Raw genomic sequence first — 114,729 nt, 5'->3', positions numbered from 1 at the left:
CGGCGCGTTCAGCTTGCGGTTCTGCAGATCCGCCATCGTGTTGACCGGGAAGGTCGCATAGATGTCGTAGCTGTCGGTGATCAGCGAGGACAGGTGCACCATGCCGTTTTCCGCCCAGCTGTCCTTCAGCTCGGGCAGGGATTCGGACAGGTCATCGAAGATCTCGATGATCATGCGGTGATCCTCGGTGGCGAAGGGCGTGAAATAGGTCACGTTCTGCAGCGGCATGTTGGCGCCTTCCCAGACCGTGCCGACCATGCCGACATCGACGATGCCGTCCATGACCGCCTCGCGCGTGTCGGTGAACTTGTAGAGGGTTCCGGCGTAGTTCTCGACCCAGTTCACCTGATACTCGTTGCCATTGGCCTCGAGAATGCGGTTCACCTCCGGCTGGAAGGTGTTCTTCATCGCGTAGACCCAGATATTGGCCTCCGGATGTGACGAGCCGATGTTCACCGTGATGCTCTGCTGCGCGGACGCAGCACTGCCCATCAGGACAGCCATCGCGGTGGTCGTCGCGAGTTTCATGATAGTCATTGTGTCTCCTCCCTGGTGCGGGGCGCGCTCCCGTCGCGCCCCTTGGTGATTCAGTCCTGAATCGTCCCGAGCGCGCGCAGGATGCGCTCGGGGGTAAAGGGCATTTCGGTGACCTGTGCCCCAAGCGGGCGCAGGGCATCGTTGATCGCGTTCATCACGGCGGCGGGGGCCCCGGCAGTGCCGGCCTCTCCGGCTCCCTTGGCGCCAAGTTCGCTTTCCTTGGTCGGCGTTTCGACATGGCCGATCTGCATGTCCGGCATCTCGGCGGCCATCGGCACAAGATAATCCGCCATGGAGCCATTCAGAAGCTGGCCTTCGCTGTCGTAATGGATTTCCTCGTAAAGCGCGCCGCCCAGACCCTGCACGATGCCGCCACGGATCTGTTCATCGACCAGCTGCGGGTTGATGACGCGCCCGCAATCCTCGACGCACCAGTGGTTCAGCAGGGTGACGACGCCGGTGTCGGTGTCCACCTCCAGATAGGAGGCCTGCACGCCATTGGTGAAGGCGAAAGGATAGTCCATCGTGATGAAATGCCGGGTCTGCACCAGTTCGCGCGGCAGGCCCTTGGGCAGCGTGTCGCCACGGAAATAGACGATGCGGCCCAGTTCCTCCAGCGGCAGGCGCTGCTCGCCGGTCTCGGCGGTGACCACCTGTCCGTCGCGGATGTCGAGCGCCCCGGCATCGGCCTGCAGCATCGCCGCCGCCACCTCGAGGATGGACTGGCGCAGCGCCCGCGCCGCCTGCAGCGCGGCCTCGCCGCCGATGCCCGCCCCGCGCGAGGCCCATGTCCCGCCGCCATAAGGCGTGACCTGCGTGTCGCCGGTGATGACGCGGACGCTGGAGGGCAGGACGCCGACGCCTTCGGCCACCACCTGACTCAGCATCGCCTCTGTGCCCTGTCCCTGCTCGGTCACGCCCGACAGCGCGACGATGGAGCCATCGGGATCCATCCGCACCGTGCAGCCGTCCTGCGCGGAAATCCGGGCGCCGCCAATGCCATACATGAAGGGGGAAGGGTTGGTCAGTTCGATGAAGGACGCGATGCCGATGCCGCGATGCTTGCCGCGCTTGCGCGCCTCGGCCTGATCGGCGCGGAGCGCGTCGTAATCCATCATCTCCATCAGCTTGTCCATCGAGGCATGATGTGACAGCCCCTCGAACCGCATCTTTGCCGGGGAGGTCACCGGATAGGCGTCATCGGCATACATGTTGCGCCGCCGGATCTCGACCGGATCCATGCCAAGTGCTGCGGCGGCCATGTCCACCAGCCCTTCGGTGATCGCCACGGCAATCGGATGGCCCACGGCGCGATACTGGCAGGTGGGTGTCTTGTTCTGGAACACCACCGTGGTTCGCGCCCGGTAATTGGCGAAATCATAGGGCCCGCCGCAGAGGTTCACCACCTGATTGCCCTCGATGGCCGAGGTGCGCGGATAGACGGAATAGGGGCCGATGCCGGTCCAGTCATCCACATCCATGGCGAGGATCCGGCCTTCGGCATCCACCGCGATCTTCGCCTCGATCTCGTGATCGCGGGCGTGGATGTCGGTGGAAAAGCTTTCCAGCCGGTCGGCGATGAACTTGACCGGGCGGCCCATGACCTTGGCGATGGCGGCGGTCGCCACCTCGTCGGGATAGACATGGACCTTGATCCCGTAGGATCCGCCGACATCGCCGCAGATCACCCGCACCCGGCTTTCGGGCAGGTCCAGATGTGCGGCAAGCACCGTCTGGATCATGTGCGGCGCCTGCGTGGCGTGATAGGCGGTCATCTGCCCGTCTGCCGGGCTCCAGTCCACGAGGATGGAGCGCGGCTCCGGCGTGACGCCGGTATGGCGCGCGGTGCGGAAGCGGGCCGAAATCACCTTATGCGCCGAAGCCATCGCCGCCGCGACATCGCCTTCCTCGTGCAGGCGCCGGAAGGCGAGGTTGTCGCCCAGATCGGGATGAAGGACGGGGGTGTCCGCATCGAGGGCGGTCATGGTGTCGGTCACCACCGGCAGCGGGTCATAGTCCACCTCGACCAGCGCCGCGCCGTCTTCGGCGGCGGCCCGCGATGTGGCGACCACAGCCACCACCGGCTCCCCGACCCATGCGGCGCGGTCCACCGCCAAGGCATGCTGCGGCGGGGATTTCAGCCCCTTCAGATGGGCCAGCACCCCGACCCAAGGCGTGCAGACCTCCGCCAGATCGGCGCCGGTAAAGACCCGAAGCACGCCTTTGACGCCCTTCGCCGCCGCGGCCTCGATCCCGGTGATCCGGGCATGGGCGAAAGGAGAGCGGACAAAGGCCACATGGACCATGCGCGGCAGCACGATGTCGTCGACATAGCGCCCGCGCCCCTGCACCAGCTTGCGCGCGTTGGGGCGCGGCACCGTCTTGCCGATATAGGAATTGGGCCGGTCGGGATTTCCGAATGCGATGCTCATGCCTGCGCCTTTCCGGCGCGTGCCCGCGCCACGCTTTCCACAACGTCCACAATGGCCTCATAGCCGGTGCAGCGGCAGTAATTGCCCGACAGGTGTTCGCGGATCTCGGCGCGCGAGGGCAGGGTGCCTGCCTCCAGAAGCTCCTCCGCCGCAACAAGCATGCCCGGGGTGCAGAAGCCGCACTGCAGCGCGTTGCGCGCCACGAAGGCGTCCTGCAGATCACGGATGGTTCCGGTGTCGGTCAGCCCCTCCACCGTCCAGATCTCGGCCCCGTCAGCCTGCGCGGCGAGCATGAGACAGCCGCGCACCGCCTGTCCGTCGACGCGGAGCGTGCAGGCGCCGCAGACGCCATGTTCGCAGCTGGCATGGGCGCCGGTCAGCCCCAGGTTGGTCCGCAGGAAGTCGATCAGATGCTGCCCCACGGGCACGCGGGCCTCGACCGGTTCGCCGTTGACGGTCAGGGACACATCCACCCTGTCACGGAAGGTCTGGGTCATGCACGGTCTCCTTCGATGCGCTCTACGGCTCGGCGCAGCAGCACGCCCGCAAGATGCCTGCGGTAGCTGCCGCTGGCCTGTGTGTCGGAGGGGGGATCGATCTCGGCGCGCAGGGCCTCGACCGCCGCGTCCAGATCGCCCGCATCCAGCGCCGCCATCGCCCCCCGCGCCAGCATCGGCACCGGCCCGGCAGAGAAGATGCTCAGACGGTGCCCCGCCGCCCGGCGGACAAGGCAGAGCCCGGTCAGCGCGTAATCGCCGGACCGCCGCGCCACCTCCTCGATCACCTGCACCTCGCCCGCTTCCGCCTTGGGCACCGAAAGACCCGTCAGGATCTCACCTTCGGCAAGCGTGGTGGTGAAGACATCCTCGAAGAACTCTTCCGCCGCAATGTCCCGCGTGCCGGTGCCGCCCTGCGCATGCAGGGTCGCGCCAAGCGCCAGCGCGCAGGCCGGAAATTCGGCAGCCGGATCAGCATGGGCCAGCGCGCCGCCGATGGTGCCGCGATTGCGGATCGCCGCATGGGCGATGTGCCGCACGGCGTCCGACAGCAGCGGCGCATGGGTCCGGATCAGTGCGTCCCTGCCAATATCGGCATGGCGGGTGAGGGCGCCGATGCGCAGGTGATCCCCGTCTTCGCGGATCCCGGACAGATCCGCGATCCGGGAAATGTCGATCAGCATGTCGCCCTCGGACAGGCGCATGTTCAGCGCCGCGACCAGACTCTGGCCGCCCGCCAGATACCGGCCAGCCCCGGCCGATCCGGCCATAAGCTCCAGCGCATGGGGCACGTCGACGGCCCGGGCGTAACCGCCCGCTGATGCCTTCATGATGACCTCCTCCCTCCATGAGCGCAGCCCTGCCTTGCGGCTTATTGATCGGCTGCTCACTCTTGTTGATCGGATGATCTATAAAAAACTGAACATTTCAAGAAAAATTTGTTAGATGGGCCTCGGAGCGGCGAGCTGAGGACGTGGATTTGGACATCGCAACCGAACGGGACGGGGACGCGGGCACGCGTCGGAGGCTGCCGCCGCAGGAGCGGCGCGAGCAGATCGTGAACGAGGCGGTGCGCTTCTTCGCCGAGGTCGGGCTGGAGGGCAACACGCGCCAGCTGGCCAAGCGGCTTGGCGTCACACAATCGCTTCTTTTCAAATACTTCGCCACCAAAGAGGATCTGCTGGAGGCCGTCTATGAAAAGGTCTATCTGGGTCGGCTCTCCTCTGACTGGCCCGACCGGCTGACCGACCGGTCCGTTGCGCTGCGGACCCGCCTGCTGGCGTTTTATACCGAATACAGCAGACTGATTTTTGAACATGACTGGATGCGGATCTTCATGTTCTCGGGCCTTGCCGGAGCCGCGCTCAACCACCGCTATCTCGAGCATCTGGGGGACGTGATTCTCGAACCGGTCCTTGCGGAAACGGCGGCGGTGGCGTCGGGCACGCGCCAGCCCAGCATGGAGGACATCTGGAACCTGCATGGGGGGATCGTCTATATCGGCATCCGCACCCATATCTACGGCCTGCCCGCGCCCGAGCACCCCGAAGAGGTGATCGCCAGCGCAATCGACAAATATCTGGCCTATTTCGGCGTCAGTGAGATTTAGACACCCTCTGTCGCAGGGCAGGGGCGAAACATCGGACTTAGGGCTCGGGCCAGCCGCAACGGGTCTGGTTCGCGTGTTCCGTTCCAGCCGGTTATCAGGGAACAGTCTTCTGCGCGCGTGACCGGAACCGGTGGAGGACACCCGTGTCAAAGGAGCCATCCGGCGCAGTCGCAGAAGTGATAGGAAAAGCACCTTTTTCTTACCATGCAACCTTGATTGCGTGTAAGAAAATGGCGGAGAGACAGCCCGCCATTTATGTGTCGCGCCCTGTCGGGCTATGGCGCAAATTCCCTTATTAACTTCAGCTATATGACCCGCATGTTGTTGCGCCCTGTTGCAATGCGTTGTGATGGGGTGCATACATTTAGGCGGGTATGATGAGGGGTGCATAATGCCGCGCGTTGCCAAGGAGCTTTCCGCGCTTGACGTAAAGAGGTTGCAGCACCCCGGACGGGGGCGCAATGCCACGTTCGCTGTGGGCGGCGTCTCAGGCCTTATGCTGCAAATCACCCCGAACAACGGCAGGACATGGCTGCTGCGCGTGACCGTGGGCGCTCAGCGCCGGGAAATCGGCTTGGGGGGCTTTCCTGATGTGACGCTTGCGCAGGCCCGCGAGCGGGCGCGTGAGGCGAAAGACCAGATCCGACGCGGCATTGACCCTGTGCAGGACCGGAGGGCCGCAAAGGCGGCACTGGTGGCCGCTCAGAGCCGGGGCATGAGCTTTGCGGATGCAACCGACAAATACCTTGCCGCAAAGCTGGACGCTTTCAAGAACCCCAAGCATCGCCAGCAATGGCAGAACACCTTGCAAACCTATGCCATGCCCGAGCTTGGCCCGATGCTGGTTGATGAAATCGCGGTGCAGGACGTGCTGCGGGTGCTGGAACCGATCTGGCAAAGCAAAACCGAGACCGCATCCCGACTGCGCGGACGTATTGAGGCGGTGCTGTCGTGGGCGACAGTTGCAGGGCACCGCACCGGCGACAATCCAGCCCGTTGGGGGGGCAATCTTAAAGAGCTTCTGCCTGCTGCCGCAAAGGTTGCGAAACAGCGTAACCAACCGGCGGTTCCAGTTGACGACGCGCCGCGCTGGTTCGCCGCCGTGCGGTCGCGGGAAGGCATGGGCGCCCGCGCCTTGGAATTTGCGGCGCTGACCGCCAGCCGCTCGCAAGAGGTGCGCGGCGCGCTCTGGGATGAAATCGACCTAGAGGCGGGTCTTTGGACCATACCGGCGGCGCGCATGAAGATGGACAGGGAACACCGCGTGCCGCTGACGCCCGAGGCTGTGGCGTTGCTGAAATCTCTGCCGCGTTTCGAGGGGTGCCCGCTGGTATTCCCGGCGCCGCGCGGGGGGGAAATGTCCGACATGACGCTAAGCGCCGCCATGAAGCGCCTGCACGCGGCAGATGTGGCCGAGGGCGGGCCGGGGTTTGTGGATCGGGTAAGCAAGTGCCCTGCGGTGCCGCACGGGCTGCGCAGCACGTTCCGCGACTGGGTGGCCGAGCGGACCCATTTCCCGGGCGACATGGCCGAGGTGGCCTTGGCGCACAAGGTGGGCAATGCTGTGGAAGCGTCCTACCGGCGCGGCGACATGGTGGAGAAACGCCGCACCATGATGGCGGCATGGGCGGACTACCTGACCGGCGACCACGCAGATCAGACCAATGTTGTGAGGATAGGATGACCGAACCAGATAGAGAAATTCCGAGCGAACTTGACGGAAAAGCAGAAATCGACTTTGAAGCTCTTTCCAGTGCGATCAAAACACATGGTCCACTTCGGCTTGCGAAGCCCGGCTTACCTTATATTGTAACGATAGATATACAAACATGTATGTGCGGCGATGGCGCCTGTCAGAATAAATTGGTTCCCATTTGGCGCACACATGGCGTCTTTACAATGCACTGGCTGCTGTCTCAGGAAGAAGTCGAGGAGTATCCCTGTCTAGATGACCTTTTGGATGCTGCAATAGGCGCTAACATCATAGACTCAAGGGGGGAACGCCTCATAATTGAGATGCAGGCCGACCAAGAATTTAACGCAGAATACCATGATGTGCCTAGGTTAACTTGCATTTGCGCCTCTTGCGCCGCTGCGGTTGGGCAACCCACGCTCTCAATGCAAATGCTTTTATCTCAACTGTCACGCCTCTTAGCGGAGAGAGACTACGCGATAGAAGAGGCCGACCAAAGCTTCGGAGATGAAGCTGCTGAATTTACTTCACAGGTATTCGACTTTGGTTTCGCCGCTGGACGAATCTATAGCGAAATGAGCGTGAAGCAATCAATCGAAGCAGACGCCCTTGAAGGTCTTAAATCTCTCGAAACAAAGAAAAAGAGATCTAAAGCCGCCGGAGATAGGTCTGCGCAAGACAGGCAAGCTCGGAGAACGCAAATTCTTGAAGGAATGGAAAATCTGGTTGCGTTGAATCCTGCTTTGGTTCGGATCAAATCTTTGGACGTTGCGAAAATTGCTGCTGACGACGCTGCGAAGGATTCACCTAAGCTGTGGAGGCAAGGTAAAGGCCAGATCGAGGAATATCTAGGTGAAATCCGGCGAGGCGAAGCTGGTGAAGATTTGAAGCTTCGGCTCAAAGCCATTTTTCCAGATAAACCGCCTAGAAAGGCTCACTGAAAACGACAAACCCTTTAAACGGTATGCCTTTTCTCCTGAGACGCATAAGCGGTGTAGCCCAAATGGGAAAGCCGCATAAGCGCTTGATTTTGAATATTAACCTTCAAGCCCGTTCACGTCATGCTTCTTCCAGTAGCACCATATTGGAGGGCATCGCATGCCGCATACCTACCTTACCGACACCCAAGTTGCCGCCCGTTACGGGGTTCACCGAACGACACCTTGGCGCTGGGCTAAAGTTGATCCGACCTTTCCTGCGCCAATTATCCTGACTGTCGGCACCACCCGTTGGAAGCTGGCCGATCTGGAAGCATGGGAAGCCGCTAAACACGGCAGCGCCGCATAAGAAAACCGCCACCCGTTTGGCTTACGGGCGGCGGCGCAATTCTTCGGGCGGGCTGCATGTCTGAGGGATAGCGCGAACCGCCTTTTCCAGCAAGGCAAGAGGCATTGAACATGACTAAATCCGAGAGCTGGTATTCCAGCCCAAGCCAGATTTTCTGGACCTGCAAGGCGCTTAGAGATGGGCGCACCCTATCCACAAGAACGGAGATCCGCGAGGTGAAAGGCTGGCGCCTTGCTGCCATTACCGAAAAGCTGCGCAGGCAATATGGTTGGCCGATCCTGACCGAGTATCGCGGCCCCCAGAATATCGCGCATTACCGCCTTGCCCCCGGCACCGATCTGTCAAAGCTGCGGTTTCCGCCCAGCGCCAAATCTTTGGCCGATCATTGCAATGGCGGTGCTGCATGACCCGATTGCAAGCTCTCTATCTGCGCCGCCTTCACGGGCTGACCGAGGGACAGGTGAACGCGCTGGCGGCACTTGTCTGGGGAGGGGTCGCATGATGGACGCCCGCACGCTTACCGAAACTCTGCGGGGCCGTTGGTATCGCAGCTATGGGGCGGCACCATGCCCGGTCTGCCAGCCCGCGCGGCGCCCGGGGCAGAATGCCCTGACCCTTTCCGAAGGCAGCAATGGGCGGCTGTTGGCACATTGCAAACGCGGTTGCTGCGACTTCGCAGATATTCTGGCGGCGGCTGGCATCGCCCCCGGCAGTTACGCGCCGCCCGATCCGGCAGCGCTGGCGCGTCGGGATGCCGAGGCGCTGGCTGAGGCCGCGAAACGCGAACGACAGGCCCTTGCACTGTGGCGCGAGGCCCGACCAATCGCAGGCACGCTTGCGGAAACCTACCTGCGCGGGCGGGCCATTTCCTGCCCGCTGTCCGAGTCCCTGCGGTTTCACCCGTCATGCTGGCATCCGACCGCGACACGGTTTCCCGCGATGCTGGCCCGGATCGACGGTGCCGACCGCTTTGCGGTGCATCGCACCTATCTGCGCGCGGACGGCAGCGCCAAGGCGGATGTCGAACCGCAAAAGGCGATGCTGGGGCGCACCGCAGGCGGCGCTGTGCGGCTTGCTGAGGCGGAAGGCCCGCTAGTGGTGGCCGAGGGCATCGAAACCGCACTGAGCCTTGCCTGCGGGCTGCTGCGCGCGCCTGCGACCATCTGGGCGGGGCTATCCACGTCCGGCCTGCGCGGCTTGCATCTGCCTGCCCGACCCGGGCGGCTGACCATCGCCCCAGACGGGGATGACGCGGGCCGCGCGGCGGCTAGGGCGCTGGCCGAGCGCGCGCATGGGCTGGGCTGGCGGGTGTCGCTGCTGCCCGCGCCCGAGGGCCGCGACTGGAACGACATTCTAGCCATGAAAGGGGCCAGCGTATGACCGCCCCCGAACCTATCCCGTTCAAGGCCGAGGGGCCGCAACCGCTGCTGCGCCAAATCCCGCAAGGAGAGCCTTACCCTGTGGAGGCCTTGGGGCCGCTTCGGGAAGCGGTGGAGGCGGTGCAGGGCCAGACCCTTGCCCCGATTGCCATTCCTGCGGCATCGGCCCTTTCTGTGGCCTCTCTGGCGGTGCAGGGCTTTTGCGATGTGGAAACACTGGGGGGCACCCGGCCCCTGTCGCTCTATGCCCTGACCATCGCCCGATCCGGGGAAAGGAAATCGTCCTGCGACGGGCCGCTTATGGCAGCGCTGCGCAGTTTCGAAAAGGAACAGGCCAAGGAACGCCGCGAAGGGATGGCGTCATGGGAAAACGCCCATGCGCTCTGGAAAGGCGAACGCGACCGCATCCTGACAGACGTGCGCAGGGGCAAAGGCGAAAAGCGCACCGCCGCAAAGGCCGATCTTGCTGCGCTGGGCAAGGAACCGAGCGCACCCCCTACGCCCGACCGCACGGTGACAGAACCCACATATGAGGGGCTGACCCGCAAGTTTGCCGAGGGCATGCCGACCCTTGGCATATTCTCGGATGAAGGCGGGCAATTCCTTGGCGGCTTTGCCATGTCGGCAGACAACAGGCAAAAGACCTTGGCGGCGCTTAATGACCTATGGCAGGGCAACCCGATCCGCCGCACCCGCGCCGGGGAAGGCTCTTATGCGCTTTATGGGCGGCGGCTGGCCGTGCATCTCATGGTGCAGCCCAGCGTTGCCCGCGCCTTCATGGCCGATTCCATGGCCGCAGATACCGGCTTTCTGCCGCGCTTTCTGATGTGTGAACCGCCCAGCACCATCGGCACCCGCCTGCAATCCCGCGTGCGGCAGGACGACACCGCCCTTGCCGGATTCTCGGATCGGCTGAGCCGCATTCTGGAAACGCCCCTGCCCATGGATCCCGACACCCGCGAACTTGCCCCGCGTGTTCTACCGCTGTCGCCAGAAGCCCGTGCCATGCTGACTGACTATTCCGACCATGTGGAGGCGCAACAGGTGCCCGGCGGGGATTATGCCAATATTACGGGCTATGCCTCCAAGGCTGCGGAACAGGCGGCGCGCATTGCCGGGGTGCTGACCGCATGGACAGACCTTGAAGCCGCTGCCGTCTCTCTGGATGCGATGGAAAGCGGCATAGGGCTTGCCGACTTCTACCTGTCCGAAGCGCGGCGGCTGGCCGATGCCGCGAACGTGTCCGAGGAAATCGAGCGGGCCGAAACTCTGCGCAAGTGGCTGTTGGAACGCTGGGAATATTCCGAGGTGATGCCGTCAGATGTGGTTCAGCGGGCACCAATCCGGGCACTTCGGGAAAGCCCGGCAGCAAGGAAGGCGCTTGCCATGCTGGAAACCCATGGTTGGCTTTACCGTCTGCCCGCTGGGGCCGAGGTGCGTGGCTCTGCGCGCAAGGAGGCTTATGGTATTGTTAGGGTGGGGCATGCGGTTTGACGTGAAAGCGGCCCGCGCCCGCATCGAGACCATAAGCATAGCGGAGGGGCAGGGCGGTGCTAATCGTGCTAGATGTGCTAATCTTCCGCCCCCGTTTAGCACGATTAGCACGTCTAGCACGTCTCAGGGGGCCGAGGGGGCAGAGTTTCCGGCGGTTGGCGCAGTCGTCATGCAAGCGGCGCCGGGGGCGGGCCGTTTAGCACGTCTAGCACGATTAGCACGCCCAGCGCCCCCGGATCCCGAAAGCCCGGCGCCCGCACCAGCCCCCGAACTTTCACGCCCGACACGCGAGCCATTCCCGCACGGTATCACGCCCGGCGGCAGGCCCCTGACTTGGACGGGCCGCGTTGTCAGTCTCGATGCTTGGCGGTGCCTGTCCGAATGGGAACGCCACGGGCCGCAGGGCAGGCAATGGAACGGGGCTTGCCGCGACTGGGGCGCCGGGGTGCGGCAAGATTCGCCAGTAACAAAGCCAAGCACCTGACCCGGTTTTGACCCTCAAAAAACATCAAGCCAAAGGATGCAAAAAATGTCTGGACCCGAACCCGGAACAGTCTGGGTTGAAGAATGGCAGGGTCGATCCTGTGCCGTTTACTTACCTTATGCCGTCTGGCCCCCTTTCGGCCCGAGACCGCAGAACCGGAACCGCAGGCAGCGGGCCATTCGGATCGGACGACGCTTTGCACAGGGCGATTGGCTGTGCCGCTGGTGCTGTGGGGTGCTGCATTTCGACAAGAGGGCAGACGCGCGCTATTGCGGTGAAGGTTGCCGGAAGGCCGCCGCCCGGCAGCGCCGCAAGATCCGGGGTAGCGCATGACGGGCGCAGAATTCGCGGCACTCCGCAGGGCGGCTGGGCTGTCGCAGTCCGATCTTGCCCGGCGGGCGGGCTGCGGGCGGCACGCCGTGTCCTACTGGGAAGGCAAGCGCCTGTTGGATCGCAACGCATGGGCGGTAAAGCGGATGGCGGAGGCGCTGGGCCTGCCGGTTTTTGTCGCACCAATACGCGCACGCGCGGGGTGGGGTGAAAGGCTGGATGCCGAAACCGAGGCCCGAGCGGCAGCATTCGCGGCACAGGTGCAGAGATGGGAAGCGGCACGGGCCGAGATGGCGTCTAGGCGGCGCGTGCGCTGCGGCGCCCTGACCCGCAAAGGCGCATCCTGCCGCGCGCTGTCTGTGCCGGGCAAAAGGCGCTGCAAGTTTCACGGGGGCATGTCTACCGGCGCGAGAACACCCGAGGGCATCGAACGAATCCGCGATGCTCAGCGGCGGCGCTGGGCACGCTGGCGGGCAGAACGGGGGCACCCGGACAAAGACCAATAGAAACCGGCGCAAGGGATCTGGATATTTCTAGATTCGCAGCATGCGCCCGACACGGTAATGCTTACTATCGCTTTCCCGAGCCTGACCAAATCTCTGCAAGCCCGGCTGCGCGGTCGGGCTGCCGCAAAGATGATAGCAAATGTTAAGATTGCCGCACCGCTGGTTCGTCATGGGGTGTAACGCAAGTCGCTTGCCAGCAATCACGCTGCGGCGCTAGCTCTGCCCAGATCCACCAACAGGACTGCCAAAGCGCCGCGCTGTCGCACCGCATAGCATCCAAGCGCAAATGGTTTGGCGGGCTTTTTGGCGGGTAAAATCGCAAAAGGATGATTTTATCCTGCGATTTCAAGGCCAAATGGCGGAGAGACAGGGATTCGAACCCTGGGACCCCTTGCAGGGTCAACGGTTTTCGAGACCGCCCCGTTCGACCACTCCGGCACCTCTCCGCGGGGATCGTGGAGGGGCGTTTAGCGGTCCGGGCGGCGGGGTGCAACAGGGAATTTTGCCACCCTTCACTTTTCCTTCAGCTTCCCCTCCGGCAGCTTTCCGCCGGGCCGGGGGAGCCCTTGGAAATGGGGCGCGCGCGCCCTAGGGTCTGTTACGCCCTGAATGGAGATTCCCGGACCATGTCCCTGCGCCTTGTCGCCCCTGTCGTTCTGATCTGCGCCGCCGCGCCCCTGCCCGCCGCCCCCGGCGAGGCCCTGCTGGAGGCGATGCGCGTTCCGGAGATCGTGCAGGTGATGCGCGAGGAGGGGCTCGATTACGCGCAGGAGATGGGCGAGGATCTGCTGCCCGGTGGCGCCACCCGCGGCTGGCGCGCGGTGGTGTCGCAAGTCTATGACACCGAGGCGATGGAAGAGGTGGTGCGCGGGCAGTTCATCGACAGCTTTGCCGGGACCGAGGCCGGGCCGCTGCTTGACTTCTTCACCTCCGAAGACGGGCAGCGGGTGGTCGATCTGGAGATCACCGCCCGGCGCACGCTGATCGACGACGATCTGGAGGCCTCCGCGCGCGAGGCCTATCAGGCGCTGGACGGCACCGACGATCCCCGGCTGGAGCAGATCGAGGCCTTTGTGGAGGCCAATGATCTGGTCGAGGCGAATGTGGTGGGGGCGATGAATGCCAGCTACCAGTTCTATCTGGGGCTGGTGGATGGCGGCGCCTTCGAGATGACCGAGGAAGAAATCCTGTCCGAGGTCTGGGCGCAGGAAGAGGACACCCGCAGCGACACGCGCGAATGGCTTTATGCCTTCCTGCTGGTGGCCTATCGCCCGCTGTCGGATGCGGTGCTGGACGAGTATGTGGCGCTGTCGGCCAGCCCCGAGGGCCGCGCCATGAACCGCGCGCTCTTTGCCGGGTTCAACGCCATGTATGACGAGATTTCCTATGGTCTGGGGCTTGCTGCCGCGCAGCAGATGCTGGGCGAGGAGTTGTAGTTCCGGCACGCCGCGCGGGTTGACAGCCCGGGGCTTTCGCCCGATATACCCGACTTCGGAGCGGGGCCGGATTCGGCCTGCGCTGCGATTTTTTATCAATGACAGCCCCTGACGGGGCGCGCTGTCCGAAGGCGGGCCGGGTTTCCGGCGCGGGAAGTCCCGAAAGGGCGCCACAGGACGCGGCCAGAACGAAGGAAGACGCAGATGTTCGCGGTGATGAAAACCGGCGGCAAGCAATACAAGGTTCAGGCGGGCGATGTGCTGCGCGTGGAAAAGCTGGCAGCCGATGCCGGTGAGACCGTGCAGTTCAACGACGTGCTGATGCTGGGTGGCGACACCGTGACCGTGGGTGCGCCCCGGATCGCAGGTGCTGCCGTGCAGGCGACCGTGATCGACCAGATCAAGGGCGAGAAGGTGATCTCCTTCGTCAAGCGCCGCCGGAAGCACAGCTCGCAGCGGACCCGTGGCCACCGTCAGAAGCTGACGCTGGTGCGTGTGACCGAGATCCTCGCCTCCGGCGCGGACGAGACCGGCGTGAAGGCCGCAACCGGCAAGGCAGTCGCTCCCGCGGCCGCGGCCGAGTAAGCAAGTCAAAGGAGACTGACCCATGGCACATAAAAAAGCAGGCGGTTCCTCCCGCAACGGCCGCGACTCTGCGGGCCGCCGTCTTGGCGTGAAACTCTATGGTGGCCAGGCCGCCATTCCCGGCAACATCATCGTGCGTCAGCGCGGCACCAAGGTCTGGCCGGGCACCGGCGTGGGCATGGGCCGTGACCACACGATCTTCGCCACCGAAGAAGGCTCCGTGACCTTCCGCAAGGGTCTGAAGGGTCGCACCTTCGTATCCGTGCTGCCGGTGGCAGAGGCCGCCGAATAAGCCGATCCTGAATCGACATGTGCAGGGGATCGGCGGCAGGCCGGTCCCCTCGCTGTTTTCGGGGGGAGACGAAAACGGCCTGTTAAAGATTTCCGTGCATCAGAGGAGAATGCACATGAAACTGGCCCCTGTGGACCAGAAGGCCGCTCAGCCGGTCATCGAAGCCCCCCGCGCCGTGTTGCGCCCGCTGCGCCGCTCCGATGCGGGGCTGATCTCGCTGCACACCGCCGACGAACGCGTGGCGCGCATGACCACCTCCATCCCGCATCCGCTGCCGCCCGGCGCCACCGAGGCGTTCATCGCCCGTGCCACCGATCCCAAGCGGGTCGAGGATATCTGGGCCATGGACGGATCCGCGCAGGGCGGGGCAGAGGTGATGGGCCTGATCTCGCTGGAGCGGCTTGATCCCAATCAGGCCGAGATCGGCTACTGGGTGGCGCCGCCCTACTGGAACACCGGCCATGCCTCCGAAGCGGTGGCGGCCATGGTCGCGGCCAATCCCTTTGGCAGCGCCACCATGTTCGCCTCGGTCTTTCAGGACAACGCCGCCTCGGCGCGGGTGCTGGTGAATTGCGGCTTCGACTATATCGGCGATGCGGAGGCGTTTTCGGTCGCCCGCAACGCCACAGTGCCGACATGGACCTATCTGCGCCGCATGGTCTGACGGAATTTCGGGCCTTGAACGGGGCGCCCTGCCGCTGGCGGGGCGCCTTTGCCGTTCCGGGGCGGGCGTCAGAGACGGATTGACACCGGCGCGACGGGCCGCAGGATGGCGCTGCGGCGCGTCGCCGCCAGACCGGGAGAGCCGCCATGACCATCACCAAAGCCGAAGACCTGGACGGGCTGCGGATCATTGGCCGCATCGTCGCCAACACGCTGCAGGCCATGGGAGCGGCGCTGGAGCCGGGCATGACCACGCGCGAACTGGACGAGATCGGCCGCGATCTGCTGGAGGCGGAGGGGGCAGAGCCCGCCCCGCAGGCCGTCTATGGCTTTCCGGGGGCCACCTGCATCAGCGTGAACGAAGAGATCGCCCATGGCATCCCCGGCGACAGGGTGCTTGCGCGGGGGGATCTGGTGAATATCGACGTCTCCGCCTCCAGATGCGGCTATTTCGCCGATACCGGCGCCACGTTCCGGGTGGGGCCGGTGGCACCGTCGCTGGACCGGCTCTGCCGCGATGGCAGGCGCGCGCTGCAGATCGGGCTGGCGCAGGTCGCCGCCGACAGGCCGCTTGCAGGCATCGGCAAGGCGATCGAGACCTTCGCCTCGGCGCGCGGCTATACGCTGATCCGCAACCTTGCCAGCCACGGGGTCGGGCGGTCGCTGCACGAATATCCCGAGGAAATCCCCACATGGGCGACCCGGGGCGACAGGCGCCGCATCACCAAGGGCATGGTGCTGACCGTCGAGCCTTTCCTGTCCAAGGGCGGGCTCTGGGCAGAGGAAGGCGCGGATGGCTGGACGCTTTACAGCACGCCCCGCGCCCCGGCGGTCCAGTATGAACACACTGTGGTCGCGACCGACCGCGGCCCGGTCGTCCTGACGCTGCCGGGCTAGGCCAGATCTCCGCAGCGCGGGCCGTCGGGCGGCAGCAGGCGTGACCGGGTGGCCCCGCCTGCTGCTTGACCATGTCTTGGCGTGGCGATACGACCCTCTGCATGGAAAATTCGATGGTCATCGCACGACGCTGGTGGCTGGCCTCCTGACCAGGTGGCCGGAATGTTTCCTATCATCCCGAGGCCGCCGCATGGGCGGCCTTTGTCTTTCCGAAATCCCGTGCGGCGCCTCCTTTTCCCGAGGAGAAGCCCATGTCCAAACCCATCATTCTGACCGGAGACCGCACGACCGGTCCTCTGCATATCGGGCATTACGCCGGATCGCTGCGCAACCGATTACGCTTTCAGTCGGATCACCAGCAGTTCCTTCTGCTGGCCGACACTCAGGCGCTCACCGATAATGCCCATGATCCGGCCAAGGTGCGCAGAAATGTCATCGAAGTCGCGCTGGATTATCTGGCGGTCGGCATTGATCCAGCCCGCACGACGATCTGCCTGCAATCTCACCTGCCTGCTCTGGCGGAGCTGTCGATGCTCTACCTCAACTTCGTGTCGGTTGCCCGGCTTGAACGCAATCCGACCATCAAGGATGAAATCCGCGCCAGAGGGTTTGGTCGCGATATTCCTGCGGGCTTTTTGTGCTATCCGGCGGCACAGGCGGCAGATATTACCGCCTTCAAGGCAACTGTGGTGCCGGTGGGCGAGGATCAGGCGCCGCTCATTGAACAGACAAATGAAATTGTCCGCCGCATTAACGCTGTTGCAGGTTCCGATGTCTTGCCCGAGGCAAAGGCGGTAATTCCGAAATCGGGTCGGCTACCCGGTATTGATGGCAAGGCGAAGATGTCGAAGTCGGGTGGCAATGCCATTCCGCTGTCGGCCTCGCCCGATGAAATCAGCACCGCCGTCAAGGCGATGTTCACTGATCCCATGCACCTGCGGGTCGAGGATCCGGGGCGCGTGGAAGGCAATACCGTGTTCGCCTATCTCGACGCTTTCGACGATGCGACCGAAGAGGTGGAGGAGTTGAAGGCGCGGTATCGGCGCGGCGGACTTGGCGATCAAGCGATCAAGCTGCGGTTGAACGATATCCTGCAGGATCTTATCGGGCCCATTCGTCAGCGGCGTGCGGAGCTGGCCCGGCAGCCCGATTATGTTCTGGACGTCATCCGCTCCGGCACCGAGCGGGCCATGCTCCGCACCGAAACCACGAAGCGGGACGTGATTGAGGCGCTAGGGCTGTTCTTGCTTTGATAGCAGCCCGGCGGGAAAAGCCGGGTCGGCGGTCCGTCCCAAGACAGCAAGGCCCTCGCAGGGGTCTGCGAGGGCCTTGATTGAGTGCGGAGGCTGCTTTTGACAGCGTCTGCCGTGACCGTGTCGCAGTCTAAGCCAAGGTGCCCCTGCCCAAGCGGAGGGGCGCCTTGATCGTCTGACCTTGTGCAGCTGGGCTTAGCTGCCCCAGCTCCGCACCGGGCCGCAGTCCATATGCACGAAGTTCGAGCCGGAATACCGACCGACGCCGCCGCCCTTGCAGGCCTGTGCCGCACGCGCCATCTGGTTGACGGAGCGGGAATTGAGCCGCAGATCCGCCGCCTCGCCGACGAGGTGGCGCGAATTCTGCGCCACGCCCGAAGAGCGCGACCGCAGCATCGCGTTGGTCTTGGGGCTGCGATAGCCCGAGATCAGCATGTAAGGCTCGCTGCAGTCCATCAGGTTATGTGCGGCGGTCATGATGTCCACGGTGCGGGCATCAATGTTCAGAACCTCGTCGCTGCGCCAGTCGCGCATGAAATACGACACTTCGGTAAGAGCGTCGGGAATATATTGCCCTTCGATCCAGTAGATCATGTCGATGGTTTCGCCGGTGCGCGCAGAAAACATCCGAAGCCGCCGGATGTCGCCCGCGCCGCGCAGAAACCCCGCCGCGTTTGCATAGGTTGGTGCCGCGGTCACAAGGGTGGCTGCGAACGCACCAAGAAGGCCACGCCGCGTGATGCCGCTTGCGTTATGTGCTGTCATGAGTAACGCCTGTCCCGTTCGTAGCTTGTCCTGTCCCCGCCTCGTTGGACGGGCCTGCCATCTCCCCAGATGCGATATTTTTATCGCATATCCGGGATCTTGCGAAAAGCGGGAACTCCGGCGAATCTGAGGCGTTGACAGATTTAGGCGATTTCTCGCGCAAAGGACTTTTTGAGCCCGCGTGACGGAACCCGCCCGTTGGCGGTCGATGCAGCCCGGTCGCAGGCTGCGAAAAGATACCGGGCTGCTCCAAAAGTGAGTGGACAAGCCCCGGAAGAGACGCCGAAAATTCACCCGGGTTCGAGTGATGGACATGATTGAAGGAGTGGCGCGCGTGGCGACAAGAAGGCAAGCAGCATTTGGCCGACCGGGGCGGGCGATGCGCCGTGGCGTGATGGCGTCTTTGGTGGCAGCGGGGCTTCTGATGGCCGCAGCGCCGCAGCAGGCGGGGGCGGTTTCGCTCTCCGCCACCGCCTACAGGCTCGCCGTGGCCGAATCCCTTGGCGCGGACGAGGGCATGGCGGCCTTCTATCGTGACCGGGATTTTGCGCCGATCTGGACCGGATCCGACGACAGCTCGGCACAGCGCCGCGCCGCGCTGATCGCCGCGCTGGAAATGGCCGGGGCGCATGGGCTGCCGGGCGCACGCTACGATCTGCCGGGTCTGATGGCGCGGATGCGGCAGGTCAGCGGCGAACAGGCGCGCGGCGCGCTGGAGGTGGAGCTGAGCCGCGCCTTCCTGAGCTATGCGCGCGATCTGCAAAGCGGCGTGCTGACCCCGTCGCGGGTGGTGTCGGACATCAAGCGCGAGGCGCCGCGCCGCGATCCGCAGGCGCTGCTGCAGGCGCTGAGCAGCGGCGATCCCGAAACGGTGCTGCGCGGGCTGGTGCCGCAGAGCGCGGAATATTCCCGCCTGCTGCGCGCCAAGCTGATGCTGGAGCGCAAGATCGCGCGCGGCGGCTGGGGCGCCCCGGTGCCGGCGGGCAAGTATTCCTATGGCGACACCGGGCAGGGCGTGGTGATCCTGCGCGACCGGCTGGTGGCCATGGGCTATCTGCGCCCGACGCTGTCGGCCACGCTGGATGCCGAGATGAGCAATGCCATCACAGCCTTTCAGGCCGATCACGGCCTGCAGGCGGATGGCGTGGCGGGCGGTGCGACGCTGGAACAGATCAACGTAGCCCCCGAAGAGCGGCTGAAATCCCTGATCGTGGGGCTGGAGCGCGAGCGCTGGATGAACCTGCCCGAGGGGCTGGGCGCGCGGCATATCCTTGTGAACCTCACCGATTTTCAGGCGCAGATCATCGACAACGGCAAGGTCACGTTCGAGACGCGCTCGGTGGTGGGGGCGGCCACGCCCGACCGCCGCACGCCGGAATTTTCCGACAGCATGGCGTTCATGGTCATCAACCCCTCGTGGTATGTGCCCCGGTCCATCGTGGTGAACGAATACCTGCCGCAGCTGCGCCGCAATCCCGGCGCGGTCAGCCATCTGGAAATCACCGACAGCCGGGGCAGGCAGGTCAATCGCGGCGCGGGCTTTGCGCAATACAGCGCCTCAAGCTTTCCCTTCTCCATGCGCCAGCCGCCGGGGCCCAACAACGCGCTTGGCACGGTGAAGTTCATGTTCCCGAATCAGTACAACATCTACCTGCACGACACCCCGTCGAAATCGCTGTTCGAGCGGTCAGAGCGCGCCTTTTCCCATGGCTGCGTGCGGCTGAGCGATCCGCATGACTTTGCCTATGCGCTGCTGGCGCCGCAGACCGATGACCCGGTGGGCTTTTTCCAGCAGCGTCTGCGCACCGGCGCGGAAACCCGCGTCAACCTTGACCAGCCGGTGCCGGTGCACCTGATCTACCGCACCGCCTTCACCGAACCCAAGGGGCAGGTGAATTACCGCGCCGATGTGTACGGGCGGGATGCCGCACTGTGGCAGGCGCTGGCCGCAGCGGGGGTGGTGCTGGGCGGCGGGCAGAGTTAAATCCTGCGGGAACCCATCCCGGAGGCCGCCATGTCCCATACCATCGCAGACCTTGCCGCAGCCCTCGGGCTGCGGGCCGAAGGCGACACCACGCTGCGCATCACCGCCGTGGCCGAACCCGCCAGCGCGCGGGCCACGGATCTGGCGCTGGCGCTGAAGCCGGAATTTGCCGCGCAGATCGGCGCGGGGCAGGCGCGGGCCGCCCTGCTGTGGGACGGCGCCGACTGGCAGGGCATGGGCCTTGCCGCCGCGCTGCTGTCGAAGCGCCCGCGTCATGCCATGGCGGGGCTCTCGGCGCGGCTTGACCTTGGGCAGGGCCATGCGCCGGGCATCCATCCCAGCGCCGTGATCGATCCCTCCGCCGATCTGGGCGAAGGCGTGTCGGTGGGGCCGTTCTGCGTGATCGGGGCAGGGGTGCGGATCGGCGCCGGATCGGTGCTGGCCCCGCAGGTCTGGATCGGCTGGGACGCGCAGATCGGCCCCGGCGCGCTGATCCATACCGGCGTGCGCATCGGCGCGCGGGTGCGCATCGGCGCGCGCTTCATCGCCCAGCCCGGTGCGGTGGTGGGGGCCGACGGCTTCAGCTTCGTGACCCCCGAAGTGTCGGGCGTGGAACGTGCCCGTGCCAGTCTGGGCGAGGAGGGCGCCGAGACCGCGCCGCAGGCCTGGGCGCGCATCCATTCGCTGGGCGCCGTGAGCCTTGGCGACGATGTGGAACTGGGGGCCAATGCCTGCATCGACCGCGGCACGGTGCGCGACACGGTGCTGGGTCATGGCGTCAAGATCGACAATCTGGCGCAGATCGGCCATAATGTGGTGGTGGGCAACAACTGTCTGATCTGCGCGCAGGTGGGCATCGCGGGCTCCACCCGCATCGGCAACAACGTGGTGCTGGGCGGGCAGACCGGGGTGTCGGACAACCTCTTCATCGGGGATAACGTGATCACCGGGGGCGCCACCAAGGTGCTGGCCAATGTGCCTGCGGGCCGGGTGATGCTGGGCTATCCCGCCATGCAGATGGCCGCGCATGTGGACAGCTACAAGGGCCTGCGCCGCCTGCCGCGCCTGTTCCGCGAAGTCGCCGATCTCAAGAAAGCGGTTTCCAAGCTGGCGGGGAATGGATAGATCGACGCAGACAAGCGACGAGCAAGGAGCGCCGCGCCATGAGTGTGAAGGACAGGGTGATCGCGATCATCGCGGAACAGGCCGTTCTGGAGCCTGCGGATGTGACGATGGACAGCACGCTGGAGGATCTGGGGATCGACAGCCTCGGGCTTGTGGAAAGCATCTTCTCCATCGAGGAAGCCTTCGACATCACGATCCCGTTCAATGCCAATGAACCCGACCAGAGTGATTTCGACATTTCCTCGGTTGCCGCCATCGTGGCGGGCATCGAACGGCTGGTGAACGAGAAACAGTCGTGAAACGCGTCGTCATCACCGGCGCGGGCACGATCAACGCACTGGGACGCGACGTGCCCGCCACGCTGGAGGCGATGCGCGAAGGCCGCTGCGGCATCGGGCCGCTGGAATTCCGCGATGTCGAACGGCTGTCGATCCGCATCGGCGGGCAGGTGAAGGGCTATGATCCGGTCACCGCCTTCAACCGGCAGCAGCTGGCGCTTTACGACCGCTTCACCCAGTTCGCGCTGATCGCGGCGCGGCAGGCCATCGAACAGTCGGGGCTCGAATTCTCCAACGGGCTCGCCGATGGCTCCGGCGTGGTGCTGGGCACCTCCGGCGGCGGGCTCACGACGCAGGACGAGAATTACCGCTCGGTCTATGAAGAGGGCAAGAACCGCGTGCATCCCTTCGTGGTGCCGAAGCTGATGAACAACGCCGCCGCAAGCCATGTGTCGATGGAATTCAACCTGCGCGGCCCCAGCTTCACCGTGGCCACCGCCTGCGCCTCCTCCAACCACGCCATGGGGCTCGCCTATCAGATGGTGCGCTCGGGTGGCTGCCCGGTCATGGTTACCGGCGGCACCGAATCCATGCTGTGCTTTGGCGGGGTGAAGGCATGGGAAGGGCTGCGCGTGATGTCGCGCGACGCCTGCCGCCCGTTCTCCGCCAACCGCAACGGCATGGTGCAGGGCGAGGGCGCCGGGGTCTATGTCTTCGAGGAATACGAGCATGCCCGCGCCCGTGGCGCCGAGATCCTCGCCGAGGTGGCAGGCTTTGCCATGACCTCGGATGCCGCCGACATCGTGATGCCCTCCAAACAGGGCGCGGCCCGTGCCATCGCGGGCGCGCTGCGCGACGCGGGCATCGACCGCAGCGAGGTGGGCTATATCAACGCCCATGGCACCGGCACCGCCGCCAATGACAAGACCGAATGCGCCGCCGTGGCCGATGTGATGGGCTCGCAGGCGGACCGGCTGCTGATCTCCTCGACCAAATCCATGCACGGGCACTGCATCGGCGGCACCGGGGCGGTGGAACTGCTGGCCTGCCTGATGGCGCTGCGCGAAGGCGTGATCGCCCCCACCATCAATTACGAAGAGCCCGATCCCGAATGCGCGCTCGACGTGGTGCCGAACGAGGCGCGGCAGGCGGATGTCTCGGTGGTGCTCTCCAACGCCTTCGCCTTTGGCGGGCTCAACGCCGTGCTGGCGCTGCGCCGGATCTGAGCGCGGCCGCCGCGCGCCCCCGTCTGCCACGTGGCCCCGGCGGCGCCGTCCGGCCGCCTCCGGCGGGGATATTTGAGCCAAGAAGAAGCGGCAGGCGCCGCGCTCCTGCCGCTTCTTCTTGGTCAAAATATCCCGGGGGGAGCCCCGCAGGGGCGGGGGGCAGCGCCCCCCGGACAGCCTCTCAGCCCTGCTGCAGCCGGCCCATGGCGGCGGCGACATCGGCCATCCGCGCTGAAAAGCCCCATTCGTTGTCATACCATGCCAGCACCCGCACCGTGCGCCCGCCGACCACCTTGGTCTGTTCGGGGGCAAAGATCGAACTGGCGGTGGTGTGGTTGAAATCGATCGACACCTTGGGTTCGGGATCATAGGCCAGCACCATGCCCATGCGCCCGGCGGCGGCTTCGCGCACCACCTCGTTCACATCCGCGACCGTGACATCCTTGCTGGCCTGAAAGGTCAGATCCACCGCCGAGACATTGGGCGTCGGCACCCGGATCGCCGATCCGTCGAGCTTGCCCTTCAGGTTCGGCAGCACCTCGCCAAGCGCCTTGGCCGCGCCGGTGGAGGTGGGGATCATCGCCATGGCGGCACTGCGCGCGCGGTAAAGGTCGGCATGGCGCCGGTCCAGCGTCGGCTGGTCGCCGGTATAGCTGTGGATGGTGGTCATGATGCCGCTTTCGATGCCGATGGCCTCGTCCAGCACCTTGGCCAGCGGCGCCAGACAGTTGGTGGTGCAGGATCCGTTGGACACCATCACATCCCCCGCCAGCAGCTCGCGGTGGTTCACGCCGTAAACCACGGTGCGCTGCACGTTCTTGGCCGGGGCCGAGATCAGCACCGATTTGGCGCCCTGACGGATGTGCTGCACCGCCTTCTCGCCATCGTTGAAGCTGCCGGTGCATTCCAGCACCACATCGCAGCCGCTCCAGTCCAGCGCGCCCAGATCATAGCTCGACATCACGTCGATGGGGCCGCGCCCCAGATCCAGGGCGGCACCGTTCACCACCTTCACCTCGCCGGCGAAGCGGCCATGCACGCTGTCATAGCGCAGCAGATGCGCCGCGGTCTCGATCGGGCCGGTGGCATTGATCCGCACCACCTGCACGTCATTGCGCGCGCTTTCGGCGATATGGGCCAGCGTGCAGCGTCCGATGCGGCCAAATCCATTGATACCGACAGTCACAGTCATCGCAGCGTCTCCTGGGCTGAGGCGGGGTCGGGTTCCGTATACAGGCGGAACCCCCTCCGGCAACCTGAAAAATCCTTTATCTGCAATATGTTAGCGATAAACCTCACCGTGGGCGCTAACATGCGCACCGCTTGGGCAAAGCAGGGGCAAAGCGTGATGCGCCTCCGGCCTCCCTTGCAGGCGCCGCGCCGCGGGCTAGGGTGCGCAAGCGGATGCAGCAGCGGAACGGAAACGGACATGAGCGGACTTCTGGCGCTACTTGATGATGTGGCGGCGCTTGCCAAGGTGGCGGCGGCCTCTGTGGATGACATCTCGGCCCATGCCGCCAAGGCGGGCTCAAAGGCCGCAGGCGTGGTGATCGACGACGCGGCGGTGACGCCCAAATACGTGCACGGCTTCGAGGCCGCGCGCGAACTGCCGATCATCTGGCGCATCGCGCGCGGTTCGGTGTTCAACAAGCTGGTGATCCTGCTGCCGGTGGCGCTGCTGCTGTCCAGCTTTGCGCCATGGGCGATCCCGCCGCTGCTGATCCTTGGCGGATCCTATCTGTGCTTCGAAGGGGCGGAGAAGATCCTGCACGTGCTGCTGCCGCATCCCGAACAGGGCGGCCCCGATGGCAGCCATGCGGTGGAGGATCCGGCCCATCTGGAGGAACAGAAGGTCAAGGGCGCCATCAAGACCGATTTCATCCTCTCGGCGGAAATCATGACCATCTCGCTTTCGGCCATCGACGCGCCGGAACTGTGGATCCGCGCGCTGGCGCTGGCGCTGGTGGGCCTTGCCATCACGGCGGCGGTTTATGGCGCGGTGGCGCTGATCGTGAAGATGGACGATATCGGCCTCTGGCTCAGCCGGGTGGGCCGCCTTGGCGCCACCCGCGCGCTGGGGCGCGGCATCGTCAAGGGCATGCCGTGGGTGATGAAGCTGCTCTCCACCGTGGGCACCGTGGCCATGCTCTGGGTGGGCGGCTCGATCCTCGTGCATTCGCTGGCGGAAATGGGCTGGCATACCCCGGAAGAAACCATCCATCACCTCGCCGAAGGCGCCGCGCATCTGCTGTCGCCCGACCTGCAGCCCGCCGCCCTCTGGACCGTCACCGCCTTCATCGACGGCATCCTTGGCCTGATCTGGGGCCTGCTGCTGGTGCCGGTCGCGACCAAGCTGCTGATGCCGCTTTTCGGCAAAAAAGAAGCGGCCCACTAAGGGGCCGCTACTCTGTCATTCATCTTGCCGGGAAAACTCCGGGGGGAGCCCCGAAGGGGCGGGGGGCAGCGCCCCCCTGCGCCATCCCGGTCAGAGCAGCGCCTTGGCCTTGGCCGCCACATTGGCGGCGGTGATGCCGAACTTCTCGTAAAGCACCTCCGCCGGGGCCGAGGCGCCGAAGCCGTCCATGCCGACAAACGCCGCCTTGGCCTCGCGGCCCCGCTCGCCCAGAAGCCAGCGGTCCCAGCCGAAGCCGGTTGCGGCCTCGATGCCGACCCGCACCGGGCCTGCGGGCAGCACGCGGCGGCGCCATGCCTCGTCCTGCTGCGCGAACAGCTCGAAACAGGGCATGGACACCACGCGGCAGCCGATGCCTTCGGCCTGCAGCAGCTCGCGCGCCGCCATGGCGATCTCCACCTCGGAGCCGGTGGCGATCAGGATGACCTGACGCTTGCCCTCGGCATCGGCCAGCACATAGCCGCCCTTGGCGGTGAGGTTGCCGGTCTTGTGCTCCAGACGCAGCGTCGGCAGGTTCTGCCGGGTCAGCGACAGCACCGACGGCGTGCCGGTCTGGGTCAGCGCGATCTCCCACGCCTCCGCCGTCTCCACCGTATCGGCGGGGCGGAACACCAGCGTGTTGGGCGTGGCGCGGCTGATCGCCAGATGCTCCACCGGCTGGTGGGTCGGGCCGTCCTCGCCCAGACCGATGCTGTCATGGGTCATGACAAACACCGTCGGGCATTGCATCAGCGCCGCAAGCCGCATCGCGGGACGGGCATAATCGGTAAAGGCCATGAAGGTGCCGCCATAGGGCCGCACGCCGCCATGCAGCGCCATGCCGTTCATCGCCGCCGCCATGCCATGTTCGCGGATGCCCCAGTAGACGTAGCGGCCCTTGCGGTTCTCCACGTCAAAGACACCCATGTCCTTGGTCAGCGTGTTGTTCGACCCGGTCAGGTCGGCAGAGCCGCCCACGGTTTCCGGCAGCACGGGGTTGACCACCTCCAGCACCATCTCCGAGGCCTTGCGGGTCGCCACCTTGGGCGCGCTTTCCGAAACCTGCTTTTTCAGCGCGCGGATCACGCTGGCCAGCTTCTTCGGCGCCTCGCCCGCCATCATCCGCGAAAACTCGCGCTGGCGGCTGTCGCTCAGCCCGGCAAAACGGCCTTCCCAGGCCTCGCGGTCGGCAGCGCCGCGCGCGCCCACATCTTCCCACCACGACTTCACGTCGCCCGGCACTTCGAACGGCGCACCGGTCCAGCCCCAGATGCGCTTGGCTTCGGTGTTCTGCTCGGCATTGGTCAGCGCGCCATGACCCTTGGAGGTGTCCTGCGCCGCATGTCCCAGCGCGATATGGGTCTTGCAGGCGATCATGGTCGGCTCTGCACTGGCCTTGGCGCGGGTCAGGGCGGCATCGATGGCCTCGGGATCATGGCCGTCGATCTCGATCACCTCCCAGCCTGCCGAGCGGAAGCGCCCGGGCTGGTCGGTGATGTCCGACAGCGACACCTTGCCGTCGATGGTGATGCCGTTGTTGTCCCAGAGCACGATCAGCTTGCCCAGCTTATAGCGGCCCGCCAGCGTGATCGCCTCCTGGCTCACGCCCTCCATCAGGCAGCCGTCGCCGGCGATGACATAGGTGTGGTGATCCACGACCTTGGAGCCGAAGCGCCCGCGCAGGATTTCCTCGGCCATGGCAAAGCCCACCGAAGTGGCGAGCCCCTGACCCAGCGGGCCGGTGGTGGTCTCGATCGCGTCGGCAAGGAAGTTTTCCGGATGGCCCGCAGTGCGTGCCCCCCACTGGCGGAAGTTCTTCACCTCCTCCAGCGTGATCTGGGCATCGCCGCTGAGATAGAGCAGCGAATAAAGCAGCATGGAGCCATGGCCCGCCGACAGGATGAAGCGGTCGCGGTCGGGCCAGCCGGGCGCCTTGGCGTCAAATTTCAGATGCTTGGACCACAGCACGGTCGCCACATCGGCCATGCCGATCGGCATGCCGGAATGGCCGGAATTGGCCGCCGCCACCGCGTCCAGCGTCAGAGCGCGGATCGCGCAGGCGCGGGTCCAGTGTTCGGGGGTCTTGCTGCGAAGCACGTCGATGTCCACGGGGCCTAATCCTTTTTCCGGAAGCCGTCTTCGGGCTGAATAGCAGCGTGGCCACGAAGTTCAAGCGCGGGGCCCCGGCAAGTCCCCGCGCAAAGCCAGCTGCGCCCTCTAAGGCATTGGAACATAAGGGGCGCATTTTTCCGCGCCGCTTGTTACACTTTCCCGCAAGGGGCTGCGCCTGATTCGTCCCCGGGACGCAGGCGTGACAAAACCCCGCGCGGGCCGTCCGGTCCGCCAAAGACCGGAGGCAAGGGACGAAGGGAGCATGATGACCCAGATCGACGAGCTGCAATCGCGCATCGCGCGGGCGCTGGACCGCATTGCCTTGGGGGTGGACCATCTGGCGCCCCCCGCGCCGCTGCCGGAGCCCGCCGCGGCCCCCCTGCCAGAGGATGCACCGCCGCCGCCCGCAGGCGAGGATCTGGAGCAGCTCACCGCCGCGCTGGACGAAGAGCGCATGGCCAATGCCCAGCTTGAGGCGCGGGTGAAGCTGCTGCATGCCCGGCTGGCCGACGGCGCCGATGCCGGGCTGCGCGAACAGATCGCGGTGCAGCGCGACACCATGGCCGAACTCGACGGCGCGCTGCAGCGGCTGCGGCAGGCCAATGACATGCTGCGCCGCTCGCACGAGGACATGCGCGCCGCGCTGGAAGCGGGTGTGGGCGAGCCGCATCTGGTCAATCAGGCGATGCTGGCGGAGCTTGAATCGCTGCGCGCCGAACGCGATGCCGAACGCGTCGAGGCGCGGGCGGTGCTGGGCGCGCTGGAGCCGCTCCTGTCCGGGGCCGAAAGCCCGGCGCCGCAGGGCGCCGCAGAGGAGACACAGACATGAGCCAGACCGAAGTGCATGTGACCATCGGCGGGCGCAATTTCGACGTGGCCTGTCAGGTGGGCGAGGAACAGTACCTGCTTGCCGCCGCCCGCATGCTTGACACCGAAGCGCAGGTGCTGGTCGACCAGATCGGGCGCATGCCGGAATCGCGCATGCTGCTGATGGCGGGGCTGATGCTGGCCGACAAGACCGCCGGGCTCGAGGACCGGCTGCGCGAGGCGGAAGACCGGCTCAGGGCGCAGGGCGACGAACTGCGCGCGCTGCGCGACCGGCCCGCCCCCGCGCCGGAACAGATCGAGGTGCCGGTGATCCCGCAAAGCGTGACCGAGGCGCTGGCCGAACTCGCCGCCCGCTCCGAGGCTCTGGCCGAGGCGGTGGAGGAAAAGGCAACCGGCTGACCGCCGGCGCGCGCGGCGGTCCCGGAACTAAGGCGCGGCGGCAGCCCCGCGCGCCTGCCGGGCCGCCCGCCTGCGGCATGCTCAGGCCTGCCTCCGGCGGGGATATTTGGGGGCAGAAGAAGGCGGGACCAACGCTCTGCCTCTTCTTCTTGGCAGAAATATCCCGGGGGTGAATTGGCCGAAGGCCAAGAGGGGGCAGCGCCCCCTCTCTTTTTTATCCGTCAGCTGCAGCGCCCGCGGGCCTGCGGGCCGCGGTTCAGCGCAGGATCGAGCGTCCGGCGTATTCGGCGACCTCGTCGAGCATCTCTTCGATGCGGATCAGCTGGTTGTATTTCGCCAGCCGGTCGGAACGCGCCAGCGAGCCGGTCTTGATCTGTCCGCAATTGGTGGCGACGGCCAGATCGGCGATGGTGGCATCCTCGGTCTCGCCCGAGCGGTGCGACATCACGTTGGTGTAGCGGGCGCGGTGGGCCATATCCACGGCCTTCAGCGTTTCCGACAGGGTGCCGATCTGGTTGACCTTGACCAGCATGGAATTGGCGACGCCGCGCTCGATGCCCATGGCCAGCCGTTCGGGATTGGTGACGAACAGATCGTCGCCCACCAGCTGCACGCGCCCGCCCAGCTCGTCGGTGAGGATCTTCCAGCCCTCCCAGTCATCCTCGGCGCAGCCATCCTCGATGGAGATGATCGGATAGGCGTCGCAGAGCTTCTTGAGATAGGCGACATTCTCGGCGGAGGAGAGCGACAGGCCCTCGCCCTTCATCTCGTATTTGCCGTCGCGGTAATATTCGGTCGAGGCGCAGTCGAGCGCCAGATAGATGTCCTCGCCCGGGGTGTAGCCCGCCTTCTCGATGCTTTTCAGGATGAAATCCAGCGCGTCATTGGTGGATTTCAGCTCGGGCGCAAAGCCGCCCTCGTCGCCAAGCCCGGTGGACATGCCCGCCGCCGACAGTTCCTTTTTCAGCGTGTGGAACACTTCGGATCCCATGCGCACGGCCTCGCGGATGTTTTCCGCGGCCACCGGCATGATCATGAATTCCTGAATGTCGATCGGGTTGTCGGCATGTTCGCCGCCATTGATGATGTTCATCATCGGCACCGGCAGCACGCGGGCGGCAGTGCCGCCGACATAGCGGTAAAGCGGCTGGTCGCAATAGGCCGCTGCGGCCTTGGCGGTGGCCAGCGACACGCCGAGGATGGCATTGGCGCCCAGACGGCCCTTGTTCTCGGTGCCGTCCAGTTCGATCATCGCCATGTCGACGGACTGCTGTTCGGTGGCCTCGAAGCCCACCAGCGCTTCGGCGATCTCGCCGTTGACGGCAGCCACCGCCTCCAGCACGCCCTTGCCCTTGTAGCGGGCCATGTCGCCGTCGCGCTTTTCCACCGCCTCATGGATGCCGGTCGACGCACCCGAAGGCACGGCGGCGCGGCCCATGGTGCCGTCTTCCAGCGTGACGTCGACCTCGACCGTCGGGTTGCCCCGGCTGTCGAGGATTTCACGGGCAAAGATGTCGATGATGGTGCTCATGGCGCAGTCCCTCGCACAGGATGAGTTCGCGCCCGTCATAGCAGGTGCGGCGCGAAAGTAAACGCGCGCGGTAACGCTAACATGCCTTGGCGCCAAGGGGTTGCGCTAACACCTGCCACCGGGTTTTTGCCAAAGCGCCGCCGCCCGCTAGCTCTTGCTGCAGGTGCAACATCAGGGGATGCCGCGCGACGCCCGGCGGGCGCTGCAGGGCAGGACGGCATGGAACAGGAACTGCAACAGCTTGGCGCGCAGGTCGAGGCGCTGTCGGAACAGGTCGAGACGGTCCTGCCGGTGCTGCCGGCATGGGTGATGCCGCTGGCGGTGCTGGCGGCGTTCTTCCTTGTGGGGGTGATGGCGTTCCGGGCGGTGTTCTGGTTCCTGACCCGGATGGTGCGCAGCCGCGACCTGTTCTGGCGCAGCCTCGTGTCGCGCACGCGGCGTCCGCTGCGCATGGGGCTGGTGGTGGCGGCGCTGGCGCTGGGGGTGGCGGTGGCGCCGCTTGGCGCGGCGGGGGCCGATCTGGCGCGGCACGGCCTGCTTATCGCCTTCATCATCCTTGTCGCATGGGTGCTGCATACCGCGCTGCAGATCTGGACCACGGTGCATCTGCGCAAGTTCACGCTGGATGCCGAAGACAATTTCCTTGCGCGCAAACATGTCACGCAAAGCCGCATCCTCGTGCGGCTGGCGGGCTGGATCATCACCATCATCTGCGTCTCGGCCATCCTGATGACCTTTGACGGCGTGCGGCAATGGGGGGTGTCGCTGCTGGCCTCGGCGGGGGCGGCGGGGATCGTGGTCGGCTTCGCCTTCCAGCCGGTGCTCAAGAACCTCATCGCCGGGATCCAGCTGGCGGTAACGCAGCCGATCCGCATCGACGACGCGGTGATCGTCGAAGGCGAATGGGGGCAGGTCGAAGAGATCACCGGCACCTATGTGGTCATCAAGATCTGGGACTGGCGGCGGCTGATCGTGCCCTTGGGCTATTTCATCGAACAGCCGTTCCAGAACTGGACGCGGGAAACCTCGTCGCTGATCGGGGTGGTGCTGCTGTATCTCGACCATGCCACCGATATCGACGGGCTGCGCGCCGAGGCGCAGCAGGTGGTGGAACGCTCGGCGCTGTGGGACGGCAAGGTGTTCGCGGTGCAGGTCACGGATTTCCGCGAACGGGTTATGGAGGTGCGCATCCTCGCCTCGGCCCGCAACGCGGCGCGCACCTATGATCTGCGCTGCGAGATCCGCGAGAAGATCATCGGGTTCGTGCAGCGCGAGATGCCGCATGCGCTGCCCCGCACGCGCGAGACGGTGTCGGTGGACGGGCCCGACCGCCGCCTGCCGCCCGAGATCGAGGTGGTGGGCGGCGGCGCGCCGGATTAACCCGCCGCGGCCATGGCGGCGCGGGCCAGCCTGCGTTCGCGCAGGAAGCTGTACAGCCCCGCGCCAAGGATCAGCGCCGCGCCCGCCCATGTCCAGCCATCGGGGCGGTCGCCGAAGATCGCCATGCCCAGCCCCGCGGTAAAGATCAGCCGGGCATAGCGGAACGGCGACACGGCCGAGACCGGCGCCATGCGCATGGCGGCCGTCACCGCCAGATAGCCCGCCGTGGTGACCACGATGGCCCCCAGCATGAAGACCGCCACCTGCAGGTTCAGCACCGGTGCTGCCCCTGTCAGCAGCATCAGCGCCAGCCCCACCGGAATCACCGCCGCAAAGCCCCATGTGGAGATCGAGATCGGGTGCATGTGCGGCGGCAGCAGCCGGGTCACCAGATCGCGCGCGGCAAGCCCGGTCACGCCCATGACGGCGAACAGTTCCCAGCCGGTGAAGGTGGCGCCGAAGGGGCGGATGACCATCAGCATGCCCACCATGCCGGTCAGCACCGCCGCCCATCGCCGCCAGCCCACCGGCTCTTTCAGGAACAGCGCGGCGCCCAGCACCACCACCAGCGGGGCGGTCTGCATGATGGCGGCCATGACCGACAGCGGCACCTTCGACAGGCCCACCAGCATGCCCACGGCCCCCACCATTTCAAAGGCGCAGCGCAGCAGCACCAGCCGGTTGCGCAGATCCGACAGCGGCAGGCGCACCCGCCGCGCCCGCGCCATCAGCACGAACACCGCCGTGCCGCCGAGGCTGAGCATCAGCATGACCTGTCCCACCGGCGCGTGCTGGCTGGCGAGTTTCAGAAAGGCGTCGCTGGCGGCCAGCAAAGCCATGGCGAGCACCATCAGGAAGATGGCGCGAAGCGTGTCCAAGTGCTGTCCCCCGAGGTCAGGTGATGACGTCGGGCGCGGTGCGTCCGGTGCGTGTGGCGATTTCCGCGATCTCTTCGGCGGCAGCGATCACCGGGGCCAGCGCCTGCTGCGCGTCGGTGCCGAAAGTGGCGGGATCGGTTTCGACCTTTTCCAGATAGACCCGCAGCGTCGCGCCTTCGGTGCCGGTGCCCGACAGGCGCAGCACCACGCGGGCGCCGCCGTCGAAGCTGATGCGCAGGCCCTGACCTTCGGAACGCGAGCCATCCACCGGATCGTCATAGGCGAATTCATCGGCGCGGCTGACCACCATCCCGGCGAAGCTGTGCCCGGGCAGGGTGGCAAGCTGGTCGCGCACATGGTCCATCAGACCGTTGGCGGCATCGCTGTCCACGCCTTCGTAATCGTGGCGCGAATAGAAGTTGCGCCCGTAACGCGCCCAGTGTTCGGTCATCAGATCGGCCACCGGCAGATCGCGGCGCGCCAGCACGTTCAGCCAGAACAGCACGGCCCAGAGCCCGTCCTTTTCGCGCACATGGTCGGATCCGGTGCCGGCACTTTCCTCGCCACAAAGCGTGGCGCGGCCCGCATCCAGCAGGTTGCCGAAGAACTTCCAGCCGGTCGGCGTCTCGTAACAGTCGATCCCCAGCGCCTCGGCCACGCGGTCCACCGCGCCCGAGGTGGGCATGGACCGCGCCACACCTTTCAGCCCGCCCGCATAGGCCGGAACCAGCGTGGCATTGGCGGCCAGCACCGCAAGGCTGTCCGACGGCGTGACATAGCAGTGCCGCCCGACGATCATGTTGCGGTCGCCATCGCCATCCGAGGCCGCGCCGAAATCGGGGGCCTGATCGCCCATCATCTCGTCCATCAGGGTCTTGGCCCAGATCGGGTTCGGATCGGGGTGGCCGTCGCCGAAATCGGGCAGGGGGGTGCCGTTGATGACGGTGCCCGGACCGGCGCCCAGCGTGTCTTCGAGGATGGCCTTGGCATAGGGGCCGGTGACCGCGTGCATGGCGTCGAACCGCATCCGGAAGCCGCCGCGGAACATCGCCCGGATCGCGTCGAAATCGAAGATCCCCGCCATCATCTCGGCATAGTCGGCGACGGGATCGACAATCTCGATCTCCATCTCGCCCAGCATGACGGTGCCGGGGGCGGTCAGGCCGACATCCTGCGATTCGAGGATATAGAATTCGGTGAGGCTGCGCGTCGCCTCATAGATCTTCGCGGTGACGCTTTCGGAGGCGGGGCCGCCATTGGCGCTGTTGAACTTGACACCAAAATCGCCCTCCGGCCCGCCGGGATTGTGCGAGGCGGAGAGGATGATGCCGCCATCCGCACCGCGCTTGCGGATCAGGTTCGACGCGGCGGGGGTCGACAGCAGCGCGCGTTCGCCCACGATCACCTTCTTGGCGCCAGAGGCCGCGGCCATGCGCAGCACCACCTGCGCCGCCTGCGTGTTGAAATGCCGACCGTCGCCGCCCAGCACCAGCACCTTGCCCTGTACGCCGCCGATGCCGTTCCAGATGCTCTGGATAAAATTCTCAAGGTAATGATGCGTCTGGAAAACCGCAGTTTTCTTGCGCAGGCCCGAGGTGCCGGGCTTCTGCCCGTCGATCGCTTCGGTGGGAACGGTGCGGATGCTGTGCGTCATGAGGCTCTCCTTCGGCCGGACCCTTCCATGATCCGTCCGGCATTGGCAAGGGTCGGGGCGGCCGAGATCTGCTCGGGCCCGGCGGGCAGGCGCAGGCGCCAGTTGGGGTATTCAGAGACAGTGCCGGGCAGGTTGGGCTGGGTGTCGATGCCCAGCACATCCTCCACCTGCAGCGCCACCAGCCGCGACCGGCAGGCGGCCAGAACGCGGAACATCGCTTCGGGGGCATGGGGGGGCAGATCGCCGCGGAACTGCCCGCTGAGCCAGTCGAACCCCGCCACCTCGCGCGCGCGCCACTGGCGCATGCCGTCCGCATGGTCGGGCGGGGTCAGGCCGATGCGTTCGCGGATGTCGATCTCTGCCCCGCGCCGCCAGCCGGTCCATGTGGGCAGATCATGGGTGGTGAAGCTGGCGATCACCGCCTCGTCATAGTTTTCGGGGCGTTTGAAATCGGGCGGATCGCCGCGATGTTCGAAACAGGCCAGACGGCAGCCAAGAATGCCGCTGCCGCTCAGCGCCTGCTGCAGCCCGTCGGGGATCACGCCCAGATCCTCGCCCACGATCACGGCACCGGCCCGTGCCGCCTCGATCCGGGCCACGGCGAACATCGCGTCGCGCGGCATCTGCACAAAGGCGCCGGGCAGGCCCTCGGCCACCCAGTAGGCGCGTTCGAAGCCGATGATATGGTCGATGCGCAGCGCCCCCGCAAAGCGCAGCTGCTGGCGCAGGGTCAGGGCCAGCGCCTCGAACCCGGTTTCCTCCAGCTTCATGGGGTTGAAGGGCGCAAGGTTCCAGTTCTGCCCCTGTGGTGCAAAGGCATCGGGCGGCGCGCCAAGGCTTGCGCCAAAGGCGAAGGTGCCGCGTTCCATCCATGTCTCGGCGCCCTGCGGATGGGTGCCCACGGCCAGATCCAGATACAGCCCCTGCACCATGCCCGCCGCGCGGGCGCGCGCCTGTGCCTGCGCCAGCGCGGTTTCGGTGGCAAACTGCAGCCATGCGTGGAACCGCACCCGGTCGGCCAGATCGTGCGCGGCCTGTGCCACCGCCGGGCTGTCGGGATCCTGCAGGGCGCGCGGCCAGTCGCCCCAATAGGCGCCGTGGCGTTCCGACAGCGCCTGATGCAGCGCGAACCGCTCCAGCGCCGCGCCTTCGCGGCGCAGCCAGTCGTCAAATTCCGGCCCCGGCGGGGCGGCGCGAAACTCCGCCTCAAGTGCTGCAAGGCGCAGCGGGGTTTCGGCGGCAAAATCCACCTGCGCGCCGGTGCTGGCGCTGGTGTCGGTGGACAGATAGAGCGGCGAGAACCGGCGGCGGTGCGAGGGGGTATAGGGGCTGAACCCGTCGGGATCAGCCACGTGGAACCCGGCATGGATGGGGTTGATGCCCAGAAACCCGGCCCCCTGCGCCGCCGCCCCTTCGGCGAGCTGCGCCAGATCGTCATAGCTGCCGATGCCGCCCTGCGCTGCGGGCCGCAGACAGGCAAGCGGCGCCATCAGCCCCCAGCCGCGATCCGGCAGCGGCAGGGTTTCGGGGGCACAGAGCAGCCAGCACTGTTCGCCGCCCGCGCGCAGCCGATGCCGCCCCATGGGCAGATCGGGCAGGGAGCCACGGCCCTCGGTCTGGCCGCCCTCCTCCAGATCCAGCTGCCAGTCCTCCAGATCCAGCGCGGGCGCCGTGCCGGGGGAACAGACCAGCCAGCGCGGCAGGGTGCGCGCAGGCTCCGCATCCTCCTCCGTCACCCCCATGGCGGCCAGCAGCGCCGCCTTGGTTTCGGCAGAGGTGACGCGCCATTCGCCGTAAAGATCGCGGTATTCGGCAAGGATGCCTGCGCGTTCGGCGCGGCGGTCAAGATCGTTCATCCGTGTTCCTCCACCAGAACCAGCACCGACTGCGCGGCAAGTGTCAGCACCGGCCCCACCGGCGCGCAGGGCAGATCGGGGGCGGCGGTGTCGAGATGGCGCATCCAGACATGCTTGCGCCCAAGCTTCGGCAGGGTCAGTTCCACCGGCTCCCCGGCGTTGAAGGCCAGATAGATCGCCTCCTCGCGCTGCGCATAGGCGGGGGTGCCCGAGGCCATGCGGAATTCGGCGCAGAGCACCCGCAGATGGCCATTGGTCCAGTCGGCGCGGGTCATTTCCTGCCCGTCGGCGCGCCACCAGAACAGGTCGGGAACGCCATCCACCTTGCGCGGACGCGAATGCAGGAAGCGGCGCTGGCGCAGGATGGGATGCGCCTTGCGAAAGGCGATGAGCTTGCGCGTGAAGTCCAGAAACCCGGCATCGGCCTGATCCCAGCCGATCCAGCCGGTCTCGTTGTCCTGCGCATAGGCGTTGTTGTTGCCGCCCTGCGAATTGCCGATCTCGTCCCCGGCAAGGATCATCGGCGTGCCTTGGCTCAGCAGCAGGGTGGCCATCAGGTTGCGGCGGCGCTGCGCGCGCGCGGCGGTGACGGCGGCATCCTCGGTGGGGCCTTCGGTGCCGAAATTGTCGGAGTAATTCTCGTGATGGCCGTCGCGGTTGTCCTCGCCATTGGCCTCGTTGTGCCGCTCGGTATAGGAGACCAGATCGGTGAGGGTGAAGCCGTCATGGGCGGTGACCAGATTGAGCGAGGCAGTGGCCTGCCGCCCGGAATGGTCAAAGATCCCGGCGGATCCGGTGATGCGGTCGGCCAGCACCGGCACATGGCCCAGATCGCCGCGCCAGAAACGCCGCACCCCGTCGCGATACTGGTCGTTCCATTCGCAGAAGGGCGAAGGATAGGCGCCCAGCTGATAGCCGCCCGGCCCGATATCCCATGGCTCTGCAATCAGTTTCTTGGTGGCCAGCACCGGATCCTGCGTGACCGCCTTGAAGAAGGCCGAATGCCGGTCGAAGCCCTGCGGCGTGCGCCCCAGCGTGGTGCAAAGATCAAAGCGGAACCCGTCCACGCCCATGGTGGTGGCCCAGTAGCGCAGGGAATCCAGCACCATGCGCAGCACCATGGGGTGATCGAGGTTCAGCGTGTTGCCGGTGCCGGTGTCATTGACGTAAAGGCGGCGGTCCTCGTGCAGGCGGTAATAGCTGAGATTGTCGAGCCCGCGGAAGCTGAGCGTCGGCCCGTGCTCGTCGCTTTCGCCGCTGTGGTTGTAGACCACGTCAAGGATCACCTCGATCCCTGCCGCATGCAGCCGGGCGACCATGTGCTGGAATTCCCAGAGCGCGCCCTGATGCAGATAGCGCGGGTCGGGGGCGAAGAACCCGATGCTCTGATAGCCCCAGTAGTTGACCAGCCCCTTTTTCACCAGAAACCGGTCGTTGAGAAAGGCCTGCACCGGCAGCAGTTCCACCGCCGTGACGCCAAGCCGGATCAGGTGATCCAGCACCGGATCGGAGGCAAGGCCAAGGAAGCTGCCCGCCGGGTCCGCGCCGGGAAAGCGCTGCGTCAGACCTTTGACATGCGCCTCGTAGATCACGCTTTTCGACAGGGGCGTGGCGGGGGCGCGGGTGCCGCCCCAGTCGAAGGCCGGATCCTCCACCACCGATTTCGGCATGTAGCGGGCGCTGTCGCGCGGATCGGGCGCGTCGAGCCCGCCATGGAGCGCATCATTCCAGACCGGATGCCCGGTCAGCCGCTTGGCATAGGGGTCCAGCAGCAGCTTGGCCGCGTTGAACCTGTGGCCGCGCGCGGGATCGAACGGGCCATCGACGCGGAAGCCGTAATGCTGGCCCGGCACCAGCCCCGGCACCCGGCCATGCCAGATGTCGCCGGAGCGTTCGGGCAGCGGCAGACGGTGGGTTTCGCGCCCCTGCGGGTCGAACAGGCACAGCGTCACCCGGTCTGCATGGGCGGAAAAGATGGCGAAATTGACGCCATCGCCCATGAAGCTGGCCCCCAGCGGAAAGGGATCACCCGCAAGACAGACGGGATCGGTCATGCAGGCTTGACCATCTGGGCGTAAAGCGCGGCATAGGCGGTGGCAGACTGCGACCAGCCCACCGGCGAGGCCATGGCATTGGCCATCATCCGGGTCCAGACCGGTTTCTGCTGGTAAAGGCTCACCAGCCGCATCAGCGCATGGGCCAGCGCCTGCGCGGTCACCGGCTGGAACTGCACCCCGGTGGCGCAGCCCGCCGCAAGCCCCGCAGGCGAGGCATTGATGACCGTATCGGCCAGCCCCCCGGTCAGCGCCACCAGCGGCAGCGTGCCGTAGCGCAGCCCGTAAAGCTGCGTCAGGCCACAGGGTTCAAAGCGCGAGGGCACCAGAATGGCATCGCCGCCCGCGATCAGGCGCCGCGCCAGCGCCTCGTCATAGCCGATGCGCACCGCGACGCCGGGATGACGGTCGGCATAGGCGCGGAACGCCGCCTCCATCGCCGGATCGCCCGATCCCAGCAGCGCCAGCTGTCCGCCCCGGTCCAGCAGGGCGGGCAGGGCCTGCAGCAGGATGTCGAGCCCCTTCTGTTCGGTCAGCCGCGACACCACCACGCAGAGCGGGCCCGGCCAGCCTTCGGGCAGGTTCAGTTCGCGGCGCAGCGCCGCGCGATGCGCGGCCTTGCCTTCGGGCGCGTCATAGGGCGGGATCCACAGATCCTCGTCGATGCCGTTGAGGATGCCCAGCAGATCCTGCTGGCGTTCGCGCAGCACCCCGTCCATGCCCGCGCCGAATTCCGGCGTCATCAGTTCGGCGGCATAGGTGGGCGACACGGTGGACAGCCGGTCGGCATAGACCAGCCCCGCCTTCAGCGCGCTGATGCTGCCCCAGAATTCATAGCCCTTGTCATGAAAGCCGGAGCGCAGCAGCCCCAGCCGGGGCAGCAGCGACGCAGGCGCCATGCCCTGAAAGGCGATGTTGTGCACGGTCATCAGCGTGGCCACCCGGTCCGCAGCGCCCAGTTCGCGCAGATAGACCGGCGTCAGCCCCGCCTGCCAGTCATGCAGATGCAGCACCTGCGGGAACCAGTCCTCGATCCCCTCATTGGCGATGAGCGCGGCGGCACTGCACAGGGCGGCGAAGCGTTCGGGATTGTCCGGCCAGTCGCGCCCCAGCCGGTCCACATAGGGGCCGCCATCGCGGTCATAAAGATGCGGCGCCTCCAGCACATACAGCACCTGATCCCCCAGCGCGCCCTTCAGCACGCGGGCAAAGCCGCCAAACAGGTCATCCCACTGCGCCACCACCTCGCGCGTGGCAAGCTGGGCCACCACAGCGCGGTAGCCGGGCAGCAGCGTGCGCATGTCCACCCCGTGCCCCGCAAGCGCGCCGGGCAGGGCGCCTGCCACATCGGCAAGCCCCCCGGTCTTGACCAGCGGCACACATTCGGACGTGACGGACAGCACCTTGGTCATTTTGCGGCTTCCCTCCGGTCCAGCATGTCCTGCGTGATCAGCGTCACCCCTCCGGGGCTGACGCGGAACCACTTGGCGTCTTCTTCCGGATCCTCGCCGACCACGAGTCCTTCGGGGATACATACACCACGGTTTATGACGACATTTTTAAGCCGCGCGTGACGCGACACATAGACGTAAGGCAGGGCCACCACCCGTTCGAGCGAGGCATAGGAATTGGTGTGGCATTGCGTGAACAGCAGCGACTCGCGGATCTCGGTGCCCGAGATGATGCAGCCCCCCGCCACCAGCGAGCTGACCGCCGTGCCGCGCCGGTCCTTTTCGTCGTGGATGAACTTGGCGGGCGGCACGAGTTCGGAATAGGTCCAGATCGGCCAGTCCCGGTCCCACAGATCCAGATCGGGATCAAAATTGGTCAGGTCGATATTCGCCTTCCAGAACGCGTCTACCGTGCCCACATCGCGCCAGTAGGCGGGCGCCTCGGGGGTGTGGCGCACGCAGCTTTCCTCGAACCGGTGGGCCTGCGCCTTGCCCTTGCTGACGATGTCCGGGATCATGTCATGGCCGAAGTCATGGCTTGAGGCATCGTCCGACAGGTCGGCATGCAGCCTTTCGCGCAGATAGGCCCAGTCGAACACGTAGATGCCCATGCTCACCAGCGTCTTGTCGGGATCGTCGGGCAGGCCCGGCGGATCCTTGGGCTTTTCAAGGAAAGAGGTGATGCGGTCCTTCTCGTCCACCGCCATCACGCCAAAGGCGCTGGCCTCGGGCCGGTCCACGGTCAGACAGCCTACCGTCACCTCGGCGCCGCTGTCGACATGCTGCTGGATCATCAGCTCGTAATCCATCTTGTAGATGTGATCCCCGGCAAGGATCACGATATATTCGATGTCATAGCTGTCGATGATGTCGATGTTCTGCGCCACCGCATCCACGGTGCCGCGATACCATGTCTGTTCGTTGTAGCGCTGCGAGGCGGGCAGGATGTCCAGAAATTCATTCCGTTCGGCGCTGAAGAAGTTCCAGCCGCGCTGGCAGTGACGGATCAGGCTATGCGCCTTGTATTGCGTGGCGAGCGCGATCTTGCGGATCCCGGAATTGAGCGCGTTGGACAGGGCAAAGTCGATGATCCGCGCCTTGCCGCCAAAATAGACCGCAGGCTTGACGCGGGTATTGGTCAGTTCGTGCAGGCGCGATCCGCGCCCTCCGGCCAGCACGAAGGCCATGCTTCGGGCGGCAAGCCTCTGGCTCTTTGGTGGCATGGGATCCTCCTCCTCCTGCGTGCGGGCTTTGCCCGCGTGATTGCGGCCCGGGTCGGGGCCTGTTCCGTGGGTCAGGCGTCGTCCTGCACCAGATAGATCACCGACAGCGGCGGCAGCGTCACCTCGGCCATGGCGGGCTGGCCGTGGCTTGCGCCGGGCTTGGCCTCCACCGCGCCGAAATTGCCGCGGTTGTCGCCGCCGTAAAGTGCGGCATCGGTGTTCAGCGCCTCGCGCCAGCGGCCCGCGGCGGGCAGGCCGATGCGGTAGCCGTGATGGGCGCGGGGGGTGAAGTTGCAGATGACCGCCACCTGCGGATCGCCTTCGGCGCCGCGCCGGATCCACGAGAACACCGAATTATGCGTGTCGCCGCCTTCGATCCACGCAAAGCCCGCCGGATCGGCATCCAGCCGGTGCAGGGCGGGTTCTTCGCGGTAAAGCCGGTTCAGGTCGCGCACCAGATGCTGCATTCCGGCATGGGAGGGATCGGCAAGGCATCCCCAGTCGATCTGCGCGTCGTGATTCCATTCATGGACCTGCGCAAACTCCTGCCCCATGAACAGCAGCTTCTTGCCCGGATGGCCCCACATGAAGCCGTAATAGGCGCGCAGATTGGCGAATTTTTCCCAGCGGTCGCCGGGCATCTTGCCCAGCATCGAGCCTTTGCCATGCACCACCTCGTCATGGCTGATCGGCAGGATGAAATTCTCGGTATAGGCGTAATGCAGGCCGAAGGTCATCTGGTGGTGATGGAAGCTGCGGTACAGCGGATCCTTGCGCATGTATTCCAGCGTGTCGTTCATCCAGCCCATGTTCCATTTGAACCCGAAGCCCAGACCCCCCGCATCCACGGGGCGCGACACGCCGGGAAAGGCGGTGCTTTCCTCGGCCACGGTCATGATGCCTGCATGCTGGCCATAGGATTCGACATTCATCCGCTGCAGCACGGCGATGGCTTCGTAATTCTCGCGCCCGCCATCCTTGTTGGGCACCCATTCGCCTGCGGGCCGCGAATAGTCGCGATAGAGCATGGAGGCCACGGCATCCACGCGCAGCCCGTCGGCATGGTATTCTTCCAGCCAGTACAGCGCGTTGGCGGTGAGGAAATTCGACACCTCGCGCCGCCCGTAATTGTAGATCAGCGTGTTCCAGTCGTGATGGAAGCCCTCGCGCGGGTCGGCATGTTCGTAAAGGGCGGTGCCATCGAACCGGCCCAGCCCATGCGCGTCTGACGGGAAATGCCCCGGCACCCAGTCAAGCAGCACGCCAAGCCCGGCGCGATGCGCGGCATTGATCAGGTCGCGGAATTCATGCGGCAGCCCGTGCCGGATGGTGGGGGCGTAAAGCCCGATGGGCTGGTAGCCCCACGAGCCGTCAAAGGGATATTCGCTGACCGGCATCAGTTCGATATGGGTGAAGCCCATGTCGCGCACATAGGCCACCAGTTCCTCTGCCGCCTCGACATAGGAAATGGGACGCCCCCAGTCCTTGCGCCGCCACGAGGGCAGATGCACCTCGTAGATGGAAATCGGCGCCTTGGGGTCATGCGCTGCGGCGCGGCTGGTCATCCAGTCGTCATCGGACCAGCCATAGCCGGTGATGTCGCGCACGATGGAGGCATTGGCAGGCGGATGTTCCGAGCCGAAGCCGAAAGGATCGGCCTTGCGCGGCTGGATGCGCCCGTCGGGGCCCTTGATCTCGTAACGGTAGAACGCGCCTTCCGCGACGCCGGGCAGAAACATCTCCCACACGCCGGTGGCGCCGCGGCGGCGCATCGGATGGCGCCGCCCGTCCCAGCCGTTGAAATCGCCCACCACCGACACGCGCCGGGCATTGGGGGCCCAGACCGCGAAATGGGTGCCGAACACGCCGTCATGGCTGCGGGGGTGGGCGCCCATCACTTCCCACATGCGCAGGTGGCTGCCTTCGCCCAGCAGGTATTCGTCCAGATCGCCCAGCACCGGGCCGAAGCGATAGGGATCTTCCATCTCCCAGACATGGCCATTGGCACTGCCGCGCAGGTGATACTCCAGATCACCCGGCACCGGGCCACGGAAAACGCCGGGCGCGCCCGGCACCGGGTCCAGCGGGTGCCGCACCCCCGCCACCACCGCCGCCATCTCATGGGCGCCGGGGTCAAAGCAGGTGACATGGCGCAGCCCGTCGATCTCATGCGGACCAAGGACCGCGAACGGGTCGTCATGGTCGCCGTCAAGAAGGCGCTGCAGGGCGGGATCGGGCTGGGTTTTGCTGTTCATGATCTGACTGTAGCCCGTTCCCTTATGCTTGCAATCGCCGCGGTGAGGCCCCGGTCAGGCCCCGATCAGACTCTGCGCGTTCCAGATGTCAGCCATGTAACCGCGGATCGTCCGGTCAGAGGAGAACCAGCCAGACCGCGCTGTGTTCCAGGCCGCCATGCGCGACCAGCGGCTGCGGTCGGCAAAGGCCGCGTCCACCTCGCGCTGGGCGCGCCAGTAATCGGTGAAATCCGAACAGACGAGGAAATAATCCGGCCCTTCCAGATTGCCGGTGATGCCGTGATAGCGCCCCGGATCCTGCGGCGAGAATCGCCCGTCGCGGATCAGATTAAGCGCGCGGCGCAGGCGCGGATCAGCCTCGATGGCGCGCCATGCATGACCGTCGACATGGCGGCGTTCCATCACCTCTTCCGCCGTCATCCCGAACAGGAAGAAATTCTCCGCCCCCACATGCTCGCGGATTTCCACATTGGCCCCGTCCAGCGTGCCCACGGTCGGCGCGCCGTTCAGCGCGAATTTCATGTTGCCGGTGCCAGACGCTTCCTTGCCGGCGGTGGAGATCTGTTCGGAGAGGTCGGCGGCAGGCACCAGCCGTTCGGCAAGGCTCACGTTGTAATTCGGCAGGAAGGCCACCTTCAGATAGGGGGCGGTCACCGGATCGGCATTGATGACGGCGGCGGCATCGTTGATGAGCCGGATGATGTCCTTGGCGAAGAAATAGCCCGGCGCCGCCTTGCCCGCAAAAAGCTTCAGCCGCGGCGTCCAGCCTGCGTCGGGGTTGTCGCGAATCTCGGACCAGAGCGCGATGGTCTCGAGGATGTTCAGATGCTGGCGCTTGTATTCGTGCAGCCGCTTGATCTGCACGTCAAACAGCATGTCCGGATCCACATGCACGCCGTGATGCCGCGCCATCCAGTTCGCGAGATCCACCTTGTTGTCGCGTTTCACTTGCGCGTAGCGGTCCAGCCACGCGGCATCCTGCACGTTAGGCTCCAGCCGGGTCAGCTGGTCCAGATCATCCACCCAAGCCTCGCCGATCGACTCGGTGATGAGCGAGGCAAGCCGCGGGTTGCAGCCCAGAAGCCAGCGCCGCGGGGTCACGCCGTTGGTCTGGTTCACGATGCGGTCGGGATGCAGGCGGTGCAGTTCGGAAAACACCGTGGATTTCATCAGGTCGGTATGCAGGGCCGATACGCCGTTCACCTTATGTGCCATCACGAAGGAAAGCTGCCCCATCTTCACCTGATGGTCGGCGCGCATGGACTGCTGCCGCGACGGGTTGCGGGCGGCATGGGTGGCGTCGATCCGGTCGATCAGCTGGATATGGCGCGGCAGCAGACGGCCAAACAGCGACTCGTCCCATGCCTCCAGCGCCTCGGGCAGCAGCGTGTGGTTGGTGTAGCTCAGACAGCCCTGCGCGATCTCCAGCGCGTCGTCGAACGGCAGGCCGCGTTCGTCATGCAGCACCCGCACCAGTTCCGGCCCGGCAATCGCGGGATGGGTGTCGTTGAGCTGGATCGCCACCTTGGCGGGCAGCTTGCGCAGGTCGCCGAACTGGTTGTTGAAGCGGCGCAGGATGTCGCGCAGCGCGGCGCAGGTCAGGAAATATTCCTGTTTCAGCCGCAGCTCCTTGCCCTGTTCGGTGGTGTCATCGGGATAAAGCACGCGGGAAATGGTGCGCGCCAGCGCCTCGGGCTGGGCGGCGCCCGCGTAATCGCCGTGGTTGAATCGGTCGAGATCGAAAGGATGGATGGCCCGCCCCGACCAGAGCCGCAGCGTGTTGGCCCAGCGGCCCTTCCAGCCCACCACCGGCGTGTCGAAGGCTTCGGCCTCCACTTCCTCGGCGGGATACCAGCGCACGGTCTCGCCGCGCGTGTCGACATGGCCGCCAAAGCCCACGCGGTAGCGCACCTCCGGGCGTTCGAATTCCCAGGCGTGGCGCTGTTCCAGCCAGTGCTCGGGCATTTCCACCTGCCGCCCGTCGACGAAGCTCTGCCGGAACAGACCGTGTTCGTAGCGGATGCCATAGCCATGCGCCGGGCAGCCCAGCGTCGACAGGCTTTCAAGGAAACAGGCCGCAAGCCGCCCCAGCCCGCCATTGCCCAGGGCTGCATCGGGCTCGTCCGCCAGCACCGCCTGATAGTCCTTGCCGAATTCGGCCAGCACGGCGCGCGCCTCGTCCACCAGTTCCAGATTGACGATGCCGTCTTCCAGCAGCCGCCCGATCAGGAATTCCATCGACAGGTAATAGACCCGCTTGGCGCCGGTGTCATAGGTGCGGTGGGTGGCGTTGATCCACGCATCGGTGATCCGGTCGCGCACGGCATAGCTGACCGCCATGCGCCAGTCTTCGAGAATGGCGTGTTCGGGATCCTTGCCGAAGGAATAGCGCAGATGCTGAAGGATCGACTCCCGGAGGGAAGGCAGCTTGGTCATGGTCAGAACTCGCGGAGCTGAAATGAGGCGGGGTCATGCGGGCAGCGCATCAGAGCATATCCTGTGCACCTGCCCGCGTGATGAACAGAATTCGTTATGAAATGATGGCGGTGCGGGGATTTACGCCCTCGCTTCGGGCATTTCGCTCAAATGCCGGGCACAGCCGGTAAGCGCGGCGTAATCGTCGGTCACCAGACTGACCGGGAACTGCCCCATGAAGTCGCGGAAGCGGCCCCGGTCGGCAAAGGCTTCGGCAAAGCCGCAGTCCAGCAGATGCGGGCCGAAATGCCGCGCCACGCCGCCGATCAGGTAAATCCCGCCAAAAGGCAGCAGGGTCAGCGCAAGGTTGGAACAGACCCGGCCCAGCATCCGCGCACAGACCTCCACCGTGCGGCGGGCGCGCGGGTCGCTGCCGTCATCCATGGCCGCCATGATCTGCGCCGCCTCCAGCGGCGTGCCCGCGCCATCCTCTTCGCAGAGCCACGCATAGACCCGTTCGAAGCCGCGCCCGGACAGGATATGTTCCACGCTGGGGCCGTCATGCTTGCGCGAGATGTAGCGCAGCAGGCGCAGCTCTTCCTCGGTCTGCACGGGGATGGCCACATGCCCGGCCTCGGCGGGCGGCACCAGCGTGCGGTCGTCCAGCCGGAACACCGGGGCGGCATTCATGCCGGTGCCCACGCCGATCACCAGCCGCGCCGATTGCGGGCTGGCGGGCTGGCCGGGCAGGATCGGGGTCAGGCAGCCTTCGGCAAGATGGCCCAGCGCATGACCCTGCGCCTGCAGGTCGTTGAGCACGGAAATCACCTCGGCCCCGGTGGCGGCATGCAGGGTGGCGCGGTCGATGTCCCAGTCGATATTGGTCAGCCGTCCCGCGCCATCCCGCACCGGGCCCGCCACCGCGACGCAGGCCGCCTGCGGGCGCATGCCGGTTTCCGCCAGATACTGCGCCAGCACCGCGCCGATGCCATCGTTTTCCGCGTTGCGGTAGCGCCGCACCGAGCCTTCGACAATCGCGCCATTGCGCCCCAGCGCCACCCGTGTGTTGGTGCCGCCGATATCGGCCAGCACCGCTGTTCCGTCCTTGCCGCTCATCGGTTCTGATCCTTCCTTAGCGCTAACGCCATCGCGTGGTAGGAGGCTTTGGGCGTTCGCGCAAGCGTGTCGAAATCCACATGCACAAGGCCAAAGCGTTTCTCGTAGCCGAAGCTCCATTCGTAATTGTCGAGCAGCGACCAGACGAAATACCCCTTCACCGGAACACCCCGTGCCTGCGCCGCGCGCAGTGCCTCCAGATGGGCGGCCAGGTAGGACAGGCGGTCGGGGTCGTGCACGTCGCCGCCGCGCATTTGGTCGGGGGCGGCCATGCCGTTTTCGGTGACGTAGAGCGGCAGATCGCCGGTATATTCGGCAGCGGTGCGGATCAGGAAATCCTGCAGCCCCTGCGGATAGATCTCCCAGCCCATGGCGGTCTTGGGCAGCGGTCCCTCGACCTCGCAGAGCGCGGGCCACGGGCCGGGGGCGGGGGCGATGCGCTTGCGGGTGTAGTAATTCAGCCCGCACCAGTCGAGCTTCTGCGTGATGGTGGGGAAATCGTCCTGCCAGTTCTGCGGCAGATGCGGCTCCAACCCGTCCAGCACGATCTGCGGGTATGCGCCCTTGAACACCCCGCCTAGAAACCAGCGGTTGTAGATGCCGTCATAGATCGCGGCGGCGTGGCGCGCTTCCGGCTCGTCGCTGGCGGGGCTGGCCCATTCCAGATTGAACACCCCGCCCAGATTGCCCAGACCCTGCGCGCGCATCACCTCGATCGCGCGGCCATGGGCCAGCAGCACATGGTGCATGGCGCGGGCGGCGGCGCGGATGTCGCGCAGGCCGGGGGCATGGGCGCCGTAGAAATGCGACAGCCACGCCACGCACCACGGCTCGTTGATGGGGGCCACCGACCACATGCGGTCGCCGATGCGGTCCATGATGATCTCGGTGAAATCGGCAAACCAGCTGGCCACGTCGCGGTTGCGCCAGCCGCCCAGATCGGCCAGCGCCGAGGGCAGTTCCCAATGGTACAGCGTGGCGCAGGGTTTCAGCCCCCGCTCCAGCATGGCATCGGTAAGCCGGTCGTAGAAATCCAGACCCTCGGTGTTCACGGGGCCGCGCCCCTCGGGCAGCACCCGCGCCCAGGAGGTGGAGAAGCGGTAGGCGTCGAACCCGGCGGCGGCGACCAGATCCAGATCCTGTTCGTAAAGATGGTAATGGTCGCAGGCGCGCGCGCCGTGTTCGGCCCGGACCACATTGCCGGGCGTGTCGGCAAAATCGTCCCAATGGGTGCGCCCGGCGCCGCCAAAGCCGTGGCCTTCGATCTGGTAGCTGGATGTGGCGGTGCCAAACAGGAAGTCTTCGGGAAAATCCTTGCGGGTGAACATGGGCGCTCCTCAGATGCGGGACAGGGGGGCAGGGCCGGTGGAGGCGCCAAGGATCAGCTGCGCCTCCAGCAGGTGCTGTTCGGCGGGGCGGCCCGGTTCGGCGATATGGCGCAGCAGCAGCGCGGCGGCGATGCGCCCCGCCTCGCGCACCGAGGACCGCGTGGCGGTGAACACCGGCACGTCGGGTCCGTTGCGCAGATAGCTCAGATCGTCGTCATGGGTGATGACCGACACGTCGCGCGGCATCTCGAGCCCCGCCGCGTGAATGGCCCGCCGCACCCCGATGGCGCTGATCAGCGAAGACACCAGAAAGGCGCTGGGCGGCTGGTCCAGCGCCAGCATCCGGGAGGCGGCGGCAAAGCCGTAAGGTTCGGTCATCTCGTCAGAGGCCATGAGCCTTGGATCGGGCGCGAGCCCGCGCGCGGCCAGCGCCGCGTCGTAGCCCATGCGGCGGCGATGGGCGAAATCCATGAATTCCAGCCCGTTGATCAGCCCGATCCGCTGGTGGCCCAGATCGATCAGAAATTCCGTGGCGCGGCGAAAGGCGCGGGTGTTGTTCACATCCACCCAGGAATAGGGCTGCGCCAGATCCGAGGCGCGGCCATGCACCACGAAGGGCAGGCCCAGCCCGATCAGGAACGGGATGCGGGCATCCGCCATCTTCGGCCCGTGCACGATCAGCCCGTCGACATTGCCCTTCGCCTTCAGGCGGCGGTAATTCTCCTCCTCGTCGCGGTCATCGGTCAGCGACAGGGTCATGTCATAGCCCGCCTTGACGTATTCCTCTGAGGCGCCCGCGACAAAATCCCCAAAGACCGGGTTGACCATCTCGTGCTGCTTGGAGCTGGGGATGACGTGACCGATGGCCATGGCGCGGCCCGTGGCCAGCCCCTTGGCGCGGGCATTGGGGGCGTAGTTCAGCGCCTGCGCCGCTTCCAGCACGCGGGTGCGGGTGTCCTTGTTGACCTCCGGATAGCCGTTCAGCGCGCGGCTGACCGTGGTCTGCGACAGGTTGAGATGGGCGGCCAGCTGTTTGAGGTTCATCGCCGGATCTCCAAAGCGCTTCGAGCTTGCTCAAGCCTAGCGCCAAATGCTGGAAAAGGTGAAGACCCTTTCCGAACTGCCCGCAAATCCCCCCGGAAGGTGCAGAAGACGCGGGGTTCATAGGCGGTCCCTGATTGACAGGTTGCATCAAAAGCGGGACGCTTCGACATGTTCAAAGCGGTTTGAGGCGATTCTGCCGCAACCGCAGCGACGGCGCGGGGAGGCTGCGCCAGAGACAGGAGGAGACGAGGCCATGACCTTCATCACGAAGACGGGCGGACGGCGCCTGTGCCTTTGGGGCACGGCGGGCGCATTGGCGCTGCTGGCGGGAACGGCGCAGGCGCAGATGGTGTTCACCCCCGGCGAGGGCGATTTCAACTGGCAGAGCTACGAGGATTTTGCCGCAGAGCATGATCTTTCCGGCGAGACGGTCAACATCTTCGGCCCGTGGCGCGGCGACGATCAGGCGCTGGTGGAATCCGTGCTGGCCTATTTCGCCGAGGCGACGGGGGCCAATGTCAGCTACGCCTCGTCCGAAACCTATGAACAGCAGATCGTCATCGACGCCGAAGCCGGCAGCCCGCCCAACATCGCTATCCTGCCGCAGCCGGGGCTGATCGCCGATCTGGTCTCCAAGGGCTTTGTCGAACCGCTGGGAGAGGAAACCGCCGACTGGCTGCGCGAGAATTACGCGGCGGGCGACAGCTGGGTCAGCCTTGGATCCTTCCCCGGACCCGAGGGCGACAGCCAGCTTTACGCCTTTCCCTACAAGATCGATGTCAAATCGCTGGTCTGGTATGTGCCCGAGAATTTCGAGGATGCAGGCTATGAGGTGCCCGAGACGCTGGAGGATCTGAAGACCCTGACCGAAACGATGGCCGAGGAGGGCGAGACGCCATGGTGCATCGGGCTGGGATCGGGGGGGGCTACCGGCTGGCCCGCCACCGACTGGGTCGAGGATCTGATGCTGCGCGTGCAGCCGCCCGAGGTCTATGACCAGTGGGTGTCCAACGAGATCGCCTTTGACGATCCGCGCGTGATCGAAGCCATCGAGGAATTCGGCTGGTTCGCCCGCAACGATGCCTTTGTCGCGGGCGGGGCCGGGGCCGTCGCCACCACCGATTTCCGCGAAAGCCCGAACGGGCTCTTTGCCTCGCCGCCGCAATGCTACCTGCACCATCAGGCCAGCTTCATCCCGACCTTCTTCCCCGAGGGCACGGAACTGGGGCTGGATGCGGATTTCTTCTATATGCCCGCCTATGAGGGCCGCGATCTGGGCAAGCCGGTGCTGGGCGCGGGCACTCTGGCCTTCATCACCAAGGACAGCCCCGGCGCGCGCGCCTTCATCGAGTTTCTGCAGACCCCCATCGCGCATGAGATCTGGATGGCGCAGTCGGGCTTCCTGACGCCGTTCAAGGGCGCCAATGCCGACACCTATGGCAGCGAGCCGCTGCGCAAGCAGGGGGAGATCCTGCTCGATGCCACCACCTTCCGCTTTGACGGGTCCGATCTGATGCCGGGCGCGGTGGGGGCGGGCAGCTTCTGGACCGGCATGGTCGATTATGTGGGCGGTGCCTCTGCCGAGGATGTAGCGGCGGAAATCCAGCGCAGCTGGGACGCCAACAAGTAAGTCACGCGCCGGACCCTGCCGGGTCCGGCCTTTCGTGTCGCAGGGGAGGTCGCCATGCATCCGGCAGTTCAGGCCGTTCTGACCATCGTCATCGGGCTCGGAGCCTGCATCGGCTATTTCTGGGCCTCGAACCAGCTGCTGGACCGGGTGATCTTTCCCGCGCGCGGCGCCAATATCGCGCGCAACATCCGCCGCGCCAGCATGATCCGGCCTTGGCTGTTCCTGTTCCCGGCGATGTTCGCGCTGGGCCTTTATCTGGCTTGGCCGGTGCTGGCGACGCTGTGGCTGTCGCTGACCGACCGCGATCAGGGCGGCGCCTTCGTGGGTCTGGCGAATTACGCGCAGATGTCGCAGGATCCGAAATTCTGGGAGGCGATCCGCAACAACCTGCTGTGGCTGGTGGTGGTGCCTGCCGCCTCCACCGCCTTTGGCCTGCTGGCCGCACAGCTGACCGACCGCATTGGCTGGGGCAATATCGCCAAATCGCTGATCTTCATGCCCATGGCGATCTCCTTTGTCGGCGCCTCGGTGATCTGGAAGCTGGTCTATGATTTCCGCCCCGTCGGGCAGGAGCAGATCGGCATCCTGAACGCGATCTGGACCGGGCTGGGGGGCGAGCCGCAGACATGGCTGACCATGGCGCCGTGGAACAGTTTCTTCTTGATGGCGGTGCTGATCTGGATCCAGACCGGCTTTGCCATGGTGATCCTCTCCGCCGCCCTGCGCGGCATCCCCGAAGAGACGGTTGAGGCGGCGATTGTCGATGGCGCAACCCCGCTGCAGATCTTCTTCCGCATCAAGGTGCCGCAGATCCGGTCGACCATCGTGGTGGTCTGGACCACGATCACGCTGGTGGTGCTGAAGATCTTCGACATCGTGCTGGCCATGACCAATGGCCAGTGGGAGACGCAGGTGCTGGCCAATTACATGTATGACAAGATGTTCCGCGCCTTCGACTGGGGGGTGGGCTCGGCTGCGGCCATGGTGATCATGCTGCTGGTGCTGCCCATCCTTGTCTGGAACGTCGTGAACGTGCGTCGCGAAACGCGCTGAGGGGGCAGGGACATGGACAATATCGCCGGACGCAAACCCGCGCTGACATGGGTGGTGCATCTGTCGGTCGTGGTGCTGGTGGCGCTGTGGCTGCTGCCGACGCTGGGGCTGCTGGTGTCGTCCTTCCGTACGGCGGACCAGATCAGCAATTCCGGCTGGTGGTCGGCCTTTTCCGCGCAGGAACGGCAGGCCCCCGCCATCCGGTTGGAGGGGGAGGAACAGCAGCAGGGCGCAACCTATGTCATCGAAGGCATGCTGTTTCCCGCCACCGACACCACGCTGACCGCATGGGGCACCTCGTCGCGCGCGCCACAGGCCTATGAGCCCGGACAGAGCGTGGATCTGGACGATGGCTGGCAGCTGGTCGTCGATGACCGCGGCCTGTTCCGGCTGAGTGCGCCGCAAAGCTTCGAGGGGGAGCGGCTGCCGCGCGTCTTCACCACCGCCACCACGCCGCCGGAATTCACGCTGCAGAACTATGGCAACGTGCTGTCGGGCAGCACCTCGGGCGCAGGGGTGGGGCAGGCCTTTCTCAACACGCTGACCGTGTCGATCCCGGCCACGGTCATTCCCATCCTTGTCGCCGCCTTTGCCGCCTATGCGCTGGCATGGATGGAATTTCCGGGGCGGGCGCTGCTGGTGGCGGCGGTGGTCGGGCTGCTGGTGGTGCCGCTGCAGCTGGCGCTGATCCCGCTTCTGCAGCTGCATAACGACATCGGCATCGGCAAGGGCTATCTGGGGGTATGGCTGGCCCATACCGGCTTTGGCCTGCCGCTGGCCATCTATCTGCTGCGCAATTACATGGTGGGCCTGCCCAAGGACATCATCGAAAACGCGCGGGTGGACGGGGCCACCGATTTTCAGGTCTTCGTGAAGATCGTGCTGCCGCTGTCCTTTCCCGCTCTGGCAAGCTTTGCGATCTTTCAGTTCCTCTGGACGTGGAACGATCTTCTTGTCGCCCTAGTCTTTCTGGGCACCGACGATGACCGTCTGGTGCTGACCGCGCGGCTGGTGAACCTGATGGGCTCGCGGGGCGGACAGTGGGAAATTCTGGCCACCTCGGCTTTCGTGTCGATTGCCGTGCCGCTGATGGTGTTCTTCGCCATGCAAAAATATCTCGTCAGGGGCCTGCTCGCCGGCTCTGTCAAATGACCTCAAGGATCGATCTTACATGACCGAAAAAAGAAAACTCCCCGTGCCTGCCGACAGCGACTGGTGGCGGGGCGCGGTGATCTATCAGATTTACCCCCGCAGCTTTCAGGACACCAATGGCGATGGCATCGGCGATCTGCTGGGCATCGCTCGCAGGCTGCCGCATGTGGCCTCGCTGGGGGTGGACGCGGTGTGGATCTCGCCGTTCTTCCGGTCGCCGATGAAGGATTTCGGCTATGACGTCAGCGATTACTGCGATGTCGACCCGATGTTCGGCAGCCTTGCCGATTTCGACACGCTGGTGGAAACCGCGCATCTGCTGGGGCTGAAGGTCATGATCGACCTCGTGCTGTCGCACACCTCTGACCAGCATCCGTGGTTTCAGGAAAGCCGCTCGTCGCGCGACAATGACCGCGCCAACTGGTTCGTCTGGTCCGATGCCAAGCCCGACGGCACGCCGCCCAACAACTGGCTGTCGATCTTCGGCGGCTCGGCATGGCAGTGGGACACCACGCGCTGCCAGTATTACCTGCACAACTTCCTGACCTCGCAGCCGGATCTGAACTTCCACGAACCGCAGGTGCAGGAGGCGCTTCTGGACATCGCGCAGTTCTGGCTGGACCGGGGCGTCGATGGCTTCCGTCTGGATACCGTCAACTTCTACACTCACGATTCACAGCTGCGCGACAATCCCGCGCTGGCCGAAGACATGCGCAACCCGATCACCGCGCCTGCCGTGAATCCCTATACCTGGCAGGAGCATCTTTACGACAAGACCCAGCCGGAAAACCTGCTGTTCCTTGCCAAGCTGCGCAAGCTGATGGACCGCTACAACGCCGCCGCCGTGGGCGAGATCGGCGAGGATCTGCGCGGCATGGAAGTGCTGGGCGAATATACCGGCGGCACCGATCATCTGCAGATGTCCTATGCGTTCGAGCTGCTGTCGGCCAAGGCGCCCACCGCCTCCTATGTCAAGGACGTGATGGATCAGGTGGCTTCGGTCGCCAGCGATGGCTGGGCCTGCTGGGCGTTCTCGAACCATGACGTGGTGCGCCATGTCTCGCGCTGGGGGATCGGCGATGCCGCCGCGCGGATGTATACCACGCTGATGATGTGCCTGCGCGGGTCGGCCTGCATCTATCAGGGCGAGGAACTGGCCCTGCCCGAGGCGGAACTGGCCTTCGAGGATCTGCAGGATCCCTATGGCATCAGCTTCTGGCCCGCCTTCAAGGGCCGCGACGGCTGCCGCACGCCCATGGTCTGGGAACCGGACGAACATCACGGCGGCTTCACCGAAGGCAAGCCGTGGCTGCCGGTCAGCCATGAGCATCTGCGCATGACCGTGTCGGATCAGGAAAAGGATCCGGCGGCGATCCTGCATCATTACCGCCGCGCCATCTCTTTCCGTCACAGCCACAAGGCGCTGGGCAAGGGCAGCATGGAGGATCTGTCGACCGATGGCACCGTGCTGAGCTTCCGCCGCAAGGTCAGCGGCGAAGAGCTGTTCTGCGCCTTCAACATCAGCCCCGATCCCGCAGCGATCGACGCGCCTCCGGGCAAGTGGCAGCAGGTCGGGGTGGAGCTGGGATCGACCGGCACCGCGCCGGACGGAAAGTTCCATCTCGGGCCGTGGCAGCCCGCGCTGGCAGTCAAGGTCTGAGGCAACAGGGGAGGGGACCGGCATGGCGACATTGAAGCTGACCGATGTGGGCAAGACCTATGGCGGCACCATCGAGGTGCTGCGCCACATCAATCTCGACATCAAGGCGGGAGAGCTGATCGTCTTTGTCGGCCCCTCCGGCTGCGGCAAATCCACGCTGCTGCGCATGATCGCGGGGCTGGAACGCATCACGGCAGGCACGCTGGAAATCGGCGGGCAGGTGGTCAATGACGTGCCGCCCGCGCAGCGCGGCATCGCCATGGTGTTCCAGAGCTATGCGCTCTATCCGCACATGACCGTGCGCGACAACATGGCCTTTGCCCTGCAGATCGCCAAGAAATCGAAGCCCGAAATCGACGCCGCGGTGGAACTCGCGGCGAAGATGCTGCAGCTGACCCCCTATCTGGACCGCCTGCCCAAGGCGCTGTCCGGCGGGCAGCGGCAGCGGGTGGCGATCGGTCGCGCCATCGTGCGCGACCCTTCGGTGTTCCTGTTCGACGAGCCGCTGTCCAATCTGGATGCCGCGCTGCGTGTGGCGACCCGGATCGAGATTGCCCAGCTCAAGGAACAGATGCCCGACCGGACCATGATCTACGTCACCCACGATCAGGTGGAGGCGATGACGCTCGCCTCCCGCATCGTGGTGCTGGCCAATAGGGGCATCGCGCAGGTGGGATCGCCGCTTGATCTTTATGAACGGCCCAACAGCGAATTTGTGGCGCAGTTCATCGGATCCCCGGCGATGAACCTTGTGCCGGGCCGGATCACCGCCACCGGCCCCCGCACCACCGTCACGCTCGAAGACGGCGGCAGCGCGCTGTCGGACGTGCCCAGCACCGAGGCTGACATGGGGCTTTCGGTGAATGTCGGCCTGCGCCCCGAGGATTGCATGATCACCGAAGGGCAGGGGGTGTTCACCGGCACCGTCGCCCTGACCGAAGCCTTGGGCGAAGTCACGCTGCTGCATTTCGAACCGCAGGGCGAGGCCCCCGCCTTCATCGCCAAGCTGCCCGGCATCCATCGCAACCTGCGCGGGCGGCAGGTGACGCTGGCCTGCGATCCCGACAAGGTGCATCTGTTCCACGACGGCGGCTCGCTGCTTTATCGCTAGGCGGCGGCCCGGTCGGGGACAGCGAAGCGGCCCCGCCCTCTGGTCATGGGGCGGCGGCGGACCTATGTTATGCTGCCAATGCACAATGGATCGGTCTGCCATGGGCGGTCCGGGCGGGTGCCCGAAAAAAGTTCCGGCAATGTTCTCACTTTGCCATTGGCGCGCCCGGGTCTTTCGCCTATGTGTTAACCGTTCCGTCCTCCGAGGGTCTCATGCCAGAGCTCAAGCAGATCGAAGTGCGCGGCGCGCGCGAGCATAATCTCAAGAACATCGACGTGGACATTCCCCGCGACGAGCTTGTGGTGATCACCGGCCTGTCGGGGTCGGGCAAGTCCAGCCTTGCCTTCGACACGATCTATGCCGAAGGCCAGCGCCGCTATGTGGAAAGCCTGTCCGCCTATGCGCGGCAGTTTCTCGACATGATGGAAAAGCCGGATGTGGATCACATCGCGGGCCTGTCTCCGGCGATTTCCATCGAACAGAAGACCACGTCGAAGAACCCGCGCTCCACCGTCGGCACGGTGACCGAAATTTACGACTACCTGCGCCTGCTCTTCGCCCGGGTCGGCACGCCCTACAGCCCCGCCACCGGCCTGCCCATCGAGGCGCAGCAGGTGCAGGACATGGTGGACCGGGTGATGACCCTGCCCGAAGGCACCCGCGGCTATCTGCTGGCCCCCATCGTGCGCGACCGTAAAGGCGAATACCGCAAGGAATTTCTGGAGCTGCGCAAGCAGGGCTTCCAGCGGGTCAAGGTGAACGGCGAATTCCACGATCTCGACACGCCGCCGACGCTCGACAAGAAATTCCGCCATGACATCGACGTGGTGGTGGACCGGATCGTGGTCCGCGACGGGCTGGAGACGCGGCTCGCAGACAGTTTCCGCACCGCGCTGGATCTGGCCTCCGGCATCGCGATCCTTGAAACCGCGCCCAAGGAAGACGAGGCCGAGGCGGAGCGCATCACCTTCTCGGAAAACTTCGCCTGCCCGGTCTCGGGCTTCACCATTCCGGAAATCGAGCCGCGGCTCTTTTCCTTCAACGCGCCCTTCGGCGCCTGTCCCGACTGCGACGGTCTGGGGGTGGAGCTGTTCTTCGACCCGCAGCTGGTGGTGCCCGATGTCACGCTGAAGATCGGCGATGGCGCCATCGCCCCGTGGCGCAAGGGCAAGTCGCCCTATTTCACCCAGACCATCAGCTCTCTGGCCAAACATTACGGCTTCAAGACCACGGCCGCGTGGAAGGATCTGCCGCCACGGGTGCAGGACGTGTTCCTGCACGGGTCCGGCAAGGAAGAGATCGACTTCCGCTATGACGAGGGCGGGCGCGTCTATCAGGTCTCGCGCATCTTCGAAGGCGTGGTTCCCAACATGGAACGCCGCTACCGCGAGACCGACAGCGCCTGGGTGCGCGAGGAGTTCGAGCGCTACCAGAACAACCGCCCCTGCGGCACCTGCCACGGCTACCGCCTGCGCCCCGAAGCGCTGGCGGTGAAGATCGGCAGCCTGCATATCGGGCAGGTGGTGCAGATGTCGATCCGCGAGGCGCATGACTGGATCGAGACGGTGCCCGCCAGCCTCACCGGGCAGAAGAACGAGATCGCCCGCGCCATCCTCAAGGAAATCCGCGAACGACTGGGCTTTCTCAACAATGTCGGCCTTGAATATCTGACCATGAGCCGCGCCGCAGGCACGCTTTCGGGCGGGGAAAGCCAGCGCATCCGGCTCGCCTCGCAAATCGGCTCCGGCCTGACCGGCGTGCTTTACGTGCTCGACGAACCCAGCATCGGCCTGCACCAGCGCGACAATGACCGGCTGATCGGCACGCTGAAATCCCTGCGCGATCAGGGCAATACTGTGATCGTCGTCGAACATGACGAAGACATGATCCGTCAGGCCGATTATGTGTTCGACATTGGCCCCGGCGCCGGCGTGCATGGCGGGCGCGTGGTGGCCAAGGGCACCCCGGACGAGATCACCGCCGACCCTGCCAGCCTGACCGGGCAATATCTGGCGGGCACCCGCGAAATCGCCGTGCCCGCCACCCGGCGCAAGGGCAGCGGCAAGAAGCTGACCGTGGTCAAGGCCAGCGGCAACAACCTGCACGACGTCACCGCCGAATTTCCCTTGGGGAAATTCGTCTGCGTCACCGGCGTGTCGGGGGGCGGCAAATCCACCCTGACCATCGAAACGCTCTACAAGAACGCGGCGATGCGGCTCAACGGCGCGCGCGAAACCCCGGCCCCCTGCGAGACGATCAAGGGGTTCGAACATCTCGACAAGGTCATCGACATCGACCAGCGCCCGATCGGGCGCACGCCGCGCTCGAACCCCGCCACCTATACCGGCGCCTTCACCCCGATCCGCGACTGGTTCGCGGGGCTCCCCGAGGCCAAGGCGCGCGGCTACAAGCCGGGCCGGTTCAGCTTCAACGTCAAGGGCGGGCGCTGCGAGGCCTGTCAGGGCGACGGGCTCATCAAGATCGAGATGCACTTCCTGCCCGATGTCTATGTCGAATGCGAAACCTGCAAGGGCAAGCGCTACAACCGCGAGACGCTGGAGATCCGCTTCAAGGGCAAATCCATCGCCGACGTGCTCGACATGACGGTGGAGGAGGCGCAGGAGTTCTTTCAGGCCGTGCCCTCCATCCGCGAAAAGATGGACGCGCTGATGCGGGTCGGGCTCAGCTATGTGAAGGTCGGCCAGCAGGCCACCACCCTGTCGGGCGGCGAGGCGCAGCGCGTCAAGCTCAGCAAGGAACTGGCGCGGCGCTCCACCGGGCGCACGCTCTACATCCTCGACGAGCCGACCACCGGCCTGCATTTCGAGGATGTGCGCAAGCTCTTGGAAGTGCTGCACGAACTGGTGGATCAGGGCAATTCGGTGGTGGTGATCGAACACAATCTCGATGTCATCAAGACCGCCGACCACATCATCGACATCGGCCCCGAAGGCGGCGATGGCGGCGGCGAGATCGTGGCCACCGGCACCCCCGAACAGGTGGCCGAGGTCGAGGGCAGCCATACCGGCCGCTACCTCAAACCCATGCTGACCCAGAAAAAGGTGGCCGCGGAATAACGCGGCCCCTCCATCCCGGGGCGCCACACGGAGCCGCGCCCGCTTCCGTGCGGGCCGCCGCCCCGCCGCGCCCCGGCCCGCGCGCCGCCCTGCAGCTTCTTCTTGGCCAAAATATCCCGGGGGAGTCGCCGCAGGCGACGGGGGCAGAGCCCCCTTTTCCCGCCGGGTCCGCCCCTTTTCCCGCCGGGTCCGCCCTTACCGCCGCGCGGGCGGGAGGGCATAGGTCAGCGAGGCATGGGCCACCACCTCGGCGCTGCCTTCCGAGTAAAGCAGCACATCGGTCACGCTCAGGCTGCGGCCCAGCTTCAGCACCCGCGCCTCGGCCAGCACATCCGCGCCAGAGACGGGCTTGCGCATGAAATCGATGGAGCAATGGGTGGTCACCGCCAGTGCCTGCGGCCCGATCCGGGCCAGCGTCGCCACATAGGCTGCCACATCGGCCAGTGCGAACATCGACGGTCCCGACACCGTGCCGCCGGGGCGCAGGTGGCGGTCGTCGGTCAGCAGGCGCATCACCAGCAGGGCCTCGTCCATGCGGTCGATGGCAAAAAGCCCGGTGACCTGCGGAAACTCCTCTTTCAGGAACGCGTCGATCTGCTCTGCCGTCATCACCAGCGCCATGCTTTTCTCCTCTTGTTGCCCGCGCTACGCTTCCTGACAGGGATGAGGAGGACAAGATGAAACTTCTGGAACGTCACGATACCGGCGCTGTGGCACGGCTCTGCCTGAATGCGGCCGACCGGCTGAACGCGCTGTCCGATGCCATGCTGGCGGCGCTGCAGGACCAGCTTGTTGCGCTGGCGCAGGACCGCGACATCCGCGTGGTGGTGATCTCGGGCGCGGGGCGGGCCTTCTGCGCGGGCCATGACCTGCGCGAGATGCAGGCGGCACGGCAGGCGGCGGATGGCGGGGCGGCAGCTTTTGCGGATCTCTTTGCCCGCTGCGCGCGGGTGATGACCGGGATCACCACGCTGCCACAGGTGGTGATCGCGCAGGTCCATGGCATCGCCACGGCGGCGGGCTGCCAGCTGGTGGCCAGCTGCGACATGGCGGTGGCCGCCGAAGGCACGCGGTTCGGCGTCAACGGCGTGAATATCGGCCTCTTCTGTTCCACGCCCATGGTGGCGCTGACCCGCAACATCCCGCGCAAGGCCGCGTTCGAGATGCTGACCACGGGCCGCCTGATCGAGGCGCCCGAGGCGCAGGCGCTGGGTCTGGTCAACCGTGTGGTCCCGCCCGACACGCTGGCGGCAGAGACCTTGGCGCTGGCGGAAACCGTGGCGGCCAAGCTGGGGGCGGCGGTCCGGATCGGCAAGAGCGCGTTTTACGCGCAGGCCGACCTGCCGCTGGAGCAGGCCTATGCCCATGCGGGCGCGGTGATGGCGGAGAACATGTCATGGCGCGACACCGAGGAGGGCATCGCGGCCTTTCTGGAAAAACGCAGGCCGGACTGGCAGGGCTGAGCGGCGGATCCGGCGGGTTTCCGCCGCCGTCCCCCGGTGTGGCGGAGCCAAGCGACGGGATCGTGCGTTGGTCCCGTGGTATCTGCACCAGATCAAAAGGACTATCCCATGGCCCGCTTCCTGACCCTGACCGCCCTTGCCGCCAGCCTGTGCCTGCCGCTTGCCGCAGAGGCGGCGCCGCGCGGATGCCCGCCGGGCCTTGCCAAGAAATCGGCGGACTGCACGCCTCCGGGCCTTGCCAAGAAGGGCCATGGCGACCGAGATGCAAAATACCGTCACGACCGCGACCGCGATGACCATCACACGCATCGCTACGACCGGGGCGACCGCATCCGCGACGGCTATGTGGTGATCCGCGATCCCCGCCGCTACCAGCTGGACCCCGGCCAGACCTATTACCGCGTGGGCGACAGCGTCTACCGGGTCGACCGCGAAACCGGGCAGGTGCTGGACCTGATGGGCGCCATCGCGGGTGCACTGAACTGACCTGCGCCGCGCCGCCCCCCTCCTTTTGTCGCACTTCTGCGGCTTCGGGGGCGGCGCTACGCTCGTCGCAGACCACATGGGGAGGAGACCATGGCGTTCATGCGACGGATCGGCGGGGCCGGGGCCATGGTGCTGCTCTGGTCCGGCATGGCACTGGCGGATCTGCCAGTGCTGCGGGCGGCGGTTCTGGAACAGGGCACCGTCAGCTGGGAACTGGATGTCATCAAGACCAACGGGTTTGACACGCAGGCCGGGTTCGACCTGCAGGTGATGGGGGTTGCGGGCAATTCCGCCGCCCAGATCGCCTTTCAGGGCGGCGAGGCCGATGTGATCGTGTCGGACTGGCTCTGGGTCGCGCGGCAGCGCGCCTCGGGGCGGGATTACGTCTTTGTGCCCTATTCCCGCGCGGTGGGATCGGTGATGGTGCCCGGCGACAGCCCGGCGCAGACCATTGCCGACCTGAAAGGCGGCAAGATCGGCATCGCGGGCGGACCACTGGACAAATCATGGCTGATCCTGCGCGCCTATGCGGCGCAGGTGGCCGACATGGATCTGGTCACCGAGACGGAACAGGTCTTTGGCGCGCCGCCGCTGATCTATCAGACCGCGATGCAGGGCGAGCTCGATGGCGCCATCAACTTCTGGCATTTTCTCGCGAAGATGGAGGCCGGCGGCATGCGCCCGCTGGTCACCGTGTCGGAGGCGGCAGAGGCGCTGGGGCTCGATCCCGACACGCCGCTTCTGGGCTATGTGCTGAAGGACGAGATGCTGCGTGCCCATCCCGATCTGGCGGAGGGGGTGGCGCAGGCCTCGCAGGCGGCCAAGGCGCTGCTGGCCACCGATGTGGCGGAATGGGACCGCATCCGCCCGATGATGAACGCCGGAAATGACGCGGAATTCGCGGCGCTCAAGGCCGGGTTTCTGGAAGGCACGCCCGGCACCGGTCCGGTGGACGAGGCGGCGGCGGGCCGGATGCTGGCGCTGATGGCGGATCTGGGCGGCGAAGAGCTGGTGGGGCCGCTGACCGGCCTGCCCGAGGGCGTCTTCGTCCAGCCCGGCTCGTGACATGGCGCAGCTGCGGCTGGTGAGCGGGGCGCGCGACAGCGGGCCGCCGCTGGTGGCGCGGCTGCGTCTCGACGGGCTGTCTTTCGGCGGACGCGCGGTGCTGGGGCCGGTCACTCTGGATCTGCGGCAGGGCGAGACGGTGGCGCTGACCGGGCCTTCGGGGGCGGGCAAGACCACGCTGCTGCGCAGTCTGGCCGGGCTTGAACCGCGGTTCAGGGGCGAGCGGGTTGTGCCCGACCGGCTGGCGATGGTGTTTCAGGAACCGACCCTGCTGCCATGGCGCAATCTGCGCGACAATCTGATGATTCCGCTGCGCATCTCTCGCGACAGCGCCGAGGCGGCGCTGGCCGAGGTGGGGCTGGGCGGGCGCGGCGACGCGTGGCCCCGGCAGCTGTCGCTGGGCCAGCAGCGCCGCCTGTCGCTGGCGCGCGGCTTTGCGGCGGAGCCGGAACTGCTGCTGATGGACGAACCCTTCGTGTCGCTGGACCCGGCCTTGGCCGACGAGATGATGACCCTGTTCGAGACCCTGCGCGCCCGGCGCCGCGTCACCACGCTGATCGTCACCCATGTGCAGGCCGAGGCGCGGCGCCTTGCCACCCGCATCCTGCGGCTGGAGGGCAGCCCGGCGCGGCTGGTGGGCTAGGGCTCAGCCCTTGCGCCGCACCAGACCGCGTGCCGGATCATAGCCCCAGAGCGCCAGCGCCATGAACACCAGTGCCGCCAGCAGCACCCAGCCAAGCGCTGCGAGGTTCAGCTGCAGATACAGCGCGAAGCGGATCAGTTCGACCACATGGGTAAACGGGTTCACCGCGCAGATGTCGCGCAGCAGCGGCGAGGATTCCGCCATCTTCCACAGCGGGTAAAGCGCCGAACTGAGGAAGAACATCGGGAAGATCACGAAGTTCATCACGCCCGCAAAATTCTCCAGCTGCTTGATGAAGGAGGACAGCGCCAGCCCCAGCGCGCCCAGCATCAGCCCGCCGATCAGCAGCGCGGGCAGCACCGCCACATAGCCCCAGAGCGGCAGCACGATGCCAAAGGCGGCGGCCACGGCCAGAAAGGCCAGCACCTGCAGGATGGAGATGAAGGAGGCCCCGCACAGCTTTGAAAACAGCAGGAACCAGCGCGGCAGCGGCGCGGTGAGCAGAAGCCGCATCGACCCCATCTCGCGGTCATAGACAAGGCTCAGCGAGCTTTGCATGCCATTGAACAGCAGGATCATGCCGCAGAGACCGGGGATGATGTAGGTCTCGTAGGTGATGTAGGTCTGGTAGGGCGGGATGATCGACAGGCCAAGCGCGGCGCGGAACCCCGCCGCAAAGACCAGCAGCCAGACCAGCGGGCGCACCAGCGCGGCCAGAAACCGTTCGCGCTGGTGGACAAAGCGCAGCGCCTCGCGGGCGGTGATGGCGCGAAAGGCGATGAGCCACGGGCGCAGGCTCATGCGGGCACCGCCGTGCGCGACAGGAACCAGTCGCGAAGCGGGGTGGCGCCGTGCAGCGCGCTCGCCGTGCCGCTGGCCAGCACCCGGCCCTGATGCAGCAGCACCAGATGGTCGCCGGGCAGCACCTCGTCGGTCAGATGCGTGGCCCAGAGCACGGTCAGCCCGGTGTCCCGCGCCAGCGCATGCACATGGTCGGTGATGGCAGAGCGCGCGGCGGCATCCAGCCCCACGGTGGGCTCGTCCAGCAGCAGCACGCGCGGATCATGCAGCAGGGCGCGGGCGATCTCGGTGCGGCGGCGGTGCCCGCCATTCAGGTCGCGGGCCTTTTCGCCTGCCCGCGCACGCATGGCGAGCCGGTCCAGCGCCGCGTCGATGCGGCGGTCGCGGTCGCGGCCCGAAAGCCCGTGCAGCGCCGCGAAATAGCGCAGGTTCTGGCGCACGCTCAGATCCAGATCCAGCGTCGGCTGCTGGAACACCACCCCCATCACCGTCAGCGCCGCACGGGGATTGCGGGCCAGATCGTGCCCGGCCACGCGGATCTGCCCCGAAGGCGCGCTGAAAAGCCCGGTCAGCAGCCCGTAAAGCGTGGATTTCCCGGCGCCATTCGGCCCCAGCAGCGCCGCGAACCGCCCCTCCGGCACGGCAAAGCTGACCTGCGACAGCGCCGTCTTGGCGCCATAGCTGTAGCTGAGGTCGGTGACCGTCAGGCTCATGCGTCTCTCCTCGTCCTGACGCCAGCCTAGCCGCATCGCGGCGCGCAGGGCCAGTGCTCCGAAAGGTGCAGGCCCGGTTTCTGTGCGGCGCGCCCGTGGCGGCGCGGGCTTTGGGGCGGCGATGCGGGGTTGCGGAACGGGCGGATCGCGGCGATCTTCGGCCCAAGGACTGGCGCTGCCCGCCGTGGCGCCGCGCGCTGCCCCCGTGGCTTAGTCCATTGGTCTAATAGGCGTCCGGCCCGCGATGGCTAGGCTGGGCAACATGAGAGAGAGGATGCGACCCCATGCAGATGAGCGATTCCCGTGTGATCAAGGCGCCCCCCGCGGTGGTCTGGGCGGCGCTGCTGGATCCGGAGGTGCTGAAGCAATGCGTGCCCGGCTGCACCGAGATGAGCGGCTCGCCCGAGGAGGGCTTCGCCGCCACGGTGGTGCAGAAGGTCGGGCCGGTGAAGGCGACCTTTGCCGGACAGGTGACGATTTCCAACCGTGACGAGCCCAACAGCCTGACGCTTTCGGGCGAGGGCAAGGGCGGGGCCGCAGGCTTTGCCAAGGGCGGCGCCGATGTGCGGCTGGTGGAAGTGCCCGAGGGCACCGAGCTGCAGTATGATGTGGAGGCCAAGGTGGGCGGCAAGCTGGCACAGCTGGGCAGCCGCATCATCGACGGCTTCGCCAAGAAGATGGCCGACCAGTTCTTCACCAATTTTCAGGACGCGGTGGAAGGCCCCGCCGATCCCGATGCCGCTCCCGAAGCCGAGGGTGCCGCAGGGGAAGAAGGAAAAAAGAAAGGCTGGTTCAAACGGATGGTCTCCAGCTGACCGGCATGGCAATGTGACCCCATCCAATCAAGACACGTCAACCCAGGGAGGGTTTCATGACCAAGGTGACAATGACGGTGAACGGCAAGACCGTCGCCAAGGAAGTGCGTGGCAACACGCTGATGACCGAGTTCCTGCGCGACGAACTGCGGCTGACCGGCACCCATGTCGGCTGTGACACCTCGCAATGCGGCGCCTGCACCATCCATGTGAACGGCCTGAACGTGAAGGCCTGCACCATCTTCGCCGCCGAATGTGACGGCGCAGAAGTGGGCACGATCGAAGGGCAGGCCAATGCGGACGGCTCGCTCAACGTGATCCAGCAGGCGTTTCAGGACCATCACGGCCTGCAATGCGGCTTCTGCACGCCGGGCATGGTGATGGCGGCGGCCTCGCTGCTGAAGGACAACCCCAAGCCCAGCGAAGCCGAGATCCGGCATTATCTGGAAGGCAATATCTGCCGCTGCACCGGCTACCACAACATCGTCAAGGCGATCATGGCGGCCAGCGGTCAGGATGTAAGCGTCATCGCGGCGGAGTGATCCGCCCCCGCCGGGAGGAGCGCGGCGCGCCAGCGTGCCGCGAAAGAGGCGGGAGCGATGCGACGGGCGGGGGCTGACCCCGCCCCCCGACAGGCGGGGTCCGGGGCTGCGCGCCCGGGGCCCGGAACGGATGTTTCGGCGGGGTGCTGCCCCGTCACCCACAGGGAGGGATTTCGACATGCCGAAAGATCATGGTATTGGCGCAAGCCAGAAGCGGCGCGAGGACGTGCGCTTTCTGACCGGCACCGGGCAATATACCGACGACATCAATGTTTACGGCCAGACCTACTGCCATTTCCTGCGCTCTGACGTGGCGCATGGCCGGATCACCAGCATCGACACCGCCGCCGCCGAGGCGATGCCGGGCGTGGTGCGGATCTTTACCGGCAAGGATTTCGAAGGTGTGGGCGGGCTGCCCTGCGGCTGGCTCATCACCGACCGCTTCGGCGAGCCGATGAAAGAGCCGGGCCACCCGGTGCTGGCGCAGGGCAAGGTCCGCCATGTGGGCGATCCGATCTGCGCCGTGGTGGCCGACAGCCTTGAAGAGGCGCGCAATGCCGCCGAGGCCATCGTGGTCGAGATCGAGGAACTGCCCGCCGTGGTCGACATGAAGGCGGCGCTCGCCGAGGGCGCGCCGCTGGTCCATGACGATATGGGCACCAACCTGTGCTACGACTGGGGCTTTGTCGAAGACAACCGCGCCGCCGTGGACGAGGCGATCCGCAATGCGCATCACGTCACCACGCTGGAACTGGTGAACAACCGTCTGGTCGCCAACCCGATGGAGCCGCGCGTGGCGGTGGCCGAATACAACCGCGCCAATGACGAAAGCACGCTGTATACCACCAGCCAGAACCCGCATGTGATCCGCCTGCTGATGGGCGCCTTCGTGCTGGGCATCCCCGAACACAAGCTGCGTGTCGTGGCCCCGGATGTGGGCGGCGGCTTCGGCACCAAGATCTTCCACTATGCCGAAGAAGCGTTTGTCACCTTCGCCGCGCGCAAGATCAACCGCCCCGTGAAATGGACCTCTACCCGCTCCGAGGCGTTCATGTCCGACGCGCATGGCCGCGACCATGTGACCAAGATCGAACTGGCGCTGGACAAGGACAACAACTTCGTCGCCGTGCGCACCGACACGCTGGCCAATATGGGCGCCTATCTGTCGACCTTCAGCAGCTCCATCCCGACATGGCTGCATGGCACGCTGATGGCGGGCAATTACCGCACGCCGCATATCTATGTGAACGTGCGCGCGGTCTTCACCAATACCGTGCCGGTCGACGCCTATCGCGGCGCGGGCCGCCCCGAGGCGACCTTCCAGCTGGAGCGGGTGATCGACAAGGCGGCGCGGGAACTGGGCGTGGATCCCATCGCGCTGCGGCGGCAGAACTTCATCACCGAATTCCCCTATGCCACGCCCGTGGCGGTGGAATACGACACCGGCGACTATGTCGCCACCATGGACAAGCTTGAAGAGATGATCGACCGCGAGGGCTTTGCCGCCCGCCGCCGCGAGAGCGAGGCCAAGGGCAAGCTGCGCGGGCTTGGCATCAACTGCTATATCGAGGCCTGCGGCATCGCGCCGTCGAACCTTGTGGGCCAGCTTGGCGCGCGGGCAGGGCTTTACGATGCGGCCACGGTGCGGGTGAACGCCACGGGCTCGATTTCGGTCATGGTCGGCGCGCATAGCCACGGGCAGGGGCATGAAACCTCCTTCCCGCAGGTGGTGGCCGAAATGCTGGGCATCGACGAGTCGATGATCGACATCGTGCATGGCGATTCCAGCAAGATCCCCTTCGGCATGGGCACCTACGGCTCGCGCAGCCTTGCGGTCTGCGGCTCGGCCATGGTGCGCGCCACCGAAAAGATCATCAACAAGGCGAAAAAGATCGCAGGCCATCTGCTGGAGGCCGCCGATACCGATATCGAACTGAAGGACGGGCGGTTCACCGTGGCGGGCACCGACAAGTCGGTGGCATGGGGCGACGTGACGCTTGCCGCCTATGTGCCCCACAACTACCCGCTGGAAGAGATCGAGCCGGGGCTGGAAGAGACCGCCTTCTACGATCCGTCGAACTTCACCTATCCTTCGGGCGCCTATGCCTGCGAGGTGGAACTTGATCCAGAAACCGGGCGGGTCACGGTGGAACGCTTCGCCGCTGCCGATGATTTCGGCAATGTGGTCAATCCGATGATCGTCGAAGGTCAGGTGCATGGCGGCATCGCGCAGGGGATCGGGCAGGCGCTGCTCGAATCCTGCGTCTATGACAGCGACGGGCAGCTTCTGTCCGCCTCCTACATGGATTACGCCATGCCGCGCGCCACGGATGTGCCGTTCTATGCCGTGGACCATTCCTGCGCCACGCCCTGCACCCATAACCCGCTGGGGGTGAAGGGCTGCGGCGAGGCCGGGGCCATCGGCTCGCCGCCCGCCGTGGTCAATGCGGTGATCGACGCGCTGGCCTCGGGCGGGCACAAGGTGGATCACATCGACATGCCGGTCAGCCCGCACCGGGTCTGGTCCGCGATGCAGGGCTGAACGCCTGCCCGGCAGCCGCGATAAGCGGTTGTCGGGCGCCGCTTTTTGGGAAAAGATGACGGGGAGACAGGGTGCCGCGCGCACCCGCCCCTGCAGGGAGAAACAGGATGTACAGCTTCGAAATCGTAAGACCCACCAGTCTGGCCGATGCCGTGGCAGCGCTGGGTCAGGACGAGGCGCAGGCGCTGGCAGGCGGCCAGACGCTGATCCCGTCGCTGAAGCAGCGGCTGGCGCAGCCCTCGGTTCTGGTCAGCCTGACCGCCATCGCCGAAATGCAGGGCGTGTCCGCCGAAGGCGGCGTGCTGACGCTGGGCGGCGGCACCACCCATGGCACCGTCGCCCGCGAGGCCGCCGCGCATTATCCGGCGCTGGCCGCGCTGGCCTCCAATATCGGCGATCCGGCGGTGCGCAACCGGGGCACCGTGGGCGGCAGCCTTGCCAATAACGACCCCGCCGCCTGCTATCCGGCGGCGGCGCTGGCCTCTGGCGCGACCATCGTCACCAACAGCCGCGAAATCGCCATGGAAGACTATTTCCAGGGCATGTTCACCACCGCGCTGGAAGAGGGCGAGATCATCACCGCCGTCCGCTTCCCGATCCCGGAAAAGGCCGCCTATATCAAGTTCGAACAGCCCGCCTCGCGCTTTGCGCTGGTCGGGGTGTTCGTGGCGAAATTTGCCGACGGGGTGCGGGTTGCCGTCACCGGCGCCTCGGAAGAGGGCGTGTTCCGCTGGACCGAAGCCGAAGAGGCGCTGTCGGGCAATTTCTCTGCCACAGCACTGGACGGGCTGACGGTAAGCGCCGATGGCCTGATGTCCGACATTCACGGATCCTCCGCCTATCGCGCGCATCTGATCGGCGTGCTGACCAAGCGCGCGGTCGCCGCTGCCGCCTGAGCTTTCGCGCCCTCCGGTCAGGCCGGGGGGCGCCTATCCGGCAAGCGCCAGCAGGGCCAGCAGCCCGGCCAGATCGGCCACCTGCTGCTGCGCGCCCAGCACGTCGCCGGTCTGACCGCCGATCTGGCGCAGCGCCAGCCCAGCAAAGGCGGCACTTGCCGCCAGCATCGCGGCGCCGGTGACAAGCGCCGCCACTGGCCCCAGCAGCAGCAGCGCCGCCAGCCCCAGCAGCCCCGCCACCAGCACGCCGCCGCGCGTGGGCCCCATCGCGGCGCGGCCCAGTCCATCGGCGCGCGCGGGCGGCAGCAGCCGCAGCCACAGCGGCAGCAGCGCCCGGCTTGCAGCCCCCATCGCGACAAGCGCCGTCATCGCCTGTGCAGGCGGCAGATGCGCCAGCGCCGTGGCGCGCAGCGCCAGCACCAGCCCCAGAGCCAGCACGCCATAGCTGCCGATGCGGCTGTCGCGCAGGATTTCCAGCTTGCGGGCGCGGGTGGTGCCGCCGCCAAAACCATCGGCACAGTCGGCAAGCCCGTCCTCGTGCAGCCCGCCGGTCGCCAGCACCGCCGCCGCCATGGCGAGCAGCGCGCAGGCCATGGGCGGCAGCACCAGCGACGCCGCGCCATAGACCAGCGCGGCGATCCCGCCCACCAGCGCCCCCACCAGCGGCCATGCCCAGACCGAGCGGGCCATGGGCGGGGCTGTTTCCAGCCCTCCGGCGGGCAGGCGGGTCAGCAGCATCAGCGCCACCTGCGCCTGCGCCAAGACCTGCCTCATCCGCCGGCCACACCCGCTTCGGCAAAGGTGGCCATGCCGTTGTGACAGGCAAGGGCCGCGCGCAGCAGACCCAGCGCCAGCGCCGCCCCGGTGCCTTCGCCAAGCCGCAGGTCCAGCGCCAGCACCGGATCCTTGGCCATGGCGTCCAGCAGCCGCCCATGGCCCGGCTCCGCGCCGCGATGCGAGGCGATGCAATGGTCCAGCAGCGCGGGGTCGATCACATGCAGCGGCGCGGCGGCGGCGGTGCAGATGAAGCCGTCCAGCAGCACCGGGATGCGATAGGCGCGCGCGGCAAGGATCGCGCCGCAGATCGCCGCCTGTTCGCGCCCGCCCAGCGTGGTCAGGATCGCGGCGCCATCGCCAGACACGCCCGCGTGCCGCTCCAGCCCGCGGGCGATGACCTGCGCCTTGTGCGCGACGCCTGCCGCATCCGACCCGGTGCCCGGCCCGGTCCAGTCGGCGGGGGCGCCGCCGAAACAGGCCGCCGCCAGCGCTGCGGCCACGGTGGAATTGCCGATGCCCATTTCCCCCAGAAGCAGCACATCCGCCGCCCGGTCCACTGCCGCGGCGCCGCGGTTCAGCGCGTCCAGACATTCGGCCTCGGTCATCGCGGGGCTTTGGGTGAAATCCTGCGTCGCGTGGTCCAGATCCAGCGCGATTACGGTCAGATCGGCGCCGGTTATCGCGCAGATCTGGTTGATGGCGGCGCCGCCCGCGTGGAAATTGGCGACCATCTGCGCCGTCACCTCCTGCGGGAAGGGGTTGACGCCCTGCGCGCAGATGCCGTGATTTCCGGCAAAGACCAGCGCCTGCGCCTTGCGGATCTGCGGGCGCGAGGTGCCGCGCCAGCCTGCCATGTCGATGGCCAGCGTCTCCAGCCGTCCCAGCGATCCGGGCGGTTTGGTCAGGCTCGCCTGCCGGTCGCGGGCGGCACGGGCGGCCTCCTCGTCATAGCGGGGCAGGCGGGCGGGCAGGGCGGCCAGATCGGCCAGCGCCGCAAGGGGGAAATGCTCAGTCATGGGGTTTCACCTTCAGGGGCAGGCCGCAGACCGCCATGTGAACCTCGTCCACCACGGCGGCGACCCGCTGGTTGAGCCGCCCCGCCTCGTCGCGAAAGGCGCGGGCCAGCGCGTTTTCGGGCACGATGCCCGCGCCCACCTCGTTGGTGACGATGACCACGGGATCGCGCTGGCGGGCAAGTTCGGCCAGAAAGGCCTGCGTGGCGGCGGGGATGTCGTGATCGCCCAGCATCAGGTTGCTGAGCCACAGGGTCAGGCAGTCCACCAGCCGGGGGCCGCTGCCGTCCGTGTCGCGCAGCGCGCGGGCAAGGTCGGTCTGTTCCTCGACCAGCGCCCAGTCGGGGCCGCGCCCGTCCTGATGCTGGCGGATGCGGTCGGCCATTTCGGCGTCAAAGATACCGGCGGTGGCGATGTAGGTGGCGGGACGGCCAAACGCCAGCGTCTGCGCCTCGGCCAGACGGCTCTTGCCGGACCGGGCGCCGCCGGTGATGAGGATGGTCTTGCCCATGGGCTCAGGACAAAGCAGAACCGGCAGGTGATTGCAAAGGGGAGTGATGCCGCACATGCCGCAGGGGCTGAACCTGACCCTGATCCGCCACGCGCCGGTGCAGGGGGATGGCCGAATCTATGGCCGCCGCGATCTGGCGGCGGATCTGGCCGGATCGGCGCAGGCGCTGGCGCGGCTGCGCGACCGTCTGCCCGATCCGGGGCGGCTGCTGACCAGCCCGGCGCGGCGCTGCCGCGAGACCGCCGTGGCGCTGTGGCCGGATCTGCAGGCCGATCCGCTGGCCGAGGCGGTGGAGCAGGATTTTGGCGCGTGGGAGGGGCTGGCCTATGCCGACATGCCCGATCTGGGCGTGCTGGACCGCGCCCAGCTCGCCGTGCATCAGCCGCCCGAAGGCGAAAGCTTTGCCATGCTCTGCGCCCGGGTGGCGGCGGGGCTGGCGCCGCTGACCGGGCCGGTGACGCTGGTGGCCCATGCGGGCACGGTGCGCGCCGCACTGGCGCTGGCCTTGGGCTCGGTGCCTGCGGGGCTGGCCTTCGAGGTGGTGCCGCTGTCGGTGACGCGGATCAGCTTTCTGGCGGGGGGCGAGGGCGTGGTGCAGGAGGTCAACACATGCGTCTGAGCCGGACCCGCGTGGCGGGGCATTTTGGCGAATGGCTGCAGGGGCTTGCGACCCCCGGTGGGCCCGTGGCGCTGGTGACGCTGCCCTGTCCCACGCTGTGCCTGACCGCCACGGCCCGGCCTGCGCGCGGGCTTTTGCTGCATGATCCCGCCCGCATCCTGCCGCCGGGGCGGGCGCGGGCGTTTCTGCGCGCGCTGGGGCTGAGGGCGCAGGCGCGGATCCGGCTGCGGCCGCAGATGCCGCCCGGCGGCGGGGCTGGGGCCTCCACCGCCGCCCTTGTGGCTTTGGCGCGGCTCTGCGCGCCCGATGCGGGGCCGGATCAGGTGGCGCGCGCCTGTCTGGCGGTCGAGGGCGCGTCGGATCCGCTGATGTTTCCCCACCCTGCGAGGCTCATCTGGGCCTCGCGCCGGGGCGAGGTACTGGGCCATCTGCCAGAGCCGCCCCGGGCCGAGATTCTTGGCGGCTTTTACGGCCCGCCCACGCGCACCGATCCGGCGGACCGGCGGTTTCCGGTCATCGACGATCTGCTGCAGGACTGGGCGCGCGGCGGTGATCTGGCGCATCACACGGCGCTTGCCGCCGAGTCGGCGCGGCGCACGCTGGCGCTGCGTGGCCCGGCGGGGGATCCGACCGAGGCGCTGGCCCGCGCGCTTGGCGCGCTTGGCCATGTCATCGCCCATACCGGCGCGGCGCGCGGGCTGGTCTTTGCCCCCGGCACCGTCCCGCCCGAGGCGGCGACGCGTCTGCGCGCGGCGGGCTTCACCGGCCTGCACAGGTTCCTGACATGAGCGGTGCGCTGGTGATGCTGGTGGCGCTGGCGGCGGATGCCCTGCTGGGCTGGCCGGACCCGGTGTTTCGCCGCATCGGCCATCCGGTCACATGGCTCGGGCGGCTCATCACGGCGCTGGAGGGGTCGCTCAACGATCCCGGGCGCAGCCGCAGCGCGCGTCTGCTGCTGGGGGGCGTGACCACGGCGCTGGTGGTGGGCGCGGCTCTGGCCGCAGCACTGGCGTTGCGCGCGCTGCTGCCCGGCGGCTGGCCCGGGCTGCTGCTGGAGGGGCTGCTGTGCTGGCCGCTGCTGGCGGCGCGGTCGATGTATGCGCATGTGGCGGCGGTGGCGCGGCCATTGGCTGCGGGCGATCTGCGCGGCGCGCGGGTTGCGGTGGCGATGATCGTGGGACGCGATCCGCTGCGGCTCGACCGGGCGGGGGTGGCGCGGGCGGCGCTGGAAAGCCTTGCCGAAAACAGCTCTGACGGGATCGTGGCACCGGTTGTCTGGGGCGCGCTTTTTGGCCTGCCCGGCATCGCCGCCTATAAGGCGATCAACACGCTGGACAGCATGATCGGCCATCGCAACGACCGGTTCGAGGCGTTCGGCAAGGTCGCGGCGCGGCTGGATGATGTGGCCAACCTGATCCCGGCGCGGCTGACCGGGCTGTTGCTGGCGCTGGCCTCGACCCGCCCGCGCGCGGCGCTGGCCTGCATGCGGCGCGAGGCGCGGGCGCATCGCTCTCCCAATGCCGGCTGGCCGGAGGCGGCGCTGGCGGCGGGGCTGGGGGTGCGGCTGTCGGGGCCGCGGCTTTACGGCACGGTGATCGCGGACGAGCCGTGGCTGAACGGCACCGCCCCCGATCCCTCGCCGCAGGACATGACCCGCGCGCTGCGGCTTTATCTGCGGGCGATGGGGCTGATGGCTCTGGCGCTGCTGGCGCTGGCTCTGGTCTGAGGGAGGGCGCGATGCGCGATCATGGCGGCAATCTGGATCAGGCGCGCGCCCGGTTCGGCGGGGCAGCGGCAGAGTGGATCGATCTTTCCACCGGCATCAACCGAGTCTGCTGGCCCGTGCCCGCGCTGCCGCCCGACTGCTGGACGGCGCTGCCGCAGGCGGGGCGGCAGGCCGATCTGATCGAGGCCGCCCGCGCCGCCTATGGCACGCAGGCCCCGGTGCTGCCGGTGGCGGGGGCGCAGGCGGCGATCCAGATGCTGCCGCAGATCCTGCCGCGCGGATCGGCCCGGGTTCTGGCCCCCACCTATAACGAACACGCGGCCTGCCTGCGCGCGGCGGGCTGGCAGGTGACCGAGGTCGCCACGCCGGAGGCGCTGGCGGGCGCCGATCTGGCGGTGGTGGTCAATCCCAACAATCCCGACGGGCGCTGCCATGCGCCGGGCGCGCTGCGGGCGCTGGCGGGGCAGGTGGGGCGGCTGGTGGTGGATGAAAGCTTCTGCGACGCGCGGCCCGATCTGTCGGTCGCGCCATGGGCCGGAGAGCAGGGGCTGGTGGTGCTGCGGTCTTTCGGCAAGTTCTACGGGCTCGCCGGGCTGCGGCTGGGGGTCGTGCTGGCAGACGCGGCGCTGCTGGCCGACATGTCGACGCGGCTCGGGCCTTGGGCGGTGTCAGGCCCCGCGCAGGTGATCGGCGCGCAGGCGCTGCGCGATCGCGACTGGCAGGCGGAGACCGTGGCGCGCCTGCGGCAGGAGACCCTGCAGCTTGATGCGCTGGCCGCGCGTCGCGGCTGGATACTGGCGGGCGGCTGCGAGCTGTTCCGGCTTTATCGCACCCCCGATGCGGCGGCGGCGCAGGACCATCTGGCCCGCGCCCGGATCTGGAGCCGGATTTTCCCGTGGTCGTCCGACCTGATCCGGCTGGGCCTGCCCGGCGGCGGGGCGGAATGGACGCGGCTTGCGGCGGCGCTGGCCTAGCGCGCCAGCGCCAGTATCCCCGCCACATCCAGATGCGCCTCCAGATGGGCGGCAAGATCGTCCAGCACCTGTTCGACTCCGGCGCCATAGCTCTGCCCCGAGGCGGTGGCGCCAAGCCCGCGCAGATAGGCGGCGCGGAAGGCGTCATCGGCAAAAAGCCCGTGCAGATAGCTGCCGGTGATGCGACCGCAGGCCGAAATGGCGCCCTCGGGCGTGCCCGCCACATGGGCAAAGGGGCGCGCGCAGTCGGGGCCGGTGCTGCGGCCCAGATGGATTTCATATCCCGACAGCGGCAGACCGGTGGCGGCGTGCAGGGCGTTCACCCGCGCCAGCCGCTTCTCGGGCCGCATCACCGTCTCCACCTGCAGCAGCCCCAGCCCCGCCACGCTGCCCGGCGGGCCTTCCAGCCCCTCGGGGTCGTGGATCTGCTGGCCCAGCATCTGGAAGCCGCCGCAGAGCCCCAGCACATGACCGCCGCGCCGCACATGCGCGGCAAGGTCGATGTCCCAGCCCTGCGCGCGCAGAAAGTCGAGATCGCCGCGCGTGGATTTGCTGCCGGGCAGGATCACCAGATCGGCATCGCCGGGCAGGGCGTGGCCCGGCGCCAGCATCTGCAGCGCCACGCCCGGCTCCTGCGCCAGCGGATCAAGATCGTCGAAATTGGCGATGCGCGACAGGGCAAGGCAGACCACCTTCAGCCCCGAGCCCCCGCTGCGGGCAGGCAGATCCAGCGCATCCTCGGCGGGCAGGCGGTATGCCTCGGCAAACCATGGCAGCACGCCGAAGCCGGGCCAGCCGGTGCTGTGCGCGATCAGGTCATAGCCGTCGTCAAACAGCCGGGGATCGCCCCGGAACTTGTTGATGACAAAGCCCCTGATCTGCGCGGCATCGCCCGGATCCAGCACCGTCCGCGTGCCCACCATCTGCGCGATGACACCGCCCCGGTCGATATCCCCGGCAAGGATCACCGGCACCTCCGCCGCCCGGGCAAAGCCCATATTGGCGATGTCATGCGCGCGCAGGTTGACCTCGGCGGGGCTGCCCGCGCCTTCGACGATGACCAGATCATGGGCTGCGCTGAGGCTGCGGAAACTCTCCAGCACCGCCCCCAGCAGGCGCGGTTTCAGCGCGGCATAATCACCGGCCCGCGTGGTGGTCAGGCGGCGGCCCTGCACGATGACCTGCGCGCCCTGATCGCTTTCGGGTTTCAGCAGCACGGGGTTCATGTGGCAGGTGGGGTCCAGCCCGCAGGCCAGCGCCTGCAGCGCCTGCGCGCGGCCGATCTCGCCGCCCTCCACGGTCACGGCGGCGTTGTTGGACATGTTCTGCGGCTTGAACGGCGCCACGCGCAGACCGCGCCTGCGCGCGGCGCGGCACAGCCCCGCCACCAGCAGCGACTTGCCCACGTTGGACCCCGCTCCCTGGATCATCACGGCGGTCATGGCACGGCTCCTTCTGTCGTGCAGGCGTTCTGGCACGCGGCAGCGCGCGGCGCCAGTCAGGAGCGGGCGATGTAACGGTCGCGGCGGTGGTTGATCAGGATCACCGCGTTCAGGATCACCGATCCCAGCAGCGACCAGCCGACCTGCGCGGGCGCGAACAGGAACAGCGCCCCGGCAAAGACGCAAAGGTCAAAGCCCAGCTGGACATGCCCCGCCTTGATGCCGCGCGTGTCCTGCAGCCAGAGCCCGACAATGCCGACCCCGCCCAGCGTCGCGCCATGGCGGAACAGCGACAGCAGGCCCAGCCCCGCCAGCACCCCGAAAAGCGGCGCGGCCAGCCATGGCGGCAGCGTCACGGTCAGCACCAGCGGCATGAGATCGGTCATGGCCGACATCAGCAGCACGGCGGCAAAGCTTTTCAGCGTGAAGCGCCAGCCCAGCTGCCGCACCGCCAGCAGGTAGAAGGGCAGGTTCAGCAGGAAGAAGATCGCGCCAAAGGGCCAGCCGGTGGGATAGGACAGCACCAGCGCCAGCCCGGCGATCTGTCCGGTGAACAGATCCGTGGCGCGCAGGAACTGGATGGACAGCGCCACCAGCGTGGTACCGATCAGGATGCCATGCACGTCTTCCCAAAGCGTGTGGCGGTCGGGTGGGGCGGTGTCCAGAAGCTGCATGGGGCAGGGATGCTGACCTTTCTGGCGAAGGTCAAGCCCCGACGCGGCGCCGCTGCCGCGCGCAGGTCACGGCTGCCCGGATTCCGGGCAGCCGCGCGGGTCTCAGGCGCCAAGCGCCTTCTGCAGATTGGCATCGACCTTGTCGAGAAAGCCGGTGGTGGTCAGCCATTTCTGGTCCGGCCCCACCAGCAGCGCCAGATCCTTGGTCATGAAGCCCGATTCCACCGTATCCACCACGGTCTTCTCCAGCGTTTCGGCAAAGCGCAGCAAGGCGGCATTGTCATCAAGCTTGGCGCGGTGCTTCAGCCCGCCGGTCCATGCAAAGATCGAGGCCACGGAATTGGTCGAGGTCTGCTGCCCGGCCTGATGCTGGCGGTAATGGCGGGTGACGGTGCCATGGGCGGCCTCGGCCTCGACGATGCGGCCATCGGGGGTCATCAGCTGCGAGGTCATCAGCCCCAGCGAGCCGAAGCCCTGCGCCACCGTGTCGGACTGCACGTCGCCATCGTAATTCTTGGTGGCCCAGACAAAGCCGCCATTCCATTTCATCGCGCAGGCCACCATGTCGTCGATCAGCCGGTGTTCGTACCAGATGCGCTTTTTCTTGAACTCCGCCTCGAACTCTTCCTCATAGACCTTCTGGAAGATGTCCTTGAACCGCCCGTCATAGGCCTTGAGGATGGTGTTCTTGGTGGACAGATAGACCGGCCAGCCGATGGTCAGCCCGTAATTCAGCGAGGCGCGGGCAAAATCGGTGATCGAGGCATCAAGGTTGTACATGCCCATATAGACGCCCGCAGAGGGCGCGTCATAGACCTCGCGTTCGATGACGGTGCCATCCTCGCCCACGAATTTCATGCTGAGCTTGCCCGCGCCGGGAAAGGTGAAATCGGTGGCGCGATACTGGTCGCCAAAGGCATGGCGCCCGATCACGATGGGCCGGGTCCAGCCCGGCACCAGACGCGGCACGTTGCGGCAGATGATCGGCTGGCGGAAGACCACGCCGCCAAGGATGTTGCGGATGGTGCCGTTGGGCGATTTCCACATCTTCTTGAGGCCGAACTCCTCCACCCGCGCCTCGTCGGGGGTGATGGTGGCACATTTCACCGCCACGCCAACCTCTTTGGTCTTTTCGGCGGCGTCGATGGTGATCTGGTCCTCGGTCCGGTCGCGTTCCTCGATCGACAGATCGTAATACAGCAGATCCACGTCCAGATAGGGCAGGATCAGCTTCGTCTTGATGAAATCCCAGATGATCCGGGTCATCTCGTCCCCGTCCATCTCGACAATGGGGGCATCGACCTTGATCTTCGACATGCGTGTCCCTTTCGCTGGGTGAATCGCGTGTCTCTGGTTTAAACGATTTCTGCGGATGCGAAAAGATCTGCATACAATCGTATGCAGAAAGCGTGAGGGGAGTCGCCAGACCCCCGGCCAGACCCCCGGGACGGGTCACGCCCGCCCCGGAAGGCCCCACCGGTCAGGCGGGCTGCACCGCCTCGCGCCGGGCAAGGCGCAGCATCAGCAGCAGCGACAGCGCGGTTTCCAGAAAGATGCCGATGGCCAGCGGCAGCGGCGTGCCGTCGAACATCAGCCCCACCGGCACCGCCATCAGCACCGCCAGCACCGTGGCCACCGCGCCGATCACCGACGAGGCGAGCCCCGCGATATGGCCCACCGGCTCCATGGCGATGGCGTTCACGTTGCCCATGGTCAGGCCCATCTGGAAAAACACCGACACCTGCCAGATCAGGAACACTGCAAACCCCGCCGTACCGCCGAGCCCGGTGGCAAAGATCGCGATGGCCCCGGCAGAGACACCCACCTGCACCATCAGCACCGTGGTCACGATGCGGCGCATGCCCAGCCGTCCCACCAGCCGCGCGTTCACGAAGCTGGCGGAGGAGGCAAGCACCGCCGCCACACCGAACCAGACCGGAAACCATTCGCCCTGACCAAAGGTCACGTCATAGATCTGCTGCACCGAGGAGAGCATGGAAAACATCGTGGCCGAACACAGCGCCTGCACCCCGATGGAAATGCGCACCACCGGATGGGACAGCAGTTCCCGCACTGCCGCCCAAAGCGTGCGGGCCCGGAACGGACGGCGGCTCTCGCGCGGCAGCGTCTCGGGCAGGCGCAGCCCCAGCCACAGCGCGGCGATGCCGGCAAACAGCACGAAGGCCCAGAACACGCCGCGCCAGCCGGTGCCCGCGATGATCACCGCCCCCAGCGAGGGCGCCAGCGCCGGAAACAGCGTGAAGACCATCATCACAAAGGACATGATCCGCGCCATGTTGCGCCCGGAATAAAGGTCGCGCACGATGGCCAGCACCACGACCCGTGGCCCCGCAGCGCCCAGACCCTGCACCAGCCGCGCCCCCAGCAGCCCCTCCAGCGTCTCGGCCTGAGCGGCGACCAGCGCGGAGACGACATAAAGCGCCAGCCCGCCAAGGATCACCGGCTTGCGCCCGAACGTGTCCGACAGCGGCCCGGTGAACAGCGTGCCGATGCCCATGCCCAGCACGAAGCTGGTCAGCACCAGCTGCGCGCGGTTGAGATCCCCCGGCGTCAGCGCCGCGCCGATCTCGGGCAGGGCGGGCAGCATGGCGTCGATGGAAAAGGCGATGGAGGCGAACAGCATCGCCAGCAGCGCGATGAACTCCACCCGGCCCGGCCCCTTGCGGGGCGCGTCAGGCGGGGTGTCGGCCGCACGGGGCGGCTGTGGCGAGACGGTCATGGGGATCCTCAGGAAACAGGGCGGCGCGGCGCGCGGCAACGGGCAATGATGCCCCCGGGCTATCCAATTTCCGCGCCGCTGGGAACCGAAAAAGCATGCTTTCGACATGCAATTCCGGGTTGCGCCCCACGCATGCCGTCCGTTCCGCGTTTCAGCCCGCCGCGCGCAGCTCGGCGATCACCCGCAGCCACAGCTCGGTCGGCTGCGCGCCCGGCACCGCATGCTGGCCCGCCACCACGAAGGTGGGCACTGCCGTCACCCCCATGCCGCGCGCCGCCGCATCCATCTCCACGATCTCGCGGCGGTCGGCGTCAGAGGCCAGAAGCCGCTGCACCAGCGCGGCATCCATGCCGCAGCCATCGGCGACATCGCCCAGAACCTCGCGGTCGCCGATGTCGCGGCCCTCGCGGAAATAGGCGCGGAACAGGCTCGACACCACCGCCGTCTGCACGCCTTCGATATCGGCCCAGTGAATCAGCCGCTGCGCATCCAGCGAGGAGGGCGTGCGGGAAATCGCGGCCAGATCGATCTCCAGCCCCGCCGCCTCGGCCATCTCCAGCACCGGGCGATAGGCCTCGAGCGCGCCCGCGCGCCCGCCGAACTTGCCCTCCAGATAGGTGGTGCGGTCCATGCCCTCGGCGGGCATGGCGGGGTTCAGAAGGAAGGGCCGCCAGCGCAGCGTGAACGGATGGTCCGGCACCTCCAGCAGCGCGCGGTCCAAGAGCGCCTTGCCGATATAGCACCAGGGACAGATGGGGTCGGAGAAGATGTCGAGCGTGGTCATGGAACCTCATGGATTTCGGCCCTCATAACAGGCCCGCACCGCGAAGGCGACAGCCGCTCACACGGCTCTGCGGTTTCCATTGGCTCCAAATATCCCGGGGGACGGCGCGCGGCACGCGCGACGGGGGGCAGAGCCCCCGCCGGGCTTTCCGCCCGCACAGCGCCTGCTCAGCTGCGCCCGCGCCGTTCGAACCGGGGCAGCATGGCGGAGAAATCGCGCCCGCGCCCGTTCTCCTCCTCGACAAAGACGCGATAGAGATCCGCCGCCCGCGCGCCCATCGGGGTGTCGGCATCCGCCAGTTCCGCCGCCTGCTGGCTCAGCCGCAGATCCTTCAGCATCAGATCCGCCGAAAACCCGGGGACATAGCCGCGATCCGCCGGCGAGGCGGGGCCGACGCCGGGGGCAGGGCAGTAGACATTCATCGACCATGACGACCCCGAGGAGGTGGAGACCACGTCATACATCGCCTGCCGGGACAGCCCCAGCTTGTCGGCCAGCGCAAAAGCCTCGCAGGTGGCGATCATGGTGACGCCAAGGATCATGTTGTTGCAGATCTTGGCGGCCTGCCCGTTGCCCGAGGGGCCGCAGAACACCGCCTTCTGGCCCATGACCTCGAAGAGCGGGCGGGAGCGGGCAAAGCCCGCCTCGGATCCGCCCACCATGAAAGTCAGCGTGCCCGCGCTGGCCCCGCCCACGCCGCCCGACACCGGCGCGTCGAGCGCCAGCAGCCCCGCCGCCTCGGCCTGCGCCGCCACGGCGCGGGCGCTGTCCACATCCACGGTGGAACAGTCCAGCAGCACCGCCCCCGGCGTCATGGCGGGGATCACCTCTGCCGCGACGCGGCGCAGGATGGCGCCATCGGGCAGCATGGTCAGCACCACCTCTGCCCCTGTGGCGGCGGCGGCGGCGCTGGGGGCGGGGGACACTCCCGCCAGCGTGACACCCGCCGCGTCGAAGCCTGTCACCTCATGGCCCGCGCCGACCAGATTGGCGGCCATGGGCGCGCCCATATGGCCCAGTCCGATGACTGCGATCTTCATTCCGTCTCTCCCCCGTCAGGCGCCGGAAGCGCCAGTTCCTCCGCTCCCAGCGGCGCCAGCAGCGCCGCCACTTTATCTTGCGGCACGGCGCCGAACGCATCCGCCCAGCGGGGGCTGCGGTCCTTGTCGATGATCGCGGCGCGCACGCCCTCCAGCATGTCGCCCTGATCCAGAATGCGATGCGCCACGCGGTATTCCTGTCGCAGCGCCGCGCGCAGATCATGGGGGGCTGCCTGCAAGGCGTCGAGCATGGCCAGCGTCACCGCCATCGACAGCGGCGAATTGCGGCGCAGCGCTTTCAGCGCCGCAGGCGCGAGCGGATCCTCCGACCGCTCCAGCGCCGCAGCGATCGCCGCCACATCCGCGCCCGCATAAAGCGCGTCGATCCGGGCCTGCGCCTCGGCCATGGGGCTGGGGGGCGGCAGCTCTGCGGCCTGCGCCACAAGACCCACATCGCCGGTGCGCGCCAGCGCGTCCTTCAGCGCCTCCCATCCCGCTTCGGGGACAAAGACATCGGCAAAGCCCGCATGGATCGCATCGCCCGGCCCCATGCGCGCGGCGGTCAGCGCCAGATGCCGCCCCAGCCGTCCCGGCGCCCGCGCCAGCAGAAACGATCCGCCCACATCCGGCACGAAGCCGATGCCGCATTCCGGCATGGCGACCTGTGCTGTCTCGCCCACGATGCGCGGCGCGCAATGCCCGCCCAAGCCCACGCCGCCGCCCATGACAAAGCCGTGCAGGAAACTGACAAGCGGCTTGGGATATTCCGCCATCTTGGCGTTGAGCCGGTATTCGTCGCGCCAGAAGCCCTGTGCATGCGCCACGTCGCCCGCGCGGGCGCGATGATAGACCTCGGCGATGTCGCCGCCCGCGCAGAAGGCGCGCGGGCCTTCGCCTTCGATCAGCACCAGCGCCACCTGCGGATCCGTGCGCCAGCGGTCCAGCGCCGCCTCGATCCGCAGGCACATGTCCCAGCTCAGCGCGTTCAGCGCCTGTGGCCGGGTCAGGGTGATGCGCCCGCAGGCGCCGTCCTTGCGAAGGGCAAGATCGGTCATGACTGCGCCACCAGACTGCGCGCCACCAGCACGCGCATGATCTCATTGGTGCCTTCAAGGATGCGGTGCACGCGCAGGTCGCGCACCAGCTTTTCGATGCCGTAATCGGCCAGATAGCCATAGCCGCCATGCAGCTGCAGGCAGTCATCCACCACCCGGCAGCCCGCTTCGGTGACAAAGGCCTTGGCCATGGCGCAGAAGGTGCTGGCATCGGGTGCGCCGGTATCCAGCTTCCACGCCGCCTGCCGCAGGAACACCCGCGCCGCCTGCAGCTGGATCTCTGCCTCGGCCAGCCGGAACCGCAGCGCCTGAAACTGGTCGAGCCGCTGCCCGAAGGCCTGCCTGTCGCGCATATAGGCCAGCGTGGCGTCAAGCGCGGTCTGCGCGCCGCCCAGCGAACAGGCCGCGATGTTGAGCCGCCCGCCATCCAGCCCCGCCATGGCATAGCGGAAGCCATGGCCTTCCTGCCCCAGCAGGTTGGCCCGGGGCACCGCGCAGTCGTCGAACTGCAGCGCGCGGGTCGGCTGCGACCGCCAGCCCATCTTGTCCTCCAGCCCCCCAAAGCCAAGCCCGGGCGTGTCCGCCGCCACCAGCAGCGCCGAGATGCCGCGCGGGCCGTCCTCGCCGGTGCGGGCCATCACCACATAGGCATCCGAATAGCCGCCCCCCGAGATGAAGGCCTTGGCCCCGCTCAGGCTGTAGCCCTCGGGCGTGGGGGTCGCGCGGCTGCGCAGGGCCGCGGCATCCGAGCCCGAGCCCGGTTCGGTCAGGCAGTAGGAGAGCAGCGTGGTCATGGCGACGGCCTTGGGCAGCACCCGCGCCCGCATCTCTGTGCTGCCATTTGCGTCGATCATCCGGGCGCACATGTTGTGGATCGACAAAAAGGCGGCCACGGAAGGGCAGGCCATGGACAGCGCCTCGAACACCAGCGTGCCGTCAAGCCGCGTCAGCCCCGCGCCGCCATGCTCTTCGGCGACATAAAGCCCGCCAAATCCCAGTTCCGCCAGATCGGGCCAGAGATCGCGGGGAATGCTGCCCTCCGCCTCCCAGTCCCGGGCGAAGGGCGCGATGCGGGTCTGGCCAAAATCCCGCGCCATGTCGAAGATCGCCTGCTGCTCCTCGGTCAGTGCAAACTCCATGGGCCTCCCTTTCCCGCGGAAATGAACAGTTGTTCAGACGGTGGGGGGAATCGGAGCAGGATGCAAGGCCCGGTCGCGTCGCGGGGGCGGCGAGCAGGGGAGAAAGGGGGCTCTGCCCCCGTCGCCTCTGGCGACTCCCCCGGGATATTTTTACCAAGAAGAACGGGGGGCGGAGGTCAGCGGCGGGCTGTAACCCGCGCGCGGATCTGCGCCTCCACCCGGTCGAGCAGCACGGCATTGTCGAAGCGCGTCTCGGCGGTGGCGCGGGCGGCGCGGGCGAGGGCGCTGCGGTCGGGCATGTCCAGCAGGCGGGCCAGCCGGTCGGCGAAGGCGTCTTCGTCGCGTTCGGCCACCATGAAGCCATTCTCGCCTTCGGTGATCGCCTCGGGGATGCCGGCATGGCGGGTGGAGACCGGGATGCAGCCTGCGGCCATCGCCTCCTGAATGGCGGTGGGCAGGCCTTCGGTATTGCCGTTGCGGTCGGTCACCGAATGCTGGAGGAAAATCTCTGTCGTGGCGAGATGGGCGCGCACCGCGTCATGCGGCAGCGCGCCGGTGAAGGTGACGCGGCCCGCCATGCCCAGTTCGGCGGCAAGCCTGCGGCAGCTGTCGAGCAGCGGGCCGTCGCCCACGAAGGTCAGGTGGCCGGGCCGGTCGGCGGCGGCGCGGGCAAAGGCGCGCAGGGTGATCTGCGGCGCCTTCTTCTCGACCATGCGGCCCACGGCGAGGCAGGATCCGGGGATCTTGGCCTCGGGCGCGAAGCGGCGGATGTCGACCCCCGACGGGATGACATGGGCGTTGGGATGGCTGACCCCGTGGCGGGCGAGATTGTCGAGCAGGAACTGCGAGACGGCGAAGATGCCGTCGAGCCGGGGCATCATCCGGCGATAGGCGCGCACCCGCTGCCGCGATCCCAGCGCGCGGCTGGCATCGGTGCCGCGGAAATAGCTGAAGACCGGCAGGCCAAGCTCGGTCGCGAGTTTGGCCACCACCAGCGCCTGCGTGCCGAATTCGGCAAGGATCACCTCGACCTGCTGGGCACGGAGCCAGTCCACCAGCGCGCGGCGGTTGTCGCCGAAGGGCAGCCGCCCGGTGCCTTCGGTGGCGGCGTTCCAGCCCATGGCGAAGGGCGCGCGCAGCTTGTCCGCCGCCGAAAGCCGGGCGCGGCGTTCAAAGACCGGCTTGTCGAGCGGGTTCTGCCCGTCGAACCTGCCGCAGAGCACGCAGGTCTGCCCGCCGAACAGGTGTTCGATATGGCGGTTGATGAAGGTCTCGCCCGGGACGAAGTAATCCGAGGTGACGATGCAGGTCTTCATGGCCTTCTCCGGCGGTGGCGGCGCGGTCTTCATGCCCGCGCGGCGGGGGCTGTGCAAGCCTGCGGGGGCCGCGAGCCTACCGCACGGGGTCGCGCGGGGGGTGCGCACCCTGCGCCGGGGCGGGTGGAAGAGGGCCCCCGGCGAAGCTCTGGCCTGCGTCCGGCGGACGAGGTCTAAAAACGACATTTTGTCGGTATTGAACCTTCAGGCGGCGGCTTTGCGGTTGTGCTGCGGGGCGCAGTCTGACATGAGCCTGCGATGTCATCGGCAAAAGTTTGCCGAAGCGCGGATCCGCCGGCGCGGGTCTGCAGTCGACGCGGGCCGCGCGGCGGTCCCGGGGCATGGTGCAGAAGGTTCCAGAAAATCGGGAACCGATGCCGCACCCGGCGGAGTTTCGCTTATGGCGAGGCACCGCATCGCCCAAGCAACGAGGAACAGATGGAGGTCACGCGCATGAGTGATACCACGGACGATCAGGGCATTCCGGCTCCGGAAGGCGCCTCCCAGATCATCGACACCGATTACGAGATCGGTCAGGACAATTACGAAGGCAAGTTCGGCCCCTTCGGGCTGGACATCCACAACCCGGTGTTTCTGATTTCCGGCATCGCGGTGGTTCTTTTTGTCTTCTACACGCTGGCGCTGCCCGAACAGTCGGGCGCGGCCTTCAACTGGATGTTCGCATTCGCCACGAAGACCTTTGACTGGTTCTTCCTGGCGGCGGCGAACGTGTTCGTCATCTTCTGTCTGGTGCTGATCGTGTCGCCTCTGGGCAAGGTCCGGCTGGGCGGCGCGGAGGCAAGCCCCGATTACAGCTATCTGGGCTGGTTCGCGATGCTGTTCGCCGCAGGCATGGGCATCGGTCTCATGTTCTTCGGCGTGCTGGAGCCGGTCTATCACATGGCGGTGTCAGAGCCGCTTGGCGTGCCCTCGCCCTTTGCCGAGGATGGCAGCCTGATCCCGGAAAACGTCGCTGCTGCCAAGACAATGGGGCTCGCCGCGACGATCTTCCACTGGGGCCTGCATCCTTGGGCGATCTATGCCGTGGTGGCGCTGGCGCTGGCGCTGTTTTCCTACAACAAGGGCCTGCCGCTGACCACCCGCTCGGCCTTCTATCCGATCCTTGGCGAACGGGTCTGGGGCTGGTGGGGCCATGTCATCGACGTGCTGGCGGTGTTTGCCACGCTCTTCGGTCTGGCCACCTCGCTGGGTCTGGGCGCGTCGCAGGTCAATGCCGGTCTGAACCACGTCTTCGGCCTGCCCATGGGGCCGCTGCAGCAGGTGGCGATCATTTCCGGCATCACCGCGGTGGCGCTGGTGTCGGTGCTGCGCGGCCTTGATGGCGGCGTGAAGGTGCTGTCGGAGATCAACATGGGGATGGCGACGCTGCTGCTGCTCTTCGTGCTGATCGCGGGGCCGACCCTGCTGATCCTGTCGGATTTCGCGCTGGGTCTGGGCGCCTATCTGAAGGAGATCGTGCCGCTGTCGAACCCGGTGGGCCGCGAGGATGACAGCTTCGTGCAGGGCTGGACCGCCTTCTACTGGGCGTGGTGGATCAGCTGGTCGCCGTTCGTGGGCATGTTCATCGCCCGCGTGTCGCGCGGCCGCACCGTGCGCGAATTCCTGACCTGCGTGCTGATCATCCCGAGCCTTGTCTGCGTGCTGTGGATGGCGGTGTTCGGGGGCGTCGCCATCGATCAGGTGCTGAGCGATCCGGCCACCTCGCAGGTCAAGGCGCAGGTGATCGACAGCTACAACCCGCCGCTGTCGCTGTTCGCGATGCTGGAGGGCCTGCCGCTGTCGCAGATCACCTCGGTGCTGGCGGTGCTGCTGGTGATCCTGTTCTTCGTCACCTCGTCGGATTCCGGCTCGCTGGTGATCGACACCATCACCGCCGGGGGCAAGATCGACGCGCCCCTGCCGCAGCGGGTGTTCTGGTGCGTCTTCGAAGGCGCCGTGGCCATCGTGCTGCTGCTGTCGGCGGGCGGTCTGGGATCGCTGCAATCCATGGTGATCTCCACCGGGCTGCCGTTCACGCTGGTGCTGCTGGTGATGTGCTTCGCGATCTGGAAGGGTTTGCAGGCGGAACGCCGTATCTGATCCGAAGCCAGGAAAGATCAGGCGGCGCGGTCCTGCGGGGCCGCGCCGTTTTCCGTTCCCGAAGGGCTGCGAAAGCCCGGGCTTGCGGCGGGGCGGCTGCGGAATCTCCGCGCCGTCTTGACCCGCGCGCCTGTCGCGGCTTTGCTGCGCGAAACATGCCGGAAAGGGTCAGAGATGCTGGATCTCACACATGTGCGGGCGCAGTTCCCCGCGTTTTCAGAACCGACCCTGCAGGGTCAGGCGTTTTTTGAGAATGCGGGCGGCTCTTACACCTGCCGCCCGGTGATCGACCGGCTGACGCGCTTTTACACGCAGCGCAAGGTGCAGCCCTATGCGCCCTATGCCGCCTCCGAGGCGGGCGGGGCCGAGATGGACGAGGCGCGCAGCCGGCTGGCGCGGCTGATGAACGTGGCGCCCGACGAGCTGAGCTTCGGCCCCTCCACCACCGCGAACACCTATGTGCTGGCGCAGGCCTTCCGCCGCTTCATGCGCCCCGGCGAGGTGATCATCGTCACCGATCAGGATCACGAGGCCAATTCCGGCCCGTGGCGGCGGCTGGCGGAGGAGGGCATCAAGATCCGCGAATGGCGGATGAACCCGCGCACCGGCCATCTGGATCCCGCCGATCTGGAGGCGCTTCTGGATGACGACGTGCGGCTGGTCTGTTTCCCGCACTGTTCCAACGTGGTGGCAGAGATCAACCCGGTGGCCGAGATCACCGCGCTTGCCCATGCGGCGGGGGCCTTCACCTGTGTAGACGGGGTCAGCTATGCGCCGCATGGACTGCCCGACATGGATGCGCTTGGCGCCGACATTTACCTGTTTTCCGCCTACAAGACCTATGGCCCGCATCAGGGGCTGATGCTGATCCGCCGCGCGCTGGCCGAGGCGCTGCCCAATCAGGGGCACAGCTTCAACGGCGGCAGCCTGTACAAACGCTTTACCCCCGCCGGGCCCGATCACGCGCAGGTCGCGGCCTGTGCCGGGATCGCCGATTATATCGAGGGGCTCGCCGCCCATCATGGCGTGTCGGCTGCCGAGGTGTCGGGGCTGATGCGCGCGCAGGAAATCGCGCTGAGCGGGCCGCTGCTGGACTATCTGGCGGGGCGCAACGATCTGCGGCTGCTGGGACCGGCGCAGGCAGAAGGGCGCGCGCCCACTTTCGCGCTGGCGCTGGACCGGCCCGGCGCCGAGCTGGCGGCGGCGCTGGCGCCGCATGGCATCATGGCGGGGGGCGGCGATTTTTACGCGGTGCGCGCGCTGCAGGCGCTGGGGGTCGATCCGGCGCGCGGCGTGCTGCGGCTGTCCTTCACGCATTACACCAGCGAGGCGGAAATTTCTCAGCTGATTTCGGCGCTTGACGCCGTTCTTTGATCCAGCGGACCGGGGCCTGCGTAGGCCCTGACGCAGGCCATCGGAGAGTTTGAACATGAGCGAGCAGTCCCCCGTCATCGTCTGGATCCGCCGGGATCTGCGGCTTTCGGACCACGCGGCGCTGGCGGCGGCGGTGGCGCGCGGCGGGCCGGTGATCCCGGTCTTCCTGCGCGACCACACGGTGGACGGCCTGGGAACCGCGCCCAAATGGCGGCTTGACCAAGGGCTGCGGGTCTTTGCCAAGGCGCTGGAGGAGAAAGGATCGCGGCTGATCCTGCGGGCGGGCCCCGCGCGCGAGGTGATCCCGGCGCTGGTGGCCGCAACCGGGGCGCGCGCCGTCTACTGGATGCGCGCCTATGACCCGGCCTCGGTGGAGCGCGACACCGACGTGAAATCCGCCCTCAAGGAGGCCGGGATCGAGGCGCGCAGCTTTGCCGGGCATCTGCTGTTCGAGCCATGGGATGTGGAGACCCAGCAGGGCGGCTATTACAAGGTTTACAGCCCGATGTGGCGCGCGGTGAAGGACCGCGAGGTGCCCGAGCCAGCAGCTGCCCCCGCGCATCTGCCCGCGCCCGCGACCTGGCCCGACAGCGCGGCGCTGGACGACTGGCAGCTTGGCGCCGCCATGAACCGGGGTGCCGCCGTGCTGGCGAAACATGTCCAGCCCGGAGAGGCGGCGGCGCAGGCCAAGCTTGGCCAGTTCGCCGCGCATCGCATCGACGCCTACAAGCAGGACCGCGATCTTCTGGCCGAGGACGCGACCTCGGGCATGTCCGAATATCTGAGCCTTGGCGAGATCAGCCCGGCGCGGCTCTGGCATGTCGGGCTGCGCGCCATGGCCGAGGGCAAGGCGGGGGCGGAGCATTTCCTCAAGGAACTGGTCTGGCGCGAGTTCTCCTATCACCTGATGTGGCACACGCCCCGGCTGCTGACCGACAACTGGCGCGAGGAATGGGGCGGCTTTCCGTGGCGCACCGACCGCCGCCTGCGCGAGGTGACGGCATGGCAGCAGGCGCGCACCGGCATGGCCGTGGTCGATGCGGCGCTGCGCGAGATGTATGTGACCGGGCGGATGCACAACCGCGCCCGGATGATCGTGGCGAGCTACCTGACCAAGCACATGATGATCCATTGGAAAATTGGGCTCGACTGGTTCGAGGACTGTCTGGTGGACTGGGATCCGGCCTCCAACGCGCTGGGGTGGCAGTGGGTGGCAGGATCGGGGCCCGATGCCGCGCCCTATTTCCGCGTCTTCAACCCCGAGACGCAGCAGAAGAAATTCGACCCCGACAACGCCTATCTGAAACGCTGGCTGGCCGAGGGGCAGCGCACCCCGCCACAGACCGCGCTGGATTATTTCGAGGCGGTGCCGCGATCCTGGGGCCTGTCGCCGCAGGATCCCTATCCCCGGCCCATCGTCGGCACTGACGAGGGGCGGCAGGCGGCGCTGCACGCCTACGAGACCCGCGAGTTCTAGACCCGTGCGGGGGCGCCGCCGCCCCGTGCCGCGCCCGCCCTTGCAGAGCGGCCCCGTGCCGCGTTAGCTGGCCCCATGTTCCGCAGCCAGAGGCCGTTTGTCCGCCATGACCACCGCCGCACGTCTGATCGCCGCGCTCTGCCTTGCGGCGCTGGGGTATCTTGGCTCTGAAGAGGTCAAGACCCTGATGCCGGAGGGCACGGGGTTCGGCTATTTCACATGGGTGACTATGGGTCTGGGCTGGCTCTGCGGCTGGCTGATCCTTGGGCCGCGCGCCGGGCGGGGGGTGGCAAGCACGCAGTCCCATGCGCTGACCGCCACCGCCGCGCTGGTGCTGCTGGCGCTTCTGGTTCAGGCCACCAACGAGATGGTGCGCCTTGCCATGCGGCACCGCTATGACGGCCCGATGGAGGCGTTTTCCGCCATCTTCGAAATCGCGCTGGAATTTGGCGGCCATCTGCTGGATGCGGAGTTCTTTCTGCTCATGCTGGGGGGCGCGGTCGTGACCGGTCTGCTGGTCGAACTGGCCGCCCGCCACTGGAGGTAATCCTTGCCCGACATCTTTCTTCACGGGGCGCTGACCCATGCGCCGCTGCTCTGCCATGTGCTGGGCCGACCGGCCGATCTGCGGCCCGCCGATCTTCCCGATCATTCCCTGCGCTGGTCGGGCGATCCCGCCGACCTGCCGCTGCTGAGCCCCGATCCCGGCGCCACTGCCCCCGGCGCGCGGCTTGCGGCCAGCGCCGAGGATGTGGCGCGGCTGTGCTTCTATCTGGCCAAGGACAAGCTGGACGACCTGCGCCTGAGCGACGGCAGGCAGGCGCTGGCATGGGTGGCACCGTCGACGGCGCCGCATTGGGACGCGGCGGCATGGGGTGCGCGCTGGGGCGATCTGGCCACAGCCGCCACGCGCGCGGTCATGGCGCAGCCCGCCGACAGCGATCCCGCGCGCATCGCCGGGCTGCGCCCGTTCTTGACGGCGCGGGCATGGGCGCAGGTGCTGGGCCAGCAGACCGCGCCCGCCACGCTGCGCGGCGATCCGGGGCGCGACGCGGTAGAGATCGTGGCGGACCATCCCGGGCATGAAGGCTTTTTCCGGCTGCGCCGCTTCGATCTGCGCCACCGCCGGTTTGACGGCACATGGTCCCCTCCCATGGGGCGCGAGGCCTTCATCGCCTATGATGCCGCGCTGATCCTGCCCTATGATCCGGTCACCGACTGCGTGCTGCTGATCGAACAGTTGCGTTACGGGCCCGTGATGCGCGGTGACAGCCGCCCGTGGATGCTGGAGCCGGTGGCGGGGCTGGTGGATGCGGGCGAAGACCCCGCCGCCTGTGCGCTGCGCGAGGCGCGCGAGGAGGCGGGGCTGGACCTGGCCCATGCCGAACCCATGCTGAAGGTCTATGCCTCGCCCGGTTATAGCACGGAATATTTCCATTGTTTTCTGGGGGTTTGCGACCTTTCCCGCCATGCCACGGGCCTGGGTGGCCTGGCCGAGGAACACGAGGATATCCGCAGCCATGTGATCCCCTTCGATCAGGCCATGGCGCTGGTCGACAGCGGCGAGATCAACGCGGCGCCCTTGGCGACCATGCTCCTGTGGCTGGCCCGGGCGCGGCCCCGGCTTCGCGCCGCTGCCTGACCGCGGGCGCTTGAGTTCGGGCCCGGCGCGCCCTACACCTTGAACTGATTATGAGGAACGGGAGATGTCCATGCGTGTGGCACAGGATCTGGCTCAGGCGGTCGGCAACACGCCGCTCATCCGGCTGAAGAAAGCCAGCGAGATGACGGGATGCACCATCCTTGGCAAGGCGGAGTTCATGAATCCGGGCCAGTCGGTCAAGGACCGCGCCGCGCTCTGGATCATCCGCGACGCGGTCGAACGCGGCCTGCTGGAACCGGGCGGCACCATCGTCGAGGGCACGGCGGGCAATACCGGCATCGGGCTGGCGCTGGTTGGCGCCTCCATGGGGTTCCGCACCGTGATCGTCATTCCTGAAACCCAGAGTCAGGAAAAGAAGGACATGCTGCGGCTTGCGGGCGCCGAACTTGTGCAGGTGCCTGCCGCCCCCTATCGCAATCCCAACAACTATGTCCGCTATTCCGGGCGGCTGGCCGAAGAGCTGGCCAAGACCGAAAAGCATGGCGCGATCTGGGCCAACCAGTTCGACAACGTCGCGAACCGGCTCGCCCATATCGAAGGCACCGGCCCCGAGATCTGGGACCAGACCGGCGGCAAGGTCGATGGCTTTGTCTGCGCGGTGGGGTCGGGCGGCACGCTGGCAGGGGTCGGCATGGCGCTGCAGCCCAAGGGCGTGAAGGTCGGCCTCGCCGATCCGATGGGGGCCGCACTTTACAGCTATTACACCACCGGAGAGCTGAAATCCGAAGGCGAGTCGATCACCGAGGGCATCGGACAGGGGCGCATCACCGCCAACCTTGAAGGCTTCACCCCGGATTTCGCCTGTCAGGTGCCCGACGAAGAAGCGCTGCCCATCGTGTTCGACCTGCTCTCCGAAGAGGGGCTGTGCCTTGGCGGCTCGTCCGGGATCAACGTCGCGGGGGCCATCCGCATGGCGCAGGAGATGGGGCCGGGCCATACCATCGTCACCATCCTGTGCGACTACGGCAACCGCTACCAGTCGAAGCTGTTCAACCCTGATTTCCTGCAGGCGCGCAACCTGCCGGTGCCGTCATGGCTTGACCGCGCCCCTGCCTCCATTCCGGGTGTGTTCGAGGACGCATGAGCCTGATCCTTCGCCGTTGTCTGGGGGGGCTGGCAGCGCTGGTGCTGCTTGCAGGTGTGGCCTTCGCGCAGAGCGAGGATCTGGATTATGGCGCGTGGGATGAGGTGGCGACCCGCGCCGAACAGGTGCTGGGCGACAATGACGCCACCGACAGCGCGCTCGAAGGGCTGCGCCAGTCCGTGGTGGACTGGCGCGAACGGTTCCTGAGCGGGCAGGGCATCAACGCCCCCCGCATCGACACGCTGCAGGCGCAGATCGATGCGCTGGGGCCGGTGCCCGCCGAGGGCGAGACCGAACCCGAGGACATCGCCACCCGCCGCGAAAACCTGAACGCGCAGCTGGCAGAACTGCAGGCGCCGGGGCTGCGCGCGCAGGAAGCCTATACCCGCGCCGATGGCATCATCCGCCAGATCGACACGATGATCCGGACCCGCCAGACCGACGCGCTGCTGACGCTGGGGCCGACCCCGCTCAACCCGCAGCTCTGGCCTGCGGCGCTCGAAGAGGTGCTGTCCGCCGGAAGCTCGCTTTTTGACGAGATCCGGCGCGATCTGGCTTCGGAGGTGAAACTGGCGGAGGCGCGGGAAAGCCTGCCGCTGATCCTGCTGCTGCTGGCGCTGGCGGGACTTCTGGTGATCCGCGGCCCGCGCGTGATGCGGGGCTTTGGCGAAAGGCTGCGCGCCAGCACCCGGAGGGGCACAGGCGTCTGGCGGTTCTTCGTGTCGCTGGGCGGCATCCTTGTGCCGCTGGCCGGGGTTATGTTGCTGGTGGCGGCGGTGCAGACCTCGGATCTGCCGGGGACGCAGGGCAGCGAACTGCTGCAGATGCTGCCCGCATGGACCTTCCTGCTGCTGTATATCCGCTGGCTGGCCGAGCAGAGTTTCAACCGCGATCCGGAGGTGGCCACCGTGCCGCTGGCCGACCGGCAGCGCACCGAGGCATGGCTTTACGCCTCGGTTCTGGCGGTGCTTTTCGTGCTGCGCGACGTGGGCGAAACGCTGGGAGAGCTTTACAACTTCACCACCGCCACCATGGCGGTGCTGGATTTCCCGGTGCTGCTGCTCTGTGCGCTGATGCTGTTCCGGCTGGGCCATATCCTGACCCTGCTGCGCGAACCGCAGGCCGAAGGCGAAGAGACCCCGCCGCCGAGCCTGCGCCAGCAGGTGGCGCGGCTGCTGGGGCGGGCCGCGATGCTGCTGGCGCTGGCGGGTCCGGTCATGGCGGCCATCGGCTATAACGCCGTGGGCGACGCGATGGTCTATCCGGCCATCCAGACGCTGGCGCTGCTGGCGCTGGTGCTGGTGCTGCAGCGCTTCGTCAACGACGTCTACACGCTGGTCAGCGGCAAGCGCGCCGAGGACAGCGACAGTCTGGTGCCGGTGCTCGCGGGCTTTGCGCTGATGCTGCTGGCCCTGCCGGGCCTTGCGCTGATCTGGGGGGCGCGGACCGCCGACCTGCTGGAGATCTGGACGCGCTTCCGCGAAGGTTTCGTACTGGGCGACACCCGGATTTCGCCCACCAGCTTCCTGACCATGGTGGCGGTGTTCGGGGTGGGGTTCCTTGCCACCCGGCTCCTGCAGGGCGGGCTGCGCAGTTCGGTGCTGCCGCGCACCCGGCTGGATCTGGGCGGGCAGAATGCCGTCGTCTCGGGGCTGGGCTATGTCGGGATCTTCATCGCCGCCGTCATCGCCATCACCGCCGCCGGGATCGACCTGTCGTCGCTGGCCATCGTGGCGGGGGCGCTGTCGGTGGGCATCGGTTTTGGCCTGCAGAACATCGTGTCCAATTTCGTCTCCGGCATCATCCTGCTGATCGAACGGCCCATCAGTCAGGGCGACTGGATCGAGGTCGGCGGCAACATGGGCATCGTCAAGGACATCTCTGTCCGCTCCACCCGGATCGAGACCTTCGACCGCACCGATGTGATCGTGCCCAATTCGGATTTTGTCTCTGGCACCGTCACCAACTACACCCGGGGCAATGTGGTGGGGCGGGTCTTTGCCACCGTGGGCGTGGCCTATGGCACCGACACCCGCAAGGTGGAGCAGATCCTGCGCCGCATCGCGCGGGAGCATGACATGGTGCTGATGAATCCCGAACCTTCGGTGGTGCTTGCGCGCTTCGGCCCCGACGGGCTGGAATTCGAGATCCGCGCCATCATCCGTGACGTGGGCGAAAAGCTGAACGTGCTCAGCGATTTCAACCACATGATCGCGCAGCGCTTCACCGAGGAAGGCATCGAGATCCCGTTTGCGCAGCGCGACATCTGGCTGCGCAATCCCGAAACGCTGTATGATCGCGCGCGGGCCACGCCGCCCGCGCCTGCCACGCAGGATCCCGAACCCACCGCCGCTGCCGCCACCGCGCCGCAGGGATCCGGGCGGGATCCCTCTGCCGGGATTTCGGAGACGCATTTTGTCGGCCCCGAAGATGGTGGCGACGGACGCTGAGAAAGGACTGACCCGATGACCGATCTGCTGTTCCGCGAGGATGCCTATCTGCGCGATGCCCCCGCCCGTGTGGTGGCCCATACCGAGGAGGGCGGCATCGTGCTGGATGCCAGCATCTTCTACCCCACCGGCGGCGGCCAGCCCGGCGACAGCGGGCGGCTGGACTGGCCCGGCGGCGGGCTGGCCATCGCCACCGCCGTCAAGGGCGATGGCGGCACGGTGGTGCTGGTGCCCGCCGAGCCGCTGCCGCTGCCGCGCGTCGGCACGCAGGTGATGCAGGTGCTGGACTGGGAGCGGCGGCACCGGCACATGCGGGTGCATACCGCGCTGCATCTGCTGTCGGTGGTGATCCCGCTGCCGGTCACCGGCGGGCAGATCGGCGCCGGATCCGGACGACTGGATTTTGCCATGCCGCAGCCCCCCGAGGACCGCGAGGCGCTGGAAGAGGCGCTGAACGCGCTGGTCGACCGCGATCTGGTGGTCAGTTCCGACTGGATCGAGGCCGAGGTGCTGGAGGCGCATCCCGAGCTGATCAAGACCATGTCGGTCTCGCCGCCGCGTGGCGAGGGCAAGGTGCGGCTGGTGCGCATCGGTCAGGGCGGCGATCAGGTGGATCTGCAGCCCTGCGGCGGCACCCATGTGGCGCGCACCGGCGAGATCGGCCGGATCCGGCTGGGCAAGATCGAGAACAAAGGCAAGCAGAACCGCCGCGTGAACATTTCCCTCGACTGAGGCGGGACGGGAGTGGCAGGAGGGGCGCTGCCCCTCTTGAGCCCTGCGGGCTCAATTCACCCCGGGATATTTGGAGCCGCTGGAAGCGGCCTGCGGCGGGGCCGGGTCGCGGCGAGGTAGAGCGCGAGGCTGGCCACCACCACGGCGCCGCCCGCCAGCATGCGCGGGGTGGGCGCCTCGGCCAGCACCAGCCAGACCCAGAGCGGACCCAGCACCGTCTCGAGCAGCATCAGCAGGCTGACATTGGAGGCCGCCGTGTGCCGCGAGGCGGTGGAGAGGCAGAAGAACGAGGCGGGCAGGATCACGAGGCCGGTGGCGAGGATCGGCAGGATCGCGCCATCTGTCGGCGCGCCGGGGGCGGCGAGCGTCAGTCCCGCGAGCCCCGAGATCAGCGCCCCCGTGCCCATGGCGGGCAGCAGCGGCAGCGTGGGCGCGTGGCGCAGCGTGACGAAGCTGAGCCCCAGCGTGACCGCCACCCCAAGCCCGCAGAGCGCGCCCAGAAGTGCGACGGGCCCGATGCCCAGATCGCCCTTGCCGCTGATCGCCAGTGCGATGCCCGCCAGCACCGCCGCCATGGCGACCCATGTGGCGCGGCTGGTGGCCTCGCCATGCAGGAGCCGCGCCAGCACCGCCGCCCAGACCGGCATGGTGGCCACGGCGAGCAGCACCACGGCAGCGGGGGCCAGCGACACGCCAAGCGCAAACAGCGCGGCATTGGCGGTCTGGCAGAGGATCACCGTGATCCCGGCGCGGGTGGCGAGCGGCGCCAGCGCCAGCGGGCGGCGCGCGGTCAGCAGCCAGATCGCCCAGAAGGTCAGGCCAAGCGCCGTGCCGCGCCATGCCAGCATCGACAGCCCGTCAAGGCCGGACAGCCGCATCAGCAGCACGTCGGGGGTCAGGATCAGGGCGCCGAGCGTGGCCAGTCCCAGACCGTAAAGCGGATGCGTTGTCATGCCGCTCAGGAGTAAAGCGGCTGCAGGCCCATCTGCATGTGCAGGGCGTTGACGGTGGTTTCGGGCAGGTTCATCGCCTTGGCGAGCCGGTCGAGGAATTCTGCCTCCTCGTCGGTATCCACGGTGATGGTCATCAGGGCGGCGGAATAGACCTGCATGCGCTGCGCTTCGGGGGTGGCGGCGGCGAGTGCCTCGGGATCGACGGGGGCGGCCAGCTGCTCCTTGACGAAGGCCATGTCCTCGGGCGTGGCATCCTCGCCCACGGTTTCCATCAGGCGGGCCTTTTCGGCGGCGTCGATGGTGCCATCGGCCTTGGCGGCCTGAATCATCGCGCGCAGCATCAGCCCTGCGGCCTCTTCGGCGGCGGGCAGGGTGGTTTCGGTGTTGAACTGATCGATGAGGCTGCCGACGCCCTTGGCGCCAAGCGCCGCGGCCCCGGTGGCTGCGGCCAGCACGCCCGCCATGCCGGGATTGGCGCCGCCGGGGGTCTGGGCCATGCCGGGCAGGCCCTGCGGCAGTTTCTGCATCAGGCTGTCAAAGGGGCTGCCGGTGCCCGTGCCGCCCAGCATCCGGCCCAGCTGGGCCTGCAGGCCGGTGCCCGGCTCGCGGCCCTGAAGCTGCGCCTTGCCGCCCATCAGGCCGCCGAGACCGCCCAGCCCCTTGCCGCCCGACAGCCGGTCGACGCCGCGCGCGGCGGCATAGCCGATGGCCACTTTGGTCAGTGTCTTTACAAGCCCCATTGCGGCCTCCTTGCCTGCTGTCGGTCGGTCTGCCCAGCTTGCCGGAAGCGGCAGCGGGGGTGAAGGAAAATCTGTTCCGCGCGGCGCGCGGGCCTCAGGTGCCGCAGAAGGTGGCGGGCACCACCTCGTCGGGCAGCGGCGGGCGGCGCAGCTCTGCCGCCTCCGGCTGGTCGTCATAGGGACGCGCCAGCACCGCATTCAGATGGTGGAAGGGGCGCAGGTCGCCCTCCACCGCCGCGGCGATCATCTGTTCGATCCGGTGGTTGCGCGGGATGAAGGCGGGGTTGGCGCGGCGCATCACCGCCTCCGGCTCGGGCTCCGCCGCGATCCGCGCCTGCCAGCGGGTGTCCCAGTCGCGCGCCGCGTCGCGGTCGGTGATCTGGTCCTGCAGCCCGCCTTCGGCCAGTGCGCGGAAGGTGTTGGTGAAATCCGACCCGCCGCGCTGCATCAGCGCCAGCAGATCGCCGATCAGGGCGGCATCTTCGGGGCGCGGCGCGCTGATCCCAAGCTTGGCGGCAAAGCGCGTCAGCCAAGCGCCGCGCAGCAGATCCGGCATGGCATGCACGATGCGGGTAAACTCCGGCACGGCGGCCTCCGGATCCTCCTCCAGCGGCAGCAGCGCCGAGGCGAGCTGCGCCATGTTCCAGACGATCACATCCGCCTGCGCCGCATAGGCGTAGCGCCCGTTCCGGTCGATCGACGAGAACACCGTATCGGGATGATAGAGGTCGAGAAAGGCGCAGGGGCCGTAATCCAAGGTCTCGCCCGACAGCGTGCAGTTGTCGGTGTTCATCACGCCATGGATGAACCCCACCGCCAGCCACTGCGCCACCAGCTGCGCCTGCCGTTCGCAGACCGCCGCCAGCAGCTCTGCGGGAGTGGCGCAGTCCGGATAATGCCGGGCGCGGGTATGGTCGTAAAGCTGGCGCAGTTCCTCGGTCTGGCCGCGCGCGGCAAAGACCTGAAAGCTGCCGACGCGGATATGGCTTGCCGCCACCCGTGTCAGCACGGCGCCGGGCAGCGGCGCCTCGCGCAGCACCTCCTCGCCGGTGGCGGTGGCGGCAAGCGCGCGGGTGGTGGGGATGCCAAGCGCGTGCATCGCCTCCGAGACCACATATTCGCGCAGCACCGGACCCAGCCACGCCCGCCCGTCACCCCGGCGCGAAAACGGCGTGGGGCCGGATCCCTTGAGCTGGATGTCGCGGCGCAGGCCGTTGCGGTCCACCACCTCGCCCAGAAGCAGCGCGCGCCCGTCACCAAGCTGCGGCGAGAAGCCGCCGAACTGATGCCCGGCATAAAGCTGCGCCAGCGGCTCGGCGCCCTCGGGCAGATGATTGCCCGCAAAGATCGCCGCCAGCAGCGGATCGTCGGTGCCCTGCAGGCCAAGCTCGTCGGCCAGTGCGGTGTTGAAGCCCAGAAGCTGCGGCGCGGCGACGCGGGTCGGCGCCTGCCGCGCGTAGAAGCTGCGGGGCAGGCGGGCATAGCTGTTGTCGAAGGGAATGTGCAGAACCATGCGCCAGAGATAGGAGGGCGGAGCGCAAAGGGAAAGAGGGGCGGCACCCGCGCTGCAAAAACGCACAGAACCCATGCTGTGATAGGTGTAGCGTGCGACAAGCCGCAGGCCTATCCTGCGGCCACCGTCACAGAGGAACATGCCATGAGCTGGAACCCCGCGCTTGACCCGCATTGCCCCACCGGAGACGAGGTGGATGCCATCGACACGCTGATCGTGCCCCGCGCCCGCGATCTGGGCGGGTTCGAGGTGCGCCGCGCGCTGCCCGCGCCGCAGCGGCAGATGGTCGGGCCCTTCATCTTCTTCGACCAGATGGGACCGGCGGAGTTCCTGCCGACCCGGGGGCTCGACGTGCGCCCGCATCCGCATATCGGCCTTGCGACGATTTCCTATCTGTATGAGGGCCGGATGCATCACCGCGACAGTCTGGGCACCGACCAGTGGATCGAACCCGGCGCGGTGAACTGGATGGTGGCGGGGCAGGGCATCACCCATTCCGAACGCACCGACGACGCCACCCAGACCGCGCCCATGCCGTTCTTCGGCATCCAGACCTGGGTGGCGCTGCCCAAGGGCCACGAGGACCGGCCCGCCGAGTTCGACCATGTGCCCGCCGCCGCCCTGCCGCAGCTTCAGGCCGAAGGCGTGAGCGCGCGGCTGATCCTTGGCACCGCGTGGGGCGAAAAAGCGCCGGTCAGGACCGCGTCGGAGATGTTCTATGCCGATGTGGTGCTGGCTCCCGGCGCGCGGGTGCCGCTGCCCGACACCCATGAGGATCGCGGCGCCTATGTGGTCTCGGGCGCGGTGGAACAGGCGGGCCGGCGCTTCGAGGCCGGGCAGATGATGGTGTTCCGCCCCGGCGACGCGGTGGCGCTGACCGCAGGCGCGCAGGGCGCGCGGCTGATGCTGCTTGGCGGCGAGACGCTGGAAGGCCCGCGCTACATCTGGTGGAACTTCGTCGCCTCGTCAAAGGAGCGCATCGAGGAAGCCAAGGAGGCATGGCGTCAGGGCGACTGGCAGAATGGCCGCTTCCAGCTGCCCCCCGGCGACGATGCCGAACATATCCCGCTGCCGTGACGGCGGCCCGTCTTTCATCTTGCCCCTAAACTCCGGGGGTCCGGGGGCAGAGCCCCCGGCCTTCCCTTACCGCCGCAACCTCACAGCACCCGCCGCATCAGCAGGCTGCGCGGCTGCGGCTGGAACCGGGCGCGGCGCCAGAAGCGGGTCAGCGTCTCGTCCCCGGGATCGGCGGCCAGCAGCAACTCGCGCACGCCGCCCTGTTTCAGCGCCTGCCCCAGCAGATGCAGCGCCTCGCCGCCCATGCCGCGGCGGCGCACGGCGGGGCGGATGAACAGTTCCTGCACATGGGCGCTGAGCCCGCCCAGTTCCAGCGACCAGCCGAAGCTGACCATGACATGACCCACCGGCGCGCGGCGCAGCCCGATCAGCCAGACCGCGCCATGGGGCGAGCCCTCCAGAAGCGGCAGCAGCGCCTCCTGCAGCAGTTCCGGCTCGCCCTCATGGCCCTGTTCGGCATGAAAGCCCGCCACCAGCGGCATGAGCTTGGCCAGATCCTCGGGCGTGGCGAGATGCAGCGATTTCAAAGCGTGGCCAGCCGATCCGTGAGCAGGGTGAAAAATCCCGGCGCATCGATGTCGCGCAGGAACAGCGCGTTGCGCTGACGGTCGGTGACGCCCCACCAGTCGGCGACGGTCATGCCCAGCGTCAGCGGCGAGGCGGTCTCGATCTCGACATTGATCTGGCGCCCGGCAAAAAGCCCGGGCTGCAGCAGATAGGCAATCACGCAGGGGTCATGCAGCGGCGCGCCGTCGGATCCGTATTTCTCGCGGTCATAGCGTTCGAAGAACTCGGTCATCTGCGCCACGGCCTCGCCCACGGGCGTGCCAAGCCCGCGGAAGGCGGCGTTGCGCTCTGCCGTCACCAGCGCCTTGTGGGTCACGTCCAGCGGCAGCATCACCAGCGGCACGCCTGCGGCGAACACCTCGGCGGCGGCTTCGGGATCGACATAGATGTTGAATTCGGCGGCGGGGGTGATGTTGCCCCCTTCGAAACAGGCGCCACCCATCAGCACGATCTCGCGCACCCGTGCGATGATGTCGGGCGCGCGGCGAAAGGCGGTGGCGATGTTGGTCAGCGGCCCCAGCGGGCAGAGCGTGACGCTGCCCTCCGGTTCCCGGCGCAGCGTGTCGATCAGGAACTCCACCGCATGCGCGTCCTGCAGCGGCATGGTGGGTTCGGGCAGCACCGGCCCGTCGAGCCCGGTCTTGCCATGCACATGTTCGGCGGTGACCAGAGGGCGCGCCAGCGGCGCCTCGCAGCCGGCAAAGACCTTGATTTCGGTCCGTCCGGCCAGTTCGCAGATGATCCGGGCATTGCGCGCGGTCAGCGCCAGCGGCACGTTGCCCGCCACGGCGGTGATGCCCAGCACCTCCAGTTCCGGAGAGGCCAGCGCCAGCAGGATCGCCACCGCGTCGTCCTGTCCGGGATCGGTGTCTATGATGATGCGTCGTGCCATGCTGTCTCCGCGCTGCTGCGCTCCAGAGGTGACATGCCGCGCCCTGCGGTTCAAGCGGGCAGACCCGGCACCGGCAATTCGCCTCCGGTCACAAAAACCCCGGCGGGTGCATTGCCGCCACGCAGCGAGGTGTTAGACTCGTGCGCAAGTTCGGGGTAAGACACCCGCGGTTAGCGCTAACTGCCCCTGTCGGGCAGCAGAATCGGAGACAGGCCCGCCATGGTATCCCGCGTCATTCCCGTCGACCCTTTCGACCTCGTCATCTTTGGCGGCACCGGTGATCTTGCCCGGCGCAAGATCCTGCCGGGGCTGTTCCGGCGGTTCTGCGCGGGGCAGATGACCCGCGACAGCCGCATCATCGGCGCCGCGCGCGGCGACATGGACGAGACCGCCTATCGCGACATGGTGCGCGAGGCCATCGCCGAATTCGGCCCCTCGCGCAGCGAGGCCTGCGCGGTGGAGGATTTCCTGTCCTGCCTTGGCTATGTCTCGGTGGATGCGCGCGGCGATGACGGCTGGTGCGACCTGAAATCCGCGCTGCGCGAGGAAGAGGGCATCGTGCGCGCCTTCTATTTCTCGGTGGGGCCCAGCCTGTTCGGCGATCTGGCCGAACGGCTGCGCCAGCATGGGCTTGCCCATGACGAGGTGCGGATCGTGGTGGAAAAGCCCTTCGGCCACAACCTTGCCAGTGCGCGCGCGCTGAACGAGGAACTGGCGCGGCATTTCGACGAAAGCCAGATCTACCGGATCGACCACTATCTGGGCAAGGAGACGGTGCAGAACCTGATGGCGGTGCGCTTCGGCAACATGCTGTTCGAACCGCTGTGGAACGCGCAATATGTCGACCATATCCAGATCACCGTGGCCGAGACCGTGGGCGTCAGCGGGCGCGGCAGCTATTATGACAAGTCGGGCGCGATGCGCGACATGGTGCAGAACCACCTGATGCAGCTTCTGTGCCTGATCGCGATGGAGCCGCCCGCGCGGTTCGATCCTGACGCGGTGCGCGACGAAAAGCTGAAGGTGATCCGGGCGCTGGATCCGGTCGATCCCGACCAGATCGTGCGCGGGCAGTATACCTCGGACGGGGCGATGGCCTCCTATCGCGAGGATGTGGAGAATGCCGCCTCCAAGACCGAAAGCTTCATCGCGCTGAAATGCTACATCTCCAACTGGCGGTGGGCCAATACGCCTTTCTACCTGCGCACCGGCAAGCGGCTGTCGGATCGCGCGTCCGAAATCGCGGTGGTGTTCAAGGAGACGCCGCATTCCATCTTCGGCATCGATTCGGGGCGGCACCGCAACGTGCTGTCGATCCGGCTGCAGCCCAACGAGGGCATGACGCTGGGGGTCACCATCAAGGAGCCGGGGCCGGGCGGCATGCGGCTGGTGGACGTGCCGCTGGACATGACCTTCGCCGAGGCGCTTGGTCCGGATGCCGAAGAGGCGGCGGATGCCTATGAGCGGCTGATCATGGACGTGATCCGCGGCAACCAGACGCTGTTCATGCGCGGCGACGAGGTCGAGGCCGCCTGGGCCTGGACCGATCCGCTGATCGAGGGCTGGGAACGCCGCGGCGACAGCCCCAAACCCTATGACGCAGGCAGCGCGGGGCCGGATGATGCCGCCTTCCTGATCAACCGCGACGGACGTCGCTGGCGAAGGATCAAGTCATGACCTACGAATTCCGCAGCTATCCCGACCGGGAGATGCTGGCCATCGATCTGGCCGACCAGCTGGCCAGCGAGCTGCGCGCGGCGCTGAGCCATCAGGACCGCGCGGCGCTGGCGGTGCCGGGCGGCAGTTCTCCGGGGCCGGTCTTTGACGCGCTCTGCGCCGTGTCGCTGGACTGGGACCGGGTGGACGTGCTGCTGACCGACGAACGCTGGGTGCCCGAAACCTCCGAACGGTCCAACACGCGGCTGCTGCGGCAGCGTCTGCTGGTCAACCGGGCGGCGGCGGCGCGTTATCTGCCGCTTTACGCCGAGGCCCCGGCGCCCGAGGGCGCGCTGGAGGCGCTGGCCGAGGCCATCGCCCCCGCGCTGCCGCTGTCGGTGCTGCTGCTGGGGATGGGCGCTGATCTGCACACCGCCTCGATCTTTCCCGGGGCCGACCGTCTGGACGAGGCGCTGGCCGCCGACGCGCCGATCCTGCTGCCCATGCGCGCGCCCGGCGCGCCGGAGCCGCGCATCACGCTGGGGGCGCCGGTGCTTGACGGGGCGATGAAGAAGCATGTGCTGATCTTCGGCGCCGAAAAGCGCGCGGCGCTGGAGGCCGCCAAGGGTCGGCCCGCCCATGAGGCGCCGATCAACGCCGTGCTGACCGATGCGGTGGTGCACTGGGCCGAATAGCGGGCCCGGGCGACGTTTTGCCTTTTCCAGCCAGTCAACAGAGACGGACATCAGATCATGTGGAATGACCTCAAGGGCCTTGCCGAAGCCCGCGACGGACGGCGCATCGAGACGCTTTTTGCCGAAGATCCGGCCCGTGCCGAAACCTTTTCGGTCACGGCGGAGGGGATGCTTTTCGACTATTCCAAGACCCAGATCGACGCCGAGGTGATGGACTCGCTGCTGACCGTGGCCCGCCGCGCCGAGGTGGAGCGGCGGCGCGACATGATGTTTGCGGGCGCCAAGATCAACGAGACCGAAGGCCGCGCCGTGCTGCATACCGCGCTGCGCAACCTTGAGGCCCGCCCGGTGGAGGTGGACGGTCAGGACGTGATGCCCGGCGTGCTGGACACGCTGGCGCGGATGGAGGAACTGACGCGCGAAATCCGTGGCTCCGACATCACCGATGTGGTGAATATCGGCATCGGCGGGTCGGATCTGGGCCCCAAGATGGGCACGCTGGCGCTGGCGCCGTGGCATGACGGGCCGCGCTGCCATTTTGTCTCCAATGTCGATGGGGCCGACATCGCCGATGTGCTGAAATCCTGCCCCGCGCAGACCACGCTGTTCGTCATCGCCTCCAAGACCTTCACCACTATCGAGACGATGACCAATGCCCGCACCGCCCGCAGCTGGCTGGAGGGGCAGGGGGTGTCGACCGAAGGCCGCTTTGTCGCGCTGTCCTCCAACCTCGCCAAGGCAGGCGAATGGGGCATCCCCGCCTCCCGCGTCTTCGGGTTCGAGGACTGGGTCGGCGGGCGCTATTCCATGTGGGGGCCGATCGGCCTGTCGATGATGATCGCCGTGGGGCCCGAGAATTTCCGCGCCTTCCTTGAGGGGGGCGAGGCGATGGACAGCCATTTCCGCCGCGCCCCGCTGGAAGAGAACATGCCCGCGCTGCTGGCACTGGTGGGGATCTGGCACAATCAGGGCATGGGCCACGGCACCCGCGCCGTGCTGCCTTACGAAAACCGCCTGTCGCGCCTGCCCGCCTATCTTCAGCAGCTGGAGATGGAGAGCAACGGCAAGAGCGTCGCCATGGATGGCAGCGATCTTCCCTATAATTCCGGCCCCGTGGTATGGGGCGAGCCGGGCACCAATGGCCAGCACGCGTTTTATCAGCTGATCCATCAGGGCACGCGGGTCATCCCTTGCGAATTCCTCGTGGGCGCGCGCGGGCAGGAGTCGCATCTGCGGGCCCATCACGAGCTGCTGCTGGCCAACTGCTTCGCCCAGTCCGAGGCACTGATGCGCGGCCGGTCGCTGGATGAGGCGCGCGCCAAGGTGGCGGACAAGTTCGAGGGCGACGAGCTGGACCGGCAGGCGCGGCACCGGGTGTTCCCCGGCAACCGTCCCTCCACCACGCTGATCTATCCCGCGCTTGACCCGCGCACGCTGGGGCTGATCGTGGCGCTTTACGAACACAGGGTGTTTGTCGAAGGCGTGATCCTGAACATCAACTCCTATGACCAGTGGGGCGTGGAGCTGGGCAAGGAACTGGCCACAGCGCTTGGCCCCATGGTCGAGGGCCGCGAAAGCGCCGCAGCGAAGGATGGCTCCACCCGGCAGCTGCTTGCATATGCGCAGCAGCATATGACCTGAGGTTCCATGAGTTTAACGTGATCGGCCCCGGGGGCCCGCTGCGGAACGGCAGCGGGCCTTTGTCGTTGTGTCTCCAGAAGATGACAGCATCTGGAGGAACTTACGATGAAACATCTGAAAATGACCGCCGCCGTGCTTGCCCTGACCGCCGGCTCCGCCTTCGCCCAGTCGACCATGGACAGCGAAACCCCGGCCATGCCCGAAGGGGGCGATGCCGCTGAAAACAGCGCACCGCTGACCACGCCGCAGGCCCAGAACGAAGACACCGCCGACACGCTGGACGAGGCCACCGAAGACGATGGCTCGGACATGGCGCAGGACAACGCCGCCGAACCGATGGCCCCCGCAGCGCCCATGGGCGACGCGCCCGCCGACACCGCCATGGACAGCACCGCCACCCCGATGGACGACGGCGGCCCCGTGGTTGCCGGTCTGGAAGGCGAGTTCATGCTGTCGAGCGACATCACCGGCAACAACGTCTATGCCATTGACGCCGATGGCGATCAGGGCGTCGAATGGGATGACGCCATGAGCTATGACGCCGTGGACGAAAACTGGGACGATGTGGGCGACATCTCCGATGTGGTGCTCAATGCCGATGGCTCGCTGCAGGGCGTCGTGGCCGATATCGGCGGCTTCCTCGGCATCGGCGAAAGCCAGGTCTTCGTGCCGCTTGAGGAAATGAAGATGGTGCCGATGGAAGATGGCCGCTTTGCCGTCGTGACCAACTACACCCAGGAAGAACTGGAAGGCCGCAGCGAAGCCGGCGACTCGGCGCTGAACTGATCGCGCCCCGCCCCGCAGGGCTTTGACATCGATGCAAAGGGCCGGGGATTTCCCGGCCCTTTTCTGCTGTCTCCGGTGCCCTTCGGCGGTCCCGCACGCCGCGCTGGGGTTTGATTAACCGCTGCCGACCACCCTGTGCCCAAGGCGCGCGCCCGTTGCCGGGACCGCCCCAAGGTGCAAGGAGTTGGATGCAGGACATGACACAGGACGTGCGGCAGCTTGCCGAAGAGATCGTCGCCCGCGAGGGCGGATATGTGAACGACCCCGCCGATCCGGGCGGCGCCACCAATCACGGGGTCACGGTGCATACGATGCGCCGCCTCGGGCTGGATCTGGACCGCGACGGCGATGTGGACGCCGCGGATGTGGCGCGGCTTGATCAGGCGCAGGCGGTGCAAATCCTGCTTGACCACTATTTCACCCGGCCCCGCCTTGGCGATCTGCCCGGACCGCTGCAGGCCTCGGTCTTTGACATGTATGTCAATGCGGGGACAACCGCGGTGAAGCTGCTGCAGGGGCTGCTGCGCGAAATGGGCGAGGATCTGGTGGCAGATGGCGTGGTGGGCCCGGTTACCGCCGCCGCCGCCGCCCGCGCGCTTGCGGCGGCGCCGCAGCATCTGGTCGATGCTTACGGCATCGCGCGGCGCAACTACTATCTCGCGCTGGCCGACCGCCGCCCTGCCAGCCGCAAATATGCGCGCAGCCGGGCAGGGGGCAAGGGCGGCTGGATCACCCGGGCCGAGACATTCATCTCGCCGCGCTTTCACCTCACGGAGGCGCAGTTCCGCGCCCGGGTGGCGACATGGGGCTGATCTCGACCGTGTTCGGCATGCTCTTCGGCTCGGGCCGCAACGTGCTGGTGGAAACCGCAGGCATCCTGCGCCCCAATGCCGAGGCGCAGGCGGCCCGCGCGCAGGATCTGGACACGGCGGCCTTGCAGCAGATGGCGGCGGAATTTGCCGCGCGCGACCGTGGCGCCTTTGATCGGCTCATGGACGGGGTCAACCGGCTGCCGCGCCCGATGATGGTGCTGGGCATCGTCTGGCTCTTGGTGCAGACCGCCCGGGATCCGGCGCGCATGTCGCAGGTGTTTCAGGCCTGGGCCATCCTGCCCGAAGCGGCCTGGGTGGTGTTCGGCGTGGTGGTGACCTTCTATTTCGGGGGCCGCGCGCAGCTCAAGGATCAGGAATTCAGCGCAGGCCTGCTGCGCGCCGCCGCCGCCGCCCGTGCCCTGCCGCCCGCCGCCGCCCCGGACCCGCACCCGATGCCCGCGCCCGACGGCGCGGCAACCGCGTCTCCCTCGGCCAATGACAACGCGGCGCTTGCGGAATGGCGGACCTCCCGAAGCTGATCGGCGTTTCCAGCGGACTCAAATATCCCGGGGGAGTCCGCGCCAGCGGACGGGGGCAGAGCCCCCTTCGCCCTTTCCCCCCATGACGGACGCCCCCTTGCGACAATGTGAACCTGCCCGACCGGCGATTTCGTTTGGCCGGGCATTTTTCCGCCCGTATAACGGGCAGCATGATTACAGAGCTCGGTCACTTCGCCCTCATCCTCGCCTTCGTCGTCGCCTGCCTTCAGGGGATCGTGCCGCTTGTGGGCGCGCATTTCCGCTGGCCGGGCTGGATGGCGGTGGCCGAACCCGCCGCCACGGCGCAGCTGCTGCTGACCGCGTTCAGCTTCGCGGCGCTGACCCATGCCTTCGTGGTCTCGGATTTCTCGCTGCGGATCGTGGTGGAAAACTCGCATTCCGCCAAACCGATGATCTACAAGATCAGCGGCGTCTGGGGCAATCACGAGGGCTCGATGCTGCTCTGGGTGCTGATCCTCGCGCTTTTTGGCGCGCTGGCGGCGTGGTTCGGCGGCAACCTGCCGCCGACGCTGCGCGCGCGGGTGCTGGCGGTGCAGGCCTGGGTGGGGGCTGCGTTTTTCGCCTTCATCCTCTACACCTCCAACCCGTTCATCCGGCTCGCCACCCCGCCTTTTGACGGGCAGGATCTGAACCCGCTGCTGCAGGATCCCGGGCTCGCCTTCCATCCGCCCTTTCTCTATCTCGGCTATGTCGGGCTCAGCATCTGCTTTTCCTTCGCCGTCGCCGCGCTGATCGAGGGCCGGGTCGATGCGGCATGGGGGCGCTGGGTGCGGCCATGGACGCTGCTCTCCTGGGTGTTCCTGACCATCGGCATCGCGCTTGGCTCGTGGTGGGCCTATTACGAACTGGGCTGGGGCGGGTTCTGGTTCTGGGATCCGGTCGAAAATGCCAGTTTCATGCCGTGGCTGCTCGCCGCCGCCCTGCTGCATTCCGCCATCGTCGTGGAAAAGCGCGAGGCGCTGAAAAGCTGGACCATCCTGCTCGCCATCCTCGCCTTCGGCTTCTCGCTGATCGGCACCTTCATCGTGCGCTCTGGCGTGCTGACCTCGGTGCATGCCTTTGCCACCGATCCCGACCGCGGCGTGTTCATCCTCGGGATCCTCGTGTTCTTCACCGGCGGCGCGCTGACGCTTTATGCCGCGCGGGCAGGCGCCATGCAGGCCAAGGGCATCTTTGGCGTGGTCAGCCGCGAATCCGCGCTGGTGCTGAACAACATCCTGCTCGCCGTCTCCTGTTTCGTGGTCTTCACCGGCACGCTCTGGCCGCTGGTCGCGGAGATGCTGTTCGACCGCAAGCTGTCGGTGGGGGCGCCTTTCTTCAACATGGCCTTCACGCCCTTCATGGTGGTGCTGGGTCTGGTGCTGCCGGTGGGCGCCATGCTGGGCTGGAAACGTGCCAAGCCTGCCCGCGTGCTGCGGCAGCTTGCGCCCGCTCTGGGTCTGGCGCTGGCGCTGATGGGGCTCGCATGGGCCATGCAGACCGGGCGCAGCCTGTTCGGGCCCATCGGGGTCTTCCTTGGCACTTGGCTGGTGGCGGGCGCCGTCACCGATCTGGTGGCACGGCTTGGCCAGTCGCGCGACTGGCGGCGGCTGCGGCACCTGCCGCGCGCCGACTGGGGCAAGGCCGTGGCCCATTCCGGGCTTGGCATCACCATGCTGGGTGTCGCGGGGCTGATGGCATGGGAGCAGGAGGATATCCGCGTCGCCCGCGTCAACGAACCTTTCACCGTCGGCGCCTATGAGATCGAACTGCTGGGCGTCAGCCGCATTCAGGGGCCGAATTACTTCGCCGACCGGGGCGAGGTGTCGGTGCGCCGCGACGGGGCCGAGGTGGCGCATGTCTACCCGGAAAAGCGCAATTACCCCGTGGCCGCCATGCCCACCACCGAGGCCGCGATCGACAACGGTTTCCTTCGCGATGTCTATGTGGTGCTGGGCGATGCGCAGGCGGATCGGGCCTGGACCATGCGGGTCTATGTCAAGCCGCTGGCCAACTGGATCTGGGGCGGCTCGCTGCTGATGGCACTGGGGGGCGCGCTCAGCCTGTCGGACCGCCGCTTCCGCGTGGCCGCAGGCGCGCGCAAGACCACGCCCGCGCCGAAGGGAGTGCCCGCGGAATGATCCGGGCCCTGATCCACGCAGCCCTTGCCCTGATGCTGGCCTTGGCGCCGCTGCCCGCACTGGCGGTGCAGCCCGACGAGGTGCTGGAGGATCCGGTGCTGGAACAGCGCGCCCGCGACCTGTCGCAGAACCTGCGCTGCCTTGTCTGCCAGAACGAAAACATCGACGACAGCGATGCGGCACTGGCCCGCGACCTGCGGCTTCTGGTGCGCGAACGGCTGGTGGCGGGCGACAGCGATGCCGAAGCGGTGGCCTATCTGGTTGACCGCTATGGCGAATTCGTGCTGCTGCGCCCCACCACCGGCGGCTGGAACTGGCTGCTCTGGGCGGCGGGGCCGATCCTGCTGCTGCTGGCGCTGGCGGGGGCAGGGGTCTATCTGCGGGGCCGCTCGCGCGGCGCCAATCCCGAAGAACAGCGCCTGACCCCCGAAGAAGAGGCCCGGCTGCAGCGCATCCTTGACGAGGGCCGGTCCTGATCCCGTGACGCCAGAGCGGGGGGCGGCAGGCAAGGCGGAGACAGGCATGATTTACGACACGATCCGATACGATCTGGCCGAGGACGTGGCGGTGGTCACGCTCGCCCGCCCGGAGGTGATGAACGCGCTCAGCAGCCAGATGCGGGCCGAGATCACCCATGCCGTCCAGCAGGGGGGGCGCGAGGCGCGGGTGGTGGTGCTGACCGGCGAGGGCCGCGCTTTCTGCTCCGGACAGGATCTGGGCGACCGCGAAAGCGCCGCCAGCATCGATCTGGAGCGGGTGCTGCGCGACGAATACATCCCCATGCTCAACGCCATCGCCGATTGCCCGCGCCCGACCATCGCTGCGGTGAACGGCGCGGCGGCGGGCGCCGGGGCCAATCTGGCGCTGGCCGCCGATGTGGTCATCGCGGCGGAGTCGGCGTTTTTTATGCAGGCCTTTGCCCGGATCGGGCTGATCCCCGACGCGGGCGGCACATGGGCGCTGCCCCGGCAGATGGGGCTGGCCAAGGCCATGGGGGCGGCGCTCTTTGCTGACCGGATCAGCGCGGCGCAGGCCGAACGCTGGGGCATGATCTGGGAAGCGGTGCCCGATGCCGACTTTGACGCCGTCTGGCGCGCCCGCGCCGCGCATCTGGCGCAGGGCCCGTCAGAGGCCTATGCCCGCATCAAGACCGCGCTGCGCCGCGCCTTTGACAATGACCTGCAGACCCAGCTGACGCTGGAGGCGCAGCTGCAGGGCGAATGCGGCATGACCCGCGATTTCAAGGAAGGCGTCGTGGCCTTTCACGAAAAGCGCAGCCCCCGCTTCGAAGGCCGCTAGACCCTTGCCGCAATGACAAAGCGCCACCCTTTGCAGTAAGTGGCGCCAGTACCAAAAAGGCCGCAGTGTGAGGACTGCTTTGAGCCCTTCCGGGACATTTTCCCGGAAGACATTGCGAAAGCGTGGCAACCTGACTATGTGTAGTGGCCCCATCACAGGAGATATGCTCGCCATGGACAAGACTTCCGCCGCCTTCACCCTTTCGGTTTTGTCGCGAGAAGTCCTGTCCCATGCCTGCATCCATTTCCCTGTCCAGCCTGTCTTGGTCCACACCTGACGGCACACCGCTTTTTACCGATCTCGATCTGACCTTTGGCTCCGAGCGCACCGGCTTGGTCGGTCGCAACGGGTGTGGAAAGAGCACGCTTCTGCGTCTGATCGCGGGTCATGCGCGCCCTGCCTCCGGGCGGATCCACGTGACGGGCTCGGTTGCCATGATGCGTCAGGAGGCGCTGGAGCATCCGCAACAGACTGTCGCTGAACTTCTTGGCGCGTGGCACGCCCTGAACCTGCTAGACCGGGCAGAGCGCGGCCAAGCGACGGTCGAGGAACTGGCCGAGGCGGACTGGACGCTGCCGGCCCGGATCGAGGCGGCGCTCGCTCGGTGCGATTTGGCGGTCGACCCACGGACCCGGCTCGCGCGCCTCTCCGGCGGTCAGCGCAGCAGGGCGGCCCTAGCCTCGCTGATCCTGGCGGAACCCGATTTCTTGCTCATGGATGAGCCGACGAACAATCTCGACCGGGCGGGCCGTCGCGCAGTTGTCGACCTCCTTCGCAGCTGGACCGGTGGCGTGATCGTTGCAAGCCACGATCGCGAGCTTCTGGAGGGGATGGACGCCATCGTCGAACTCACCTCTCTGGGCGCGGCGCGCTATGGGGGCAACTACAGCGCCTTCCGGCAACAGAGGGAGAGCGAGCGCGCGACCGCGGCGCAGGATCTGGCCCATGCGGAAAAGACCCGGGCCGAGGCGTTGCGCCGCGCGCAACAAGCGGCTGAGCAAAAGGCGCAGAAGGACAGTGCCGGACGCAGGTCTCGGGCACGGGGCGGCCAGCCGAAAATCCTCATGGACGCCGCCAAGGGCCGCGCGGAAGCCTCTGGCGGTGCGGGGTCGCGCCTGCGTGACGCGCGGCGAGACGCAGCAGAGGATGCGCTTGCCGCCGCGCGCGAGAAGGTCGAGGTGCTGACCCCCATCCACATGGAGATCGCCCCGAGCGGCCTTGCCGCGGGCAGGACCGTCCTGACCCTTGACCGGGTGACCGGCGGGCACGATCCCGCAGCTCCGATACTCGAAAACCTGTCGCTCACCCTTACCGGACCCGAGCGGGTTGTGATCGCGGGCCCGAATGGCAGTGGCAAGACCACCCTCCTGGAGTTGATCACCGGGACGCTCCGGCCAGCGGCTGGAGCGGTGCAGGTCAGTGTGGCCTGGGCGCTGCTGGATCAGCATGTCGGGTTTCTGGCTCGCGACCGGACCCTGCTCGAGGCGTTCCGCGACCGGAACCCGAAGGCCAGCACGCAGATGGCTCACGCCGCATTGGCCCGCTTCGGGTTTCGCGCGAGCGATGCCCTGCGCCGCGCGGACGGACTAAGCGGCGGCGAAAAGCTGCGCGCCGGGCTCGCATGCGTTCTTGGCGGCACGCCACCGCCACAGCTTCTGCTTCTGGACGAGCCGACGAACCATCTCGATATGGAAGGCGTCGACGCGCTGGAAGCAGCGCTGGCGTCCTACGATGGGGCGGTGATTGCGGTCAGCCACGACCGAGCCTTTCTCGATTCTCTTCGACCGGACAGGATCGTGTCCTTGAAGGAGTGACCGCCTATCCGCAAAGGGGCCCTCTGGCAGCCTGCGGCTTGGAGCCCTTGCCGGACGGACGGTCACGCCATCCAACTTGCGGGCTTTTGATTACACTCCGCCATCGTGGGCGAACACTGCGGCTGGCATCAGGCATGATGCGCAAATCCGAACATCCAAGACCACGGCATACCGCGCCCATCAGCGCGAATTCCAGACTTGGGATGATCTACAGTGGTGGTGAGCATGCGCTGACGAAGGCATCTTGCGCGGCTATGGCACCCCTGACCCGGCTCAAGCTGATGTGGGCCACCACATCCGGCGCGTCCACAACCCGTGGCGACGTCACTCGACGCTGGGCGATCTAACCCCCCATGGTCTTCGAGGACCGAGCTATGCAAACCCAGCCCCTTGCCCACGGAACCGGCCGCAGATCAAGCTGGCTGTTCTATGCGTTGCGGCAGGCGTGCTGCATCATTTACGGCAAAGGGCCGCCCTTGGGGCGGCCCTTGCGGTCTGTAAGGTGTGACGGATCAGCGGTTTTCGATATCCACGTAATCGCGGGTCGTGTTGCCCTGATAAAGCTGGCGCGGGCGGCCAATCTTCATCTGCGGATCGGCAAGCTGCTCTTTCCACTGCGAAATCCAGCCCACGGTGCGCGACAGCGCAAAGATCGGCGTGAACATCGAGGTGGGGAAGCCCATCGCTTCGAGGATGATGCCGGAATAGAAGTCCACGTTCGGGAACAGCTTCTTCTCGGCGAAATACTCATCCGCCAGCGCGATGCGCTCCAGCTCCTTGGCGACCTGCAGCAGCGGGTTGTCTTCGACGCCCAGCAGATCCAGCACCTCGTCCGCCGACTGCTTCATCACCGTCGCGCGGGGATCGAAGTTCTTGTAGACGCGGTGGCCGAAGCCCATCAGGCGGAACGGATCGTTCTTGTCCTTGGCGCGGGCGATATATTCCGGAATCCGGTCGACCGAGCCGATTTCCTTCAGCATCTCGAGGCAGGCCTGATTGGCGCCGCCATGGGCCGGGCCCCAGAGACAGGCGATGCCCGCCGCGATGCAGGCGAAGGGGTTCGCCCCCGAGCTGGAGGCCAGACGCACCGTCGAGGTGGAGGCGTTCTGCTCGTGATCCGCATGCAGCGTGAAGATCCGGTCCATCGCGCGGGCGAGGATCGGATCGACGTGATAGGGCTCCGCCGGCACCGAGAAGCACATGTGCAGGAAGTTCGACGCATAGTCGAGATCGTTGCGCGGATAGACGAAGGGTTGCCCGATCGAATACTTGTAGGCCCATGCCGCGATGGTCGGCATCTTGGCGATCAGCCGGTGCGACGCGATCTCGCGCTGGCGCGGATCGGCGATGTCGGTGCTGTCATGGTAGAAGGCCGACATGGCCCCGACCACGCCCACCATGGTCGCCATGGGATGCGCGTCGCGGCGGAAGCCGCGGAAGAAATACTGCATCTGTTCGTGCAGCATGGTGTGCCGGGTGATGGTGCCTTCAAAGGTTTCCAGCTCTGCCGCAGTGGGCAGTTCGCCGTAAAGCAGCAGGTAGCACACTTCGAGATAATGCGATTTGCCAGCCAGCTGGCCGATGGGGTAGCCGCGATGGGTCAGGATGCCTTCGTCGCCGTCGATGAAGGTGATCGTGCTGTCGCAGCTGGCGGTGGAGGTGAAGCCCGGGTCATAGGTAAAGACCCCCGCCTGCGCGTAAAGTTTGCGGATGTCGATCACGTCCGGCCCGGCGGTCGGCGAATAGATCGGCAGATCAAAGCTTTGATCGCCGATGGTCAACGTCGCGGTCTTCGCAGTATCAGCCATGCTTGTCATATCCCTTCGTCTGAAAAGGCCAGGCGCCGCGCCCGGTCGGTCTAGTCACATGGCCCGGGGCGAAGATCATTCCGCCCCGGAGGCCGCTGCCTGTCCGAGCCGGAGAAGCGATTCCTCGCGGCCGAGCACCAGCATCATGTCGAACACGCTCGGAGTCACGCTGCGCCCGGAAAGGGCGGCGCGCAGGGGGCCAGCCAGCTTGGCAAATTTGGTGCCGTGCTCTTCGGCAAAGCGAGCGGTCACCCCTTCGAGCTCTTCTCGCGTCCAGCTAGCACTTTGCAGATGCGGCGTCAACGCAGCCAGTATACCACGGGATACATCATCCAGCGACTTCAGCGCCTTATCGTCCGGCACCACCGGCGTATCCGTCAGCACAAAATGCGCTTTCTCAAGCAGTTCCGGGAAGGTCTTGGCCCGTTCCTTCAGGCAGGGCATGGCGCGGGCCATGCCGTCGCGCTGCGCCTCGGTCAGGGCGGGCAGACCGGCTGCGGCCAGATAGGCCTCCAGTTCGTGCAGCAGCGCAGCATCCTCGCCCATGGCGATGTGCTGGCCGCAGAGATGTTCCAGTTTCTTGAAGTCCAGCCGCGCGGGCGCCTTGCCGATTCCCGACAGATCGAACCACTGCTGCGCCTGCGTGTCGGTGAAGACCTCGTCATCTCCATGACCCCAGCCCAGCCGGGCAAGGTAGTTGCGCATGCCCGCCGCCGGGTAGCCCAGCTTCTGGTATTCGTCGACGCCAAGTGCGCCATGCCGCTTCGACAGCTTCTTGCCATCGGGGCC

At 67.0% G+C, this 114,729-nt stretch carries 99 protein-coding genes, 1 tRNA gene and 1 pseudogene (2 of these 101 cut by a window edge); 59 read left to right on the top strand and 42 right to left on the bottom strand.

The window, feature by feature from the left end:
- The 4 genes in view from VK682_RS10225 to VK682_RS10210 are tightly spaced (at most 50 nt apart) and all read right to left on the bottom strand, a layout consistent with a single transcriptional unit that may run on beyond the window.
- Positions 1-537, bottom strand: the 5' portion of a protein-coding gene (locus VK682_RS10225; protein WP_324781758.1) for a C4-dicarboxylate TRAP transporter substrate-binding protein. 522 nt of this gene lie to the left of the window's left edge; 537 of the gene's 1,059 nt are visible here — the first part of the coding sequence; the start codon lies at positions 535-537; its stop codon lies off the left edge, out of view.
- A gap of 50 nt (positions 538-587) precedes the next feature.
- A complete protein-coding gene (locus VK682_RS10220; protein WP_324781757.1) occupies positions 588-2,969 on the bottom strand; it encodes a xanthine dehydrogenase family protein molybdopterin-binding subunit in 2,382 nt (793 codons plus the stop codon).
- Positions 2,966-3,466: a (2Fe-2S)-binding protein gene (locus VK682_RS10215; RefSeq protein WP_230794300.1), complete on the bottom strand. Its 501-nt coding sequence runs from the start codon at positions 3,464-3,466 to the stop codon at positions 2,966-2,968. The genes VK682_RS10220 and VK682_RS10215 overlap by 4 nt, the downstream gene beginning before the upstream one ends.
- On the bottom strand, positions 3,463-4,296 hold the full coding sequence (locus tag VK682_RS10210) for an FAD binding domain-containing protein (RefSeq protein ID WP_324781756.1): 834 nt from the start codon (positions 4,294-4,296) through the stop codon (positions 3,463-3,465). Before VK682_RS10210 ends, VK682_RS10215 begins: the two co-directional genes overlap by 4 nt.
- A 149-nt stretch (positions 4,297-4,445) precedes the next feature.
- Between VK682_RS10210 and VK682_RS10205 the strand changes: the two genes are divergently transcribed.
- From VK682_RS10205 to VK682_RS27340, 8 genes are all read left to right on the top strand, one after another.
- Complete coding sequence (locus tag VK682_RS10205; protein ID WP_230794302.1) at positions 4,446-5,075, top strand: TetR/AcrR family transcriptional regulator; 630 nt, start codon at positions 4,446-4,448, stop codon at positions 5,073-5,075.
- A 391-nt stretch (positions 5,076-5,466) separates the two neighbouring features.
- A complete protein-coding gene (locus VK682_RS10200) occupies positions 5,467-6,759 on the top strand; it encodes a tyrosine-type recombinase/integrase (protein WP_324781755.1) in 1,293 nt (430 codons plus the stop codon).
- Positions 6,756-7,709 carry a hypothetical protein gene (locus VK682_RS10195; RefSeq protein ID WP_324781754.1) on the top strand — a complete coding sequence of 318 codons (954 nt, stop codon included), beginning with the start codon at positions 6,756-6,758 and terminating at the stop codon, positions 7,707-7,709. Before VK682_RS10200 ends, VK682_RS10195 begins: the two co-directional genes overlap by 4 nt.
- Positions 7,710-7,866: 157 nt before the next feature.
- Positions 7,867-8,055, top strand: a complete 189-nt coding sequence (locus VK682_RS10190; RefSeq protein WP_324781753.1) for a helix-turn-helix transcriptional regulator — start codon at positions 7,867-7,869, stop codon at positions 8,053-8,055.
- A 110-nt stretch (positions 8,056-8,165) separates the two neighbouring features.
- On the top strand, positions 8,166-8,462 hold the full coding sequence (locus tag VK682_RS10185) for a hypothetical protein (protein ID WP_324781752.1): 297 nt from the start codon (positions 8,166-8,168) through the stop codon (positions 8,460-8,462).
- Positions 8,463-8,697: 235 nt separating this feature from the next.
- On the top strand, positions 8,698-9,435 hold the full coding sequence (locus tag VK682_RS10180) for a DUF7146 domain-containing protein (RefSeq protein WP_324781751.1): 738 nt from the start codon (positions 8,698-8,700) through the stop codon (positions 9,433-9,435).
- Complete coding sequence (locus tag VK682_RS10175; RefSeq protein WP_324781750.1) at positions 9,432-10,928, top strand: YfjI family protein; 1,497 nt, start codon at positions 9,432-9,434, stop codon at positions 10,926-10,928. The genes VK682_RS10180 and VK682_RS10175 overlap by 4 nt, the downstream gene beginning before the upstream one ends.
- 813 nt (positions 10,929-11,741) lie before the next feature.
- Positions 11,742-12,248 carry an HGGxSTG domain-containing protein gene (locus VK682_RS27340; protein ID WP_380715809.1) on the top strand — a complete coding sequence of 169 codons (507 nt, stop codon included), beginning with the start codon at positions 11,742-11,744 and terminating at the stop codon, positions 12,246-12,248.
- A gap of 356 nt (positions 12,249-12,604) precedes the next feature.
- On the opposite strand, the gene VK682_RS10170 is transcribed toward VK682_RS27340, so the two are convergent.
- Positions 12,605-12,694: transfer RNA gene (locus tag VK682_RS10170), tRNA-Ser, on the bottom strand.
- A gap of 180 nt (positions 12,695-12,874) precedes the next feature.
- Here VK682_RS10170 and VK682_RS10165 point away from each other — a divergent pair.
- From VK682_RS10165 to trpS, 6 genes and pseudogenes are all read left to right on the top strand, one after another.
- Entirely contained in the window at positions 12,875-13,684 is an 810-nt protein-coding gene (locus VK682_RS10165) for a hypothetical protein (RefSeq protein ID WP_230794303.1), read from the top strand.
- 204 nt (positions 13,685-13,888) lie between these two features.
- Positions 13,889-14,263 (top strand): annotated as a pseudogene (gene rplU / locus VK682_RS10160) (50S ribosomal protein L21); the annotation flags it as partial.
- Positions 14,264-14,291: 28 nt separating this feature from the next.
- On the top strand, positions 14,292-14,561 hold the full coding sequence (gene rpmA / locus VK682_RS10155; protein ID WP_089847180.1) for a 50S ribosomal protein L27: 270 nt from the start codon (positions 14,292-14,294) through the stop codon (positions 14,559-14,561).
- 115 nt (positions 14,562-14,676) lie between these two features.
- Positions 14,677-15,225 (top strand): GNAT family N-acetyltransferase, encoded by a 549-nt coding sequence (locus VK682_RS10150; RefSeq protein ID WP_089847183.1) that lies wholly within the window; start codon positions 14,677-14,679, stop codon positions 15,223-15,225.
- A 146-nt stretch (positions 15,226-15,371) separates the two neighbouring features.
- Positions 15,372-16,121, top strand: a complete 750-nt coding sequence (gene map, locus VK682_RS10145; protein ID WP_230794304.1) for a type I methionyl aminopeptidase — start codon at positions 15,372-15,374, stop codon at positions 16,119-16,121.
- 251 nt (positions 16,122-16,372) lie between these two features.
- Positions 16,373-17,374 (top strand): tryptophan--tRNA ligase, encoded by a 1,002-nt coding sequence (gene trpS, locus VK682_RS10140; protein ID WP_230794305.1) that lies wholly within the window; start codon positions 16,373-16,375, stop codon positions 17,372-17,374.
- Positions 17,375-17,569: 195 nt separating this feature from the next.
- On the opposite strand, the gene mepK is transcribed toward trpS, so the two are convergent.
- Positions 17,570-18,139: a peptidoglycan L,D-endopeptidase MepK gene (gene mepK, locus VK682_RS10135; protein ID WP_230794306.1), complete on the bottom strand. Its 570-nt coding sequence runs from the start codon at positions 18,137-18,139 to the stop codon at positions 17,570-17,572.
- Between the two features lie 394 nt (positions 18,140-18,533).
- Between mepK and VK682_RS10130 the strand changes: the two genes are divergently transcribed.
- From VK682_RS10130 to VK682_RS10115, 4 genes are read left to right on the top strand one after another with little or no spacing between them, the layout of a single operon-like run.
- Positions 18,534-20,123 (top strand): L,D-transpeptidase family protein, encoded by a 1,590-nt coding sequence (locus VK682_RS10130; RefSeq protein WP_230794601.1) that lies wholly within the window; start codon positions 18,534-18,536, stop codon positions 20,121-20,123.
- Positions 20,124-20,153: 30 nt separating this feature from the next.
- Entirely contained in the window at positions 20,154-21,248 is a 1,095-nt protein-coding gene (locus VK682_RS10125; protein WP_089847192.1) for a UDP-3-O-(3-hydroxymyristoyl)glucosamine N-acyltransferase, read from the top strand.
- Between the two features lie 38 nt (positions 21,249-21,286).
- On the top strand, positions 21,287-21,547 hold the full coding sequence (locus tag VK682_RS10120; protein ID WP_089847194.1) for an acyl carrier protein: 261 nt from the start codon (positions 21,287-21,289) through the stop codon (positions 21,545-21,547).
- Entirely contained in the window at positions 21,544-22,752 is a 1,209-nt protein-coding gene (locus VK682_RS10115; protein ID WP_089847196.1) for a beta-ketoacyl-[acyl-carrier-protein] synthase family protein, read from the top strand. Before VK682_RS10120 ends, VK682_RS10115 begins: the two co-directional genes overlap by 4 nt.
- Before the next feature lie 181 nt (positions 22,753-22,933).
- Here the strand turns inward: VK682_RS10115 and gap are convergent, their stop codons facing one another.
- Positions 22,934-23,944: a type I glyceraldehyde-3-phosphate dehydrogenase gene (gene gap / locus VK682_RS10110; RefSeq protein WP_089847198.1), complete on the bottom strand. Its 1,011-nt coding sequence runs from the start codon at positions 23,942-23,944 to the stop codon at positions 22,934-22,936.
- Positions 23,945-24,181: 237 nt separating this feature from the next.
- Between gap and VK682_RS10105 the strand changes: the two genes are divergently transcribed.
- Positions 24,182-25,147 carry a DUF808 domain-containing protein gene (locus tag VK682_RS10105; RefSeq protein WP_230794308.1) on the top strand — a complete coding sequence of 322 codons (966 nt, stop codon included), beginning with the start codon at positions 24,182-24,184 and terminating at the stop codon, positions 25,145-25,147.
- A gap of 90 nt (positions 25,148-25,237) precedes the next feature.
- Here VK682_RS10105 and tkt read toward each other — a convergent pair whose 3' ends face one another.
- Positions 25,238-27,253 carry a transketolase gene (gene tkt, locus VK682_RS10100; RefSeq protein WP_230794309.1) on the bottom strand — a complete coding sequence of 672 codons (2,016 nt, stop codon included), beginning with the start codon at positions 27,251-27,253 and terminating at the stop codon, positions 25,238-25,240.
- A gap of 268 nt (positions 27,254-27,521) precedes the next feature.
- Here tkt and VK682_RS10095 point away from each other — a divergent pair, with 268 nt between their 5' ends.
- Entirely contained in the window at positions 27,522-28,085 is a 564-nt protein-coding gene (locus tag VK682_RS10095) for a hypothetical protein (protein WP_089847422.1), read from the top strand.
- Entirely contained in the window at positions 28,082-28,483 is a 402-nt protein-coding gene (locus VK682_RS10090) for a cell division protein ZapA (protein WP_089847204.1), read from the top strand. The genes VK682_RS10095 and VK682_RS10090 overlap by 4 nt, the downstream gene beginning before the upstream one ends.
- Before the next feature lie 256 nt (positions 28,484-28,739).
- Here VK682_RS10090 and eno read toward each other — a convergent pair whose 3' ends face one another.
- On the bottom strand, positions 28,740-30,014 hold the full coding sequence (eno, locus tag VK682_RS10085) for a phosphopyruvate hydratase (RefSeq protein ID WP_230794310.1): 1,275 nt from the start codon (positions 30,012-30,014) through the stop codon (positions 28,740-28,742).
- A gap of 219 nt (positions 30,015-30,233) precedes the next feature.
- On the opposite strand from eno, the gene VK682_RS10080 reads away from it, so the two are divergent.
- Positions 30,234-31,394, top strand: coding sequence for a mechanosensitive ion channel family protein (locus VK682_RS10080; RefSeq protein ID WP_230794311.1), 1,161 nt, complete (start codon positions 30,234-30,236; stop codon positions 31,392-31,394).
- On the opposite strand, the gene VK682_RS10075 is transcribed toward VK682_RS10080, so the two are convergent.
- The 11 genes from VK682_RS10075 to VK682_RS10025 all read right to left on the bottom strand — a co-directional run bounded on the left by VK682_RS10075 (position 31,391) and on the right by VK682_RS10025 (position 48,668).
- The gene (locus VK682_RS10075) at positions 31,391-32,272 is read right to left on the bottom strand and encodes a DMT family transporter (protein ID WP_089847210.1); all 882 of its coding nucleotides are present in this window, start codon (positions 32,270-32,272) and stop codon (positions 31,391-31,393) included. The two genes, VK682_RS10080 and VK682_RS10075, sit on opposite strands and share 4 nt — an antisense overlap.
- Positions 32,273-32,288: 16 nt before the next feature.
- The gene (locus VK682_RS10070) at positions 32,289-33,926 is read right to left on the bottom strand and encodes an alpha-D-glucose phosphate-specific phosphoglucomutase (RefSeq protein WP_230794312.1); all 1,638 of its coding nucleotides are present in this window, start codon (positions 33,924-33,926) and stop codon (positions 32,289-32,291) included.
- Positions 33,923-35,782, bottom strand: a complete 1,860-nt coding sequence (locus tag VK682_RS10065; RefSeq protein ID WP_230794313.1) for a 4-alpha-glucanotransferase — start codon at positions 35,780-35,782, stop codon at positions 33,923-33,925. Before VK682_RS10065 ends, VK682_RS10070 begins: the two co-directional genes overlap by 4 nt.
- Complete coding sequence (gene glgX, locus VK682_RS10060; protein WP_324781749.1) at positions 35,779-37,836, bottom strand: glycogen debranching protein GlgX; 2,058 nt, start codon at positions 37,834-37,836, stop codon at positions 35,779-35,781. Before glgX ends, VK682_RS10065 begins: the two co-directional genes overlap by 4 nt.
- Positions 37,833-39,248: a glycogen synthase GlgA gene (glgA, locus tag VK682_RS10055; protein WP_324781748.1), complete on the bottom strand. Its 1,416-nt coding sequence runs from the start codon at positions 39,246-39,248 to the stop codon at positions 37,833-37,835. The genes glgX and glgA overlap by 4 nt, the downstream gene beginning before the upstream one ends.
- Positions 39,245-40,510, bottom strand: coding sequence for a glucose-1-phosphate adenylyltransferase (gene glgC / locus VK682_RS10050; RefSeq protein WP_089847221.1), 1,266 nt, complete (start codon positions 40,508-40,510; stop codon positions 39,245-39,247). Before glgC ends, glgA begins: the two co-directional genes overlap by 4 nt.
- A 71-nt stretch (positions 40,511-40,581) precedes the next feature.
- The gene (gene glgB, locus VK682_RS10045; protein ID WP_089847223.1) at positions 40,582-42,765 is read right to left on the bottom strand and encodes a 1,4-alpha-glucan branching protein GlgB; all 2,184 of its coding nucleotides are present in this window, start codon (positions 42,763-42,765) and stop codon (positions 40,582-40,584) included.
- A 54-nt stretch (positions 42,766-42,819) separates the two neighbouring features.
- Positions 42,820-45,201 (bottom strand): glycogen/starch/alpha-glucan phosphorylase, encoded by a 2,382-nt coding sequence (locus VK682_RS10040; protein ID WP_230794315.1) that lies wholly within the window; start codon positions 45,199-45,201, stop codon positions 42,820-42,822.
- A gap of 120 nt (positions 45,202-45,321) precedes the next feature.
- Positions 45,322-46,296: a glucokinase gene (locus tag VK682_RS10035; RefSeq protein WP_230794316.1), complete on the bottom strand. Its 975-nt coding sequence runs from the start codon at positions 46,294-46,296 to the stop codon at positions 45,322-45,324.
- Positions 46,293-47,624, bottom strand: a complete 1,332-nt coding sequence (locus VK682_RS10030) for a GH1 family beta-glucosidase (protein WP_230794317.1) — start codon at positions 47,622-47,624, stop codon at positions 46,293-46,295. Before VK682_RS10030 ends, VK682_RS10035 begins: the two co-directional genes overlap by 4 nt.
- 9 nt (positions 47,625-47,633) lie before the next feature.
- Positions 47,634-48,668, bottom strand: coding sequence for a LacI family DNA-binding transcriptional regulator (locus tag VK682_RS10025; RefSeq protein WP_089847233.1), 1,035 nt, complete (start codon positions 48,666-48,668; stop codon positions 47,634-47,636).
- A gap of 253 nt (positions 48,669-48,921) precedes the next feature.
- Here VK682_RS10025 and VK682_RS10020 point away from each other — a divergent pair, with 253 nt between their 5' ends.
- From VK682_RS10020 to uvrA, 6 genes are all read left to right on the top strand, one after another.
- A complete protein-coding gene (locus tag VK682_RS10020; protein ID WP_230794318.1) occupies positions 48,922-50,298 on the top strand; it encodes an ABC transporter substrate-binding protein in 1,377 nt (458 codons plus the stop codon).
- A 54-nt stretch (positions 50,299-50,352) separates the two neighbouring features.
- On the top strand, positions 50,353-51,351 hold the full coding sequence (locus tag VK682_RS10015; RefSeq protein WP_230794319.1) for a carbohydrate ABC transporter permease: 999 nt from the start codon (positions 50,353-50,355) through the stop codon (positions 51,349-51,351).
- Between the two features lie 12 nt (positions 51,352-51,363).
- Positions 51,364-52,503 carry a carbohydrate ABC transporter permease gene (locus VK682_RS10010; protein WP_230794320.1) on the top strand — a complete coding sequence of 380 codons (1,140 nt, stop codon included), beginning with the start codon at positions 51,364-51,366 and terminating at the stop codon, positions 52,501-52,503.
- Between the two features lie 19 nt (positions 52,504-52,522).
- A complete protein-coding gene (locus VK682_RS10005; RefSeq protein WP_207543623.1) occupies positions 52,523-54,163 on the top strand; it encodes an alpha-glucosidase in 1,641 nt (546 codons plus the stop codon).
- A 22-nt stretch (positions 54,164-54,185) separates the two neighbouring features.
- A complete protein-coding gene (locus VK682_RS10000) occupies positions 54,186-55,274 on the top strand; it encodes an ABC transporter ATP-binding protein (RefSeq protein ID WP_324781747.1) in 1,089 nt (362 codons plus the stop codon).
- Between the two features lie 212 nt (positions 55,275-55,486).
- A complete protein-coding gene (uvrA, locus tag VK682_RS09995; RefSeq protein ID WP_089847243.1) occupies positions 55,487-58,351 on the top strand; it encodes an excinuclease ABC subunit UvrA in 2,865 nt (954 codons plus the stop codon).
- A gap of 195 nt (positions 58,352-58,546) precedes the next feature.
- On the opposite strand, the gene VK682_RS09990 is transcribed toward uvrA, so the two are convergent.
- The gene (locus VK682_RS09990) at positions 58,547-58,972 is read right to left on the bottom strand and encodes a PaaI family thioesterase (RefSeq protein WP_324781746.1); all 426 of its coding nucleotides are present in this window, start codon (positions 58,970-58,972) and stop codon (positions 58,547-58,549) included.
- Here VK682_RS09990 and VK682_RS09985 point away from each other — a divergent pair.
- The 4 genes from VK682_RS09985 (at position 58,951) to VK682_RS09970 (ending at position 62,008) form a co-directional block, all read left to right on the top strand.
- On the top strand, positions 58,951-59,814 hold the full coding sequence (locus tag VK682_RS09985) for an enoyl-CoA hydratase (RefSeq protein WP_324781781.1): 864 nt from the start codon (positions 58,951-58,953) through the stop codon (positions 59,812-59,814). The two genes, VK682_RS09990 and VK682_RS09985, sit on opposite strands and share 22 nt — an antisense overlap.
- Before the next feature lie 108 nt (positions 59,815-59,922).
- Complete coding sequence (locus VK682_RS09980) at positions 59,923-60,300, top strand: excinuclease ABC subunit A (RefSeq protein ID WP_230794324.1); 378 nt, start codon at positions 59,923-59,925, stop codon at positions 60,298-60,300.
- 90 nt (positions 60,301-60,390) lie between these two features.
- Positions 60,391-61,365, top strand: a complete 975-nt coding sequence (locus tag VK682_RS09975; RefSeq protein ID WP_380715793.1) for an ABC transporter substrate-binding protein — start codon at positions 60,391-60,393, stop codon at positions 61,363-61,365.
- Position 61,366: 1 nt separating this feature from the next.
- A complete protein-coding gene (locus tag VK682_RS09970; RefSeq protein ID WP_230794325.1) occupies positions 61,367-62,008 on the top strand; it encodes an ABC transporter ATP-binding protein in 642 nt (213 codons plus the stop codon).
- Positions 62,009-62,011: 3 nt separating this feature from the next.
- Here VK682_RS09970 and VK682_RS09965 read toward each other — a convergent pair whose 3' ends face one another.
- Positions 62,012-62,809: a lanthanide ABC transporter permease protein PedC gene (locus VK682_RS09965; RefSeq protein ID WP_230794326.1), complete on the bottom strand. Its 798-nt coding sequence runs from the start codon at positions 62,807-62,809 to the stop codon at positions 62,012-62,014.
- Positions 62,806-63,522 carry a lanthanide ABC transporter ATP-binding protein PedB/LutE gene (locus VK682_RS09960; protein ID WP_230794327.1) on the bottom strand — a complete coding sequence of 239 codons (717 nt, stop codon included), beginning with the start codon at positions 63,520-63,522 and terminating at the stop codon, positions 62,806-62,808. Before VK682_RS09960 ends, VK682_RS09965 begins: the two co-directional genes overlap by 4 nt.
- 284 nt (positions 63,523-63,806) lie before the next feature.
- Here VK682_RS09960 and VK682_RS09955 point away from each other — a divergent pair, with 284 nt between their 5' ends.
- From VK682_RS09955 to VK682_RS09940, 4 genes are all read left to right on the top strand, one after another.
- Positions 63,807-64,337, top strand: a complete 531-nt coding sequence (locus tag VK682_RS09955) for an SRPBCC family protein (protein ID WP_089847258.1) — start codon at positions 63,807-63,809, stop codon at positions 64,335-64,337.
- 56 nt (positions 64,338-64,393) lie between these two features.
- The gene (locus tag VK682_RS09950; RefSeq protein WP_089847260.1) at positions 64,394-64,879 is read left to right on the top strand and encodes a (2Fe-2S)-binding protein; all 486 of its coding nucleotides are present in this window, start codon (positions 64,394-64,396) and stop codon (positions 64,877-64,879) included.
- A gap of 178 nt (positions 64,880-65,057) precedes the next feature.
- Positions 65,058-67,421, top strand: coding sequence for a xanthine dehydrogenase family protein molybdopterin-binding subunit (locus VK682_RS09945; RefSeq protein ID WP_324781744.1), 2,364 nt, complete (start codon positions 65,058-65,060; stop codon positions 67,419-67,421).
- Positions 67,422-67,528: 107 nt separating this feature from the next.
- Positions 67,529-68,317 carry an FAD binding domain-containing protein gene (locus VK682_RS09940; protein ID WP_089847265.1) on the top strand — a complete coding sequence of 263 codons (789 nt, stop codon included), beginning with the start codon at positions 67,529-67,531 and terminating at the stop codon, positions 68,315-68,317.
- A 33-nt stretch (positions 68,318-68,350) separates the two neighbouring features.
- Here VK682_RS09940 and cobS read toward each other — a convergent pair whose 3' ends face one another.
- The 3 genes from cobS to cobU are packed head-to-tail and all read right to left on the bottom strand — an operon-like array spanning position 68,351 to position 70,618.
- Positions 68,351-69,091, bottom strand: coding sequence for an adenosylcobinamide-GDP ribazoletransferase (gene cobS, locus VK682_RS09935; protein ID WP_324781743.1), 741 nt, complete (start codon positions 69,089-69,091; stop codon positions 68,351-68,353).
- Positions 69,088-70,110 carry a nicotinate-nucleotide--dimethylbenzimidazole phosphoribosyltransferase gene (gene cobT, locus VK682_RS09930; protein ID WP_230794331.1) on the bottom strand — a complete coding sequence of 341 codons (1,023 nt, stop codon included), beginning with the start codon at positions 70,108-70,110 and terminating at the stop codon, positions 69,088-69,090. Before cobT ends, cobS begins: the two co-directional genes overlap by 4 nt.
- Positions 70,103-70,618 carry a bifunctional adenosylcobinamide kinase/adenosylcobinamide-phosphate guanylyltransferase gene (gene cobU / locus VK682_RS09925; RefSeq protein WP_089847271.1) on the bottom strand — a complete coding sequence of 172 codons (516 nt, stop codon included), beginning with the start codon at positions 70,616-70,618 and terminating at the stop codon, positions 70,103-70,105. The genes cobT and cobU overlap by 8 nt, the downstream gene beginning before the upstream one ends.
- 46 nt (positions 70,619-70,664) lie before the next feature.
- Here cobU and VK682_RS09920 point away from each other — a divergent pair, with 46 nt between their 5' ends.
- From VK682_RS09920 to cobD, 4 genes are read left to right on the top strand one after another with little or no spacing between them, the layout of a single operon-like run.
- Positions 70,665-71,237 carry a histidine phosphatase family protein gene (locus tag VK682_RS09920; protein WP_230794332.1) on the top strand — a complete coding sequence of 191 codons (573 nt, stop codon included), beginning with the start codon at positions 70,665-70,667 and terminating at the stop codon, positions 71,235-71,237.
- On the top strand, positions 71,228-72,025 hold the full coding sequence (locus tag VK682_RS09915; protein ID WP_324781742.1) for a propanediol utilization protein: 798 nt from the start codon (positions 71,228-71,230) through the stop codon (positions 72,023-72,025). The genes VK682_RS09920 and VK682_RS09915 overlap by 10 nt, the downstream gene beginning before the upstream one ends.
- Positions 72,022-72,963: an adenosylcobinamide-phosphate synthase CbiB gene (gene cbiB, locus VK682_RS09910; protein ID WP_324781741.1), complete on the top strand. Its 942-nt coding sequence runs from the start codon at positions 72,022-72,024 to the stop codon at positions 72,961-72,963. Before VK682_RS09915 ends, cbiB begins: the two co-directional genes overlap by 4 nt.
- Positions 72,964-72,974: 11 nt before the next feature.
- Entirely contained in the window at positions 72,975-73,937 is a 963-nt protein-coding gene (gene cobD, locus VK682_RS09905) for a threonine-phosphate decarboxylase CobD (protein ID WP_324781740.1), read from the top strand.
- Here the strand turns inward: cobD and VK682_RS09900 are convergent.
- The 9 genes from VK682_RS09900 to VK682_RS09860 form a co-directional block, all read right to left on the bottom strand.
- Entirely contained in the window at positions 73,934-75,379 is a 1,446-nt protein-coding gene (locus tag VK682_RS09900) for a cobyric acid synthase (RefSeq protein ID WP_324781739.1), read from the bottom strand. The genes cobD and VK682_RS09900 overlap by 4 nt on opposite strands.
- Before the next feature lie 56 nt (positions 75,380-75,435).
- Positions 75,436-76,053, bottom strand: coding sequence for a YitT family protein (locus tag VK682_RS09895; protein WP_230794337.1), 618 nt, complete (start codon positions 76,051-76,053; stop codon positions 75,436-75,438).
- 102 nt (positions 76,054-76,155) lie between these two features.
- A complete protein-coding gene (locus VK682_RS09890; protein ID WP_230794338.1) occupies positions 76,156-77,370 on the bottom strand; it encodes an NADP-dependent isocitrate dehydrogenase in 1,215 nt (404 codons plus the stop codon).
- A gap of 163 nt (positions 77,371-77,533) precedes the next feature.
- Complete coding sequence (locus VK682_RS09885) at positions 77,534-78,793, bottom strand: multidrug effflux MFS transporter (protein WP_089847282.1); 1,260 nt, start codon at positions 78,791-78,793, stop codon at positions 77,534-77,536.
- A gap of 151 nt (positions 78,794-78,944) precedes the next feature.
- Entirely contained in the window at positions 78,945-79,577 is a 633-nt protein-coding gene (locus VK682_RS09880; RefSeq protein WP_230794339.1) for a DsbA family oxidoreductase, read from the bottom strand.
- Positions 79,578-79,744: 167 nt separating this feature from the next.
- The gene (gene mmsB / locus VK682_RS09875) at positions 79,745-80,617 is read right to left on the bottom strand and encodes a 3-hydroxyisobutyrate dehydrogenase (RefSeq protein ID WP_230794340.1); all 873 of its coding nucleotides are present in this window, start codon (positions 80,615-80,617) and stop codon (positions 79,745-79,747) included.
- Positions 80,614-81,672 carry an enoyl-CoA hydratase/isomerase family protein gene (locus tag VK682_RS09870; protein ID WP_230794341.1) on the bottom strand — a complete coding sequence of 353 codons (1,059 nt, stop codon included), beginning with the start codon at positions 81,670-81,672 and terminating at the stop codon, positions 80,614-80,616. The genes mmsB and VK682_RS09870 overlap by 4 nt, the downstream gene beginning before the upstream one ends.
- Positions 81,669-82,811, bottom strand: a complete 1,143-nt coding sequence (locus VK682_RS09865; RefSeq protein ID WP_230794342.1) for an acyl-CoA dehydrogenase family protein — start codon at positions 82,809-82,811, stop codon at positions 81,669-81,671. Before VK682_RS09865 ends, VK682_RS09870 begins: the two co-directional genes overlap by 4 nt.
- 176 nt (positions 82,812-82,987) lie before the next feature.
- Positions 82,988-84,127: a glycosyltransferase gene (locus VK682_RS09860; RefSeq protein ID WP_230794343.1), complete on the bottom strand. Its 1,140-nt coding sequence runs from the start codon at positions 84,125-84,127 to the stop codon at positions 82,988-82,990.
- 453 nt (positions 84,128-84,580) lie between these two features.
- On the opposite strand from VK682_RS09860, the gene VK682_RS09855 reads away from it, so the two are divergent.
- The 8 genes from VK682_RS09855 to VK682_RS09820 all read left to right on the top strand — a co-directional run bounded on the left by VK682_RS09855 (position 84,581) and on the right by VK682_RS09820 (position 95,007).
- Complete coding sequence (locus VK682_RS09855) at positions 84,581-86,227, top strand: BCCT family transporter (RefSeq protein ID WP_230794344.1); 1,647 nt, start codon at positions 84,581-84,583, stop codon at positions 86,225-86,227.
- Positions 86,228-86,401: 174 nt separating this feature from the next.
- Positions 86,402-87,601: an aminotransferase class V-fold PLP-dependent enzyme gene (locus VK682_RS09850; RefSeq protein WP_230794345.1), complete on the top strand. Its 1,200-nt coding sequence runs from the start codon at positions 86,402-86,404 to the stop codon at positions 87,599-87,601.
- Positions 87,602-87,656: 55 nt separating this feature from the next.
- Positions 87,657-89,078 (top strand): cryptochrome/photolyase family protein, encoded by a 1,422-nt coding sequence (locus VK682_RS09845; RefSeq protein WP_324781738.1) that lies wholly within the window; start codon positions 87,657-87,659, stop codon positions 89,076-89,078.
- 106 nt (positions 89,079-89,184) lie between these two features.
- Positions 89,185-89,625 carry a TrgA family protein gene (locus VK682_RS09840; protein WP_230794347.1) on the top strand — a complete coding sequence of 147 codons (441 nt, stop codon included), beginning with the start codon at positions 89,185-89,187 and terminating at the stop codon, positions 89,623-89,625.
- Between the two features lie 3 nt (positions 89,626-89,628).
- A complete protein-coding gene (locus tag VK682_RS09835) occupies positions 89,629-90,720 on the top strand; it encodes an NUDIX domain-containing protein (RefSeq protein WP_324781737.1) in 1,092 nt (363 codons plus the stop codon).
- A gap of 70 nt (positions 90,721-90,790) precedes the next feature.
- Positions 90,791-91,825, top strand: coding sequence for a cysteine synthase A (locus VK682_RS09830; protein ID WP_089847435.1), 1,035 nt, complete (start codon positions 90,791-90,793; stop codon positions 91,823-91,825).
- Positions 91,822-94,275 (top strand): DUF3772 domain-containing protein, encoded by a 2,454-nt coding sequence (locus VK682_RS09825; protein ID WP_324781736.1) that lies wholly within the window; start codon positions 91,822-91,824, stop codon positions 94,273-94,275. The genes VK682_RS09830 and VK682_RS09825 overlap by 4 nt, the downstream gene beginning before the upstream one ends.
- A 15-nt stretch (positions 94,276-94,290) precedes the next feature.
- Positions 94,291-95,007, top strand: a complete 717-nt coding sequence (locus tag VK682_RS09820; RefSeq protein WP_230794350.1) for an alanyl-tRNA editing protein — start codon at positions 94,291-94,293, stop codon at positions 95,005-95,007.
- Between the two features lie 56 nt (positions 95,008-95,063).
- Here VK682_RS09820 and VK682_RS09815 read toward each other — a convergent pair whose 3' ends face one another.
- From VK682_RS09815 to VK682_RS09805, 3 genes are all read right to left on the bottom strand, one after another.
- Complete coding sequence (locus VK682_RS09815; RefSeq protein WP_089847303.1) at positions 95,064-95,960, bottom strand: DMT family transporter; 897 nt, start codon at positions 95,958-95,960, stop codon at positions 95,064-95,066.
- Between the two features lie 5 nt (positions 95,961-95,965).
- Positions 95,966-96,700 carry a DUF533 domain-containing protein gene (locus VK682_RS09810; protein ID WP_230794351.1) on the bottom strand — a complete coding sequence of 245 codons (735 nt, stop codon included), beginning with the start codon at positions 96,698-96,700 and terminating at the stop codon, positions 95,966-95,968.
- A 94-nt stretch (positions 96,701-96,794) separates the two neighbouring features.
- Positions 96,795-98,213 (bottom strand): protein adenylyltransferase SelO, encoded by a 1,419-nt coding sequence (locus VK682_RS09805; protein ID WP_324781735.1) that lies wholly within the window; start codon positions 98,211-98,213, stop codon positions 96,795-96,797.
- A 144-nt stretch (positions 98,214-98,357) separates the two neighbouring features.
- On the opposite strand from VK682_RS09805, the gene VK682_RS09800 reads away from it, so the two are divergent.
- Entirely contained in the window at positions 98,358-99,290 is a 933-nt protein-coding gene (locus tag VK682_RS09800; protein ID WP_324781734.1) for a pirin family protein, read from the top strand.
- An 80-nt stretch (positions 99,291-99,370) separates the two neighbouring features.
- Here VK682_RS09800 and VK682_RS09795 read toward each other — a convergent pair whose 3' ends face one another.
- Positions 99,371-99,817: a GNAT family N-acetyltransferase gene (locus tag VK682_RS09795; protein ID WP_207543624.1), complete on the bottom strand. Its 447-nt coding sequence runs from the start codon at positions 99,815-99,817 to the stop codon at positions 99,371-99,373.
- Positions 99,814-100,749: a nucleoside hydrolase gene (locus VK682_RS09790; RefSeq protein WP_324781733.1), complete on the bottom strand. Its 936-nt coding sequence runs from the start codon at positions 100,747-100,749 to the stop codon at positions 99,814-99,816. The genes VK682_RS09795 and VK682_RS09790 overlap by 4 nt, the downstream gene beginning before the upstream one ends.
- 219 nt (positions 100,750-100,968) lie before the next feature.
- On the opposite strand from VK682_RS09790, the gene zwf reads away from it, so the two are divergent.
- The 10 genes from zwf (at position 100,969) to VK682_RS09740 (ending at position 112,132) form a co-directional block, all read left to right on the top strand.
- Entirely contained in the window at positions 100,969-102,426 is a 1,458-nt protein-coding gene (gene zwf / locus VK682_RS09785) for a glucose-6-phosphate dehydrogenase (RefSeq protein WP_230794355.1), read from the top strand.
- Positions 102,423-103,100 (top strand): 6-phosphogluconolactonase, encoded by a 678-nt coding sequence (gene pgl, locus VK682_RS09780; protein WP_230794356.1) that lies wholly within the window; start codon positions 102,423-102,425, stop codon positions 103,098-103,100. The genes zwf and pgl overlap by 4 nt, the downstream gene beginning before the upstream one ends.
- A 57-nt stretch (positions 103,101-103,157) precedes the next feature.
- The gene (gene pgi, locus VK682_RS09775; protein ID WP_324781732.1) at positions 103,158-104,741 is read left to right on the top strand and encodes a glucose-6-phosphate isomerase; all 1,584 of its coding nucleotides are present in this window, start codon (positions 103,158-103,160) and stop codon (positions 104,739-104,741) included.
- 105 nt (positions 104,742-104,846) lie between these two features.
- On the top strand, positions 104,847-105,527 hold the full coding sequence (locus VK682_RS09770; RefSeq protein ID WP_089847316.1) for a PRC-barrel domain-containing protein: 681 nt from the start codon (positions 104,847-104,849) through the stop codon (positions 105,525-105,527).
- A gap of 197 nt (positions 105,528-105,724) precedes the next feature.
- Positions 105,725-106,339, top strand: a complete 615-nt coding sequence (locus VK682_RS09765; RefSeq protein ID WP_324781779.1) for a holin-associated N-acetylmuramidase — start codon at positions 105,725-105,727, stop codon at positions 106,337-106,339.
- Complete coding sequence (locus VK682_RS09760; RefSeq protein ID WP_324781731.1) at positions 106,330-106,878, top strand: 3TM-type holin; 549 nt, start codon at positions 106,330-106,332, stop codon at positions 106,876-106,878. Before VK682_RS09765 ends, VK682_RS09760 begins: the two co-directional genes overlap by 10 nt.
- A 170-nt stretch (positions 106,879-107,048) precedes the next feature.
- Entirely contained in the window at positions 107,049-109,019 is a 1,971-nt protein-coding gene (locus VK682_RS09755; protein ID WP_089847320.1) for a heme lyase CcmF/NrfE family subunit, read from the top strand.
- Complete coding sequence (locus tag VK682_RS09750; RefSeq protein WP_089847322.1) at positions 109,016-109,495, top strand: cytochrome c-type biogenesis protein; 480 nt, start codon at positions 109,016-109,018, stop codon at positions 109,493-109,495. The genes VK682_RS09755 and VK682_RS09750 overlap by 4 nt, the downstream gene beginning before the upstream one ends.
- Before the next feature lie 46 nt (positions 109,496-109,541).
- Entirely contained in the window at positions 109,542-110,318 is a 777-nt protein-coding gene (locus VK682_RS09745; protein ID WP_230794360.1) for an enoyl-CoA hydratase-related protein, read from the top strand.
- Between the two features lie 230 nt (positions 110,319-110,548).
- Positions 110,549-112,132, top strand: coding sequence for an ABC-F family ATP-binding cassette domain-containing protein (locus VK682_RS09740; protein WP_230794361.1), 1,584 nt, complete (start codon positions 110,549-110,551; stop codon positions 112,130-112,132).
- A 512-nt stretch (positions 112,133-112,644) separates the two neighbouring features.
- Here the strand turns inward: VK682_RS09740 and gltA are convergent.
- Positions 112,645-113,940, bottom strand: coding sequence for a citrate synthase (gltA, locus tag VK682_RS09735; RefSeq protein WP_089847328.1), 1,296 nt, complete (start codon positions 113,938-113,940; stop codon positions 112,645-112,647).
- A 75-nt stretch (positions 113,941-114,015) separates the two neighbouring features.
- Positions 114,016-114,729, bottom strand: partial view of a glutamate--tRNA ligase gene (gene gltX / locus VK682_RS09730; protein ID WP_230794362.1) — the 3' portion only. The gene runs 693 nt beyond the window's last position; the window shows 714 of its 1,407 coding nt (coding positions 694-1,407); its start codon lies beyond the right edge, outside the window; it ends in the stop codon at positions 114,016-114,018.

Source organism: Salipiger marinus, assembly GCF_035481585.1.
Taxonomy (GTDB): Bacteria; Pseudomonadota; Alphaproteobacteria; order Rhodobacterales; family Rhodobacteraceae; genus Salipiger; species Salipiger marinus.
The sequence above is the reverse complement of the archived record's forward strand: the minus strand, read 5'-3'. Positions and strand labels throughout refer to the sequence as shown.

Coding starts and splice junctions, on each gene's coding strand:
- trpS (WP_230794305.1), top strand. CDS start 16,373: ATGTCCAAACCCATCATTCTGACCGGAGACCGCACGACCGGTCCTCTG.
- glgB (WP_089847223.1), bottom strand. CDS start 42,765: ATGAACAGCAAAACCCAGCCCGATCCCGCCCTGCAGCGCCTTCTTGAC.
- VK682_RS10125 (WP_089847192.1), top strand. CDS start 20,154: ATGTCCCATACCATCGCAGACCTTGCCGCAGCCCTCGGGCTGCGGGCC.
- gltA (WP_089847328.1), bottom strand. CDS start 113,940: ATGGCTGATACTGCGAAGACCGCGACGTTGACCATCGGCGATCAAAGC.
- VK682_RS10120 (WP_089847194.1), top strand. CDS start 21,287: ATGAGTGTGAAGGACAGGGTGATCGCGATCATCGCGGAACAGGCCGTT.
- mmsB (WP_230794340.1), bottom strand. CDS start 80,617: ATGAAGATCGCAGTCATCGGACTGGGCCATATGGGCGCGCCCATGGCC.
- glgC (WP_089847221.1), bottom strand. CDS start 40,510: ATGCCACCAAAGAGCCAGAGGCTTGCCGCCCGAAGCATGGCCTTCGTG.
- VK682_RS09790 (WP_324781733.1), bottom strand. CDS start 100,749: ATGGCACGACGCATCATCATAGACACCGATCCCGGACAGGACGACGCG.
- VK682_RS09825 (WP_324781736.1), top strand. CDS start 91,822: ATGAGCCTGATCCTTCGCCGTTGTCTGGGGGGGCTGGCAGCGCTGGTG.
- cobU (WP_089847271.1), bottom strand. CDS start 70,618: ATGGGCAAGACCATCCTCATCACCGGCGGCGCCCGGTCCGGCAAGAGC.
- VK682_RS09900 (WP_324781739.1), bottom strand. CDS start 75,379: ATGACCGCCGTGATGATCCAGGGAGCGGGGTCCAACGTGGGCAAGTCG.
- VK682_RS10210 (WP_324781756.1), bottom strand. CDS start 4,296: ATGAAGGCATCAGCGGGCGGTTACGCCCGGGCCGTCGACGTGCCCCAT.
- VK682_RS10165 (WP_230794303.1), top strand. CDS start 12,875: ATGTCCCTGCGCCTTGTCGCCCCTGTCGTTCTGATCTGCGCCGCCGCG.
- VK682_RS09840 (WP_230794347.1), top strand. CDS start 89,185: ATGACCACCGCCGCACGTCTGATCGCCGCGCTCTGCCTTGCGGCGCTG.
- VK682_RS10080 (WP_230794311.1), top strand. CDS start 30,234: ATGGAACAGGAACTGCAACAGCTTGGCGCGCAGGTCGAGGCGCTGTCG.
- VK682_RS09845 (WP_324781738.1), top strand. CDS start 87,657: ATGAGCGAGCAGTCCCCCGTCATCGTCTGGATCCGCCGGGATCTGCGG.
- VK682_RS10035 (WP_230794316.1), bottom strand. CDS start 46,296: ATGAGCGGCAAGGACGGAACAGCGGTGCTGGCCGATATCGGCGGCACC.
- VK682_RS10220 (WP_324781757.1), bottom strand. CDS start 2,969: ATGAGCATCGCATTCGGAAATCCCGACCGGCCCAATTCCTATATCGGC.
- VK682_RS10065 (WP_230794313.1), bottom strand. CDS start 35,782: ATGAACGATCTTGACCGCCGCGCCGAACGCGCAGGCATCCTTGCCGAA.
- VK682_RS09860 (WP_230794343.1), bottom strand. CDS start 84,127: ATGAAGACCTGCATCGTCACCTCGGATTACTTCGTCCCGGGCGAGACC.
- pgl (WP_230794356.1), top strand. CDS start 102,423: ATGACCTACGAATTCCGCAGCTATCCCGACCGGGAGATGCTGGCCATC.
- VK682_RS09830 (WP_089847435.1), top strand. CDS start 90,791: ATGCGTGTGGCACAGGATCTGGCTCAGGCGGTCGGCAACACGCCGCTC.
- VK682_RS09750 (WP_089847322.1), top strand. CDS start 109,016: ATGATCCGGGCCCTGATCCACGCAGCCCTTGCCCTGATGCTGGCCTTG.
- VK682_RS10015 (WP_230794319.1), top strand. CDS start 50,353: ATGCATCCGGCAGTTCAGGCCGTTCTGACCATCGTCATCGGGCTCGGA.
- glgX (WP_324781749.1), bottom strand. CDS start 37,836: ATGACCGATCCCGTCTGTCTTGCGGGTGATCCCTTTCCGCTGGGGGCC.
- gap (WP_089847198.1), bottom strand. CDS start 23,944: ATGACTGTGACTGTCGGTATCAATGGATTTGGCCGCATCGGACGCTGC.
- VK682_RS09805 (WP_324781735.1), bottom strand. CDS start 98,213: ATGGTTCTGCACATTCCCTTCGACAACAGCTATGCCCGCCTGCCCCGC.
- VK682_RS09850 (WP_230794345.1), top strand. CDS start 86,402: ATGCTGGATCTCACACATGTGCGGGCGCAGTTCCCCGCGTTTTCAGAA.
- VK682_RS10030 (WP_230794317.1), bottom strand. CDS start 47,624: ATGTTCACCCGCAAGGATTTTCCCGAAGACTTCCTGTTTGGCACCGCC.
- zwf (WP_230794355.1), top strand. CDS start 100,969: ATGGTATCCCGCGTCATTCCCGTCGACCCTTTCGACCTCGTCATCTTT.
- VK682_RS09880 (WP_230794339.1), bottom strand. CDS start 79,577: ATGACCACGCTCGACATCTTCTCCGACCCCATCTGTCCCTGGTGCTAT.
- VK682_RS10215 (WP_230794300.1), bottom strand. CDS start 3,466: ATGACCCAGACCTTCCGTGACAGGGTGGATGTGTCCCTGACCGTCAAC.
- eno (WP_230794310.1), bottom strand. CDS start 30,014: ATGAGCACCATCATCGACATCTTTGCCCGTGAAATCCTCGACAGCCGG.
- VK682_RS27340 (WP_380715809.1), top strand. CDS start 11,742: ATGACGGGCGCAGAATTCGCGGCACTCCGCAGGGCGGCTGGGCTGTCG.
- VK682_RS09990 (WP_324781746.1), bottom strand. CDS start 58,972: ATGGCGCTGGTGATGACGGCAGAGCAGATCGACGCGTTCCTGAAAGAG.
- VK682_RS10200 (WP_324781755.1), top strand. CDS start 5,467: ATGCCGCGCGTTGCCAAGGAGCTTTCCGCGCTTGACGTAAAGAGGTTG.
- VK682_RS10040 (WP_230794315.1), bottom strand. CDS start 45,201: ATGACCAAGCTGCCTTCCCTCCGGGAGTCGATCCTTCAGCATCTGCGC.
- map (WP_230794304.1), top strand. CDS start 15,372: ATGACCATCACCAAAGCCGAAGACCTGGACGGGCTGCGGATCATTGGC.
- VK682_RS09755 (WP_089847320.1), top strand. CDS start 107,049: ATGATTACAGAGCTCGGTCACTTCGCCCTCATCCTCGCCTTCGTCGTC.
- VK682_RS09740 (WP_230794361.1), top strand. CDS start 110,549: ATGCCTGCATCCATTTCCCTGTCCAGCCTGTCTTGGTCCACACCTGAC.
- pgi (WP_324781732.1), top strand. CDS start 103,158: ATGTGGAATGACCTCAAGGGCCTTGCCGAAGCCCGCGACGGACGGCGC.
- VK682_RS10105 (WP_230794308.1), top strand. CDS start 24,182: ATGAGCGGACTTCTGGCGCTACTTGATGATGTGGCGGCGCTTGCCAAG.
- VK682_RS09800 (WP_324781734.1), top strand. CDS start 98,358: ATGAGCTGGAACCCCGCGCTTGACCCGCATTGCCCCACCGGAGACGAG.
- VK682_RS09760 (WP_324781731.1), top strand. CDS start 106,330: ATGGGGCTGATCTCGACCGTGTTCGGCATGCTCTTCGGCTCGGGCCGC.
- uvrA (WP_089847243.1), top strand. CDS start 55,487: ATGCCAGAGCTCAAGCAGATCGAAGTGCGCGGCGCGCGCGAGCATAAT.
- VK682_RS09920 (WP_230794332.1), top strand. CDS start 70,665: ATGCCGCACATGCCGCAGGGGCTGAACCTGACCCTGATCCGCCACGCG.
- VK682_RS10175 (WP_324781750.1), top strand. CDS start 9,432: ATGACCGCCCCCGAACCTATCCCGTTCAAGGCCGAGGGGCCGCAACCG.
- VK682_RS10025 (WP_089847233.1), bottom strand. CDS start 48,668: ATGAACCTCAAACAGCTGGCCGCCCATCTCAACCTGTCGCAGACCACG.
- VK682_RS09890 (WP_230794338.1), bottom strand. CDS start 77,370: ATGTCGAAGATCAAGGTCGATGCCCCCATTGTCGAGATGGACGGGGAC.
- VK682_RS09820 (WP_230794350.1), top strand. CDS start 94,291: ATGACCGATCTGCTGTTCCGCGAGGATGCCTATCTGCGCGATGCCCCC.
- VK682_RS10195 (WP_324781754.1), top strand. CDS start 6,756: ATGACCGAACCAGATAGAGAAATTCCGAGCGAACTTGACGGAAAAGCA.
- VK682_RS10190 (WP_324781753.1), top strand. CDS start 7,867: ATGCCGCATACCTACCTTACCGACACCCAAGTTGCCGCCCGTTACGGG.
- VK682_RS09915 (WP_324781742.1), top strand. CDS start 71,228: ATGCGTCTGAGCCGGACCCGCGTGGCGGGGCATTTTGGCGAATGGCTG.
- VK682_RS10000 (WP_324781747.1), top strand. CDS start 54,186: ATGGCGACATTGAAGCTGACCGATGTGGGCAAGACCTATGGCGGCACC.
- VK682_RS09855 (WP_230794344.1), top strand. CDS start 84,581: ATGAGTGATACCACGGACGATCAGGGCATTCCGGCTCCGGAAGGCGCC.
- VK682_RS09980 (WP_230794324.1), top strand. CDS start 59,923: ATGGCCCGCTTCCTGACCCTGACCGCCCTTGCCGCCAGCCTGTGCCTG.
- rpmA (WP_089847180.1), top strand. CDS start 14,292: ATGGCACATAAAAAAGCAGGCGGTTCCTCCCGCAACGGCCGCGACTCT.
- VK682_RS09975 (WP_380715793.1), top strand. CDS start 60,391: ATGGCGTTCATGCGACGGATCGGCGGGGCCGGGGCCATGGTGCTGCTC.
- cobS (WP_324781743.1), bottom strand. CDS start 69,091: ATGAGGCAGGTCTTGGCGCAGGCGCAGGTGGCGCTGATGCTGCTGACC.
- VK682_RS09955 (WP_089847258.1), top strand. CDS start 63,807: ATGCAGATGAGCGATTCCCGTGTGATCAAGGCGCCCCCCGCGGTGGTC.
- VK682_RS09885 (WP_089847282.1), bottom strand. CDS start 78,793: ATGACCGTCTCGCCACAGCCGCCCCGTGCGGCCGACACCCCGCCTGAC.
- VK682_RS09950 (WP_089847260.1), top strand. CDS start 64,394: ATGACCAAGGTGACAATGACGGTGAACGGCAAGACCGTCGCCAAGGAA.
- VK682_RS09770 (WP_089847316.1), top strand. CDS start 104,847: ATGAAACATCTGAAAATGACCGCCGCCGTGCTTGCCCTGACCGCCGGC.
- VK682_RS10090 (WP_089847204.1), top strand. CDS start 28,082: ATGAGCCAGACCGAAGTGCATGTGACCATCGGCGGGCGCAATTTCGAC.
- VK682_RS09815 (WP_089847303.1), bottom strand. CDS start 95,960: ATGACAACGCATCCGCTTTACGGTCTGGGACTGGCCACGCTCGGCGCC.
- VK682_RS09745 (WP_230794360.1), top strand. CDS start 109,542: ATGATTTACGACACGATCCGATACGATCTGGCCGAGGACGTGGCGGTG.
- VK682_RS09945 (WP_324781744.1), top strand. CDS start 65,058: ATGCCGAAAGATCATGGTATTGGCGCAAGCCAGAAGCGGCGCGAGGAC.
- VK682_RS09810 (WP_230794351.1), bottom strand. CDS start 96,700: ATGGGGCTTGTAAAGACACTGACCAAAGTGGCCATCGGCTATGCCGCC.
- cbiB (WP_324781741.1), top strand. CDS start 72,022: ATGAGCGGTGCGCTGGTGATGCTGGTGGCGCTGGCGGCGGATGCCCTG.
- cobT (WP_230794331.1), bottom strand. CDS start 70,110: ATGACTGAGCATTTCCCCCTTGCGGCGCTGGCCGATCTGGCCGCCCTG.
- VK682_RS10185 (WP_324781752.1), top strand. CDS start 8,166: ATGACTAAATCCGAGAGCTGGTATTCCAGCCCAAGCCAGATTTTCTGG.
- VK682_RS10020 (WP_230794318.1), top strand. CDS start 48,922: ATGACCTTCATCACGAAGACGGGCGGACGGCGCCTGTGCCTTTGGGGC.
- VK682_RS10095 (WP_089847422.1), top strand. CDS start 27,522: ATGACCCAGATCGACGAGCTGCAATCGCGCATCGCGCGGGCGCTGGAC.
- VK682_RS09765 (WP_324781779.1), top strand. CDS start 105,725: ATGACACAGGACGTGCGGCAGCTTGCCGAAGAGATCGTCGCCCGCGAG.
- VK682_RS09970 (WP_230794325.1), top strand. CDS start 61,367: ATGGCGCAGCTGCGGCTGGTGAGCGGGGCGCGCGACAGCGGGCCGCCG.
- VK682_RS10010 (WP_230794320.1), top strand. CDS start 51,364: ATGGACAATATCGCCGGACGCAAACCCGCGCTGACATGGGTGGTGCAT.
- VK682_RS10070 (WP_230794312.1), bottom strand. CDS start 33,926: ATGACGCACAGCATCCGCACCGTTCCCACCGAAGCGATCGACGGGCAG.
- VK682_RS10005 (WP_207543623.1), top strand. CDS start 52,523: ATGACCGAAAAAAGAAAACTCCCCGTGCCTGCCGACAGCGACTGGTGG.
- VK682_RS10130 (WP_230794601.1), top strand. CDS start 18,534: ATGGCGTCTTTGGTGGCAGCGGGGCTTCTGATGGCCGCAGCGCCGCAG.
- mepK (WP_230794306.1), bottom strand. CDS start 18,139: ATGACAGCACATAACGCAAGCGGCATCACGCGGCGTGGCCTTCTTGGT.
- VK682_RS10150 (WP_089847183.1), top strand. CDS start 14,677: ATGAAACTGGCCCCTGTGGACCAGAAGGCCGCTCAGCCGGTCATCGAA.
- VK682_RS09940 (WP_089847265.1), top strand. CDS start 67,529: ATGTACAGCTTCGAAATCGTAAGACCCACCAGTCTGGCCGATGCCGTG.
- glgA (WP_324781748.1), bottom strand. CDS start 39,248: ATGACCAAGGTGCTGTCCGTCACGTCCGAATGTGTGCCGCTGGTCAAG.
- VK682_RS09865 (WP_230794342.1), bottom strand. CDS start 82,811: ATGGAGTTTGCACTGACCGAGGAGCAGCAGGCGATCTTCGACATGGCG.
- VK682_RS09870 (WP_230794341.1), bottom strand. CDS start 81,672: ATGACCGATCTTGCCCTTCGCAAGGACGGCGCCTGCGGGCGCATCACC.
- VK682_RS09960 (WP_230794327.1), bottom strand. CDS start 63,522: ATGAGCCTGACGGTCACCGACCTCAGCTACAGCTATGGCGCCAAGACG.
- VK682_RS09895 (WP_230794337.1), bottom strand. CDS start 76,053: ATGCAGCTTCTGGACACCGCCCCACCCGACCGCCACACGCTTTGGGAA.
- cobD (WP_324781740.1), top strand. CDS start 72,975: ATGCGCGATCATGGCGGCAATCTGGATCAGGCGCGCGCCCGGTTCGGC.
- VK682_RS09965 (WP_230794326.1), bottom strand. CDS start 62,809: ATGAGCCTGCGCCCGTGGCTCATCGCCTTTCGCGCCATCACCGCCCGC.